Source organism: Pseudomonas sp. TH15 (assembly GCF_016651105.1).
In the GTDB taxonomy this organism is placed as follows: Bacteria; Pseudomonadota; Gammaproteobacteria; order Pseudomonadales; family Pseudomonadaceae; genus Aquipseudomonas.
The window spans coordinates 5,050,948-5,166,290 of sequence record NZ_JAEKEL010000001.1 but is presented as its reverse complement, the minus strand read 5'-3'; the positions used below and the strand labels follow the sequence as shown (position 1 = coordinate 5,166,290).

The following is a 115,343-nucleotide window of genomic DNA, read 5'->3' as shown; positions in this document are numbered from 1 at the left end:
AGACCAATTTGCTCGCGTTGAACGCCGCTATCGAAGCGGCGCGGGCGGGCGAGCAGGGGCGCGGGTTCGCCGTGGTCGCAGATGAAGTGCGTTCGCTGGCTCAGCGCACACAGGACTCGACCAAGGAAATCGAAGCGCTAATCATCACTCTGCAACAACGCACGCAAGCGGCCGCTACGCTGATGGTCTCCAGCCGCGAGCGAACGCTCGATACGGTGGTGCTGGCGCAGAAGGCCGAGCTGGCAATTACCGAGATCAATCAGTCCATCGGGACGATCCAGGAAATGAGCCTGCAGATCTCCGCCGCCGCCGAACAGCAAAGTGCCGTGGCTGACGAAATCAATCGCAGCATCGTCAGTGTGCGTGATGTGGCCGACCAGTCGGCTGTCGCCAGCGAAGAAAGTGCGACAGCGACGATCGAACTGGCGTCGCTGGGGCAGGACCTGCAACGAATGACCGCGCATTTTCGCACCTGATCAAGTGAACGATGAGCCTGCGCTGAATTCAAAGTTCCAAGCGCCGAGGATTACCATTCAAGTGGCGTTTGCCGGTAACTCGGTTCAATAATTTACGACCAGGGAAGGTTGTAACTCGTTTTCAGGGGGTGTCATGACCGACTTTGCAAAACCATCTGGCGCTCCCCGAGGCTGCCAGGGCTGTAAAGATACCGGCGAACCGGATATGGAATTCGCTTTCGCTTTTCAGCCCATTGTCGACCTGCGCGACCAATCGATCTTTGCCCATGAAGCCCTGGTTCGTGGTGTGAATGGTGAAGGGGCGTTGTCTGTCCTTGAGCGCATAGACGATCAAAACCGTTATCGATTCGATCAACTGTGTCGGGTGCGGGCTATTTCCTCGGCTGCCGAGTTAGGGATGGCCGAGTATCTGTCGATCAACTTTTTGCCGAACGCCGTTTACCGTCCGCAGCTGTGCATTCGCAGCACGCTGGAAGCGGCGCGCGTTCACGGTTTTCCGCTGGATCGGCTGATTTTCGAGGCGGTTGAGGGCGAGCACGTTGAAAGCAATAAGCATTTGATGACGATATTGCGTGAGTACCGGGAGTTTGGTTTCAAGACCGCGATCGACGATTTTGGCGCGGGCTATTCCGGCCTGAATCTGTTGGCGGATTTTCAGCCGGATCTGATCAAACTGGATTTGGCACTGATTCGCGATATTCACCGTGATCGTGTTCGCCAGGTGATCGTGCGAAACGTTGTGACCATGTGCCGAGAACTGGGCGTGGAGGTGATCGCCGAGGGCATCGAAGAGGCGGAGGAAAGAGACTTTCTCGCCGATTGCGGGATTTATCTGATGCAGGGTTTCTGGTTTGCCAAGCCTGCGTTCAAGGCATTGGCTCAGATTCCTTCGGGGGCGTGGCTGAAGGGCTGATCTCCTTCAGCCCGCTGTGATTCGTTCGATAACAGCGGCTAGCGCCGGGCGTCTGCTCTGCCATTCAGGCTTGGCGATGCCCAACAAAACCACATCAATCCGCACGCCATCCTTCACCACGTTCTGCCGCCGGAAACCCTCGACCTCAAACCCGAACTTCTGATGCATTTTCACCACTGCCGAATTCATCGACAGCACTTCGCAATTGAGCTTCTCCAACCCGGCGACATCAAACGCGTAATCGAGCATCCAGAACTCGACCGCACTGCCCAGGCCTTTGCCCTGTAAGCCAACGTCCAGATAAAACGCCCAATCAGCGGTTTTCTGCAAAACGTTGATCGCATTCAGCGAAACAACCCCAACCGCTTGCTCATCCTTGATCACCACGAACACTTGCTGGCGCGGATTGCCGTGCAGGGACGTCAGCCAATCGGCATGTTCCTGTTCACTGATTTCGTGAGAGGTGTACATGTATTTGCGCACGTCCGGCTGATTGCGCAGGGTGCGCACATGAGCCTGGATGTCGGGGCTGGCGTCGGTCAGGGGAAGGAATTGCATGGGCTGTCCTGGTCTCGCGGTTTTTCTCAAGCTGAACCCGCGCTGTCGGTCGGTGAAGTTTCATGTTGCCGTTTTGGGCGTGGTACTAGGATGGTGGCATAAGGTCGTGTTGTCTTGCTTTTTCATCCCGAGGGGACCCGAGGGGAGCCGTGCCCATGAGCGCCAATGTCGTCAAAGTGCTGTTGATTGCTGCAGCTGTATCGGTGTTGAGCGCTTGTTCGGGCGCCGGTGGATTGACCACGACGAGTTGTTTTTCGGCTAATTGTCAGTCGCCGGACGGGCGCAGTAATGCGACGACGCTGAAGTTTGGCGGGAACAGTATTGGCAATAGCCTCAACCAGTACAGCTCCGGGATGTTGCATGACGATTGACCAGTGACGAATAACCCGTGGCGAGGGAGCTTGCTCCCGTTGGACTGCGCAGCAGTCCCCTTCTTTTTAAAGAGCGGGGCCGCTGCGCAGCCCAGCGGGAGCAAGCTCCCTCGCCACAGTTTTAGTGGCGGGCCTAAGGTTAATATCAGGTTGAAGACCCCGACCATTTTCTCGACCACTACACGCCTCTGGAGCAGAGGCGCACCAACGTCGACCCGCAGACTCATCGTCATGACCGCCGCACCCGACAGCGAGGCCGATGCAGCGCTGAAAACCCTTACTGCGGCACTGCCAGCCATTCACCGACAACTTTCTGATAGTTTCCGGTAACCTTGGTCAGGTGCAGCCACTGATCGACGTATTGCTTCCAGGTAATGTCATCGCGTGGCAGCAAATAGGCTTTTTCGCCGTACTGGAAGTAGTGGCCTGGGTTGACCGCGCATAGCCCGGGTTTGAGTTTCTGCTGATAGAGCGCCTCTGAAGCATCAGTGATCATCACGTCAGCCTTCTTGTCCAGCAGCGCCTGGAACAGCGTCACATTGTCGTGAAGCATCAGCTGCGCCTTGGGCAGGAAGGCATGCACGAACGCCTCATTGGTGCCGCCCGCCGGCTCGATCAACCGCACCGACGGCTGGTTGATTTGCTCGATGGTCTGGTAACGCGCCTGATCTTCACAGCGCACCAATGGAACCTTGCCATCGACATCCAGAGTGCTACTGAAATAGGCCTTTTTCTGCCGTTCCAGCGTCACCGAAATCCCGCCCATCGCGATGTCGCATTTGCCCGCGAGCAGGTCGGGCATCAGGGTTTTCCAGGTGGTCTGTACCCAATTAACCTTGGCCCCGAGGCTGTCGGCCAGGGAGCGAGCCATCGCGATGTCGATGCCTTCGTACTCGCCGTTTTCATTTTTGTAGGTGTAGGGCTTGTAGTCGCCGGTGGTGCAGACCGTCAGCAGACCTTGCTGCATGACGCTGTCCAGATGCGAAGTGTTTTCCTCGGCATGAACGGCGGTGGCGAATGCCAGCGCGGTGCAAAGAATCGTCGTGCTTTTTAGAATTGTCATTGCGCTCGGGCTTCTGAAAAGGAAGGTGGCCCAGTGTAGTGAATGGTTTGCGCAGGTGTCATCAGGGCCGTCACCGAACGCCAGGGACGAGTCGCGCTGCACACGGTGTCTCGTCGCTGGCGGGTTGCGCAGCCGCTTTATCCAGCGAGGCGATCGGCCAGTTCCCGCGCCTGTTGTACGGCGCCAAGCCGCGCGTCGCGGTCCATCTCTGCGCCAAGAATGGTCTTCTCGACAATCACCGCGTGCACATCACGGATCCCGATAAATTCCAGCCACGCCTCCACATAGGGTTTCTGAAAGTCGAAACGCTCGGCGGGTGTGGTCGATTGCGCGGAAAAATCCAGGCCACGGGCGTAGGTGACCACGGCAGTCTTGCCTTGCAGCAAACCTTGCGGGCCACGCTCGGGGTCGAAGCTGAAGAGGATGTCTTTCTGCGACACCAGATCGATGAAGTGCTTGAGTTTGTACGGAATGCTGTAATTCCACAGCGGCACCGACAACACCAGCATATCGGCGCGGTGCAGGTGAGCGGCGAGCGCTTCGAGTTCCTCCCAGGCCGATTGTTGGGTCGCTGTCCGGGCAACGCCGCTGAGGCCGGCATACTTGGCGTTCATCGCCTCTTCACCGAATTCCGGCAGGTGCAGGCTCCATAGATCCAGGGTTTCGACGCGTGTCTGCGGGTGGTGTTGTTGATGGCGCTCGATAAAACTCCGAGCGACCTCCCGCGAGGCAGAGCGTTGTTTGCGCGGTGAGCATTCGATGTGCAGAAGGGTGGTCACGTTGAGCCTCGGCAGACGGGGAGAAAGTGCGAGGCATTGCAACATAGCGCGCTACTAACTATAAATCGTAAATAAACCCGCCATTGATCACGTATCTCACTATGTTTGACGCGCAATTACTCAAGACTTTTGTCACCGTCGTCGACGAGGACGGTTTCAGTCGTGCCGCCGAGAAACTCCATCTGACGCAATCGGCGGTCAGCGGGCATTTGCGGCGTCTGGAAGAGCAGGTCGGCAAGCCGCTGCTCAAACGCACGACGCGATCACAACGACTGACGCCGGATGGTGAGCGCCTGATGGCGTATGCGCGGACGATTCTCGCGCTGAACCGCGACGCCTGGGCGCAGCTCACACGTACGCCGTTTCAGGGGCGGGTGCGGATTGGCATTTCCGAGGATTTTGTCGAGGCACGGCTGTTGCGGGTGTTGCAGGAGTGCGCAGCGCAACATCCGGGCATGGAAATCGATGTGCAGGTAAACATCCCCGCAACGTTATTGAACCTGATGAAACAGGGTGATCTGGAGATGGTGCTGGGCTCGCTGTGTGACACCGGTGAGTCGGGGCTGCTGCTCTGGCAGGAACCGCTGGTGTGGGCGTGGGCGGCACAACCGGTCACGCAACTGCCCAACCCCATACCGCTGGCATTGTTCCCCGAGCCGTGTCCTTACCGTGAAGCAGCGTTGACCCGTTTGGCTCAGGCCGGCCTCACGCAGCGTACCGCCATGCTCTGTTCCAGCACGGCCGGGTTGCGCGCGGCAGCCTTGTCGGGGTTTGCCTTGGCACCGATGGCGGCAAGTCAACTGGGTCAGGGTTTGGTTGCGCTGGGTGAAGAGCATGGCTTGCCGGTGTTGCCGGATGCACAGTTTCGTCTATTTTGCGCGGGCCACGCCGACCCGCAGATGATCGACGCGGTATCACGGGCAATCGTCGATTTTTGCTCGGCACGGCGCCAGTAATCGCACCTACAAACCGAGACCTTCCTGCACCGCCTGCAGCAAGTTATTTTCGGTCAACGCGATGGCATCCAGTTGTTGCCCGGTTTCAACGGTCTGCAGCCACCAGTGGCTTTCTTGGTGTTCATCGACAGTTCGCAACAGGTAAGTGTTGCGGTCCGGCAGGGTGATTTGCACCCGTCCGGCGCCATCCTCGGTAAACCGTGCGATGGGATCAAATGTCAGGCTTTGGTTATTCGCCTCGATGACCAATTGGTCGATGGCGTAATCATGCGCTTCGCCATCCGGCGATGTTTCGCAAACGTGGGTCGGATTACGCCGGATTTTCAGGCCAACTTCGGTGACCGGTAGCAGCCACCCTTCGATGCGGTGGTAAAGGGCATACACTTGCGCCGGCCAGCAATCGATCTCCAGCGCCGCGTCCGCATGGGCAGGTTGGGTTTGCTTGAGCTTCGCGGCGAGTTCGTCTGCTTTACTCATTTCGGATCCCTGTATTTGATGTCTGCTTATTAATCGTAGACCTTTCAACGGCGTAGGGCCTTGCCTTGCGTCATGCACTTGCAACACAAGCATGTCCAAATCACCTCTGACCAAGACTGGTCAGGATCGAAAACCACGGACGCAGGCGTCCCAAGGAGCGGGTAGATGAAAAAGCTGTTTACAATTTTGGCAGTGATTGCGCTGACGGTCGGTAGCATCGGTTTGAGTTCGGCGCGGCAATCGCAGTCGAGCAAAGTGCAAGCGGAAGCGGTGGCGGGGGTATTCGATTACTACTTGCTGACGCTGTCGTGGTCGCCGACATTTTGTCTGACCCACAAGGACGATGTGCAGTGTTCCAGCAAGGGCTATGGCTTTGTCCTGCATGGCCTGTGGCCGCAATACGCCGGTGGTGGCTGGCCGGAATCCTGCCCGCCGCTGACTACGCTGTCGGCAGCGGAAACCGCAAAAGGCCTGACGTTGTTCCCGACCAAAAAACTGCTCGATCACGAATGGTCCAAGCACGGCACGTGCAGCGGCCTCGGCGCGATGGGCTATCTGGACGAAGCGGATAAAGCCGTCGCGGCGGTGAAAATCCCTGATGAACTGCAACCGTTCAGCACCTCGTACTACTTCGAGGCGCAGGAGATTGCAGACCTGTTCCGTAAGGCCAATCCGGGAATTCCGGCCAACGGCATTGCAGTGATATGCAGCGGCCCGGAACTGTCGGAAGTGCGCGTGTGCATGGGCAAGGATCTGCAGTTCGGCGCGTGCGGCAAAGGCGTGAAAACCCAGTGCCGGGCGGGCGACATCCGTGTGCCGCCTTCGCGCTGACATGGCCCACAGCCAATCGGCTGAGCACTAAAGGCTGAAAAGACTGAAGACTGAAGACTGAACCTGTGGCAGGGGCGCTTGCTCCCTCGCCACAGGGTTTTCGGCGGCCTGACCTGATTACGCTAGCGTTGCTTGCATCTTTGCAGATCTTGCTAAGTCTCGAGTTCGGCAGACTTCGCGTCTGCGCTCGTGCGGTTTATGACTGTTTATACGGCGTTCGAAAATATTTTCTTCAAACAATCATCCAAATTCGCCGCGCGCCGATACAACTTGGCGGGCCGCTGGCGTTTGCCCGGCGCATCTCGGTGAACTACGCTCACAAAAACTAAGGGTTTCGGGCCTTTGCCCTTGTCGTACCTGCTCAGGACACGCTTTTGCCAATCCCCATTCACGATCCGCACCAGGCTCCCGGAGGCTCCCTGAAACGCCTGCCTCTGCTCAAGGCTGCGGCGCTGTTTATTGCGGCGGTGTGCCTATGCCTGTGCGGCTTGCTGTACTTGCAACTGGAGCAGTCACGCCGTCATGACCTGGCCCTGGCGCAAATCGCATCATCTAACCTCACCCGGGCGATGGCGCAGCAGGCTGAAGACACGTTTACCAAGGCCGATCTGGTGCTGACCAGTCTTGTGGACTGGATTCAGGCAGATGGTTTCGATGGTGAACAAAAGCCGCGCTTGCAGAAAACCTTCGCCCGACGGGTGCAGGCGCTGCACCAGTTGCACGGGATTTTCCTGTTCGACAAACAAGGTCAGTGGGTCGTGACCTCGTTTCAGGATTTGCCCCGGGGCTCCGGTGTAATGGATCGCGAATACTTCAAATACCACCAGCAAAACGTCTCGTCCCTGGCGCACATCGGGCCGGCGATTCGCAGTCGCGAGAACGGCGAGTGGATCATTCCGGTGACCAAGCGCATCAACGACAAGGACGGCAACTTCGAGGGCGTGTTGCTGGCCGGCATCAAGATGTCGTACTTCGATCAGTTCTTCAAAAGCTTCAGCATTGATGACCACGGGGCAATGTTTTTGGCGCTCACGGACGGCACGTTACTGGCGCGCCGACCGTTTGTTGAAGCGCAAATCGGCACCTCGTTGGCCCAAGGGGCGATTTTCCAGAAGCATCTGCCCGTCGCCACCTCTGGCAACGCGATGATCAGTTCGGTGGTCGACGACACGGTTCGCTTGTATGGCTACCGACAGTTGGAGAGTTATCCGCTGGTGGTGTCGGCGGCATCCTCCAGGGACGCGATTCTCAAGGAGTGGTACGCCACCGCGTTTCAATCCAGCGTCATTGTGGCCTTGGTGGTATTGGGCGTGGGGCTGTTCGGCTGGGTGTTCATTCATCAAGTGCGCGACGGGGGGCGGATCGAAGCTGACCTGCGCAAGGCCCAGGAAGCGCTGGAACTGATCGCGACCCATGACAGCCTGACCGGCCTGGCAAACCGGCGTCTGTTCGAACGGGCGCTGGAGATCGAATTCGGCCGTGGCGCCCGACAGGGAAGCCCGCTGAGCCTGGTGATGCTCGATATCGATTTCTTCAAGCGTTACAACGATACCTACGGCCACGTGGCCGGAGATCACTGCCTGGCCGAAGTGGCGCGAGCGCTCAAGAGTTGCTGCCATCGCAAGGCTGATCTGGCGGTGCGCTACGGTGGCGAAGAGTTCGCGGCGTTGCTGCCCGACACCGACATTCACGGTGCGATGGCGATTGCCGAGCAGATCCGCCGCAGCGTCATGGACAAGAACATCACCCACAGCGGCTCACCCACCGGTTACGTGACGGTCAGCCTGGGTTGCTATTCGTTTATTCCGAGCGGCAATGACAGTCTGGAAGTGTTTATCCAGCGGGCCGATGCGGCGTTGTATCAAGCGAAAAATGCCGGGCGTAACCGCGCCGCGGTGTTGTCGATGGACGGTGGCATCGCCGAGCTGCTGCGCTCCGATCGCTGATCAAAACTCAACAAAACCCCTGTAGGGGCGAGCCTACTCGCGATGGCGTCAGCCCATTCAACACATCAGTGACTGACACTGCGCAATCGCGAGCAAACTCACTCCTACAGGAAGGCATTACCACGGATGACTCTTGTTCGTTCAGCCACCCGTGCCACCGCCTGCACCGCCAGTGCCACCGCCGGCCGAACCGGTGCCGCCACCCGCCCCCGAACCTGAGCCGCTGGCGCCGCCATTGGTGCCAGTGCCGGAACCGGCGCCGTCGGAACTGTTACCACCCGATGGTGCACCGGGGGTGTTGTCCGGCGGCATGGTCGAGCCGCTGGTTGCGCCGGATTTGGTGCCGGTCGCATCAGCGCCGTCATTGGCGGCGAAGCTGGCGGCCGATGCCGTAGCCAGCAGGCCGGCGAGCAATATCGAGGTGAGTTTGCGCGTCATCATGGTACGTCTCCAGAAAGGGGATACACCTGATATTGGTCTGACGCGCAGAACCCTTGGTGCCGGTCGGCTGACGAGCGGTCGCGGGTGTTCGCGAGTGGCCTCCTGATCTTCGGCAATATTGGCTATTTGATGAACCCGAGGTGAGGACTAACGTAGTCACACATTCACTCGCCCCGGAAACCCACCATGAAACCTCGCATCGATTTCTACACTGCTTCCCCAGACGCCCTCAAGGCTATGATCGCCCTGGAAACCGCCGTCTCGAAACTGCCGCTGGAAAAGAACCTGATCGAACTGGTCAAGCTGCGAACCTCGCAAATCAACGGCTGCGCCTTCTGCCTCGATATGCACAGCGCCGATGCCCGCAAGGGCGGTGAAGACGAGCGTCGTCTGTACACTTTGTCGGCCTGGCGCGAAACGCCGTTCTTCACCCCGCGTGAACGTGCGGCGCTGGCCTGGACCGAGTCCCTGACCCTGGTGAGCCAGACCCACGCCTCGGACGAAGACTATGAACTGGCGGTCTCCGAGTTCAGCCCCAAGGAAATGGTCGATCTGACTGTGGCGATCACCACCATCAACGCCTGGAATCGCCTGGCGATTGGTTTCCGCAAAATGCCTCAAGCCTGATCAATGAGCGTCTGCTGACGGCGCGGCCGGTGGTTTTACCTTGCGCATCAAGGGCACCATCGCCGTGGCGATAATGAAGCAGACCATGATCATCAAAAACGCGTCGCCATAGGTTTGCGTCTGCGCTTCGCGGTAAGTCAGCAGCCACAGTTGGTGCAGGCTGGCGGTGACACCCGCGTCACCGCTTTGGCCGAGGGCGGCGAAGTTGTTGCCTACCTGGGACAGCCACTGGTTGAGTGCTTCGTTGGTGCTGTTCAAGTGTTCAGCCAAACGTGTGAAATGCAGGTTGGTACGGTCGTTGAGGATGGTCGCGCAAGCGGCGATACCGATGGCGCCGCCCAGGTTGCGCATCAGGTTGAACAACCCGGAAGCATGTTTGAGTCGCGACGGGGCCAGGCCACCCAAGGTCAGGGTCACTGCCGGTGGCACTGCCAGTTGCTGGGCAATCCCGCGCAAGGCTTGCGGCAGCATCAATTCTCTCGCGCCCCAGTCATGGGTGATCGGGCTGAAATCCCACATCGACAACGCGAACAGCCCAAGGCCGGTCATCATGATCCAGCGCAGGTCGACGCGGTTGGCCAGAAAGGCGTACAGCGGAATCGCCATGATCTGGAACACCCCGGTGGAAAAAATCGCCAGGCCAATGTCCAGCGCGCTGTAGCCACGGACCCGGCCGAGAAACAGCGGCGTCAGGTAAATGGTGGCGAACAGGCCAATCCCGGTGACGAAGGAAAAGAAGCAGCCGAGGGCAAAGTTGCGGTCCTTCAAGGCGCGCAAATCAACGATCGGATTGGCCACGGACAATGTCCGGCCAATAAACGCCAGACCTGACAGTCCGCTGATCCATGCAGTGATCAGAATCGTGCTGTCGCTGAACCAATTCCAGCGCGGGCCTTCTTCGAGGGTGTATTCCAGGCAGCCGAGAAACAGCGCCATAAACACCATGCTGAGGTAGTCGGCACCCTTGAGCAGCGATAACTCTGGCTGATCGATCTTCACCAGCATCGGCACCGCCACGGCGACGAAAATCCCCGGCACCAGGTTGATGTAGAACAGCCAGTGCCAGGATGAAATGTCGGTGATCCAGCCACCGATAACCGGGCCCAGCGTCGGTGCAAGCGAGGCTACCGCGCCAATGGTCGCGGCAGCGATCACCCGTTGTTTGCCGGTGAAGAAAAAGAACGCCGTGGTGAACACCAGCGGAATCATCGAACCGCCGAGAAAACCTTGCAGGGCACGAAAGGCGATCATGCTCTGGATATTCCAGGCCGCGCCGCAGAGCAGGCTGGCCAGGGTGAAACCAACCGCCGAGGCGCAAAACAACCAACGGGTCGAGAACACCCGGGACAACCAGCCGGACAACGGGATCACGATGATTTCAGCAATCAGGTAACTGGTTTGCACCCACGCGGTTTCGTCGGTGCCGGCCGAGAGTCCGCCGCCGATGTCGCGCAAGGAGGCGGAGACGATCTGGATATCCAGCAGCGCAATGAACATGCCGATGCACATGCTGGCGAAGGCGAAGACCTTGGTCGCCGTCGCCATGTCCGCGGCATTGAATGGTTGCGCCGGAGCGGCGAGGGCGCGGCTCATGGCGCGCTGGCCACGGCTGGGGTTTTCTCCTCGGCGCGGGTGTCGACTTCAGCGGTCACCGACAGGCCGGGGCGCAAATGATCGAGCACGCCGTCGGCCGGGTCGAGGACGATCCGCACCGGCACCCGCTGGACGATTTTGGTGAAGTTGCCGGTGGCGTTCTCCGGCGGCAACACGCTGAACTGCGCGCCGCTGGCCGGGGCAAGGCTGTCCAGATGACCATGGAACACCTGACCCGAAAGCACATCAGCGCGGATGACGACACGCTGGCCCGACGTCATCCGCGCCAGTTGGTCTTCCTTGAAATTGGCATCGACCCACAACCCGCTGGATGGCACCACCGACAGCAGTTGCGAACCGGCCTGCGCATAAGCGCCAACCCGCGCCCGACGATTGCCGACCACACCGTCCACTGGGGCTTTCAGTTCGGTGTAGCCGACGTTCAATTGCGCCAGGTCACGCTCGGCTTTGGCTTGCATCAACGCCGCGCGGGCTTGTTGTTTCTGGGTTTCGATCACATCGAGTTGACGTTGGGTGGCCAGCAGTTCGGCCTGAGCCCGGGCACTGATTGCCTGCGCAGTCTTGAAGGTGGCGTTGGCGCGTTGGGCGCTTTCCACCGAGACAGCGTTGCTGCCGACCAGTTTTTTGTAGCGCGCATCGTCATCCCGTGAGCGGGAGGTTTCGGCACCAGCGGCATCGATCCCGGCGCGGGCCTGGCCGATCACCGCGTGTTGCAGTTGTTCGGTGGCGTCGAGGTTGGCGAGCAAGGCTTCTTCTGCGGCGACCGCGCCTTCAGCCTTGGCCAGGTTGGCGCGGTAGTCGCGCGAATCAAGCCGAACCAGCACATCGCCGGCCTTGACCTTCTGGTTGTCGGTCACCAGCACTTCTTCGATATAACCCGCGACTTTCGGCCCGATCACCGTGACGTCGCCGCCAATGTAGGCATCGTCGGTTTCTTCGAGGAAACGCCCGGCGGTCCACCAATGGGCGCCGTACAGACCAATTCCCACTAACGCCGCGATGGCCACAGCCAGCAGAAGCAGACGTTTGAGCACGGGCGGCTTGCGGGCGGCTACCGGGACAGCCAGGTCGGGTTCAACGTTGGGCATGCTGGTCATGGGAAATACCTGTGGGAAACGGCTGTTTATTACGGATGTAATATGACGCAGGTAATATATTCTGACAATTGATTTTTACTGCCGGTCGTCAGATGGGTGATTGAGAAAATGAAAGCTGACCAATTGTTTAAGAAATGTAAGCGTTGTAGGACGCGTCTTGCATTTGAGTTGGAACGATCTGACTATCACGAAAATTGATGGGATGGCATTGAGCCATTTGATGATCGCAAGGATGTTGAGTGCCGTATTCGCTTCGCGCTGTTCCTCGTCGCAGTCCCACACCTCGCACGCTGTTGTTGGTTTTGTTGTTGAGCCTGAGTGTTTCATCCCTTCAGGCCGCTGACCCTTCCGCTCCAGGCCAGGAACTACTGCGCCAGCAGCAACAGCAACAGCGCGACCTGCAACAACTGCAACTGGAAGAACGTCGTCGGCAACTGGAACGCGGCAGTTTCGGTGCGCCGCCGGTCACGCCCGCGTTGCCCGCCCAAGTCACCCCGGATGAACGCTGCTGGCCGCTGAGCGGTACGCGCATCGGCGGCGTTACTCTGATCAACAGCCAAAAACTCAACGAGCGAATCAAGCCGCAGCTGTCGGCGTGCATGGGCGTCGGCCAGATCAACCATCTGCTGGCGACCATCACCGCGCTGTACGTGGACGCCGGTTACATCGCCAGTCGGCCGTACCTCAGCAGCGCACCAGCGGCGGGGCAGTCGCTGGATATCGTGGTCGATGAAGGTTATGTCGAGTCCATCGAACTGGCCGACCAGAGCCTGCCGGTGTCCCTCGGCGGTGCGTTTCCCGGGATGCTTGGCAAGCCGCTGAACCTGCGCGATCTCGAACAAGGCCTGGACCAGTTGAACCGTCTGCGTTCGGTGGACTTGACCGCTGACATCTCCCCCGGCACCGAGCCCGGCGCCTCGCGGATCATTCTGCGTTCGCGCACCAGCGGTCAGTCGCGTTGGGCGTTGGGCCTGGGCGCGGACAACCTCGGCAGCGCTAGCACCGGACGGGATCGCGACACCCTGAGCCTGAGTCTCGACAGCCCGCTGGAGCTCAACGACTCACTCAATCTCAGCGCCAGCGACACCCTCAATCACGGCGATCGCTACAGCCGCAACGCCAGCCTTTATTACGCGATTCCTTACGGCTACTGGACCTACAGCGTCTTCGCCAGTCATGCCGAATACCGTGCGCCGTTCAAACTCCCCAGCGTGACGTTTCACAGTACCGGTATCACCGACCAGCTCAGCTTGCGTGCCGACCGCGTGCTGTGGCGCGATCAAAGTCATCAGCTCAGCGCCAATCTGCAACTGGCGCACAAGGACGTCGACAGCTACCTGGAGAACGTTCGCCTCGGTATCCAGAGCCCGACGCTGACCGTGGCCGAAGCCGGGCTGAACCTGTTCTGGCTCAACAGCGCGGTCTGGAACCTGGACATCAATTATGCCCAGGGCCTGCGCTGGCTCGGCGCCGATGACGATGCCAATCGCCAGGTCAGCAACCAGCCGAAAGCGCAGTTCCGCAAATACCGCGCCGGCCTCAGCCAGTGGCGCAACGGTCAATTTGGCCAGCAGGCCTGGCAATGGCAGAGCCAGTTCAACGTGCAATACAGCCCCGATCCGCTGCCGGCCGTCGAACAGCTGCTGGGCACCGACGATTCCGCCGTGCGCGGTTACCGGGTCAACAGTGCCTCCGGCGCCAGCGGAGCGATCTGGCGCAACACCCTGCGCCTGCCTTTAAAAAGCAATTTGCCAATGCAAGTCACCCCGCGCCTGGGTCTGGACAACGGCTGGATCAAGGCCGACCACGGCGCCCAGGGCCAACGTCTGAGCGGGGCCAGCGCCGGGGTCAACCTGAGCTGGAAAAACCTGCAAGTGGACATCGATTACCAACGCAGCCTCAACACCCCCAGCGGTTTTCATCAGGAGCCAGAAACCTGGCTGATGCGCGTGGGGCTAACGCTATGAACACCCAACAACAGCCGTCGGACCTGAGCGCCACAGCCACGGCCAACAACTCGGCGCGCAACGTGATGCCGCACTTTAATTGAGAGGTTTTTATGCCTGCACAGACATTTGCGTTCCATCTTTCCCCACGGGGCAAACTGCGCTGGGCGATTGCCAGCCTGTTCCTGATTGCCCATTTTCCCAGCGCCTTCGCGGGTGGTGTGGTGGTCGCGCCGGGCCCCGGTGGCACCGCGCAACTGCAAACCCAGGGCGGCGTGCCCATCGTCAACATCGTTGCGCCCAATGGTTCCGGCCTGTCGCATAACCAGTTTCTGGACTACAACGTCGACCGCCAGGGCTTGGTGCTGAACAACGCCTTGCAGGCCGGGCAATCCCAGCTCGCCGGGCAACTGGCGGCCAACCCGCAGTTCCAGGGCCACGCCGCGAGCGTGATCCTCAACGAAGTGATCAGCCGCAACGCCTCGGCCCTCAACGGCGCCCAGGAAATCTTCGGAAAATCCGCCGATTACGTGTTGGCCAACCCCAACGGTATCTCGGTGAACGGCGGCAGTTTCATCAACACGCCGAACGCCAACCTAGTGGTCGGTCGCCCCGAATTGAACGACGGCAAGCTGCAAGCCCTGAGCACCCGTGACGCCAAGGGCAGCTTGCAGATTCAAGGCGCGGGCCTGCAAAACCGCGAAGGCTCGATCAACCTGATCGCACCGCGTATCGATAGCCAGGGCAGCCTCAGTGCGCGGGATCAACTGAACCTCACGGTCGGCCGCAATCAGGTGGATTACGCTAGTGGCCAGGTGAAAGCGGTGGACCCGACCGGCAACACCCAGGACCAACGCATCGACGCCAGCCTGTTCGGCGCGATGCAGGCCGGGCGCATCAACATCGTCAGTACCGCTGAAGGTGCAGGCGTGCGGGTTGGCCCGGTGCAAGTGGCGGGCCGCGATAGCGTGCAGATTCGTTCCGCTGGCGACCTGAGCATCAGCGGTCAAGCCGTTGCCGACAGCCTCGACGTCACCCGTGCCGGCGTGCGCAGCAACCAGGGTGATGTCGGCCTGCACAGCGGCAAAGACTTGACCCTGGCCGCTGCCGACGTGAGTGGCCGCGACGTCAAACTCGACGCCAAACGCAACCTGACCCTGACCACCGTCGAAAGCCGCAAGCTCCAGCAGACTCGCGAAAACTGGAACAACAGCACCATCGGCATCACCTGGGAAACCTACGACCGGACCCAGACCGACAGCGACTCGCGCCAGCACGGCAGCCAGATTCTTGCCAGCCGTGACGCGCAGCTTTCCTCCGGTGGCGACACCGAACTCAAGGCGGCCAAAGTCGATGCGGCAAACAATTTGAACCTCCAAAGCGGCGGCGACCTGCGCCTGACCGCCGCCACCGAAAGCCACACCCAAACCGACCAGGGCAACCACCGCAAACACCTGTGGAAAGCCAACTGGGACACCAGCAGCGAAGAACAACGCAGCATCACCAGTCAGTTGAAGGGCGGAAATATCGCCCTGGCCACGGCGGCATTGCTGCGTTCCGAAGGTGCGCAATTGTCTAGCAAGGGCGACATCAACCTCGCCGGCAAACAGGTCGAAATCACCAGCGCCAGCCGCACCCAGCGCAAGAGCGACAACAGCTACTCGGGCGATTTGGTCGGTGGCGGTTTCTTCGGCAAGACCGGCGACGCCGATCAAGGCAAAACCCAAAACCAGGGCAGCAAGGTCAACGCTACCGGCAAACTGATCGTCAAGGCTGACGACGTGCGCATCAGCGGTAGCCAGGTGCGCGGCGGCACTGAGGCCAGTGTTGTCAGCGACAAGGGTTCGCTGATCATCGATGGCGTGCAGGACACCTCCCACGCCAACAGCCACGACAAGGACAGCAAGTTCTTCGGCATCACCAAGGACGAAACCCGGCAGAACGCCAAGGACAGCACCACGGTGCGCAGCGAGCTGACCTCCGACAGCAACCTCAAGCTCAAGAGCGCCAAGGACATTGAAGTGGCCGGCGCGACGGTCAAGGCCGATGGCACCCTGAGCGTTGATGCGGCGGGGGATGTGAAAGTACATTCTGCGCAAAACACCAGCGACAGCAGCAAAACCACCGAGACCCGTGGCTTCGACGCCTACGCCAAGGAAAACGCCCCGGACGCCGGCCAGTACCGCGCCGGTGTGCATTACGAAGACAAGCAACAAACCGTGACCAGCAACGACGTCAAGCAGCAGGGCTCCAGCCTCAGCGGCGGCAACGTGCAACTGGCGGCGGGCGGCGACCTGATGCTCAAGGGCGCCGAGGTCAAAGCCACCAACGGTGACGCGACCCTGACCGGCAAAAACGTCTCGCTGCTGGCCGAGCAGGATAGCCACAGCACTTCGACCGATAAAACCAGCACCAGCGGCGGTTTCTACTACACCGGCGGCCTCGACCGCGCCGGAAGTGGTGTCGATTTCGCCCACAACACCTCGCAAGACACCGCCAGCAAAACCACGGCGCAAACCACCAGCGTCCAAAGCAGCGGCAACCTGAACATCAATACCGGAAAGCTCACCACCGAAGGCGCGCATCTTGATGCCGGCAAAGGTCTGGATGTCGCGGCGGACGAGGTCGACAATCGCGCTGCAAGCAACACCGACAGCAGCACTCATCACGAGAGCAACTGGTCGGCGGATATTGGCGCCAACGTCGAATACAAAGACATCGCCCGACCCATCGCCGGGGCAGTCAAGGACGTGTTGAACGGCAAGGTGCCGGACAAGGACGCGTTGGCCAATCTCGGTCAGCCGAATGTCGGCATCGACGTGGCTATCGGTCACCAGGATGCCAGCCATACCGAGCAAACCGGCAACGCCGTGGTCAGCCAGTTCAAGGGCGGCACCGTGGACGTCAAGGTCGCCGGTACCTTGCAGGACCAGGGTACCCAATACCAGGCGAGTTCGGGCAAGGTGAACATCAGCGCCGACGCGTTGGTGGCGAGCGCCGCGAGCAACACCCACAGCCGCACCGATCAGGCGCTGGACGCCAAGGCTGACGTGCGGGTCTACACCAAAACCGGTGAAGACGTGAACGTTGCCGGCAGCGGTGCGGGCGGCAGCAGCCAGACGCGCAAAGACAGCTCCACCGCGGTGGCTGGCAACTATGCCGGCAGCGACGGGGTGAACATCAACCTGCGCGAAAAGGGTCAGTTTGAAGGCAGCCATTTCGATGGCGGGCAGGGCGGGGTTTCGATCAAGACCGGCGGTGAGCTGGCGCTGAATCAGGCCAACGACCGTCAGAGCAGTGACACCTCCAGTCTGCGCGGCAATGGCTCGCTGAACGTCGGCACGGCGCCAGGCACTAACGGCACCAATGTTGATCTGGGCGCCGGCTTCCAGCTCGATCACACCGGCAAACAGACGCAAGACAGCCAGGCTCAGGTCGCGAGTATTCAGGGCAAAGGCCCAGTGGTGTTGAGCAGTGGTGGCGATCAAATCCTCCAAGGGACGAAGGTTGATACGGCAGGCGGCATCGACTTGAAGGCTGACGGCAAACTCGATCTGCAAGCGGCGACCGACACGCACAGCGCCTCGGGCAGCAACCTTGGCGGTGGTCTGAAGGTGGGTGGTAGTAAAACCAGTACTGAGAAAAGCGCTGATCAGGGCGGCAATTTGAGCGGCAATTTCAACATCGGTCGGGTCAACGAAAACACCCAAACCTTGACCGGTGGCCAGCTCAACAGTCAGGGCAACATCGCTCTCAGCGGTGAGGCTATCCACCTGCAAGGCACCCAGGTCAGCGCCCCGAGCGTCAGCCTTGATGCGCAGCAGGGTGGGATCAATCAGGAATCGGCCCAGTCCACGCAGAACCGCACTAACTGGAATGTCGCGCTGAATGCGGGCGGCAACCTGAGCAACAGCACACCGGTTGTTGTGGATGAAAAGAACGTTGCCAGCAGTGACCACGGCTTCAATGCCGGGGCCAAGGTTGGGGTTGATCACCTGAAAGGCACGACGCAGCAGAACAGTCAGATCAAGGCTGACAGCGTCATCGTCAATTCTTCCGGGGATGTGCATCTGGCCGGTGCGCGGATCGATGCCGGGACCGTCAGCGGCAAGGTGGGCGGTGATCTGACCGTGGAAAGCCGTCAGGACAGCCAGACCAGCGCTAAGGTCGACGTTGACTTGGGCCTGACCGCGACAAAAGCAAAACCAGCCGAGAAGGATAAAGTCGCCGACAATGCCAAACTCGGCGGCACTGACTACAAACCGACCCTGAAAGCCGACGGCGGTTATGCGCACAAGGACAGCGTCGGCCAGGCCTCGGGTATCAGCGGCACACAAGGTGTGGATCTGAAGGTTGGCGGCGCCACGCAACTGACCGGCGCACGGATTGCCTCGACCGAAGCCCGGGTGGATCTGGGCGGCTCGAAAGTCAGCACCACGGACCTGAGCAACCGCGACTACGGCATCAACGCAGGTCTCGATCTGCCACACAAAACCGAGGAAAACGCACCGAAGGTTTCCCTGGAAAACGGCAACCTGAAAGTCGGCCCGGTCACCCTGAGCGGGCATCTGGACACCCAGACCCTGCAAGCCGGGATCGACGAGAAAGGCTGATCCAATGGCCAGTGATGGATGCACTTGAACCCGCCTCCACCAAAAAACCTGTGGGAGCGAGCCTGCTCGCGAAAGCGTCCTGTCAGTCAATGCATTAAGTGACTGATGTACCGCCTTCGCGAGCAGGCTCGCTCCCACATTGTTTTGCGCCAGGCGATAAATCTCGCGCATCATGCGCGACCTTAAAGACGCCAGGGAGGCAAACAATGAAAACGGCATTCGTCGCGGTACTCGCGACTTTGTTGATCGCCCAACCATCCGTGTCCTTCGCGGATAATGTTAATGGGAAAAATCTCTATTTGCAGCGATGCACCATGTGCCACGGAGTAGATCTCAAAGGAACAGGACCATTGGCTAATAAAAGCAATCCTCCAACACCTGATCTTACAACATCCGCTTTCAAAAAACGATTAAATGATTATCCGGGCGTTATTGTTTCGTCAATAATACTTCGTCCAAATGGAGACTTGATTCCAAGAACTTTGCAAGAGAATGGTGTAAAGCTATCGCCGTACGCTTGGAGGATTAATGATCTGCGCGATTTAAATCAATACATGAGTGGTGTGATTTCAAAAAATCGATGAGCTTGAGTGGCTATCGGAATGTTCGGACGAGGAATACATTGCTTCGAGTTAATAGGAAGCATTACTATTCGCGCCTCCTCCCCACAGCACACTGCAATGACCCCCAAGCTGCCTCGTACCCACGGCTTTTTCGAGCATTACGAAGAGTTGATCGGCACCTGGACCCGTCGCCTGAGAAATCGTCAGCAGGCCGAGGATCTGGCCCATGACACCTTCGTGCGGGTGCTTGAGTCCGATTCGGCGGCGGTGGAGCAGCCTCGGGCGTATTTGCACCAGACCGCGCGCAACATTGCGGTGGATGGCTATCGGCGTGAGGATCGGCGGGGCGCCATGGAATCCGAGGCGGTTGATCACAGTGTGTCGTCGTCCGGCGACCCGGAGCATTTCATGCATGCGATCCAGTTGGCGGATTCCATCGAACAGGCCCTGACGGAGTTGCCGATCAACTGCCGCAAGGTGTTTGTCTGGCAGAAGATCGAAGGCCTGACCCAGGCGGAAATCGCCGAGCGGTTGGGGCTGTCCAAGAACATGGTGGAAAAGTATATGATCCGCACCCTGCGGCATCTGCGCGATCGCCTGGATGGGGCGCAGTCATGATTCGCGGTGCCCCGGGAAAGATCGCAGCCTTCGGCAGCTCCTACAGGGAGACGTGTCGTGACGTCCTATTTCCAACCCCGGCCAAACAGGAATTTCCATGATGGATACTCGTGATTGTGCGTGCGGGCAAACAGCGGTTCGCGACGAGGCGGCACGGTGGTTTGTGCGTTTGCAGGAGCCTGCCGTGGACGCCTTGGAACATCGACGCTTTGAGGCCTGGCTGGCTGAACACCCTCAGCATGTCGATGAGTTTCAATTGCTTCAGGGCCTGTGGACGGCGGCCGATCTGTTGCCCGCCAAACGCCTGCAAGCCTTGTGCGAAACCCCGCCGAGTCGTCAGCGTCGACCCTTTGTGCGTTACGCGGTGGCCGCCAGCGTGTTGACGGTGGCGCTCGGCTTGGGCTTGTTCAGTGGCTTGAATCACCCGGCGACCTATACCGCTGAATTTTCCACGGCCCTGGGCGAGCGTCAGCATGTAGCGTTGCCGGACGGTTCGATCATCGACCTGAACAGCCGCTGCCGGGTGCAGGTGCGGTTTGAAAAGGATCGTCGCGGCATCGAGCTGAAGGAAGGCGAGGCGATGTTCAGCGTTGAGCACGACACCCGTCGACCGTTTGTGGTCGAGACCGGCAATGGCCAGGTCACGGTCACCGGCACCCGGTTCGATGTGCGCCGGGACCTGACGCAAACCAGGGTCGCGGTGGAGCAGGGCACGGTCAAGGTGCAGGGGCATGATGCGCCGGACAATGAATTCATCAGTCTGACTGCCGGCCTCGGCACCCATATCGATGCTCATGGCCAAGTCGCGGCAGCCTACGCGGTCAACCCGCACGAACTGACGGCCTGGCGCAGCGGCAAACTGGTGTTCAACAACGCCAGCCTGGCTGAAGTCGCTGCCGAAGTGTCCCGCTATCGCGAGAAGCCGCTGACGGTTGGCAACGACAAAGTGGGCAATCTGCGCCTGACCAGCGTGTTCAAATCCGACAACACCGACGCGTTGCTCAAGGCCTTGCCGAGCATCTTGCCGGTGGCGGTGCGCACGTTGTCTGACGGCAGTCAGGAAATAATTTCGCGATAGATTCAGGTTTTTTTCGAGTTCTTCGTCTTCTTGTCCAACTGCAACTGGTTTGCATTAACAGACGCATACTCTTGCGATCCACAGGACATTGTTCGACGTGAAGAAAACCACCGCTAACAACAAAAAATCCACTTGGCTGCGACTCGCCCTCGCGTTGGCCGTCAGTGCCGCGCTGCCTCAGGCGTTCGCCGCCGACGCCATCCATATTCAGGCGCAGTCGCTGGGTCAGGCCTTGAGCCAGTTGGGCCAGCAAACGTCGTTGCAGGTTTTTTTCAGCCCGGCACTGGTCGCCGGCAAACAGGCCCCGGCGGTGGACGGCAACCTGTCCCCGGAACAGGCCCTGCGCCAATTGCTGCAAGGCAGCGGTCTGGAATATCAGATTGATGAAGGCTCGGTGAGCCTGACACCAGCGCCAACTGCCGCCACCAACGGACCGCTGGAACTGGGCGTGACCGACATCAAAGTGGTTGGCGACTGGCTCGGTGACGCCGATGCCGCCGTGGTGCAGAACCACCCTGGCGCCCGGACCGTGATCCGCCGCGAAGCGATGGTCGAGCAGGGTGCCATGAATGTCGGCGACGTGCTGCGTCGCGTGCCGGGTGTGCAAGTGCAAGATGCCAACGGCACCGGCGGCAGCGATATCGCCCTGAACGTCGGCGTGCGTGGCCTGACCTCGCGCTTGTCGCCGCGCTCCACGGTGTTGATCGATGGCGTACCGGCCGCGTTCGCCCCGTATGGCCAGCCGCAACTGTCGATGGCACCGATTTCCGCCGGCAACCTCGACAGCATCGACGTAGTGCGCGGCGCTGGTTCCGTACGTTACGGGCCGCAGAACGTCGGCGGCGTAATCAACTTTGTCACCCGCGCGATCCCGGAGAAAGCCACCGGTGAAATCGGCACCACCCTCGAAACCTCCGAGCACGGTGGCTGGAAGCACGTTGACACCGCGTTTGTCGGTGGTACAGCGGACAACGGCATGGGCGTCGCGCTGTTGTACACCGGGGTGAACGGCAACGGTTACCGCGAAAGCAACAACGGCAACGACATCGACGACGTGATCCTCAAGACCCACTGGGCGCCGACCGATGTTGACGATTTCAGCCTGAATTTCCACTACTACGACGCCAGCGCCGACATGCCCGGCGGCCTGACGCAGAAGCAGTACGACGCCAGCCCGTTCCAGTCCGTGCGCGACTACGACAACTTCACCGGGCGGCGCAAGGATGTCTCGTTCAAGTGGGCGCGGCAGATCGACGACCGTACTCAGGCTGAAGTGCTGACCTACTACACCGACAGCTTTCGTGGCAGCAACATCGCCGCTCGTGATCAGCAAACCCTCAGCTCTTATCCGCGGTCCTACTACACCTTGGGCATCGAGCCGCGGGTGTCGCATGTGTTTGATGTAGGCCCGACCACTCAGGAAGTCAGCGTCGGTTATCGCTACCTCAAGGAAGCGATGCACGAGCAGTCGAGCCGCGTGGCGCTGGTGAACAACCAACCGGTGATCACCCCGACGTCCGACGGCCATGTGTTCCAGGACCGTACCGGCGGCACTGAAGCCAACTCGGTGTACATCGATAACAAAATCGACGTCGGCAACTGGACCGTGACCCCGGGCGTTCGCTTCGAACACATCAGCACTGACTGGCACGACCGCGCCGTCCTCGACACCGCTGGCAAACGCGTTCCGGAGAAAAACCGCAGCATCGAAAGCAACGAACCGCTGCCAGCGCTGAGCGTGATGTATCACCTGTCCGACGCCTGGAAGCTGTTTGCCAACTACGAGACGTCGTTCGGCAGCCTGCAATATTTCCAGCTCGGCCAGGGCGGTTCGGGTGACAGCACGGCCAACGGCCTGAACCCGGAGAAGGCCAAGACTTACGAGCTCGGCACGCGCTACAACGATGACGTGTGGGGCGGGGAAGTGACGCTGTTCTACATCGACTTCGATGACGAACTGCAATACATCAGCAACGACGTGGGCTGGACCAACCTTGGCGCGACCAAGCACCAAGGCCTTGAAGCGTCGGTGCATTACGACCTGTCCGCGCTCGACCCACGGCTCGACGGCCTGACTGCCAACGCCGGTTTCACCTACACCCGTGCCACTTACGAAGGCGAGATTCCGGGCTTCAAGGGCCGTGATTTGCCATTCTATTCACGTCAGGTGGCCACGGTTGGCTTGCGTTACGACGTGAATCGCTGGACCTACAACATCGACGGTTTCGCCCAGTCCAAGCAGCGCTCGCCGGGCACCGGGGTAAACGCCGATGGCAGTTTCAACGGCAACTACATCACCGAAGGCACGGCGGATGGGCAGTACGGCGACATTCCGGGTTACGTGACCTGGAACGTACGTGGCGGTTATGACTTCGGGCCACAGGTGTCGAACCTGAAGCTGGGCGCGGGGGTGAAGAATGTCTTCGACAAGCAGTACTTCACGCGTTCCAGCGATAACAATTCGGGGATGTACGTGGGTGCGCCGCGCACGTTCTTTGTGCAGGCCAGCGTCGGTTTCTGATAGACCGCATCAGCTTCTTCGGGAGCAGGCTCGCTCCCACATGGATCACTGAGATCCTGTGGGAGCGAGCCTGCTCGCGATGCTTTTCAGACCTTCAGCACTTTTCCGCCAATGGCCACCGCCACCAGCAATACAGCCATCAACCCAAAGGCAAAGCTCAAACTGCTGCCATGGGCGACGAACCCGATCACTGCCGGGCCGGCGAGTATCCCTGCATAACCGAGGGTGGTGATGGCTGGCACAGCAATGCTTTGCGGCATGACGGTCTGTTTGCCCACTGCGGTGTACAGCACCGGCACAATGTTCGAACAACCCGCGCCGACCAGCGCATAACCCACCAGCGCCGCCTCCCAGGTCGGTGCGAATGTCGCCAGCGACAGGCCCACCGCAGCCGTCAGCCCACCAAACACAATCACTTTTGTCGCGCCCAAACGCCGGACAATCGCATCCCCTGTCAACCGCCCGGCGGTCATGGTCAGTGCAAACGCCGCATAACCCAGCCCGGCGTACGCCGTGTCGATTGCGCGCTCGGAGGTCAGGAAGACCGCGCTCCAGTCGAGCACCGCGCCTTCGGTGAGGAACACGATGAAGCACATCATGCCGATAAACAGCACGATGCCATGAGGCACTGCAAACGCCGGGCCGGAGCTTTCACTGCCGTAAGGCAGCAGATGCGGCGCGGCTTTAAGCAACGCCGCGATCAGCACCGCGATCACCACCAGCGTCGCGCCCAATGGCGAAATCCCGAGGCCAAGCAGGGCGCTGACGCCCGCCGCCCCGACAATCCCACCCAGGCTGAACAGGCCATGGAAACCCGACATCATGTTCTTGCCGCTGGCCCGCTCGACGATCACCGCTTGCAGGTTCACCGTCGAGTCCACCGTGCCCAACCCCGCGCCAAACATGAACAGCGTGGCAATCAACGCCGGAATCGACGACACCGTCGCCAACAGCGGCAGCGCCGCGCAGATCAGCAACACCCCGGCGCTTACCACGCGGCGGCAGCCGAAACGCGTGGCCAGCATCCCCGCTATCGGCATCGCCAGGATCGACCCTACCCCCAGGCACAACAGCAGCAAACCGAGCGTCCCTTCATCCATCCCGGCACGAGCCTTGGCGTAAGGCACCAGCGGCGCCCACGCAGCGATGCCGAGACCGGCGATGAAAAAAGCGACACGGGTGGACATCTGTTCCAGGCGTCCGGGAACAAATGAGAATTGGGCGTTGAGGTTGGTCATATCGATCCTTGGCAAAAAACGTCGCGTACCCAAGGGACAGTGATACGGCGTCGAGGTTCGATGACCGTTTATTCGAGAACGTGCAGCCGACATCCTACCTTCTTCCCCGTATCCCTGTAGGCGCTGCGGCACGCTGCGATCTTTTGATCTGTGTTTTTTATCAAGATCCGAATCAAAAGATCGCAGCGTGCCGCAGCTCCTAGAGGGGATTGCGGTTTACAGTGGAATTCTTCGTTAGCAGGGATTAAAAGTGATGACGCAGTTTTATGATGCGCGGGGCAATATTTATGGTGTGGTTTCGCCGGAGGCACTGCGCGAAGCGGGCGTTGATTTACCTGCCAGCGCGTGCGCATGCGCATCGTCGCGCCCGACGTGGAGCCACGCGGCAATCAAACTGTGCTGTGACTGGCCCGCAGGCGAGCGGCCACCCAACAGCAAATCCCACCGCAGCGACGGCCTGCTGATCGGCCCGTTCCAGACCTCGCCGCCGTTCGATGTGCTGATCGTCAACACCGACGGTACGCTCGCGGAACGCAGTGGCAACGGTCTGACGATATTTTCTCAGGCGCTGACCGAGCAGGAATTGATGCCGGAGGCGGGCGCATTGCTGCGCGTGCATCACGACAAGGGCGCAATGGTGGAAACTTCGGTGAAACCGGCTGAAGTCGACGGTATTCAAGGTTTCTGGCTTGACCTGGGTCAACCGCTATTCGGACCGGATTCGGTGGGCGCGCGGGCTGTTGAAAGCCTTCAGTTCAACGGTCGGGACGTGAGCCATGTCCAGCCCTTGGCGCAACTCGATCGTCACTGGACGCACAGCCAATTCGTACGCATCGGTAACCCACACTGCGTGACCCTGCTGACGGACGTCGCCGCGCTCCCGAGCAATCAGCAAATGCGCGAATCGCCATTGGCGCAAAACCTGACCCGTATCGCTTATGCCACTCCGAGCGGGGCCGGTCAGCCGTGCCCGGCCGGGGTCAATCTGCAGTGGGCGGCGCTGGAGTCTGTCGATCGCATTCACGCCCGAGTGTTCGAGCGCGGCGAAGGGCCGACGGCATCTTCCGGCACCAGTGCCAGTGCCGTGGCGTGCGCGGCCTGGCGTGTTGGCTGGATCACTGGCGGAAAAGTTCACGTGGTGATGCCCGGCGGCACTGCGCCTGTCCTTCTATTGGCGCAAGCGGGCGAGTTGAATGGCGTGCAACTGTTCGGTACGGCGCGACGGATAACGAACCGCTGATAAATCTCGATCAAAACCGCCCGACTGTGTCACTCGCCACTCCGCTGGTGAATGTGTTGTTCGGTCCCGATTGCCAGTAGATCGGCGAAGCGTTCTGTCCGCGTACTATGCACTTCCATTCGAGCTGCTGCCGTGCGGGGACTTCGATGCTCGTGCTCCAGCCGTTGCCGACGGAGTTCAGCGCAATCCCGTGCTGCGGGTCCCACGCGCCAAACTCCAATGACGAGCCGACGGCATAGACCCCTTCGCCCGCTTGCGGTTTGGCGTTGTCGCAACGGATGCTGACCTTGACCGCCGCCGCCGCCGCCGACTGCGCAGGCGTGCTCCAGATCCGGATGTCTCCGTTGTCCCAGTTCAGCACCGGGGCGCCCATGCCCTCGGGCAATTTTTGCAGGTCGGATTTGAGCGCGATCACCAATGATCCACGCGTGCCTGAGGTCGTAGCCACCAGCCCCGAATATTGACGATTGAAGAGGATCGGGGAGTCCGCCCTGATGCCGGCACTCTTGCGCAGTTTGATCAATTGGCGGATGAGCTGATCGCGCTGCCAATCGTACATGTGCGGCCAGTACACCGTCGGTGTTCCTGGACTGCTGAGGATAAACGCGTAAGCCAGATTGACTTGCGCATCGGGTAGAGCCCAATGATGTTGGCCACCGTTGATGCCGGGCGAATAGCCGGTGTCATGATTGTCGACGAACGTTACCGCGATCTCGCGCCAGGCAGGATTCGGATTGCCGTTCAAGCCTTCGCGCCATTCGGCGAGTGATCCATTTTGCATGCGTTCCTTCAGGGCAAAATCGAACACTGCGCAATGCGAGCGATCAGACCAGTCCTTGAGAACGTCCTGCCAACTGGCGCTGTGTCGCCAATCACCCTGAGGATATTCGGCGGGGCCTTTCCAGTTTTCCCCGACGCAAAATTGCTGGTTGCCAAACGCGTTCATCCAACGGTCTACCGTCTCTGGCGCGTAACCCCGAACGAAGTCAAAGCGCAGCCCATGGGCGCCATAGTTATCGCGCAGATTGATAAATTCCTGTTTGAACGCATTGAATACAGTGGGATTCGCGGTATTCAGATCTGCCGCACCGTCCATGAACGCATCGCCCTCATCACATTGAAGGCAGTCATGGCGCCATTCCTCGCTCCCTCTCGGGAAAAGCGAAGCGCTCGCCTTGCCATCATTCATGTGGTTAGGGACCACGTCGTACACGACTTTGACCCCGGCGGCGTTGAGTGCTGTTGCCGCCTGTTTCAGTTGCTGATCGCTGCCATAACGGTTGTTTTTGTCGAAGCTGCTCCAGAAGTAGCCTTCACCACCGCCGCTGCTCTGCGCGCTGCTCCAACTGGAGGTGTCGGTCCAGGCCGGTGGCAACCAGATGAGCGTGAACCCGTCGCTGCCGATCGTTTCAGCCTTTTGCAGAAGTACCGAATCCCACAGTATTGGATTGCGACTGGAGTTCCAGTGGAACCCTTGCAACATGATCTCTTCGCCGCTGCCATTGCGCACGGCAGCGTTTGCGCAAAACGTCACGGTGAAGGTCAGGCAAAGGAAAAGCTGCTTGAGCAATGAAATCACGTTCATGGTCGTCCTCTCCGGATCTATCGATCCCAAGAGGACACTGTGTATCTGTACGCGCAGCATGTCGCCTGTCAGATCTGACAGGGTTGCTCGACTATTTGGCGATAAGATTCGCGCCAACCATACCCGTAATACGCTTGAATGCTGTTGATTCAGTCGACGTTACGCGACGGCGACTTGCTTGCTTCAAACGAACTGCACCACCGGCATCTGCCGCTTCATCAACACCTCACCCCCGCGAATCGAATACAGCGGCAAGCCCTGGCTACGAATAACCTCGTAATCACTGTCCGCCGACAGAATCAACAAATTCGCCGGCCGCCCAGCCTCCAGTCCATAACGATCGCCCAGGGCCATGGCCTTGGCACTGTTATCAGTCACCAGGTCCAGCGCACTTTGCAGATTGCGATAACCGAGCATATGGCAAATGTGCAGTCCCGCTTCGAGCACCCGCAGGATGTTGCCATTGCCCAGCGGATACCACGGGTCAACGATCGAATCCTGACCGAAACACACGTTCATCCCCGCTTCGAGCAACTCATTCACTCGGGTCACACCACGGCGTTTCGGGAAGTTGTCGAAGCGTCCTTGCAGGTGAATGCTTTCAGTGGGGCACGACACGAAACTGATCCCCGAGTGGCCGAGCAAGCGGAACAGCTTGGCGCAGTAAGCGTTGTCGTAAGAGCCCATCGCCGTGGTGTGGCTGGCGGTAACCCGCGAACCCATGTCGCGACTGCGGGCTTCTTCGGCCAGCACTTCGAGGAAGCGTGAGTGCGGGTCGTCGGTTTCATCGCAATGCACGTCCACCAGGCAACCGGTGCGCTCGGCCAGGTCCATCAGAAACTTCACCGAACTGACGCCCTGGTCCCGGGTGTACTCGAAATGCGGAATGCCGCCGACCACATCGGCGCCCATGCGGATGGCTTCTTCCATCAGCTCCCGGCCGTTGCGGTACGACTCGATGCCTTCCTGGGGGAACGCAACGATTTGCAGGTCGATCAGGTGACGGCTTTCCTCACGCACTTCGAGCATCGCCTTGAGCGCGGTCAAGGTCGGGTCGGTGACATCGACGTGGGTGCGCACATGCTGGATGCCGTGGGCGGCCAGGGTCTGGATGGTTTTCTTGGCGCGGGTCTTGGTGTCTTCCAGGGTGATGGTGGCTTTGCGCTCGCCCCAGCACTCGATGCCTTCGAACAGCGTGCCGCTCATGTTCCAGCGCGGCTCGCCGGCGGTTAGGGTCGCGTCGAGGTGAATGTGTGGCTCGACGAAGGGCGGCACCACCAGGTTGCCACCGGCGTCGAGGTCGCCGGGCCCCAGGGTCGGGGCTTCGGTCTGGCGGGCGATGTTGTGAATCAGCCCGTTCTCCAGGTGCAATTCGTGCAAACCTTCCTGGTTGCGCAAGCGAGCGTTGATGATGTGCATCAGGCAAATCCTTTTTTATAGGTCTTGTAGTGGCGCGGCTGCGCTGCGAGCGCCCAGCACGCCGGTCAATATCACATACGTTAGCGCGCCAGCGGCAATGCCTACCAGCGGTGCGACCCACGGCGAGCTGAACGCGGCCACCGTCCCGACCGCATAAGCGCTCAGTCCGGGCCAGTTGAACGCCGGCAGCCGGGCGTCGGCCAGCCGTGGATACTGGCCGCGATAACGGAAGAAAAAGTCCGCCATGATCACCCCGCCAATCGGTGGAATCACGGTGCCCAGCAGAATCAGGTAAGGCACCAGCATGTCGTACATGCCCAGCAGCGCGAGCAGCGTGCCGATCACCGCGCCGGCCAGGGTTACGGTTTTGCGCCGACCGGTGCGCAGCAAATTGCACCCGGCGACGGCGAAGTTGTAGATGGTGTTGTCCTGGGTGCTCCAGATATTGAGCAGCAACATCGCCATCGCCGCCATGGCGAAACCTTGCAGCAACAGCACTTCGACCACGTCCGGTTGCTGATAGACGATCGCCCCGTAGGCGCCGATCAGCACCATCAAGCCGTTGCCAACGAAGAAACCGATCAGGCTTGCCAGCACCGCGACCCGGGCTGAGCGCGAGAACCGCGTCCAGTTCGTCGCTTGGGTGGCGCCACTGACAAAGGTGCCGAACACCAGCGTAATGGCCGTCGACCAGTCCAGCGTTTCGGTCGGCACCACGGCGAGTAAACCGTCTAGCCCACCGACCTTCAGCGTGGCGACCCACATTGAAAGCATCAGCAGCAACATCATCGCCGGCACCGCGATATACGACAGAATCTCCAGCCCGCGATAACCGACATAGGCCGTGGCGCAGAACAGCAAGCCGAACAGCACCATCAGCCCGAGCACCGTGCCTTGGTCCAGTTCGAAATATTTGCCCAGCACCACCGCGGCAGTGGCCGTACCCCAGGCGTACCAGCCGATCTGGGTGAACCCGAGAATCAGGTCGCTGAGCTTGCTGCCGACTTCGCCGAAGCAGAAACGCCCCATCAGTGCCGAGTTGAGGCCGCTCTTGAAGGCGATGTAGCCGAGGCCGGCGGCGTAGATCCCCAGCAACAGATTGCCGACGACAATCACCGCCATCATCTCGCCGAAACTGAACGCCACGCCGAGCTTGCCGCCGGCAAACATGGTCGCGGTGAAAAAGGTGAAACCCAGCAACACCATCGCCGTGGAGGCGAAGCCTTTGCGGGCGTGCATCGGGACTTCGCTGAGGGGGTAATCGTTACCCGGATCGTTCTGCGTCATGTGGCGTTCCTTGCTGAATGAGAGAGACGCGCAGCGGGTCGCAGTGGTCGTGCCAAGCGGGGGATGGCGTTGTTATGTATAGACGAGGTTGCGCAATTGGCCCGTTGCGGGCGAGAAAGCGGTGCGCCTGACGGAACACAAGACCCATGTGGGAGCGGGCTTGCTCGCGAAAGCGGCGTGTCAGTCAACATTGATGTTGAATGTGCGAGCCTCTTCGCGAGCAAGCCCGCTCCCACAGGGGATTCGGTTTACTCAGGGGGAATCGTGTAGAGGCAAAAACCGCAGCAGCGCCGCGACGATCGCTTCCGGCGCATCTTCTTGCACCAAATGCCCTGCATTTGGAATCGCCTGAAACCGTGCCCCCGGAATCATCCGGTGCAACGCCCGCCCGCGCTCAATGGGAATCCACTGATCATCCTCACCCCACAAAATCTGTACCGGGCACCGAATCGTCGGGTACAGCCCTTCAGCCTCACGGGTGTAATGCTCGTCCATCTGCGCAATCTGCCGGTAGAACGCCGCTTGCCCCGGTTCCCCAAGCCATGGCTGCACATACGGCGCCAGTTCATGGTCGGGAATCTCGCGCTTGATCGCCCCACGAATGTAAGTCGACACGATGGCTCGCTGGATGTAATCAGGCAGCCCGCTGAATGCCGCCTCATGCTGACGCACATGCTGCACAAACGGCGAACCCCATGGCGTCAGCGCCACCGGGTCGATCAGGGTCAGGCTGCGGTAGTTTTTGCCGTTGAGCAGATGGGCGCGCAGGGCCGTGGCGCCACCGAAATCGTGGGCCACCACGTCCGGGCTATCCAGGCCCCAATGCGCGAGCAATTGCGCCAATAGCTCGTTTTGCACGCCGAGAGACACGTCGCTGTCAGGCTGTTCGGATTGCCCGTAGCCCAACAGATCAAAGTAATACACCCGATGCGTGGCGATGAAGTGCGGCGCGATCCTGTGCCACACGTAAGAGGAGAAGGGCGTGCCATGCACGAACACCAACGGCGGGCCGTCACCCCGTACGGCGTATCGAACGGAGTGCCTGTTGAAGCGATAGGTCTGAGCCAGCGACCAGTCAGCCATGCCAGTGTCCTCTTGGCGGTAACAAGCCAAAAAGCATAGGCATAAAAAAACAGCCGTGAAGGCTGTTCTCTGGCAAATCACTGTTTCCTTGTGGGAGCGAGCCTGCTCGCGAAGAGGGCGTCTCAGTCGATATCAATGTCGGCTGATAAACCGCTTTCGCGAGCAGGCTCGCTCCCACAGGGAATTGGCGGTGTCTTGGGTTACTCGCCGTGATAGATGCAACCGCTGGTGCACGTCTCGTGGATGCGAATCGCGCTGAGTTCCGGCAGCAGTGGCTTCAACTCAGTCCAGATCCACTTGGCCAGCACTTCACTGGTCGGGTTTTCCAGACCGGGAATATCGTTCAGGTAGTTGTGATCCAGGCGCTCGTAGAGCGGCTTGAAGATCGCCTTGATTTCCGAGAAGTCGCGGATCCAGCCAGTGTGCGGATCGAGGTCGCCGCTCAAGTGGATCGCCACTTTGAATGAGTGACCGTGCAGGCGACCGCACTTGTGGCCGTCCGGCACGTGGGGCAGGCGGTGGGCGGATTCGAAAGTAAACTCTTTGAAGATTTCCACAGTGATTTTCAGCTCTGTCAGGTGGCGATCGCCGCGGCGATGTGGGCAGGCGGCGAGTTTACCAGAGCTCTGGGCAAAACACTGACTAACTGACTAAAGGGTCAGCAAGCGCTCGCCAAGGCGACCGCTGGCGGCCAACTCCAGGAACTCATCGCCCATCCGGCGGCTTTCATCCATTGCTGCACGCCAGTATTTCTGCCGGCTCGGGGCATCGCCCATGAAGCGCTTGAAGTCATTGCGGTCCGGCAGTTTGCCGTAAGGCAAGCGCGCCAGGTAATCCTTCGATGGCGCCAGCAGCAGAACATCTTGCAAGCGCAACGAGCAGCCACGGCGCCACGGCAGGGTCTTGTCGAACCAACCGGGAATGACCCGATCAGTGAAGTGCGGATAAAGCACGATGTCGTTGCCGCTGTAGGGCAGGTCGAGGTGATAGTCCAGCAGACCGCCGTCGCGGAAGGTTCCGGCGCCGGCACCCGGCAAGTCGCGCACGCCTTCCATGACCATCGGTATCGAGCCCGACGCGAGCAAAGCCTGGCGCAGGTTGCCGGCATTCAGCGCGACGAAGCGCGACGGGAAATCAGTCAGCGCATTGACCGGCGGTGCGAGGCGCGGGTCGTGGATGATCAGCCGTTCGAAATGCCGCGACAACCGCGCGCGACCCCGTAAGTTGTCGGCGATCACCGACGACAGCCCCAGCCCCAGGCGGCCACGATGATCGTGGGCGAGCAGGCCGTGGCTTTTGACCACCATGATGTTCAGTCGGTAATGGGTGTTGTCCAGAATCGCGGCATCGCGACCATCCAACAGGTCATCGAGCATGCGCCGCGAGCTCTGGCTGATCTGCGCCATGGTCACGCCCTTGTCGAAATTCTGCTCGGTGTACAGTTGACCGAGACGCCGAATGCCTTCGGCGGCGTCTGGCAGACAGGCGCTGGCGAACCGCCAGGAACCCACCGAGGCACCGATCAGCGAACGCTCTCGCGGTGCCGCCGGTAGCCATTCGCCGAACAACGCCAGGTCCAGACCTTGAATCCCCAATGCCTTGGGACCACCGGCCGCCCCCGGCAACGTGCCCACGTCGGCGGCGCTCAACCCGTTTTCACGAATGCGTGCAAAGGCCCGCGGGCCGGCCTTGAGGGTCAGGGAGGGGAACTTGATGTGGATAGCGGTCATACCGGTCTCGATATCGGGCAAGCCAAGAATTATAGACATGCACAGTCATTGTGGGAGCGGGCTTGCTCGCGAATGCGGTGTATCAGTCGGTGTTTATGTGGCTGACACACCGCATTCGCGAGCAAGCCCGCTCCCACAGGTTTTGTGCAAGGCACTGGTGTCGCGTTGTCATGACCAATGATGGCAATTCAGTTTCAGTTAAGTTCACCCCGCTAAGGTGCGCCCCGTAGGCAACACATAAAAAAATACGGAGACACCCATGAAAACCCTGACTGCCCTGTCCATCGCATCCATCATCGGCATGACCGCCAGCCTCGCTCACGCCCGTGACCTCGGTCCCGACGAAGCCCTGAGGCTGCGCGACGCTGGTACCATTGTGTCTTTCGAGAAGCTCAACGCCACCGCACTGACCAAACACCCGGGTTCCACCATCACCCAAACCGAGCTGGAAGAAGAGTACGGCAAGTACGTCTACCAAGTGGAGCTGCGCGACCCGCAGGGCATTGAGTGGGACCTGGAATTAGACGCTGTCAGCGGGCAGGTTCTCAAGGATCATCAGGATACGTAATGAAGGTGCTTTCATTTTCATGCATGGCGCTGCTGCTTCTGGCGTTTTGCTCGGTCGTCATGGCCCGCGACCTGGATCAGGACGAAGCCCTGCGCTTGCGTCAGCAGGGCGTGATCCTGCCGCTGGAGCAACTGCTGCAGCAGGCGCTGGACCGCTATCCCGGTTCCAGACTGCTGGAAGCCGAGCTGGAAGAAAAACACGACGTCTACATTTATGAAGTCGAGTTGCTGACCGCCGACGGCGTGGTTCGCGAGCTGGACATCGAGGCCGCCACAGGCCGTTTACTGAAAGACAAGGAAGATTGATCGATGCGTTTGCTCCTGGTGGAAGATCACGTGCCCCTGGCCGACGAATTGATGGCCGGCCTCAACCGCCAGGGTTACGCCGTCGACTGGCTGGCCGACGGACGCGACGCGGTCTACCAGGGCAGCAGCGAACCCTATGACCTGATCATTCTTGACCTCGGCCTGCCGGGGATGCCCGGGCTTGAAGTGCTGAGCCAATGGCGGGCCGGCGGCTTGTCGACGCCAGTGCTGATCCTCACTGCACGCGACTCCTGGGCCGAGCGGATTGAAGGCCTCAAGGCTGGTGCCGACGATTACCTGAGCAAACCCTTTCACCCGGAAGAGCTGCACCTGCGAGTCCAGGCCTTGCTGCGGCGTTCCCACGGCCAGGCCAACCAGCCGACACTCAAGGCTGCCGGGCTGCACCTGGATGAAGGTCGCCAGTGCGTAACCCGCGACGGCGCCGACATTCAGCTCACCGCCGCTGAATTCCGACTGCTGCGCTATTTCATGCTGCACCCGGAGCAGATCCTTTCCAAAAGCCACCTCGCCGAACACCTCTACGACGGTGAAACCGAGCGCGACTCCAATGTGCTCGAAGTCCACGTCAACCACCTGCGGCGCAAGCTTGGGCGCAGCGTGATCGAAACCCGTCGCGGCCAGGGTTATCTGTTCGGCGGGCAAGCCCAGTGAGGTCGATCCAGCGCCGCTTGAGCCTGGGGCTGATCAGCGTAATGGTGATCGTCGGCCTGGTGCTGGCGCAAACCAGTTTGTGGTGTTTCGAACTGGGCTTGCAGAGCTACCTCGAAGCCGGGCTGCGCAACGACAGTGAAAACCTGTTGGCCGCGTTGGTGCGCGGCCCTCAGGGGCTGCAACTGGATGAGCGACACCTGGCGCCGGCCTACCAGCGGCCTTTTTCCGGGCATTACTTCCGTATCGATTTCGCCGACAGCCATTGGCGCTCCCGCTCATTGTGGGATCAGGAACTGCCTCGCCTGGAGAGTCCCGGGCTGGAAAGTAACCTGCAATTGGGCCCGGAGGGGCAGCAGTTGCTGGTGCTGCGCTCGGACTATCGGCGGTTGGGTCTGTCGATTTCCATCAGCGTCGCGCAGGATTACACGCCGGTGCGCGAGAGCTTTTTGCGCATGCAACAGGTCGGGCTCGGGCTCGGGTTGGCGGGGTTGCTGCTGATTTTGCTGCTGCAACGGATCACTGTGCGCCGCGCCTTGCGTCCACTGGAAAAGGCCCGCGAACAAATCGCCCAGTTGCAACAGGGCCAGCGCTCGCAACTCGATGATCAGGTGCCGGTAGAGCTGGAGCCGCTGGTGGCGCAGATCAACCATCTACTGGCCCATACCGAAGACAGCCTCAAGCGCTCGCGTAATGCTCTGGGCAACCTCGGCCACGCCTTGAAAACCCCGTTGGCGGTGTTGCTCAGCCTGGCCTCCAGCGAAAAACTCGACGACCATCCGGAACTGCGCAAGGTCTTCCAGCAACAGCTTGAGCAGGTCCAGCAACGCTTGAATCGCGAACTCAACCGCGCTCGATTGTCCGGCGATGCGCTACCGGGGGCGTTGTTTGATTGCGATGCCGAGTTGCCGGGGTTATTGGCCACGTTGAACATGATTCACGGCGAACACCTCGACCTGAGCTACCGGGCACCGGCCGGTTTGCAGTTGCCGTGGGATCGTGAAGACTTGCTGGAACTGCTTGGCAATCTATTGGATAACGCCTGCAAATGGGCGGATGCCGAGGTTCGCTTGAGCGTGATTGAGCGTACGGACGGTTTTGCCCTGAGCGTGGAAGACGATGGGCCGGGGATTCCCGAAGACCAGCGCGCTCAGGTGTTCAGTCGCGGGATGCGGCTGGATGAACAGACTGACGGGCATGGCTTGGGGTTGGGGATTGTGCGCGACATCGTCGACACCTGGGGCGGGAAGTTGCTGTTGCAGGAGAGTGAGTGGGGCGGGTTGAAGGTCGCCATCGAACTCCCTAAACGCTGACACCGCTCTAAAGCCTGCTGAATCTCTCGTGGGAGCAGGCTTGCTCGCGAAGGCGGTGTATCAGCCGACATCTCTGTTAACTGATAGACCGCCTTCGCGAGTAAGCCCGCTCCCACATTTTGATTTCCGGTGGATGCAGAATTCGCGTCAGACGCGAAACTGATCCATCAAGCTCTGCTGCTGGTTCGCCAGGCTATTGAGTGACTGACTCACCCGCGCCGATTCATTCGCCTGCCCCGACAACGACTCGGTCACGTCACGAATGGTCGCCACGTTGTTGTTGATCTCCTCGGCCACCGCGCTCTGTTCTTCCGCCGCGCTGGCGATTTGCAGGTTCATGTCGGTAATCACCGTCACCGCGTCGCCAATCTGGCGCAGCGCGGTCACCGCCTGGCTGACTTGCTCGACGCTGCTCTGAGCCTGGCGATGACTGTTGTTCATCGAGCCCACCACGTCCTGGGTGCCGCTCTGCAATTGCTCGATCACCTGACGGGTTTCCTCGACCGATTCCTGAGTGCGCCGCGCCAGGTTGCGCACTTCATCGGCCACCACGGCAAAGCCGCGTCCGGCTTCACCGGCACGGGCCGCTTCGATCGCGGCGTTGAGGGCCAGCAGGTTGGTTTGCTCGGCGATGGCACGAATCACTTCCAGCACCGAACCGATTTTCTCGCTGTTCGCCGCCAGGCCTTCGACTTGCACCATCGCCGTGCTCATGTCAGCGGCAAGGTTATCGATGCTGGTGGTGGTGCGGTCGATCACGGTCAAGCCCTGACGGGTTGCCTGATCGGCATCGCGTGCTGCGTGAGCGGCCTGGGCGGCGCTGCGGGCAACGTCCTGGGCGGTGGCGCTCATTTCGTGAGAGGCGGTCGCCACCTGATCGACCTGGCGGTATTGCTGCTCCATGCCGGCGCTGGTCTGGGTAGCGATGGCAGACGATTGATCCGCCGTGCTGCGCGCGTCCTGCACCGAGCGTTTCACTTCGGCGATGATGGGTTGCAGCTTGTCGAGGAAGCGGTTGAACCAACCAGCCAACTGCCCCAGTTCATCCTTCTTGTCGTAGGCCAGGCGCCGGGTCAAATCACCTTCGCCGCTAGCGATGTCTTCGAGCATATGAGCCACGCCGAGGATCGGCTTGGTTACGCTGCGGGCCATCAACCACACCAGCAACAGACCGATCAGCGCGGCCAGTACGCCGAGGCTGAGTTCGACCAGCGTGCCGCGCGTGTTGCTTTCATCGAGTTGTTTTTTCAGCGCCTCGGCCGGGCCCACCAAGACTTTCTCCGGCACGTCGAGCAACACGCCCCACGGTTTACCGCCGGGAATCGGCAGGAACGGCGACAGCACTTTCAGTTGCTCATTGCTGTGCAGGCTGGTGGTTTTGTTGCTGGTGCCCAGCAGGCGAATCAGCTCGGCGCCGTTGGTCTTGTCGACGGCGTCCAGGCGTTGGCTGAGTTTGCTGGCGTCAGGGCTGTAGCCGGCGAGCAAACCGACAGGGCTGAGGATGCTGACGCTGGTCTGGCCGTCATAGAGCTTTTTACTCGCGCCCAGGCTGATCGCTTGCAGGCTATTAAGGTTGATGTCCACCGACAACGAGGCGATGACTTTGCCGTTGACCATCAGCGGGAAAACGATGCTGGTCATCAGCACGTTCTGGCCGTCGATCACATAGAAGTAGGGTTCGATCACGCACGGCTTGAGCGTGGTGCGCGGGCAGGTGAACCAAGCGTTGGCCGCCTCGCCGCTGGGGCCGGTGCTGGTGTCGGCCATGTCGCTTTCGGGCAGCGACATCGACGTCAGCTTGCCTGGCGTCGGTTGCGACCAGTACAGGGCAAAACGGCCCTTGTCGTTACTGCCCAACTCAGCTTGGCCGGCGAACAGTTCGTCCTTACCGTCCAGCGCATTGGCTTCGAATACCAGGGATAGGCCGAGCAGTTCCGGGTTGGCTTGCAGTGCCGATTTGACCTGGCGGGTCAGGTCTTCGCGCAGGTCGAAGGCATCGAGAAAGCGCTTCTCGGCCTGCTCGCGCAGGAACAGCACTTGGCGCGAAAAACCGTGGCCGTATTGATAGGCGTCCATGAACTGCTGACGAATGTTCAGCGCCTGGTTTTCACCCTGGGACTCGATCCGCGCCTGGGCGGATTCGGTGAGCATCTCCATGCTCGACGCTTTCACCAGCGCAGAGCTGTGCTCCATGCGATACAGCGAAAGACCCACCAACAGGGTCACGACGCCGGCCAGGCACAACCCGGCCAGCAGGGTGATTTTCCATTGGATGGAGAGTTGTCTGAGCGACATGGGAACGTCCTTTTATTCGATATTTATCTGAGACTTTGCACTGTAACGGCCGCGGATTGGCTTTCTTTATGCTGGAAACACAATATGGCGAATTGCCGCATGTTGTGGCTGCAGACCTGTGGCGAGGGGATTTATCCCCGTTCGGCTGCGCAGCAGTCGCAAATCCTGTTAATGCATTTCATCTGGAAGATCGCATGGGGCGGCTTCGCCACCCAACGGGGATAAATCCCCTCGCCACAGAGATTGTGCCTGGCCCTGGATGGTGGGCAGTTGTTTTGACACCGGCGCCACTCTGCGGCACAGTGCGCGCCCTTCTAATAAGACCCTCTTTGCAAATCCGCCGGTACTCCGTTGGCGGACTCATCCTGTCTGGCGGTGATTTTTCCACCGCAGTGTTTTTGAGGTAGTGAAATGAATGCTGTAATTGCCGCGGTTGGCGTCATGCTGGTGCTCAGCCTGTCCCGCGTGCACGTAGTGATCGCGCTGATCGTCGGCGCACTGGTGGGTGGTTTGACCGGTGGTCTGGGCATCGACGCGACACTTAAAGCGTTCAACAGTGGCCTGGGCAATGGGGCGACGGTGGCCTTGTCTTACGCCTTGCTCGGCGCGTTCGCGGTGGCGATTGCCAAGTCCGGCCTGGCTCATGCGCTGGCGGACAAGGCCTTGCTGATGGTCGACCGCCAGCACGCCAGCGGTGGCCGGCAGGTCAAGTGGCTGCTGATCGGCTTGCTGTGGGTGGTGGCCATTGCTTCCCAAAACATTCTGCCGATACATATCGCCTTTATTCCGTTGCTGGTGCCGCCGCTTTTATATGTGCTGACCAAACTGCAACTGGACCGCCGCTTGATCGCCTGCGTCATGACCTTCGGCCTGATCACGCCATACATGGTGTTTCCGGTGGGTTTCGGCAATATCTTCCTGAACCAGATTCTGCTGGCCAACGTCAGCAAAAGTGGCGTCGACATCAGCCAGATCAACGTCATGCACGCCATGGCGATCCCGGCGATGGGCATGGTCTTCGGCCTGTTGGTGGCGGTGTTTTTCAGCTACCGCAAAAAACGCGTCTACGACCTGGCGAAGATCGAGCAGGTCGAGCAGGTAACCGTCGCGTACAACCCGATGACCCTGGGCATCGCGGGGCTGGCGATTGCCGCAGCGTTCATCATTCAGTTGCTGCTGGATTCGATGATCATCGGCGCACTGGCAGGGTTTCTGATTTTCTCGGCGTCGGGGATTGTAAAGTGGCGTGAAACCGACGACCTGTTCACCGAAGGCATGAAGATGATGGCGATGATCGGCTTCATCATGATCGCCGCCTCAGGGTTTGCCGAAGTGCTCAAGGCCACGGGGCAAGTGCGCACGCTAGTGGAAAGCGCGGCGGCGTGGATCGACCACAGCAAGGCCATCGGTGCGTTGCTGATGCTGTTGGTGGGGTTGATGGTCACCATCGGCATCGGTTCGTCGTTCTCCACCGTGCCGATCCTGGCGGCGATCTTCGTGCCGCTGTGCGTGCAATTGGGCTTCAGCCCGATGGCGATCGTTTGCATCGTCGGCACTGCCGGCGCCTTGGGCGACACCGGTTCGCCGGCCTCGGACTCGACGTTGGGCCCGACCTCCGGTTTGAACATCGACGGCCAGCATCACCACATCTGGGACACCGTGGTCCCGACGTTCCTGCATTACAACCTGCCGTTGCTGGCGTTTGGCTGGGTGGCGGCGATGGTTCTGTAACACCACCGATCCCTTGTAGGCGCATGGCTTGCCAGCGAAGGCGTCAACGAGATCGCCTTCGCCGGCAAGCCGCGCTCCTACAGTTCGTTGGCTGCTGGTTTGCAGGTTTGTCGGGGCGATGGCGTTGAGCCTGCCCTTGTAGGAGCATGGCTTGCCAGCGAAGACGTCAGTGCGACCGCCTTCGCTGGCAAGCCGCGCTCCTACAGTTCGTTGGCTGCTGGTTTGCAGGTTTGTCGGGGCGATGGCGTTGAGCCTGCCCTTGTAGGAGCATGGCTTGCCAGCGAAGGCGTCAGTGCGATCGCCTTCGCCGGCAAGCCGTGCTCCTACAGTTCGTTGGCTGCTGGTTTGCAGGTTTGTCGGGGCGATGGCGTTGAGCCTGCCCTTGTAGGAGCATGGCTTGCCAGCGAAGACGTCAGTGCGACCGCCTTCGCCGGCAAGCCGTGCTCCTACAGTTTTGGTTTTGCGTGCCGTTAAAGCCTTTAACCACGCCAATAAAATCAAAAGAGCGAACCGTCATGCGCATGAGCCTGAAGGCTAAAGTCCTGTCCCTTGCCGTTCTCCCGGTATTGCTCTTTGCATTGGTCATCAGCCTGACCACGCTGTTCATTCTTCAGGAACAGGCGCGCAAGGAAGTCGAGGAGACTCGCCAAAGCCTGCTCAACGACGCCAAAGCCACCCTGCAAAGTTACGTGGCCGTGGCCATGACCGCGATCAAACCGCTTTACGACGCTGCGGCCCCCGGCGATGACGCGGCGCGAGCCCAGGTGGTCAAATTGCTGTCGAGCATCAGCTACGGCAAGGAAGGCTACTTCTTTGGCTACGACTCCAACACCGTGCGCCTGTTCAAGGCCAACAGCTCTGAAGGCGTGGGCCAGAGCTTCAAGGACAACCGCGACCCGAACGGCGTCTACGTCAACCGCGACCTGGTGAAGGTCGCGAAGGACGGCACCCACTATCTGCAATACAGCTCGCCGCTGCCAGGCAACGCGCAGGTGCTGGTGCCGAAACTGGGCTACACCGAATACCTGCCCAAGTGGGACATGGCGGTCGGCACCTCGGTTAACCTGGACGGCATCGAAGCCCAGGTTGCACTGGTCCAGGCTAAAGTTACCGAACGAATGGAAGGCGTGGTGCTGAGCATCGTCGGGATTGCGGTCATCGTGCTGTTGGTCATCGCTGCTGCCGGGATGTTGTTGGCCAACGCGATTCTGCGCCCACTGAACCTGATGAAAGCCAACCTCGATGACATCGCGGCGGGTGAGGGCGACCTGACTCGCCGCCTGACCATCACCAGCGACGACGAACTCGGTCAACTGGCCGGCTCGTTCAACCGTTTCGTCGACAAAATCCACAGCCTGGTGCGTCAGATCACCGAAATGACCTCGCAACTGACCGGGCTGGTGAATCAGGTCTCCGATCAGGCCCAGCGCTCGGATCAGGCTATGGAGCGTCAGCGTCACGAGACTGACCAAGTCGCGACGGCAATCAACGAAATGTCCGCTGCCGCGCAAGAAGTGGCGAAAAGTGCACAAAACGCGGCGGTCGCCGCCCAGCAGACCGACGCCGAAGGCCAGGCCGCCAAGCGGGTCGTGGCCGGCAGCATCGTGAAAATTCATGCATTGGTGGATGACATCCGCAGCAGTGGCGTGTCCCTCGACAGCCTGCAAAAAGACGTGTCGTCGATTGTCAGCGTGCTCGGAGTAATCCGCTCGATTGCCGAACAGACCAACCTGCTGGCCCTCAACGCCGCCATCGAAGCCGCCCGCGCCGGTGAGGCCGGTCGTGGCTTTGCGGTGGTGGCGGACGAAGTGCGGGCGCTGGCCAGTCGTACGCAAATCAGCACCCAGGAAATCCAGGGCATGATCGACCGCTTGCAGGCCGGCACCCAGTCGGCGGTGGAAGCGATGCGCCGTTCCAGCGAGGCCGGCGACGGCACTTCGGCCCAGGCCAACGAGGCCGGTGCTTCGCTGGACACCATGGCGCAGTTGATCGGCACCATCAACTCGATGAACGCCCAGATCGCCAGCGCCGCTGAAGAACAGACGGCGGTGGCGGAAGAGATCAACCGCAGCGTGCATCAGATTGCCGTGGCGGTGGACAGCGTGGCGGATGAAACTCAGCTGGGTGCGCAGACTTCTCGGAGCCTGGCGGATCTGGGGCAGCGTCTCGGTAAATTGGTTGGTCAGTTCCGGATCTGACGCGATCTGGAGCCCGCAACACAACCCTGTGGGAGCGAGCCTGCTCGCGAAAGCTGTGTGTCTGCCGCCAATGTGATATCAGGCATAGCGCATTCGCGAGCAGGCTCGCTTGTATGTTTAGACTTGAAGGGGTGGGCGATTTACGGTCTGTCCCAGTAGGGAATTTCGCCGAAGCATTCGATGAAGAAATCAATCACCGTCCTGACCTTCACCGATAGCCTTCGGCTACCTGGCCACAACACCGCAATCTGTTGCGGTTCAAGGCTGTTGGATACTTGATACTCCTCAAGCACCGGCACCAGCGTCCCCTCGCGCACGGCTTCGCCGATCAGCCATGACGGAAACATCACCAGCCCCAGCCCCTGTTCGGCGGCTTGGGTCAGGGTGTCGGCGTGGTTGCCGGTGATCGGTCCTTTGACCGAGTAGGGCGTCCAGTCCTGCTGATCCCGCCGGAAAAACCAGCGTTGCAAGCCGGCCACGCCTTTGTAGGCCAGGCAATGATGGGCGGCGAGGTCTTCCGGGTGTTGCGGGACGCCGTGGCGTTTTAAGTACGCCGGGCTCGCTGCGACTTGAAACCGATGCGGCGCCAGAATCCGCGCTTGCATGCTTGAATCGTGCAGCGGGCCGATACGGAACAACAGGTCGGCGCCTTCCTGCAACGGGTCGACGTAGCTGTCAGTCTGCTGGATATCCAGTTGCAGCTTCGGGTAGCGCTCGCAGAGTTGCCCCAGCCACGGCGTCAGGTGCCGCTGGCCAAACACCACCGGGGCGTTGATCCGCACCAGGCCGCTGGGTTCGCTTTGCTGTTCTTGCAGGGCTTGTTCGGCTTCTTCCAGTTGCACAAGCACCAGCCGCGCGTGATGCCCGAGCATGCGCCCGGCTTCGGTCGGCGTGACGGCGCGGGTGTGGCGGTAAAGCAATTGCTGGTTCAGGGCGTGTTCCATCAACTGGATTTGCCGAGAAATCGAAGAGGGCGCCAAGCCCTCACGGCGGGCGACTTCGGAAAAGCTGCCGTGGTCGAGCACCGCGACGAATAGCCGAAGTGCCTTGAATCCCAGCTCGTTGAGGCCGTGCATGGTGAGTCCTGCTGTGCGAGTTGCGCAAAAGTGTTGTCAGGATGCTCCCATTTATCGCAAAGGATCGCCAGCCGATAATGCGCGCCACTGAAAATCCTGAGAGTGGGCTTTTGTGGCGAGGGAGCTTGCTCCCGCTTGAGTGCGCAGCGCTCACAGAAATGTGGGGCCGCTGCGCAGCCCAGCGGGAGCAAGCTCCCTCGCCACAGGTTCAGGTCGAATCCACTCTCGCAGGATGCGCGCCCTAACTAATTGGTAGGTTCTCTCTATGCAATCTCCTTCAATCGACAACGCTGCTGTTGTCGCAACACCAACTACCAAACCCGGACTACGCCTATTGCTATTGCCGCTGGTCATCCTGGCCGGCATGGGCCTGTCCGTGGAGGCCGGGTTACTCGGGCCGCTCGGCGTTCAGGTCGGGCACTTGTGGGCGACGTTGAGCATCTTCGGCGTCGGCTCGGCGATTCTGTTCCTGTTGCTGCTGTTCAGCGGCCCGCAACAGGGGCCGGCGCTGAACACGTTGCCGCAGTGGCAGTTGATCGGCGGTTTTCTCGGCCCGATCTATGTGGTGGTGCTGACCCTGGCCACACCGCACATCGGCATTGCCATGACGATGATTGCGATCCTCTCCGGGCAGGTCGGCAAGAGCGTGTTGATCGACCACTTCGGCTGGTTCGGCGCCACGCGTAAAAAGGTCAACGGCGAACGTTGGCTGGCGTTGCTGCTGATTGTCGCGGCACTTGTTTTGATCGCTCGGGGTTGATGATGAATCTGGTTATTTTGTTGGCGGTGGTGGTGGCGGCTGGTGCGGTGCTGAGTGTTCAGGCAGCGATCAACGGGCGCCTGGGGGAAACGGTCGGTGTGTTGCGCAGCAGTTTGCTGACCTTTGCGGTCGGCGCGGTGGTTACCGGGTTGCTCATCCTGTTTTTCGAACCTGCGCATGCCGTTAGCTTGCTGGACGTGCCGAAATGGCAGCTCAGCGGGGCGCTGTTTGGCGTGGTGTACATGATGGTCATGGTGGGCGCAGTGCCGCGGGTTGGCACGGCGGTGGCGACGGTGGCGGTGATCGTCGGGCAACTGGGCATGGGCATGTTGATCGATAACTTCGGCTGGCTCGGCAACCCGGCGATCGAGTTGTCCGGGAGCCGGATGCTGGCGATGGTGTGCCTGGCGCTGGCGCTGGTGTTTATGTATCGCAGTAGTGTGCGTCGGGTTGAGTGATTTTTTGGGGTGAATATCCGTTGCTGCGGTGATGGCTTATTACGGTTTCGCCCTTACGGCGACTCACTTTTTTACAAGCGCCTAAAAAAGTAAGCAAAAAACGCTTGCTCCTACGTGCGGCCCGCTCGCTGGGGCTCGGGGTTCCTTCGCTGCGGGATCGATCCGGGCGCAGCGCCTACGGTTTGCTGCGCTGCACCTCCTCTCGCTGTGTTTGGCTGCGCCAAACGGTCGCTGCGCTCCCACGCCCGGATCAATCCCTCCACTCAGCCTGCCGACGTCGCCCGTGGATCAAGATCAAAAGCAGGCGAGCTGACACTCGGCCTATTGAGTGGTGAAGAGCACGGGTATTCGGCTTTGGATTTGCTGTGGATTTGTCTCTCATCGGAACGCCGCCCGCCCAGCCCTCTCCCACCGGGAGAGGGCTAGGGTGAGGGGCTCTTGATCTTCAGCCCCTTCGGCAGGCCGAGCGAAGGTGTTCATCCGGGGATTAGGCGCGCAGCGCCGTGCGGCGTAGCCGCACACATCGAGAGGAGGTGCAGCGCAGCAAACCGTAGGCGATGCCCCCGGATGGGCACCGTAGCGAGGGAACACTGAGCCTCAGCGAAGTGCCGTACGCCGGGGCCAAGCCTTTTGGGTTACCTTTTCGGCGTTTGGAAAAGGTGACTCGCTGTAAGAGCGAAACCGCCAGCGGCAGCTCCCGAAAAAAGGATATGCCCCCAACCCACCAACCCCAAAGACAAAAAAATCAAAAGATCGCAGCCTTCGGCAGCCCCTACATTGGTTCTCACGGCTTACCCGCCAAGTCCCTCAGCTGCCAAAGCCCGCGATTTTTGATCTGGCGCTGGCTCTTGACGTTGCTTCTGATTTTTTGCCCCTTCGGCAGGCCGAGCGGATGGGCACCGTAGCGAGGGAACACTGAGCCTCAGCGAAGTGCCGTACGCCGGGGCCAAGCCTTTGGGTTACCTTTTCGGCGTTTGGAAAAGGTGACTCGCTGTAAGAGCGAAACCGCCAGCGGCAGCGCCCGAAAAAACGGATATGCCCCCAACCCACCAACCCCAAATACAAACAAATCAAAAGATCGCAGCCTTCGGCAGCTCCTACACTGGTTATCACGGCTTGCCCGCCAAGCCCCAGACAACCACCCAAAAAGGAGTCTGTCCCATGTCTGATAAAAAATGCGATTGCCCCGGCTGTAAATGCACCATCAAGGAAGGCGATCATTCCTACGCTGTGCACGGCAAACACTACTGCTGCGAAGCCTGCGCTCACCACCACAAGAGTGGCGAAGAGTGCTCAAGCAAGGGCTGCCATTGCGCGCATCCCAAATAAACACAGCCCAAAAAAGTGGAGCCTAATCAGGCTCCACTTCCAGTTTCAGACTTTCATCATCCATTCGCTCGGTATGGCGCACCGTGCCTTGCAGTCGTCGACCTTCAACCCGGACCACCACGGTTTTCGCCTGGTCCAGATTTTCGGGTAACGGCGCCGGCACCCTCAGGGCGAAGCAAAAGGGATCAGCGTCGACCGCCTCCAGCCCAACCCGACACTCCACGCTTTTGGTAATACGCCCGAACAGCGTATCGAGGCCATATTCCAGATGCGCCGGACTGTTGATGGTGCTCATGGTGCGTTCCCCCGAATGATCGCAATCGCCAGGCTGAGCTTAGCTGGTCGGTCGCCACACGACGTTTTCCACGCCGAATTTTTCCGCCATCGGCTTGCTGGTCTTTTGCACCTTTTCCCGACCAAAGCGAGGGATGCGACCGACGCCGGCGTCGCAACTCGCCCAGTGCCACGCCTCCGCGTTGTCCATTTTGTCCAGGCGGATAATGAAAGACTTGGGGGCGCCATGAAGGGTGTATTCAATGACGAAAAGTTTTGCGCTGTTCATAAAGCCCGTATTCCTCCCTGTGGTAATACAAGGATCGTTGGCGCCGATAAAAATTCAGTCGAATTGGCAGACGGTGTCGCTCACTGGCGACAAACCGGGCGCCTCGTTACCATGACGATTCCTCGAATCCCTATGATCCTAGCCCATGGCCCTCGCCGCACCGCCCGACCTGACTGATACCGACGTGCCGGTGCAACCGCTGGCGCGCACTTACCCGCGCGGCTTGTTTATCGAGCCGCACGAGCATGTCTGGGGTCAGTTGTTGTATGCCATGAGCGGCGTGATGTGGGTTGAAACACCGCACGAGGCTCTAGTCGTTCCGCCGCAACGGGCGGTGTGGTTGCCGCCGGGCGTGCCCCACGGGATTCGCGTGGTGTCGGACTTGCAGATGCGCAATATCTACCTGCGACCGGCGTTGGCGGCGACCCTGGATGACAGTGTTCAGGTCATCGAGGTTGGGGGGCTGCTGCGGGAATTGATCGTCGGGCTGGTGGAGCAGGGCGACGACGGTGCGCCGGAGTATTACGAGGCGCTGGTCGGTCTGGCGTTGCTGGAGCTCAAACGGGCCAAACGCTCGATGCTGAAAATCCCGCTGCCGGATGATTCCGACCGGCGTTTACTGAACCTGTGTCAGGCCGTCATGGCCGCGCCGTCCCTGGACATTGCGTTCGAGCAGCACGCCGAAAACGCCGGGGCCAGCGTGCGCACCCTGGCGCGGCTGTTCAAGGACGGCTTGGGCATGGGGTTCGCCGAATGGCGGCGACAGGTGCAACTGGCGACGGCGGTGGCGGAGTTGATCCAGGGTGTGCCGGTCAGTGTCATCGCCCGGGAGTTGGGGTATTCGCCGAGCAGCTTCAGCGACATGTTTCGCCGCGAACTCGGTGTTGCGCCATCGCAATTCATGGCGAGTCGCTGAAGCCGGACTCCGTCCCTGTGGGAGCGAGCCTGCTCGCGAAAGCGGTGTGTCAGCCAACAGGGCTTTCGACTGACACGGCCTCTTCGCGAGCAGGCTCGCTCCCACAGGGGAGTTGCGGTGTTTGGCTGGTCTTTGGCCGATATTCAGAAGCACTTGGCCGACGGGTTTCGTCGCCGTTCTCTAGACTCTGCGCATCCCCCTTATGCCACGGAGTCTGTCATGAACTACTTCATCTCGCTGGGCATCGGCCTGGGCGTTGGTCTGCTTTACGGCGCGCTGGATTTTCGCTCCCCGGCACCGCCAGCCATCGCGCTGGTGGGGCTGTTGGGCATGCTCGCCGGCGAGAAGTTGTGGCCCATGGGTCGGCAACTGATTGCCGGCTGGATCTCCTGAACGCCTTTATCCCTTCAACGCCCTTCATCCCTTTAACGGAAGCTCCCCATGAAAGCTTTGCAATTCGACAAGACCGGCGACCTCTCGGCCCTGCGCTATGTTGAAGTCCCAACCCCGGTGGCCGGCGCCGATGAAGTGCTGGTGCAGATCAAGGCCGCCGGCCTCAACCCCAGCGACGTGAAGAACGTGCTGGGGCGTTTTCCCTACACCACGTTGCCACGGATTCCCGGTCGGGATTTCGCAGGCGTCGTGGTGGAAGGCCCGCAGGCGCTGATCGGTCAGGAAGTCTGGGGCACCGGTCGTGAACTGGGCTTTTTCGCCGACGGTTCCCACGCGCAATTCGTCAAATTGCCGGCCAATGGCGTGGCGCTGAAACCGACTCACTTGAGCTTCTCCCAAGCCGCCAGCCTCGGTGTGCCGTACACCACGGCGTGGGATGCGCTGGAGCGCAGTCTGGTAACCGCGGGTACGCGTTTGTTGGTGATTGGTGGCGGGGCGGTCGGCAGTGCGGCGCTGGCGTTGGCCAAAGTCCGTGGTGCCAAGGTGTTGGCGGCGGCGCGGCGGGTAGAGCAGGTCAAGGAATTGCAGGCTCAGGGTTATCAGACCCTGCAACTGGACAAGCCCGAAGACCTCGGCGCTCAGGTGAATGCGGTGTACGCCGGTGGCGCGGACGTGATCTTCGACACCACGGGTTTCTGGCTACCGGCTTCAGTCCCGGCGCTGGCGGCGTTCGGTCGCATCGCGATCATTGCCGCGCCGGTCGACGGTCACGTGCAATTGCCGGCGCTGGCGTTGTATCGCAAGGGTGGTTCGGTGGTCGGGATCAATTCGCTGCTCTACGGCGTGCAGGCGTGTGCGGCGATGCTGGATCAGTTCGGCACGTTCTTCGATCAGGGGTTGTTGCCGTTGCCGGAAGGGTTGGTTGAGTCGCCGTTGGCGCAAGGGCTGGAGCGCTATGCCGAGGTGAATCAAGGCAGTGGTGACAAAGTCATCCTCATCCCCTGACGCTTCCTCTGACAACGCAAACCCTGTAGGAGCCGAGCTTGCTCGCGAAAGCGCCAGGTCAGTCGATGAGTGTTTTGACTGGATTGACGTCTTCGCGGGCAAGCCTTGCTCCTACAAATGTTTGGGGCGTGCGATTTTGATTTTCACGGGGCGGGAACACCTTTCTCCCAAGCCGACCAGTTCTTCAAAATCTCCTGCACCAGCGGATTTCCGGTGCGGTACAGATTCTCAAGCGCCGGCACAAACCCGCCCTGATCTGCATATTTGAGCAGGTTATCCACCTCGCTCTGCCCCGGCGCCGGCCGGTCGAAGTCGGAACCGGCGCGCACCACTGCCAGACGCTGCACATCCACCAAACCTTCACGGCTGGCCCGCAGCAGCGCTTCGTAGGTGGAGTTGTCTTCCTGTTGGGTCGTGCAGTACTCGCCTTTATTATCCGTGAGCAACTTGGTCCAGACTTCGGCCCGCTCGCTCAAACGCGTCCCGGAAAACCAGGTATTGCCCGCCGCCGTATCGCACTTGGTCACCACGGGCGGCTGATTGGCCGGGGCCGACGGGTATTTCAAACGCCACGCAGCCGATTCCTTGCTCTCGCTCAGCTCGACTTTATGCGACAGGGCAAACGCCTTGGCCTGCAACTTCGGGTTGAGCTCGAAGACTTCGGTCTTGTAGTCCAGCGGCGGTTTTTCGTTCGGGCCTTTGGTGTTGATGCCGATGTAACCGGTCGGCCAGTCTTTCGGTACATCCCTAGAATCGATTTCCCACTGGGTTCCGAATTCCACCAGGTAATGCGCCCAGGCAGCGGTGCCGATGGTCCCGTGTTTCGGGCTGATGCCGGCAATCCCGGCGATCAGGAAGTAGCTTTTACGCAGGTCGAACTTCGGCGACAGCGCCAGGGCCAGGGTCGACGCGGCGGCGTTGGTTTGCCCCATGCCGGTGACCATCAGGCACACCTGCTGGGTGTTGCAGCGAATACTCGGGTACTCGGCGGACAGGCCCGGTACGCGAACTTCCTGCTTGAGTTCCAGGCGCTCGATCCAGTTCTGTGCCTCGGGGGCGAACATGGTGATTAGCATCACTTTTGGCTGGATCGGTGCTTCATTTGCCCACGCGGTGGAAGCGAGCAGGGTGCCGCAGGCCAGCGCCACGGACAGGGAAAGACGCGTCATTGCTTTCATACAACCTCCAGATTCTTAAAACTGATAACCGATGCCAGCGTAGTAACCCCAGCCGTTGGAACGGGCACGGAAGTCGCCATCACCGAAATTCAACACGCTGCCATCCTCCCAGTTGCCACCGTTGTGGAAGTAACGGCCGACCAGGGTGAAGCGCAGGTGGGTAAACGAGTAGAGCAAGACGTTGGTGGCCACGGTGGCGTTGGCGGTGCGGGCCGGGTTGTCTTTGTGCAAGTCGGAGCCGAAGTCGAAGTTGGTGAAACCAATGTAGGTCAGCGACGCGCCATTGCTGTAGCTATCGATGGGCACGATGTATTTCAGCTGGGCGCGGTAACCATCCCAGGAATACTCGTTGCTGGCGCCGTAGTTTTCCCATTGATAGCGACCGTAGAAGTTGGCCGACAGGTTGACCCGCGAGTGGGTGTCGATGTCGGTGCCCAGGCCGCTGTACAAGGTGTTGGCGCGGTTGGCGGTGCTGCTGCCGTGGTCGTAGATCCAGTCGAACGCCACATACCATTCCTTGAACGGCCCGACGGCCAGGCTGCGGCCGGCCAGGTAGTCGATGGAGATTCGCGGTTCGTGCTCCATGAACAGCGGCGAGCCGTGGTCCCACGCGCCTTTGTCATGGCTGTTGCCGATGTCGAAGATTTTCGGGATGTCGACGTAGCCGTACAATTCGAACGGCCCCTTGCGCCCGAAATACTCGTATTCCAGATACACATCGTCAGACGGTTGCGGGCCGAAGCTGATGTCCTTGCTGCCGATGACGGTCAAGTCCTGGTTGAACCAGTCCGACAGGTACGCGCCTTTTTTTGGCGGGCTGGCCTCGGTGCTGAGGGTTTCTCCCTGAGCGGATTCTTCCGGCAACGCGGGCTGGGCGAAAGCGCTGTGGCTGAGAAGTCCGGTAACGCCGGTCAGTAGCAAGGAAACAGCAAACGTGCGCGCAAAAGGTGCGCGAAAGAGGGTTGCGGCGTGCATTCAAAGTCCTTTTTGCGGATCGAGGCCCGGATTCTGCGGACCTGTAGGGGTTTGTCGGGAAAATGCCGGGATTGACGGTTCGCAAACGTTTGCACAAGCCGTACCAATGTTTTCAATATCTCTGATATTTCGTCGATTTCAACGGTTTTTCTGACAGAACGATCACATTTTTCAAAGCGCAAAAATGCCGGCGGGTATGACTCCTGTGGCGAGGGGATTTATCCCCGATGGGGCGCGTAGCGGCCCTTGAAAGCAGGGCCTGCTGCGCAGTCCATCGGGGATAAATCCCCTCGCCACAAAAGCCATGTCAAAGGCCCGTCGGTACGGGCTGAAACGCTTATTCCAGACGCCTCTAGTCTTAAAGTATTAACACCATTTAATCAGTGCCCCATTGCTGGGCGTCTACTAGCTTTGTCCCCAATCAACGGTTTTGTGATGACCGTCGCAGTCTTGATTCGCGTGTGGAATAAGCACGGCTCTGCGCGCCTTCAAGGAAGAAATTGGCCACGACAAGGAGTAGCCCGTGGAAGCAAGGTTTGGTGTCGCCCTCGTATCGCGTTTTTCTCCTCTTTCCCTTGCTGTGCACCTGAGCGTCGCCGGGCTTCTGTTCGGCGGGGTCAGCGAGCAGGCGTTTGCGACCTGCTCGGCGGCAGGTTCGACGATTACCTGTTCGGGCGTGCCGACGCTGCCGCTGTTTCTCAATGACTACAGCAGTGCCACCAGCGGCCTGACGGTCAATGTCGCCAACGGTGCGCAGATGAACGCCACCCTCGGCGGCAAGGTGCTCAACCTGACCGGGGCCAACATCAACCTGAACAACTCCGGCACTCTCGACCCGGCGCTGTTGGGGCTGGTGTCGGTGCTCAGCGGCGGTGCGTTCATTGGCTCCGGCGCCACCAGTGCGGTGAGCGTGGTCAACAATGCCAGCGGGATCATTCGCGGTACCGGTATGTTGCTCGGCCTCAACCTGACCAGCGTCGATGGCCTGGGGATTGCGGTAAACAACGCGGCGGCCGGCACCACGACCATCACCAACGACGGCACCATCACTTCCACCGGCTTGTCGGTCGGCGGGATTACCCTGGCCGACACTCCGGTGGTCGGGGTGTATGGCGGTTCGCGAGTCAACATGACCAACAGCGCCACCGGTACGATCAATGGCCGGATCGCGTTCGAGACGTCGGCGGCGGGCAACACTTTCACCAACGCCGGTGCAATTACCGGCGGCGTGTCGATGGGCGCGGCGAGCACCAACACCTTCACCGCCGTTACCGGTTCTTCCGTGCAAGTCGGTGATGGTGTTCAGGTCTCGGTGGGGCTTGGCGGCCTGATCGGTATCAACCTGACGTTTGCCCCGACCGGCACCGTCGATGGCGGCGCGGGCGGTACCAACAGCCTGATCCTGCAAAATCCGATAGGCCTCGGCGGCGGCACCACCGGCACTGGCACCGCTTCGAGTGCGACCTACGTCAACTTCAACAACCTGACCCTCAACAGCGGCACCTGGACCTTGCAGGGGCCATTGGTCAGCGGCGCGACCACCCTCAATGGCGGTGTTGCGCAGTTCAACAACAACGCCACCTTCGGCAGCGGTGTGATCACCTCCAACGGCGGGATTTTGCAGGCCAGCAACGCCGGGTTGAACCTCAGCAATCTGATCTCACTCGGTGCGGGTGGCGTTACGGTGCAAGGCACCAATGCCACCACTTTGAGCGGAGTGATTTCCGGCAGCGGCGGTTTTACCAAGGCCGGTACCGGCCAGCTTAACCTCAGCGCGGCCAACACCTATCTTGGCAACACCACGCTCAATGGCGGCACGGTGCTGGTGAGCAACAATCAGGCGTTCAGCACCGGCACCCTCAATGTCACTGGCGCGACGACGCTGAGCGCACCGGGCACCATCAGCCTGGCCAACGCCATCAGCCTCGGCGGCACATTGACGGCTGGCGGCACCGGCGCACTGACCCTCGGTGGCTTGATCAGCGGCAGCAGCGGCCTGACCAAAACCGGCACTGGCAGCCTCACCGTCAGCGGCGCTAACACCGGTTTCACGGGCACCACCACCCTGAGCGCCGGCAGCCTGCTGGTGACCAATAACAACTCGCTGGGCAGCGGCGCGCTGAACACCGCCGCTGGCACCAGTCTCGACAGCACCGCCAACGTCACTCTGGCCAATAACATCGGCATGACCGGCGCCCTCAACGTCCTCGGCAGCAACGCCCTGACGCTGGGCGGCGTGTTGAGCGGCACTGGCGGTATCACCAAATCCGGCACCGCCAGCCTGACGTTGACCGGCAACAACACTAACTCCGGCAATACTGCGCTCAACGCCGGCAGCCTGTTTGTCGGCAGCAACACCGCACTCGGCACGGGCGCGTTGAATGCGGCGGCGGGCACCACACTCGATGCGACCACAGCGGTGACGCTGACCAACGCCGTCGCGCTGGCGGGAGGGCTGACCATCGGCGGCACTCAGGCGTTAGGTCTGAGTGGCGTCGTCAGCGGCGCGGGCAACTTGGCCAAGAACGGCTCTGCGAACCTGACCATCAACGGCAACAACACCTATCCAGGCATCACCGCGCTCAACGCCGGGACGCTGATTGTCGGTTCCAACACCGCGCTGGGCACTGGCGCATTGAACACGGCGACGGGCACCACACTGGATGCCAGCACCGGCGTGACGCTGACCAACGCTGTCAGCCTCGGCGGCAACCTGAATATCGGCGGCACTGCCGACCTGACCCTCGGCGGCGTGGTGGGCGGCAGCGGCGGCCTGACCAAAAACGGCGCGGCCAACCTGATTCTCAATGGCGCCAACACCTTCCTCGGTGCCATCGCACTGAACGCCGGCACCATCACGGCGGGCGTCAATGCTGCGCTCGGCAGTGGCAATATCACCGTCGGCGGCGCGGCGACCCTCGACAGCAATGCGGCGGTGACGCTGAACAACAACGTCCTGCTCAACAACAACCTGGCAATCGGCGGCAGCAACGCGCTGACCCTCGGAGGTGTAATCAGTGGCACCAGCCAACTGGTGAAAAACGGCACCGCCAACCTGACCCTCAACGGCGCCAATACTTTCACCGGTGGCACCGCGCTCAACGCCGGCAGCCTGACCGTCGGCAACGGCGCAGCACTCGGCACTGGCACGCTGACCGTCGGCGGCGCGGGTGGCACGCTCAATAGCAGCGCTAACGTCACGCTTAACAATGCGATTGCCCTTAACGCCAACCTCACGGCGGGCGGCGCCAATCCGCTGACCCTCGGTGGGGTCATCAGTGGCGCGAGCAACCTGATCAAGAACGGCGCCTCGACGTTGACGCTGACCGGCAACAACACCTACACCGGCGCCACGTCGCTGAACGCGGGAACACTGATCGTCGGCTCCAACACTGCCCTCGGCACCGGTAGTGTCAATGCCTCGGCCGGGACTACGTTGGACGCCTCCACTGCAGCAAGCCTGGCCAACAACGTCAACCTCGGTGGCAACGTGACCATCGGCGGCAGCAACGCGCTGACCCTCGCCGGCGTGGTCTCCGGTGTCGGTGGACTGACCAAGAGCGGTCCCGCCGACCTGATCCTCAACGGCGCCAACACCTACTTCGGAAACACCGCACTCAATGTCGGCAAACTGATCGTCGGCAGCAATACCGCGATCGGCAGCGGCGCATTGAACGCAGCAGCGGGCACCACGCTGGACACCAACACTGCCGTCACCCTGGGCAATCAGGTCAACCTCGCCGGCGCGCTCAACGTCGGTGGCAGTGCGGATCTGACCCTTACCGGTACCGTCGCCGGTGCCGGCAGCCTGGTGAAAAACGGTGCGGCCAATCTCAATCTGAATGGCACCAATACCTACGTCGGCGGCACCACGCTCAACGCCGGTACGGTGACTGTCGGCAACAGTTCGGCGCTGGGCACCGGTGCCCTGACCGTCGGCGGCGCGGCGACGCTGGACAGCAGTTCGCCGCTGGCCAGTCTGGCCAACGCGGTGGTGCTCAATGCGGCACTGACCGTCGGCGGTACTCAAGACCTGACCCTCGACGGCGTGGTCAGCGGCACCAACCAATTGATCAAGAACGGCGCGGCCGACCTGACCCTTAATGGCGTCAATACCTTCCAGGGCGGCACCACCCTCAACGCCGGCACCCTGACTCTGGGCTCGGCCGGTGCATTGGGCAGTGGCGGCTTGACCGTCGGCGGCGCTTCGACGCTGGATACCAGCACCGGGATGAGCGTCGGCAACAACATCACCCTCAACGCCGGCCTGACCCTGGCCGGCAGCAACACCCTGAACCTCAGCGGCGTGATCGATGGCGCCGGCAGCCTGACCAAGGATGGCTTTGGCGATCTGACGCTCAGCGGCAACAACACGTTCACCGGCGCGCTGAACATCGCCTCCGGCAGCCTTACCACCGTGAGCAGCGGGGCGCTCGGCAACACTTCCGGCGCGAATATCAGCGCCGGTGCCAGTCTCTATCTCAACAGCAGCGCCAGCCTCGACGGGTTGAGCGGTAGCGGCAGTGTGCAAATCGCCGGCGGTAATACTCTGACCGTGGGCGGTGTGAGCAATACCAGCACCTTCGACGGCGACCTCGGTGGCAGCGGTGCGTTGACCAAAGTCGGTACCGGTACGCTGAACCTCACCGGCAGCAGCGGCATCACCGGCAACACCAACGTCAATGGCGGTACGCTGAATCTCACCGGTTCGCTGGCCAGTTCCCAGCTCAACGTCAACAATGGCGCCACCCTCACAGGTACCGGTTCGGCACTGGGCTTCATCACCATCAACAGCGGTGGTCATCTGGCGCTGTCCTCGGGCAATACCCTGTCAGCCTCGTCGCTGATCCTTACAGCTAACAGCAATGTCGACACGAGCCTCGCCACGCCATCGACCAGCTCGCTGATGAACATCGGCGGCAACCTGACCCTCGACGGCAATCTCAACGTCACCGATGCCGGCGGTTTCGGTGTCGGGGTTTACCGTTTGTTCAACTACATCGGCGCGTTGACCGACAACGGCCTGACCGTGGCCGGTGTGCCGGTGGGCTACGGCCTCGGCGACATCCTCGTGCAGACCTTAGGTAACCAGGTCAATCTGGTGGTGTCGGCGCCGAACACCAACCTGCGTTTCTGGGACGGCAGCCAGACAATCCCCAACGGCACAGTGGATGGTGGCAGCGGTACGTGGAATGCCGGTGGCACCAACTGGACCAATTCCAACGGCACGCTGAACCAGACCTGGGCCGGCGATTTCGCAGTGTTCCAGGGCACGGCCGGCACCGTGTCGGTCAACGGCACGCAACTGTTCACCGGCATGCAGTTCCTTACCGATGGCTACAACGTGGTCAATGGCACGTCGGGGCTGCTCACCGCCGTCAATGGCAGCGGTGGCACCACGGCGATGCGCGTTGATCCGGGCGTGACCGCCACGGTCGGCGTGAACATCAACGGCAGCGGCATTCTCAACAAACTCGATGCGGGCACCTTGGTGCTCAACGGTGCCAACACCTATACCGGCGGCACGCAACTGGATGGCGGCACGCTGGTGGTCGGCAGCAATACCGCACTGGGCACTGGCGCGTTGATCGCCAATGCCGGCACGCAACTGGACAGCAACACCGCCGTGACACTGGCCAACGCTGCCACGCTGAATGGCAACCTGACCGTGCTCGGCAGCAATGCCTTGACCCTGAATGGTGTCATTTCCGGCACCGGCGGCTTGATCAAGAACGGTTCAGCCAACCTGACCCTCGGCGGCAATAACGCCTTCCTCGGCCCGGTGGCACTGAACGCGGGCGGGCTGATTCTGGCGTCGAACAGCGCGTTGGGCTCGGCCACCCTGAACGCGGCGAACGGCACCACCCTGGATGCCAGCGGCACCTTCACGGCGGGTAACGCGATCAACCTGGCGGGCAACCTCGGCATCGTCGGCAGCAATGACCTGACCCTCGGCGGTGCCATCAGCGGCGCCGGTGGCCTGAGCAAAAATGGCGCGGCCAACCTGACCCTCAACGGTGTCAACACCTTGCAGGGTGACACCACCCTGAATGCCGGCACCCTGACCGCTGGCAGCAACGGCGCCCTCGGTCTGGGCAACCTCACCGTGGCCGGGGCTTCATCCCTGGACAGCAACACTTCGGTGTCGCTGGGCAACAACGTGGTGCTCAACGCCAACCTGACCAACACCGGCACCAGCGACGTAGCCCTCGGCGGTGTGATCAGCGGCGCCGGTGGCCTGAGCAAAAATGGCGCGGCCAACCTGACCCTCAACGGTGTCAACACCTTGCAGGGTGACACCACCCTGAATGCCGGCACCCTGACCCTCGGCAACGCCGCGGCGCTGGGCACTGGCGCGTTGACCGTCGCCGGTGCTTCGACACTGGACAGCAGCTCGCCGCTCAGCCTGGCCAACAACGTCAACGTCAATGCGGCGTTGAACGTGGCTGGCAGCAATAACCTGACCCTGGCCGGCGTCGTTGCCGGGGCTGGAACCCTGAACAAAAATGGCGCGGCGGACCTGTCCCTCAGCGGCAACAACACCTTCAGCGGCACCTTCAATGTGCTGGGCGGCAGCCTGAGCACCCTCAGTGCCGGGGCCTTGGGCAACAACGCCGGGGTCAATCTGGGAGCAGCGACCCAGCTCAATCTCGGTGCATCCGGCAGCCTCGCGAGCCTGACGGGCAGCGGCACGGCGCTGGTCGGTGCCGGCAACACACTGAGCATCGGCGGCAACAATGCCAGCAGCACCTTTGACGGTGTCCTCAGCGGCAGCGGTCTGCTGGACAAACTCGGCAGCGGCACCTTCAACCTCACCGGCAGCAACACCCTGACCGGTGACACCAGCATCAACGGTGGCACCTTGAATGTCAGCGGCTCGCTGGCCAGTGCCAACGTCGCGGTCAATAACGGCGGGACCCTCGCCGGCAGTGGCAGCCTCACGGGCGCCGTGAATGTCGCCGATGGCGGTCACGTTGCACTGGCCACCGGCAGCACCTTGTCGGTGGGTTCGCTGGCCTTGAGTGGTAACTCCAACCTCGAAGTCGGGCTCGGTGTGCCGGTGTCTGGTGGCGGCAATGCGCTGATCAATGTCGGCGGCAACCTGACCCTCGACGGCAACTTGAACGTCAGCGACATCGGCGGTTTTGGCAGCGGTGTGTATCGCATCATCAACTACACCGGCAGCCTGACCGACAACGGTCTGTTGGTCGGTAGCGTGCCGGGCAGCGTAACGCCGGGTGATCTGCAAGTGCAGACTGCCGTGGGCAACCAGGTCAACCTGCTGGTCAGCGCACCGAACGTCACCGTGCAGTTCTGGGACGGTGCGCAACTGGTCGGCAACGGCGCGGTCAATGGCGGCAGTGGCACCTGGGGCAGTGGCACCACCAACTGGACCAATGTCAACGGCACCTTCAATCAGGCCTGGGCCAACAGCTTCGCGGTGTTCCAGGGGACGGCAGGTACCGTCACCGTCAACGGCACGCAAGCCATCACCGGCATGCAATTCGTCACCGACGGCTACACCCTGGCCAATGGCACGGCGGGCGTACTGACACTGGTCAATGGCAGCTTGGGCAATGCGACCGTTCGGGTCGATCCGAACGCCACCGCGACCCTTGGCGTAGCCCTCAATGGCGCCGGCACTCTCGGCAAATACGACACCGGCACCCTGGTGCTCAACGCGGCCAATGGCTATACCGGCGGCACGGCGCTGAACGGCGGCAAACTGGTCGTGGGCAACAATGGCGCGTTGGGCAGCGGTGTATTGACCGCGGCCAATGGCACCGCGCTGGACAGCAACACCAGCGTCAGCCTCGCTAACGCAGTGGTGCTGAATGGCGGGCTGAGTGTCGCGGGCAGCAACGCGCTGACCCTCGGCGGCGTCGTCAGCGGCACCGGCAGCCTGATCAAAAACGGTGCCTCAAGCCTGACCCTTAACGGCAGCAACACCTACGCAGGTGGCACGCAGTTGAACGCCGGTTCGTTGGTTCTTGGCAACAACAGCGCTGTAGGCACCGGCGCGCTCGGCGTCGGTGGTAGCGCGCAACTGGACAGCGCAGCTGCTCTGCAATTGGCGAACGCGATCAATCTGACCGGGCAGTTGACCCTGGCCGGCACCCAGAACACCACCCTCAGCGGCGTGATCGCGGGCACCGGCAGTCTGGTGAAAAACGGCAATGGTGCGCTGCTGCTCAGTGGCGCCAATACCTACAGCGGCGGCACCACTCTCAACGGTGGCAGCACCAGCGGTAACACCAGCAGCCTGCAAGGCGCGATCCTCAACAACGCCGCGCTGACCTTCGAGCAAACCAGCAACGGCAGCTACACCGGCAACCTTACCGGCACCGGTACATTGACCAAAAACGGCACCGGCGATTTGCTGCTCACCGGCACCAACGGCCTCACCGGCAACACCAACGTTCAGGCCGGCTCGTTGCTGGTCAACGGCACCCTCAACAGTGCCAACGTGAACGTGGCCAGCGGGGCGAAAATCGGTGGCAGCGGCCAAATCGGCGGCGCAGTGCAACTGGCCAGCGGTGCGACCCTGGTCGGCGGCGGTACTACCACGCCGTTGTCGGTCGGTTCCCTGGCGTTGTCTTCGGGCAGCAACCTGGACTTCAGCCTCGGCTCGGCCACCAGTTCGACCAACGTGGTCAACGTTGCGGGCAACCTGACCCTCGACGGCACGCTGAACGTCAGCAATGCCGGCGTCTTCGGTACAGGCGTCTATCAACTGTTCCGCTACGGCGGCAGCCTGACTGACAACGGTCTGGTTTATGGCAGCCTGCCGGTGTCGGCGGCCAATCTGACCCTGCAAACCGCCATCGCCAATCAAGTCAACTTGCTGGTGCAAGGCACGCCGGGTGAGGTGCAGTTCTGGAACGGCGGCACCACTAATCCTGACGGCAGCATCGGCGGCGGCAGTGGTGTGTGGGGGCCAGGCACCAACTGGACCGACCCGAGCGGCACGCAGGCGTTGGCCTCGAACGGTCAGTTTGCGGTGTTCGGTGGGCAAAGCGGCACGGTCACCGTGCTGGGCAATCAGAACTTTACCGGCCTGCAATTCCTCACCAGCGGCTACAGCCTGACGCCGGGCGCCGGTGGCACGCTGACTCCGGTCAACGGCGCGGATGGCAGCCTCGCACCGGTTCGCGTGAATGCCGGGGCGAGCGCAGAAATCTCCGTGCCGCTGGTGGGCACGGGCGGTATCGAGAAACTCGATTCCGGGACCTTGGTGCTGAGCGGGGCCAACACCTACAGCGGTGGCACCACCGTCAGTGGCGGTACGCTGGTCGGTAACACCACCAGCCTGCAAGGCAACATCCTCAACAACGCCTCGCTGGTGTTCCAGCAGAACGCCAATGGTCAGTTCAACGGTCGCCTCAGCGGTCTCGGGGCGATGGCCAAACGTGGTGCCGGAACCTTGCTGTTGACCGGTGATAACCCGTTCAGCGGCACCGTAGCGGTCGATCAAGGCGTGCTGCAAGTCGGCAGCCGTTCGGCGCGCGCTTCGTTGGGCGGGCAAGTGACGGTGGCCAACGGTGCGGGTCTGAGCGGTAACGGCAGCGTCGGTTCGGTGGTCAACAATGGTGTCGTGGCTTCCGGTGGCGACGCTGGAACCCTGAGCGTTGCGGGTAACCTGACCAATAACTCAAGCGGTGTATTGGCGTTGACCATCAGCTCGCCAACCGCCACGCCATTGGCGGTCGGCGGTACGGCAGCCCTCGGCGGCGGCTTGCAAGTGAACTCGCTCGCACCGTTCACCGGCAACACCGTTTACTCGCTGATCACCGCGGGCGGTGGCGTGACCGGCACCTTCAGCTCCACCGATCTGCCGCAGTACGCCTTCCTCGACAGCTCACTGGTTTACGGTGCCGATTCGGTGACCCTGGCCGTGAGCCGCAACCAGACGTCCTTCGCCGATGTCGCGGCCACCGGCAACCAGCGTGGCACGGCCTCTGCCTTGTCCAATAATGGCCCGGCCGGCGCAGCGTTGCAGAACCAGATCGTCAACCTCTCTGCGGCCGGTGCTCGTGCAGCCTTCGACAGCTTGTCCGGGGAAATTCACGCCAGTACCGCCAGCGCGATTCTCGAGGACTCGCGCTACATCCGGGACGCGGTCAACGACCGTATGCGCCAACCGTCCTGCAGTGGGCTTGACGATCCTCGCCGCGCCCTGGCGCCCAGCGACAATCGCCTGACCAGCGGCGGCTGCCACGGTGAAATGGTCGGCTGGATGCGTGCACTCGGTACCTGGGGTGAAATGGATGGCGACAGCAACAGCGCCAAGCTGGATCGTAAACTCAGCGGCTTCATGCTCGGCACCGACAAGCAAATCGACGATCAATGGCGCGCCGGGATGGCCGCCGGTTACACCCGCAGCAGCCTGGATGCCAATGACCGCAACTCCGATGCCACGGTCGACAGCTACCACCTGGCGGCGTACCTCAACTCGCAATTCGACGCCTTGGCCGTGCGCCTGGGCGCCGCTTACAGCTGGCACGACATCGAAACCGAACGCAACGTCAACGTCGGCACCTACAACGATCGGTTGAAGGCGCATTACAACGCTCGCAGCGCCCAGGTCTTCGGCGAAGTGGGTTACGCCATTGATGCGGGCGGTCTCGCGGTCGAGCCGTTCGCCGGTTTGTCCTACGTCAATTACGACAGTGACACCGGCAAGGAAAAAGGCGGGGTAGGACGGTTGCAGGCTAATTCCAGCCAGGACATCACGTTCTCCACCCTCGGTGTGCGCGTCGGCAAACTGCTGACCTTGGCCAACGGCTCGCAATTGACCCCGCGTGCCGCCCTCGGCTGGCGCCATGCCTACGGCGACACCAAGCCGGACGCCGACCTGACCTTCATCGACGGCGGCGCCTCGTTCAAAACCCAAGGCGTGCCGATTGCCAAGGACAGCGCACTGCTTGAAGCGGGCGTCGACTTCCAGATCACGCCGACCGGCAAGCTGGGGATTGGTTACTCGGGGCAACTGTCGAGCGACAACAGCGACAACGCAATGACCATCAGCTACAGCCTCACCTTCTAAATAGGGTCGAAGCACTTTAGCCGCCCGAAAGGGCGGTTTTTTGCCTGCAAATTCTTTGGCAACCTGATGTCTGTGGTGACTGTTCGATTGCCTTCGCGAGCATGCTCGCTCCCACAGGGGAATGCCGGCAAATGTGGCAGCGAGCCTGCTCGCGAAGGGGCCGGTCAATCAGCGCAAAAAACCGCTGCCTCGTGCTCTGCTAGAATCCGCCTCATTAACAGCCTGAGACTCCCCCATGAGCGAGCCGATTCGTCTGACCCAATACAGCCACGGCGCAGGATGCGGTTGCAAAATCTCCCCGCAGGTTCTGGAGGTGATTCTGGCCGGCAGCGGCGCGCAGAACCTCGATCCCAAGCTCTGGGTCGGCAACGCCTCGCGCGATGACGCGGCGGTGTATGCCATCGACGACGAGCGTGGTGTGGTCTCGACCACTGACTTCTTTATGCCGATCGTCGATGATCCGTTCGACTTCGGCCGCATCGCCGCCACCAATGCCATCAGCGACATCTACGCCATGGGCGGCGATCCGTTGATGGCGATTGCGATCCTCGGTTGGCCGGTCAACGTGCTGGCCCCGGAAATCGCCCGTGAAGTGATTCGCGGCGGGCGTTCGATTTGCGACGAGGCAGGCATTCCACTGGCCGGCGGGCATTCCATCGACGCCCCGGAGCCGATCTTCGGTCTGGCCGTCACCGGGCTGGTGCAAAAGCGCCACATGAAACGCAACGACACCGCCACCGCCGGGTGCCTGTTGTACCTCACAAAACCGTTGGGCATCGGCATCCTCACCACGGCCGAGAAGAAGGGCAAATTGCGCGCCGCCGACGTTGGCGTGGCCCGCGACTGGATGTGCACGTTGAACAAGCCCGGCAGCCGTTTTGGCAAACTCGCCGGTGTCACGGCGATGACCGACGTCACTGGTTTCGGCCTGCTCGGGCATCTGGTGGAAATGGCTGATGGCAGTAAGCTCACCGCACGCATCGCCTATGACCGTGTGCCGCGTCTGGACAGCGTCGAGTATTACCTCGATCAGGGCTGTGTACCCGGCGGCACGCTGCGCAATTTCGACAGCTATGCGAGCAAGGTCGGCCGCGTGCAGGAACTGCACAAACGGGTGCTCTGCGACCCGCAAACCAGCGGTGGTCTGTTGGTTGCCGTGACGCCTGAAGGCAATGACGAGTTCCTCGCTGTCGCCGCCGAGGTGGGGCTGATTCTTGCGCCAATCGGCGAACTGGTTGAGCGACAGACGAACGCAGTCGAGGTGATTTGATGCTCCGCGACTGCACTGACTTCCGTGATATTTTCCTCAACGACCGGCCGCTGATGGATGCCCGCGCGCCGGTCGAGTTTCACAAGGGCGCGTTCCCTGGCGTGGTCAATCTGCCGCTGATGAACGACATCGAGCGGCAGAAAATCGGCACCTGCTACAAGCAACACGGCCAGCAGGCTGCCATCGAGCTGGGCCACCAATTGGTCTCTGGCGACGTCAAAGCTGAACGCATCCAGGCCTGGGCCGATTTCGCCCGGGCCCATCCTGATGGCTATCTCTATTGTTTTCGTGGCGGCTTGCGTTCGCAGATCACTCAGCAGTGGCTGCGTGACGAAGCCGGTATCGACTATCCCCGCGTTGGCGGCGGCTACAAAGCGTTGCGCAACTTCCTCATTGTTACCCTCGAACAGGCCATCGCCCAGTGTGATTTCGTTTTGCTGGGCGGCATGACCGGCACCGGCAAGACTGAAGTGCTGGTGCAACTGCGCAACGGCCTGGACCTGGAAGGGCACGCCAATCATCGCGGTTCGAGCTTCGGCAAGCGCGCCACGGGTCAGCCGTCGAACATCGATTTCGAAAACCGCCTGGCCATCGACGTCCTGAAAAAACGCGACGCCGGTATCGAGCAGTTTGTGCTGGAAGATGAGAGCCGGGTGGTCGGCAGTTGCGCCTTGCCGCTGCCCTTGTATCAAGGCATGCAGCAGTACCCGATGGTCTGGCTGGAAGACAGTTTTGAAGACCGTGTGGAGCGGATCCTGCGCGATTACGTGGTGGATCTGTCAGCCGAGTTTGCGGCAGTACACGGGGAGGAAGGCTTTGCGCTGTTCTCCGAGCGCTTGCTGGAAAGCTTGAACAACGTGCAGAAGCGCCTCGGTGGCGAGCGCCATCGGCGGATGCTGCTGTTGATGGAAGAGGCTTTGATCGAGCAGGGGCGCAGCGGGGCGGTGGATCTGCATCGCGGCTGGATCGAGGGATTGCTGCGTGAGTATTACGATCCGATGTACGCGTTTCAGCGGGAGAAGAAGGGCGGGCGGATCGAGTTTGCCGGGGAGAGTGCGGCGGTGATCGATTATTTGCGCGAGCGGGTGAGCCAGAAAGATTGAGGTTGTAGTGGCTGGCCTCTTCGCGAGCAAGCTCTGCTCCTACAGGTTTACGCCTGTTCTGTAGGAGCAGAGCTTGCTCGCGAAGGGGCCGGGGAAGGCGACCCAACACTCAGGTCGGGCAGGTTTCCTTACCATGATCCAGCCCTTGTTTGTAGACGTGGCTTTCCAGGCTGGCCTTGCCGTTGTGCCAGGTCAGGATCAGCACGTACAGCGAGTCGTAGTCGCTGGACGCCCAGTCTTCGGTGATGTTCTGTTTCTTGCCAACGGCTTCGCTGGCGACCTTGTTGATCAGTTCGGGCAGGTAGCCGTGGGACCAGGCGGTGTAGATGATCGCGTTGTGGTACTTGTCGTGGACCAACTCATCCGCCAGATCGCTGGTGTCGTTGGCCGAGAAGTTGATGTTCACCGGCAACCCGAGCTTGATCGCGCTGGGGCTGATGGTCATCAGTGGTCGGATGTAACTGTAGGAGTTATCGAGTTCGCCTTCCTCGACATTGCGCGTCGGGTTAGCAGCAAACACGTAGTTGGCCTTGCCGAATTTCTCTGGCAGTAGGGTGGACAGCTTGATCGCACGGTTCAATCCCTGGCAATTTAGCTGACCCAGGCCGCCTGCGGGTTTTTCCGCGTGGCGCAGGAACACCAGCGTCTGGGTACCGTCGGCCGGCTGGGCGCGGCTTTCGCTGGACTCCAGCGACAGGAACAGCGCGCTCGCTGCCAACAACGAGGGCAGAACGATAAACGCGCGATGCTTGAAGCGTTGGGCGAATTTCAAAAGGGTCTTCATTCAGTAAAGTGATCTTCAGCGCATTCGATTAAGGCTGACAAACCTTTACACCGTGAGCTCCCAGCGTCGGGTGTTTTCCATGTCGTTGCGCCGGTCCGTCTCCGTAATGGGCAGTGCTCAGAGTCCCCTGAAGCCCTTTGGTTCGATCCCGGCGGGTTCGCCGCACTTTAGCGACAACCTTTGACGGGGTGGCGGAAGGTTATCGACAGGATGTTGCGGATTTATGGACGTTGGCAGATCTATGCACTGAATGGTCCCTGTAGGAGCTGCCGAAGGCTGCGATCTTTTGATCTTGACCTTCAACAATGTCGAACAGATCAAGATCAAAAGATCGCAGCCTTCGGCAGCTCCTACATTATGATCAGCAGCTTCAATGTTTGCGTGGATGCTCCCATGACCGATCTCTCTGCGTTCCCGATTACCGGTAAATGGCCGGCCCAGTACCCTGAGTGGATTCAGCTCTACTCCCTGCCGACCCCCAACGGCGTCAAGGTCTCGATCATGCTCGAAGAGATCGGCTTGCCGTACGAGCCGCACCGCGTGGGCTTCGAGACCAACGATCAGTTGTCACCCGAGTTCATGTCGTTGAACCCCAACAACAAGATCCCGGCGATCATCGACCCTCACGGTCCAGGGGACCAGCCACTGCCGCTGTTCGAGTCCGGGGCGATTCTGATCTACCTCGCCGACAAGAGCGGCCAATTGCTGGCCCAGGAATCGGCGGCGCGCTACGAGACGATTCAGTGGTTGATGTTTCAGATGGGCGGTATCGGGCCGATGTTCGGCCAGGTTGGTTTTTTCAACAAATTCGGCGGCAAGGATTACGAGGACAAACGGCCCCGTGATCGCTACGTCGAGGAAAGCAAACGCCTGCTCAAGGTCCTCGACGAGCGTCTGGAAGGGCGCGACTGGATCATGGGCGAGCGCTACACCATTGCCGACATCGCGACGTTCCCGTGGGTGCGCAACCTGATCGGTTTTTATGAGGCGGGCGACCTGGTCGGCATTCAGAATTTCCCGAATGTCACCCGCGTGCTGGAGCGCTTCCTCGCGCGGCCGGCGGTGGTTCGTGGTTTGACGATTCCTTCGTAATTCGCAGCACTGATGATCCCCGTGGGAGCGAGCCTGCTCGCGAAAGCGATTTATCAGCTGACATTAGTGTTAACTGACACGACGCTTTCGCGAGCAGGCTCGCTCCCACTGTGATTTTGGTGTTCTGGAGGATTGTTGCATGAGCAGTAATGCACTCTTGATTGATCCAGGTTTGTACGCCAACCCCCGCAAGGCATAAGCTTCACCCCCTTACGACTTTCGTCTTGTCACTGTCTTTCAGGAAAACCCATGTCCAGCCAGTTCCCCGAAGCTCGTCCACGCCGTCTGCGCCGCAATGCGAGCCTGCGCAGTCTGTTCCAGGAAACCGAGTTCAGCCTGAACGATCTGGTGCTGCCGATTTTTGTTGAAGAAGAAATCGACGATTTCGTCCCGATCAAAAGCATGCCCGGTGTGATGCGCATTCCGGAGTCGAAACTGGCCGGGGAGATCGAGCGCTATGCCCGTGCCGGGATCAAATCGGTGATGACCTTCGGCGTGTCCCATCACCTGGACAGCAGTGGCAGCGACACCTGGAACGACAACGGCCTGGTGTCGCGGATGTCGCGTATCGCCAAGGACGCCGTGCCGGAAATGATCGTGATGTCCGACACCTGCTTCTGTGAATACACCGACCACGGCCACTGCGGCGTGGTGCACAACCATGAAGTCGACAACGACAAGACCCTGATCAATCTCGGCAAACAAGCCGTGGCGGCGGCCCGGGCCGGCGCGGACGTGATCGCTCCGTCGGCGGCCATGGACGGCCAGGTCCGGGCCATTCGCCGGGCGCTGGACGAGGCCGGTTTCACCCAGACCGCGATCATGGCGTATTCGACCAAGTTCGCTTCGGCACTCTACGGCCCGTTCCGTGAGGCCGGCGGCAGCGCTTTGAAAGGCGACCGCAAAAGCTACCAGATGAACCCGATGAACCGCCGTGAAGCCGTGCGCGAATCGCTGCTGGACGAACAGGAAGGCGCCGATGCGCTGATGGTCAAACCGGCCGGCGCGTACCTGGACATCATCCGCGACATCCGCGAAGTCTCGCGTCTGCCGCTGTCGGCGTACCAGGTAAGTGGTGAGTACGCGATGATCAAGTTCGCCGCCCAGGCCGGAGCGATTGATGAAGACCGCGTGGTGCGCGAAAGCCTTGGGGCGATCAAGCGGGCGGGGGCGGATTTGATCTTCACCTACTTCGCGATGGATCTGGCCTTGGCCGGGATCTAACGACCACCGCAAACTCCCACAGTTGTTTGATGTTGGACGCAACTCCTGTGAACGACGCAGCCACCTGTGGGAGCGAGCCTGCTCGGGATTGCGGCGGATCAGTCACATTGATGTTGGATATGCTGTCGTTATCGCGAGCAGGCTCACTCCCACATTTGAGATGTGTTGGGTCAGTGGGACCCAAAAAACAACCGTATCCCATGATCCCGGAAATACCGCTCGATCACTTTCGGGTCCGCGCTGTTATCGGCAATCGCCACGTACGTATCCGGCCGCAACAGATAAAAACCGTTGCGCGCCAACCCCGCTGTTTCAAACGCTGGCCGCCAGTCGAACACGTGCAGCGGCAAATGATGCTCGATACACCAGGCGATCATTTCGTCGCTGGTATCGCCGTACACATGCACCTGCCAGGTCGGGTTTTTCAGCGGTTCGTAGTTATCGCCTTCGCCATCGTGCGCCCAGGGCAAGCGGTCACCGCCGTGGACCTGCCCGGTCACGCCTTCGCTCAGCGGCATGCCGCGATAGTTGAGGGTGATCTGCGACACCGTGCGAAACAGGAATTCGCGCGTTGCCGCGAACGAAGCCATTTTCGGGATCAGAAATGGCGCCAGGCGCGTGCGCAGCAGGTCGGCGACTTTGCCCTCGGCGGTGACGAAGCTGAACACCCGGTCGGTGGTGGACACCAGGCGCCGGGCGAAGGCGATGCGTTCGGTTTCGTAGCTATCGAGTAATTTGGAGGTGGCGCCGCCGCTCAGGACTGCGGCGATTTTCCAGGCCAGGTTGATCGCGTCGCCAATCCCGGTGTTCATGCCCTGGCCACCGGCGGGGCTGTGGACGTGGGCGGCGTCGCCGAGTAGAAACGCCCGGCCGCTGCGAAAGAATTCCGCCACCCGATGATGCACCCGGTAGGTCGAGAACCAATTCACCTGTTCGACCTGCACTTTCAGATGCTCGATGGCGTGGCTGCTGACGTCTTCGAATTTCAGGGTTTCGGCATGCTCGGCGCGCTCATCGCGCACAGTGCCGATCAGCCGGGCATGACCTTCGCTGGCCAACGGGAACACTGCGAGAAAGTCCGCTTCATCGAGGTCCACGTGCAGTTCACCGTTGAACGCCGGGCCGCTGGCCTGCACGTCGGCGACGTAGAAAATCTGCTGGTAGGTGCCGCCGGGGAATCCGCTGTCCAGAGTCTTGCGCACAATCGACCGGGCGCCGTCGCAACCCGCGAGATAGCAGGCCTGGCAGACTTCCTGCGCGCCATCGGGGCGACGTAAATGGGCGGTGAGGCCGTCGCCGGTTTCGTCGAAGCTGTCCAGCGTGGTTTCGCGTTCGACGCTGACGCCATAGTCGGCGAGGCGTTCGATCAGCAGTTGCTCGTGTTCGTCCTGGGGAAAAATTTCCATGAACGCGTAGGGCGTCAGGCCCTCGCCGATGCGGGTCAACGGCAGGCGCGCCACGGCTTCGCCCTTGACCCAGAAATTCGCCGCCGCCACCCGATGGCCGTTTTGCACGATGGTGTCGCTGAGGTCGAGTTGACGATACAACTCAAGGGTCCGGGCCTGGACGGCCAGGGCGCGCGAGGTGGTGCCGGGGGCGAGGGTCTTGTCGATGATGCGCACGCGGATGCCGAGCTTGCTCAGCCACAGCGCCAGCACCAGGCCAGTCGGGCCGGCGCCGATGATCAACACGTCGCTTCGGTTCATGAGTTTGTTCTCCTCACGGGGTGCAGCAAGTATGGATCAGAAGGTCGGGCTGGCCAGTTCTGCTCGCGATGAGGCCGGAAAATCCCCCGCAAAACAAAAAAGGCCCCGCAGCCATCAAAGCCGCGGAGCCTTTTTCCTGACGGTGACGCTTAGAAGTCGATCGTCCCCGACAACTTCGCCACGCGCGGTTCGCCCTGGGTCAGGTAACCGCCCTGAGCCGATTCCCAGTACTTCTTGTTCGCCAGGTTTTCCACGCCCAGACGCACGGTCACGTCCTTCTCCGAAACCTTGAACGCATAACGCGCACCCGCATCGAAGCGATTCCAGGTCGGCAGGCTCAAGTTGTTCGCCGCGTCAGCATATTGGCCGCCGGTGCGCAGCATCCGCGCATTCAGCGCTACGCCTTGCAGGCCGGGCACGTCCCAGTCGGCGCCGGCGTTGAACTGGAAGGTCGGCACACCAATCGCACGGTTGCCGTCGTTGGCGCCGTTCTGGGTATTTTTCAGTTCGGTGTCCATCAGGGTCAGGCCGCTGATCAGGCGCAGGCCGCTGATCGGCTCGCCGAACACGTTCATTTCCACGCCTTTGTTGACTTGCTCGCCTTCACGCACATAACGCGACGTGTTGGCGTCGATGATTTCCGAGTAACCGTCGCTCGGCTGTTCGATGCGATAAACACCCAAGCTTGCACCGTAGGTGCCCATGTCGACTTTCACCCCGGCTTCGGTCTGCTTCGAGCGTGCCGGTGCGTAGGCTTCGTTGCCGTTGATCACGACGCGCGAGCCGGACGTGGTCGGCGACGTCGGCCCTTGCGCCAGGCCTTCGATGTGGTTGGCGTAGAACGAAACATGCTCCCACGGCTTGAACACGATGCCGTACACCGGCGTGGTGATCGATTCGTCGTAGCTGGAAGAACGCGGGCCGCTGCCGTAGCTGGCGTAGCTGTAACCTTGCACGACCAATTGCTGGCGACGCAGACCGGCGGTGATCAGCAGGCGATCATCGAAGAAACCGAGGGTGTCGGAGATCGCGAGGCTACGGTTGAAGGTCTTGCCGACGATGCCCGGATCGCTGTTGTCGCCACCGGCGAAGTTGCCGACCGGCGACGGGGTTTCCACCGGGTGGTAGATGTTGTTGGCGTATTTGGTCAGGTCGAAGTCATAGGCGCTGCGCTGTTCAGCCCAGATGCCGGTCAGGCCGAAATTCAGCTTGTGGCTGACGGCGCCGGTGTTGAACTTGCCGTTAAGGCCGGCCATGACGCTGGTGTTGTCTTCGTCATGGGGGATAAACGAGCCAGTGGTGGTCGATGCACCCGTGTTGCCGACCAGCGTGGTCGAGTTGTAGCGCCCGACTTCGCGGGTGTGCTTGGCGCCACCCGCGGCGTAGGCGGTCCAGTTGTCGTTCAGATCGTACTCGGCGCGGAGCATGCCGAAGGTGTCTTCGATGTCGGTGTAGCCCCACTTCGGCGCGTAGTTGGTGTCGGCCGACGGTGCGTCCGGAATGTGCGTGGCGGTGCCGAGGTTGACCGAGTTGCGACCACCGTTGACGCGTTCTTTCTGGTAGGCGAAGTCACCGGAAATGCGCAGGGCGTCGCCGCGATAATCGAGGCCGATGGCGAACAGTTTCGAGCGTTGGTTTTCGTGGTCGATGGCGGTGTCGCCTTCGCGCTGGGACAGGTTGACCCGCGCGCCGAAGCGGTTGTCTTCACCGAAGCGCTGACCGAGGTCGAGGTGCTGACCGATGCGGCCTTCGCTGTTGATGTCGGTGGTGTAGCGGCGCAGTGGCACGTCGCCGGCGCGTTTTGGCTGCAAATTGACGCCGCCACCGATGCCGGAGCCGGTCGGGGTCACGCCGTTGACGAAGGCATTCGGGCCTTTGAACACTTCCACACGCTCCAGCGCGTCAGTGGAAATGATCTGCCGTGGCAGTACGCCGTACAGGCCGTTATAGGAAATGTCGTCGCCGTTCAGCGGCAAACCGCGAATCATGAAGACCTGCGATTGGTTGGAGAACCCCGAAGCCTGGCGTACCGACGAGTCGTTGAGCAGCACATCGGCGACGTCTTCGGCCTGTTGATCCTGAATCAGTTGCTCGGTATAGGACGCGGCGCTGAACGGCACGTCCATCATGTCTTGATTGCCCAACACGCCGAGCTGACCGCCACGCGCGACCTGACCACCGGCGTAAACCGGTGGCAAGGCATTTGGCGTCGGCGCCTGGGCGTTGATGTTGACGTTGTCGAGCACCAGCTCGTTGCTATCGCCTTCGGCGGCGTAAGCGGTGACAGTCAGGGAGCACAGCAGGGCGAGAAGCGTTGGGCGAAAAGGGACGGCGAGTCGAGCAGGAGCGGGCATTTTTATACCTGGAGGCGCACGGCCAATGGGAAAAAATAAGGGCGGCGCGGGAACTCCTTGCGCAAATGCGACTCCAGGCGCAAATGATAGGTTTTCTCAGTAACGTTTTGCAATCAGTTTGTCATCAGTCGCTGAAACCTCTAAGTGAGCGGGCAAACCTGTGGTGGGGGCGTTATCTGTGGTGTGGGGATTTATCTGTTGTATGGGTATTTATCTGTTGTATAGGGATTTATCTGTTTTATGAGGATTCATCTGTGGCGAGGGGATTTATCCCCGTTGGGGTGCGAAGCGGCCCCTCTTTTGACTTACAAGGGGACTGCTGCGCAGTCCAACGGGGATAAATCCCCTCGCCACAGATAAATCCCCTCTCCACAGATAAATCTCCTTTCCACAGTTGAATCCCCCCTTCACAGATAAATCTCCTTTCCACAGTTGAATCCCTTCTCCACAGTTGAATCTCCTCGACAAAGAAGGAGCGTGAACATCCAGGGAACAGGGCTGGAACCTTGCAGTCCTAGCTTGCGCCACGGCATTGAACGTATGGTGAACCGGGCACAACGGACTGGATGAAGCTTCATGCACAACTTTCGATTACCGATCACGCTCGCCGCACTGCTGGTACTCGGCGGTTGCGCCAGTCAGCGCAGCGATGAACCCGCACCGCGTGCGCCGAATGAAGTGAAGGCCGAAATCGTGCGCCTGTTGCCGGCCAAGACCGCCGACCGCGAAGGGTGGGCGACGGACATCTACGCAGCGTTTGTCGCCCAGGACATTTCACCGACCACGCAAAACCTTTGCGCGGTCCTGGCCGTCACCGAGCAGGAATCGACCTTCCAGGTAGACCCAACCGTGCCGGGCCTGGGCAAGATCGCCCGGGACGAGATCGATCGCCGCGCCGCCAAGGTGCACATCCCCAGTTTGCTGGTCAGCGCTGCGTTGCAAGTCCGTTCACCGAACGGCAAAAGCTACAGCGACCGACTCAACGCCGCCCGCAGCGAAAAAGAACTCAGCGCAATCTTCGATGACTTCATCAGCATGGTGCCCATGGGCCGGACCTTGTTCAGTGGGTTCAACCCGGTGCACACCGCCGGGCCGATGCAGGTCAGCGTCGAATTCGCCGAGCAGGAGACACGCCATTATCCCTATCCGGTGACGGGCTCGATTCGCCATGAGGTGTTCAGCCGTCGCGGCGGCATGTACTTCGGTATTGCCCATTTGCTCGGCTACCCGGTGAGCTACAAGCAGCCGCTGTATCGCTTTGCCGATTTCAATGCCGGTTGGTACGCCAGCCGTAATGCGGCATTCCAAAATGCGCTCAGTCGCGCGTCCGGCATCCCGCTGGCGCTGGACGGTGACGTGATCCGCTACGATTCGATCATGCCCGGCACCACGGAACTGGCGGTGCGCACCCTCGGCAAGCAACTGGGCATGCGCAATCCGACGATTCGCGATCAGTTAAATAAGGGCCAAACCCTGGAATTTGAAGACACGGCGCTCTACCGGAAAGTCTTCGCCCTGGCCGAGAAGGCCGAAGGCCGGGCGTTGCCGCGTGCGATGTTGCCGGGGATCGAACTGCACAGCCCGAAGATCACCCGCAAACTCACCACGGCATGGTTTGCCAAGCGGGTTGATGAGCGTTACAAACGCTGCATGGCCAAGGCCGGCTGATTCCCGCAGACGTAAAAAACCCGGCTGCGGGAGCCGGGTTTCTCTGGGTTGTTGCATTGAAGCCATCCATTCAAACGGCGCGGCGTTCAAGCAGACGATCCGAACCACCTTCAGCAACGGTGTTGCCCTGCAGACGATCCGAGCCACCAGCCGCTACGGTATTGCCCTGCAAACGATCCGAGCCATCAGCTGCAACGGTGTTGCCCTGCAGACGATCCGAGCCATCAGCCGCGACGGTGTTGCCTTGCAGACGATCCGAGCCATCAGCCGCTACGGTGTTGCCTTGCAGACGATCCGAGCCATCAGCCGCGACGGTGTTGCCTTGCAGACGATCCGAGCCATCAGCCGCGACGGTGTTGCCTTGCAGACGATCGGAGCCGTCAGCCGCGACGGTGTTGCCTTGCAGACGATCGGAGCCATCAGCCGCTACGGCGTTCTGGTACAGACGATCCGAGCCGTCAGCGGCGATCATCGTGTGGGTCGGGGTAGCGGCAAAAGCGTTAACTGCAAAAACCGAGAAAGCGATGCTGAGAAGGGTTTGGCGTTTCATGATCGTGTGCTCCGGGTGTTGTTAGTTGGGTATGGAGCGGATGTTACGCCGAGGATTTTTTATGAGAACTTCATTGACGTGATGGTGACCATCGACGGCAATGATGGTTCATGTAGGAGCTGCCGAAGGCTGCGATCTTTTGACGTTGTTTTTAAGGGCAAGATCAAAAGATCGCAGCCTGCGGCAACTCCTACAGGGAAAACAGTTCAGACCTGCGTCAGCCTCAAAGCACTTTTACGGCCCTGCCGATCGCCTGAATCGGCCCGGTCGGTTTGCCGATTGGCGAGCCATTGGCACCTTCAAGCGTCAACTCGAATAGCTGATTCGGTTGCAGCGGCGGCAGCTTGTCCAGCGGCACCGACAACGCCTGTCCCGGTTTGACCAACCCCAGCGACACCGGCCCTTGCCAACCGTCAGCCTTGGTCCAGAACTCCAGCGCCTTGTCCGCCGGCACCTCGACCACGCCCAGTGGAATCAACTGAATCTCCCGCGAATTGCTGGCCTGGATCACCCAGCCCGGCGCCTTGTCCTGCGGCGCCACCAACACCACCAGATAATTCGGCTTCGGCGTGGTCTGGGTCAGCAGGATCGCGCCCAGGATCAACGTCGCGGCCAATCCGGCAGCGCTCAGGCCACGCCACAACGGCAGCAGATTCCACCATGAGGCTTTCGCTGCAATCGGCAGGCTTGGTATTTGTCGCTGGAGCGTTCGCTCAATGCGTGGCCACAAATGTGGCGACGGCTGGAGGGGTTCGACAAGGTCGGTCAGGTCCAGCAACCGCCGCTCCCAGGCACCCACCGCTGCACGCAGCTCAGGATCAGTCGGCAGGCGCCGTTGAACGTCGGCGCGATCCTCGGCCGAGAGCGTGCCGAGCACATATTCGCTGGCCAGTTCATCGCGTTCTTGCGCCGATTCAGTGGTCATCCCATGCACTCCCGCAAGGCGTTGAGGCTGCGCTTGATCCAGGCTTTGACCGTGCCCAGCGGCGTGTCGAGGCGTGTGGCAATCTGCGCGTGCGAATAACCGTCGACATAGGCGTGCAGGATGCAGCGCCGACGCTGCGGATCGAGTTGTTCAAGGCAGCGGTGAATACGCGCCGAATGTGCGTGGGCGTCGAAGCCATCATCCTCTGACAGCGCTGCATGTTCTTCGCTGAACGGCGTTTCCCGGCCATGGTCGCGCAGCAGATTCAACGCCAGGTGCCGGGTCACGCTGAACATCCAGCCTCGCGCCGAACCGCGTGCCGGATCAAACCCCGCCGCGCCGTTCCAGATCTTGATGAACGCCTCATGAACAATGTCCTCGGCCAGCGCCGTATCGCGCACCAGCCGCTTGGCCACGCCGAGCAGGCGCGGGCCTTCCTGCACATACAAATCGCGCAGGGCCGCACGCTCGCCGCGCGCGCAGGCAGCAAGACGGGCTTCGTAATCAAACACGGATTCGGGCAAAGACATGTCGTGCAATCTAGCTCACATTCCAGCAAACACCACCGCACCCCGTAGGCGCCGAGCTTGCTCGCGAAAGCGTATTTTCAGTAAAAAATATATGACTGACACAACGCTTTCGCGAGCAAGCTCGGCTCCTACAAGGAATTGAGTGAATCAACGCATCAGTTCACGGCCCAGAAGATGTAATCGGCCTGGTACTTCACCACTTCCTGTTTGCCCTTGTTCGCCGCTGTGCATTCGCTGCCCGGCGCTACGCCGCCCTTGAGGGCGACGCGCTGGATGTAACTCACGCCCGTCATGGCACCTTTGCCTTCGGCCGGGTTGGCCTTGACCAACTGATAGGGCAGGTTGCCCGGGCTCGATGGCGCCACGGCCAATTGCGTGCCGGTGACTTTTGAACCGTCCTTGGCCTGCCAGGTGGCGGGTGGACCAAAGTAGGTGCCGACCTGTTTGCCGCTGCGATCGTTGAGCACCGCTTTCGGGCCGACGAAGGTCCACTCGGTCTGCCCGGCGACGTTGGGCTTGTCGCGGCACTCGTAGGTGATCTCGCCAACGCCGGTGGTTTCCATCGCGATCTTGTGGCCATCCGGGACTTTGATCGCGTCGGGATAACTGCTTTGAGCGAAGGTCGTCGAGGTGACAGCGAGCAAACCGGTGAGGCCAATCAGCTGGGTAATGTTCATCAGTGTGTTTCTCCGAAAAGGGTAAACCGCTGACAGCCGAAGAGGGCTGTTACAGGGACTACCCATGGCGGAGGCGTTTGGATGCAGTGCCCGGAAAATAAATTTCAAACCCCACTGACCTTCCCTGTGGGAGCGGGCTTGCTCGCGAATGCGGAGGATCAGTCGACATAAATGTTGCCTGACACACCGTATTCGCGAGCAAGCCCGCTCCCACAGGGATTTTTGTCAGTCTTCAGGCCGGAGGCTTTCAGAAGTTCCTGGGTGTAGGGGTGTTTGGGCGCAGCGAAAATCTCCCGTGACGAACCCTGCTCAACGACTTTGCCATCCTTGATCACCATCAAGTCATGTGCCAAGGCATGCACCACCGCCAGGTCATGGCTGATGAACAGGTATGTCAGCCCATGCTTGATCTGCAACTGCCGCAACAGCTCCACCACCTGTTTTTGCACCGTGCGATCCAGCGCCGAGGTCGGCTCATCCAGTAGAATCAGCGCCGGTTCCAACACCAGGGCGCGGGCGATGGAGATACGCTGGCGCTGACCGCCGGAAAATTCATGGGGGTAACGATGACGGCTTTTCGGATCGAGCCCGACTTCTTCCAGTACGCGAATCACTGCCGCCTCGCGCTCAGCCTCGGTGCCGATGCCATGGGTCAACAAGCCCTCGGCAATGATCTGTTGCACCGACATCCTTGGGCTTAGGCTGCCGAACGGATCCTGAAACACCACCTGAATCTGCCGCCGCAATGGCCGCATCAAACGTTGATTGAGCAGGCTCAGTTGCTTGTTGCCGAAACGAATATTGCCCTCCGATTCCACCAATCGCAGGATCGCCTGGCCCAGCGTCGATTTGCCCGAGCCGGACTCGCCAACAATGCCCAGCGTCTTGCCCCGTTGCAGGGTGAAGCTCACGCCGTCCACCGCTTTGATGTAGTCCTGCTGACGGCTGAACAACGCTTTGGGCAATGGAAACCAGACCTTCAGATCATCCACCTCCAACAGGTTGTGATCGAACTGGCTCGGCACCGGCGCACCGCTCGGTTCGGCCTCGATCAGCAAACGGCTGTAGGGATGCTGCGGTGCGCGGAACAGCGTTTCGCAATCAGCCGCTTCGACGACTTCACCGTGACGCATCACGCAGACCCGCTGCGCGATGCGCCGCACCAGATTGAGGTCATGGCTGATCAACAGCAGTGACATGCCGAGCCTTTGCTGCAGCTCGATCAACAGTTCGAGAATCTTTTGCTGCACGGTCACGTCCAGCGCGGTAGTCGGCTCATCGGCGATCAACAGTTCTGGCTCATTGGCCAACGCCATGGCGATCATCACCCTTTGTCGCTGCCCACCGGAGAGCTGATGTGGATAGGCTTTCAAGCGCTGCAAAGGCTGGCGAATGCCGACCAGCTCAAGTAACTGCAAAGTCCGTTCGCGGGCAGCGCGGCCCTTCAGGCCTTTATGAATCTCCAGCACTTCACTGACTTGCTTTTCCACCGTGTGCAGCGGATTCAGCGAAGTCATCGGCTCCTGGAAAATCATTGCAATCCGGTTGCCACGCAAACCGCGCATCTGCTGCTCGCTGGCGTGCAACAAGTCCACGCCGTTGTAGCTGATCGAACCGCTGCTGCTAACGTTTTTGCCTGGCAGCAAACGCAGGATCGAATGCGCCGTCACCGACTTGCCTGAACCCGATTCACCAACCAGCGCCAAACACTCACCCCGACGAATATCCAGGTTCAAACCGTGCACCACTTCCTGCCCGGCAAAGGCAACGCGCAGGTCACGTATCTCGATCAAATGGTCTTTCATCTCAGCTCCTCGGATCAAACGCATCTCGGCAAGCCTCACCGATGAAAACCAGCAACGACAGAATCAACGCCAAGGCAAAAAACGCCGTCAGCCCCAGCCACGGCGCTTGCAGATTGCGCTTGGCCTGGCCAATCAGTTCACCCAGCGACGCCGTGCCCGCTGGCATGCCGAAACCAAGAAAGTCCAGTGCAGTCAGCGTGGCGATGGCGCCCGTCAGAATGAACGGCAGGTAGGTGAGGGTGGAGGTCATCGCGTTGGGCAGGATGTGCCGACGCATCAGTTCGCTGTCGGTCAGGCCCAGCGCCCGTGCGGCTTTGACGTATTCCAGATTGCGCCCTCGGAGGAACTCGGCGCGCACCACATCGACCAGTGCCAGCCACGAAAACAGCGCCATGATCCCCAGCAGCCACCAGAAACTCGGCGAGACGAAGCCGGACAAAATGATCAGCAGATACAGCACCGGCAGCCCCGACCAGATTTCCAGCACCCGCTGCCCGAGCAAGTCGACCCAACCGCCGTAATAACCCTGCAGCGCCCCGGCAACGATGCCGATCAACGCACTGATGCCGGTGAGGATCAGCGCAAACAGAATCGAAATACGCGTGCCGAAGATCACCCGCGCCAACACGTCGCGCGCCTGATCGTCGGTGCCCAGCCAGTTGCTGGAAGAGGGCGGGCTCGGCGCCGGTTCACTGAGGTCGTAATTGACCGTGTCGTAGCTGAACGGGATCGGCGGAAACAGCATCCAGCCGCCCTGATCCTCGATCAACTTATGCACGTAGCTGCTGGCGTAGTCCGGCTGGAATGGCAGCTCGCCGCCGAAATCGGTTTCCAGGTAATCGCTGAGGATCGGAAAGTAAAAAGCATCGTGATAACGAATCACCAGTGGTTTGTCGTTGGCGATCAACTCGCCGCCGAGGCAAATCAGGCACAGACCGATAAACAGCCACAGTGACCAGCGACCTCGCCGATTGGCTTTGAATTGCGCGACACGGCGCCGGCCCAGAGGGGAAAGTGTGAACATCAGGCAGTCCTCGCCGAGAAGTCGATGCGCGGGTCGAGCAGGGTGTAGCAGAGGTCGCCGATCAGCTTGATCAGCAGGCCGAAGAGGGTGAACAGAAACAGCGCGCCGAACACCACCGGGTAGTCGCGCGAGACCGCCGCTTCGTAACTCATGCGGCCGAGGCCATCGAGGTTGAAGATGGTTTCAATCAACAGCGAACCGGCGAAGAACACCTCGATCAGCGCCGACGGCACCCCCGCGACCACCAACAGCATGGCGTTGCGAAACACATGGCCGTAGAGCACGCGGCGCTCGGTCAGGCCCTTGGCCCGGGCGGTGATCACGTACTGGCGGCTGATCTCGTTGAGGAAGCTGTTTTTGGTGAGGATCGTCAGCGTCGCGAAGCCGCCGATCACCAGTGCCGTCACCGGCAACACCAAGTGCCAGAGGTAGTCACCGACCTTGCCCAGCGTGCTCAGGCTGTCGAAGTTATCCGAGACCAGTCCTTGCACCGGAAACCAGTTGACGTAGCTGCCACCGGCAAATACCACGATCAACAGAATCGCAAAGAGAAACGCCGGCATCGCGTAGCCGACGATGATCGCTGTACTGCTCCAGACATCGAAAGCGCTGCCGTTTTTGATCGCTTTGCGAATGCCCAGCGGAATCGAAATCAGGTAAGTGATCAGCGTCGCCCACAAGCCCAATGACAGCGACACCGGCAGCTTCTGCACGATCAGGTCGGTGACCTTGGCGCCACGGAAGAAACTGCTGCCCAGATCCAGTTGCGCGTAATTTTTCAACATCAGCCACAGGCGTTCGTGCATCGGTTTGTCGAAGCCGTAGTGGTGTTTGATTTCCTCGATCAGTGCCGGGTCGAGACCCCGACTGCTGCGCCCGGCACCGCCAATCGCGGCAACCTCGCCACCGCCGCCCATGCTGTGGCCGCCGAAGCCTTGCAGGCGGGCGATGGCTTGCTCCACGGGGCCGCCCGGCGCGGCCTGCACAATGAGGAAATTGACCACCAGGATGCACAACAGTGTGGGGATGATCAGCAGCAAACGTCGACTCAGATAACGCAGCATGTCACTGGCCTCCCGCGAGTCGGGCGTTCATCTGTTGGCTCGTCAACGTTTTGGCCGCGACTTCCCACCAGGTTTCCAGCCCTTCGTTGTAAAGCGGTTGCTGCGCCGGCATGCCAAAACGGTTCTGATACACCGTCGGCGTGCCCTTGGAGTAGTAGTTGGGAATCATGTAGTAACCCCATTGCAGCACCCGGTCGAGGGCGCGGGCGTAATGCACCATGGCTTCGCGGGTGTTGGCCTGCACCAGCCCGTCGATCAGTTGATCGACCGCCGGATTGGCCAGCACCATCGAATTCGAACTGCCGACCTGCGTGGCACTTTGCGAGGCGTACAGGCTGTACAGCTCGCGGCCGGGGAGACGATCGGATCGCCGCTGCGCGGGAAACTGGTGACGATCATGTCGTAGTCGCGGGCGTTCAGCCGATTGACGTATTGCGCCGAATCGATGCGGCGTAAATTCAGCGTGATGCCGATCTGCGCGAGGGTGCGTTTGAACGGCAGCAGCATGCGATCGAAACCGCCCTGACCGTCGAGGAAGGTGAATTCCAGCGGCTCGCCGTCAGCGTTGACCAAACGATTGTTTTTCGCTGTCCAGCCCGCCTCGGCGAGCAGCTTCAAGGCTTGCAGTTGCTTGTCGCGGATGTAGCCGCTGCCGTCGGTTTTCGGTGCCTCATACACCGTGGTGAAGACCTCGTCGGGGACCTGCCCGCGCAACGGTTCGAGGATCTTCATTTCTTCGGCATCAGGCAGTGCTGTGGCAGCCATTTCACTCTTCGGCCAGAAGCTGTTCTGGCGCACGTAGAAGCCGCGCATCATCTGCTTGTTGGTCCATTCGAAATCCCACAGCAGACTGATTGCCTGGCGGACGCGGCGATCCTGAAAGATCGGGTTTTGCAGGTTGAATACGAAGCCTTGCGCCGCCGTCGGTTTTTCCGGGGCGAGGATCGACTGTTGCAAGCGACCATCGCGCAAGGCCGGGCAGTCATAGCCGACCACGTAACCGGACGAGGAAAACTCGCGGTTGTAGTCGAACGCACCGGCCTGCAAGAGTTGGCGGGCGACGTCGGTGTCGCCGTAGAAATTCACCGTAAGCGTGTCGAAGTTGTACAGGCCGCGACTGACTGGCAGGTCCTTGCCCCACCAATCCGCATCACGCTGGAAGCTGATACTGCGCCCGGCGTCGACTTTGCTCACGCGGTACGGGCCGCTGCCCAGCGGTGGCTCGAAACCGCCGCCGTTAGCGAAATCGCGGGTTTGCCACCAGTGCTCCGGCACGACGCGCATCGTCGCCAGATCCAGCGCCAGTGTGCGGTTGAGGTTGTTCTTGAAGGTGAAGCGCACTTGCCGTGGGCCTTCGATGAGCACGTCCTGCACGTCGGCGTATTGCTGCCGATAACTCAGGCTGCCTTTGGTCATCAGCAAGTTGAAGGTGTAGCGCACGTCTTCGGCGGTGATCGGCGTGCCGTCGGCGAAACGTGCTTTTGGATTGAGGGTGAAACGCACCCACAAGCCTTCGGGGTCGCGCTCCATCTGTTGCGCGACCAGGCCGTAGACGGTGTACGGTTCGTCCAGTGAACGAAACGCCAGCGGCGAGTACACCCAGTCGTTGACCTGCACCACGCTGATGCCTTGATCGGCATACGGCGCGATGTAGTTGTACTGGCCGATTTCCATCGACGCGCGGCTGAGCGAACCACCCTTGGGCGCGTCGGGATTAACGAAGTCGAAATGCTCGAAACCCGCCGGGTACTTCGGCGCCTCGCCGTATACCGTCATCGCGTAGCTGCCGCCGGCCAGCGCCGGTGCCACATTGCACAGCAGCGCGCCGCCAAGCAGCAGGCCTGCCATGTTGCGCATGAAAGTCATGAAGTCACTCCTGAGCCCCTGAAAGATCACGGTTCAACCTGTCGGAGTGAGCCTGTGTGGCGAGGGGATTTATCCCCGTTGGGGCGCGAAGCACCGCCAAAACCTGCAACCGCGAATGACCAGACAGACCGCGATCAATGGTTACGACTGCTGCGCAGCCGGACGGGGATAAATCCCCTCGCCACAAGACTCATTCCTACAGGGATTACGGTGTTGCGGGTTAGAAGTGGTACGTCATGCGCGCAAACAGGGTGCGGCCCAGCGGGTCGGTGTAGCGTGGGTCATAGCCGCTCTGGAAGTTGTAGGCCTGGTTGGAGAACGGCGGGTTGCGGTCAAACATGTTCTTCATCCCGGCATCGACATCCAGCACTTTATTGAAGGTGTAACCGGCCGACAGATCCCACACCGAATACGACGCCACGCGCGCATGGGTATCGCGGTCGTAGTCGTTGTAACCGGTGGTGAAGCGGTTGGTCAGCGACGCTCGCGCCGCGCCGAAGGTCCAGCTGCCGGTGAGGTTGTGCTTCCAGCGCGCGATCACGCCGTCACCCTCGAAGTCGCCGACCTTGTCGGTGAACGGGCCCTTGATGGTGCTCTGGAAGTCGTACTCGTCGACATAGGTGCCTTGCAGGCCCAGGCCGAATTGACCGTACGGCGTGTTCGGGAAGCGATAGTCCAGCGACACATCGACCCCGTTGGTTTCGACGATGCCGAGGTTGGCGTTGCCGGTGACGATGTAATTGAGCGTGCCGTCGGCGTTGCGCACGAAGCGATCCGGGTAGGAACCGGCCTGATCAAACACGGTGGATTCCGGGAACGGCTGAATCTGGTTGGAGATGTGAATCCACCAGAAATCCAGGCCCACCGACAGGTTGTTGATCGGCTGGTAGACGAAACCCAGCGTCACGTTGCGCGCCTTCTCCGGGGCCAGGTCTTCGTTGCCGCCAATCTGGTTGAGGAACTGCTGACCGCAATCGCGGCCGCCATTACCACCCGGTTGCACCACGCCGCCGGTACACAGCACCGGATCGTTGTAGTAGCCCTGAGTGAAGGTGATGCTGCGCGGCGAATACAACTCATACAGCGACGGTGCGCGGAAACCTTCGCTGTACGCGCCGCGCACCACCAGCTCTTTGAGCGGCTGATAACGGAACGAATATTTCGGATTGGTGGTGCTGCCGAAGTCGCTGTATTTGTCGTGACGCACGGCGGCGGACAGTTCGAGGCTGTCGAGCACCGGCACGTTGATTTCTGCGTAAGCAGCTTTCACGCTGCGGTCGCCCTCGACACTGCCGTTCGGGTCGATGCCGAGGCTCTGGATGTCGCCGGCGAACGACTCGAAGTCCTGATGGAATTTCTCTTTGCGGTACTCGCCACCCAGCGCCAGACCGGACGGGCCCGCGCCGAACCAGTCGCCAATCTCACGGCTGATACGCCCGTCGAATCCGGCCACGCGGCCGACCGCAGTGGAGTAGGCGCCGTGGTACATCGCTTCATCGATGTATTGCTGACCGGCCGTAGACTGCGGGCCGAACGGGTTGAGCAGACCGCTGGCCAGACCATTGATCATCGCTTGATCGCTGACGTAACCGCTGGTGACGCTGGAGACGATTTTGTTCTGGTTGTACGAGGCGCCGACGTTGTAATCCCAACCGCCGACCAGACCATCGAAGCTCAGCAAGAAGCGCTGACTGGTGTTCTGGTCTTTCGACTCACGGGGCCCGGCAGCGGTTTCGCGCCAGTTCACATCAACCGGTTGCGTCGGGTCGAGGGCGAATCCGCTCGGGCCGGGTGTAATGCCGTTGCCGGGGTAGTAGGGCGACGACGAATCGAGGCTCAAACCGGTCAGTGGCGCTGGGCCGACAGCGGTGGCGTTGTTGTTGCGCGACCAGAAGTATTCGAGGTTGACGTTGTGATCGTCGGCGAGTTTGCCGGTGGTCTTGCCGAAGAACGACGTCTTCTCGGTTTGCGGCACCAGGTCGATGTATTCGCGGGTGCTGAAGCGGCACAAACCGTCGCGCGCCACCAGGTTCGGCCCGTTGCAATTGCTGTTGGCCAGTGGATTGGTGGCGTTGCCGTTCTGGCTATAGTTGCCGGGGAACGCGGTGCCGGAGGTCTGATCGAGGCCACGCCCGGGATCGTAGTCGCGGGCGAAGGAGCGGTCGTTGGCGTCGAGGTTCTGCTGCTTGTTGTAGTTGAACACGCCAAGGACGTTGAAGCGGTCCTGCTCCAGATCGCCGTAGCCCCAGCTGGCGCTCATGTCTTTGGTTGCACCGCCGCCGCTGTGGGTCGGGGTTTCGCCGCCAAGGGTGAGTTGGCCATCGGTCATGGATTTCTTGGTGATGAAGTTGATCACGCCGCCGATGGCATCGGTGCCGTACAGGGCCGAAGCGCCGTCGCGCAGCACTTCCACACGCTCGATGGCGGCAAACGGGATCATGTTCAGATCCACCGCACCGCCGGCCGAGTTGGTCCCCGACAAAGCGTTGTTGGCCAGGCGTCGACCGTTGAGCAGCACCAGCGTCTTGTTCGCGCCGATGCCGCGCATGTCGGCGAACGAGGCGCCACCGGTGGCCGCACCGACCGAGCCGGCGCTGTTGTTGATCGACTGGCTGCCGGTGATCCGCTGCACCAGTTCGGCGGTGGTGGTCACGCCCTGTTTGCGCAGCTCGTCAGCCTTGAGAATGGTGATCGGCACCGCCGTTTCCGCATCGACACGGCGAATCGCCGAACCGGTCACTTCCACCCGTTGCAGTTGCGTGGTCGGCGCAACCACCGCCGCCGCTGCGGGGACGGCCGCATTGTCGTCCTCCGCGGCCTGCACAGTCCCGGCGCCCATCCCCATGGCCACCAGATACAACGGAACAAAACGGTGACGAGAAATCGTCGCCACCAAAGGTTTCAGCGTAAAGCGTGGAGTGTTCATCAGCATGGTTGTTTCCGACTTTGTTAGACGTTATCGAAATGGCCTTGTGAGCCCTGATTGCGCAGGTCACGGTGGTGCCGCGCCGCGAAAAACCACTTTCTTCAAGCAAGCCGATCCCCTCCGAAGACGCGTAGCGTTTTTTCGGTCGGCCGAGTGCGACGGGATTTCTTCAGCGGTGCCGGGCGCGTATTTTCAACGCGCGCCCGGCACCGCACTCAGTGGGTGGTCATCACCGAAATCTTGCTGATGCCCGAGCGTTCGATGGACGCCATGGCCTTGGCGACCTGGCCATAATTCACCGAGGAATCGGCCTGTAGCTGAACGCGTACTTCGGCGTCCTTGGCCTTGACCTCCTTGAGGCTGGCCTCCAAAGATTCCGGGGCCAGTTCGGTCTTGGCCAGATAGAACTTGCCGTCCTGATCGACGCTGACCACCACCGGGTCCTTTTTCTCGGCGGGGGCGACGGCGTCGGTTTTCGGCAGGTTGACTTTGATCGCGTTGGTCATCAGCGGCGCGGTGACGATGAACACCACCAGCAGCACGAGCATCACGTCGACCAGTGGCGTGACATTCATTTCGCTGAGCACTTCTTCGCTGTCTTGAGTGGAGAACGACATCAGCTGGCCTCCCGCACGGCGGCTGTGGTTTTGCTGGCGATGGCCTGGCGGCTGATGGAAAACGCACTGCGCGAGGCGAGGGCGTCAAAGTCGTGGGCGAAATCGTCCATGTCCGCCGATGCGAGTTTCAGACGACGCAGGAAGAAGTTGTAAATCAGCACCGCCGGCACCGCGACGGCGATGCCCACGCCAGTAGCGATCAGCGCGTGGCCGATGGGCCCGGCGACCGCTTCAAGGCTGGCCGAGCCGGTTTCGCCGATGCTTTTCAGCGCTTCCATGATTCCCCACACGGTGCCGAACAGACCAATGAACGGCGCGGTGCTGCCAATACTGGCGAGGATCGCCTGGCCGTTTTCCAGCGAGCGGCGTTCCTTCTGGATCTGCTGGCGCAAGTTACGCTCCAGTCGATCCGAGCGGTTGATGGTGTGCGCCAGTTGCTGCGTGGTGCGCGGCGAATCTTCCACCAGCAGGGCTTCGAAACCGCTGCTGGCAATGCGCGCGAGCGAGCCCGGATACTGGCTGGCGTGTTCGGCGGCAGTGAGCAGATCGGGCGCGCCCCAGAAGGCTTTGCTGAACTGTTTGTTCTGCGCTTTCTGGCGCAGGTATTGCGCCGATTTGACCAGCAGGATCGCCCAGCTGACCACGGAAAACAGCACCAGACCCCAGAGCACGCCGGGGACAATCATCGAAGACAAATCGTTCATGGTGATACCTCGCTTGCGTTATTCGGTTGTGCGTTGATTGAGCGTTCGGTTATTGCGGCAATTTGAAATCGATGGTCTGGGTGGCGAAGCCGTCAATCGGTGTGTCACCGCGTTTGGCCGGAATAAACTTCCAGTTCTTCACGGCGGCAACGGCGGCGTCATCCAGTTGCGGCTTGCCGCTGGATTTGGTCACGGTCACTGAACCTGCACGACCGTTGGCCAGCACTTGAATGCGCAGCACCACGCTGCCTTCCCAGTTGCGCCGCAACGCCAGCGACGGGTATTCCGGCGGCGGGTTGCCGAGGCTGGCGAGGCCGGAAATCGCCGCCGATTCCTTGACCGGGCCCGGGGCCGCTGCGGGAGCCAGTGGCGCGCTCGGTGTCGCCGGTGCCGCTGGGGCTGCCGGTTGTGCCGGGGCGGGCGGGGCTTTCGGCGGCTCGACTTTTTCACCGGTTTGGGTTTCTCGACCGGTTTGGGTTTTTCGATTGGCTTGGGCTTTTCCACCGGTTTTGGCGGCGGCGTGACCGCATCCTCGTCTTCCACCGGTTGTTCGGGTTCGGGCGGCGGTGGAGGCGGGGGCGGCGGCGGTGGTTCCGGCGTCGGCGGTGCCGGTGGCGTCGGACTTGTCAGCTCTACGGTCATTTCCGGAATCTGCGGCGGCGTCGGCAACGGCTCGGTTTTACCCTGCTGGAGAAACCACCAGGCGCCGCCGTGTATCAGCGCCGACACGGCAACCAGCAAAACCATCTGCTGTTTATTCAAACCGCCCGGTTGCGAGGTATTGGCTTTAAAGGCCGGCCTGCCCGAAGTTGGCGGGATCGGCGCGTCCCGTAACAAACCCGGCAGGGTTCTGTGCTTTACCGCATCGTTCATTAAAGCTCCCTCGGGTTGATGAAGGGCAATAAGGTGCCGTCCGAACATGTGGGTCATGTTCGAGTGGATGGGTGTAACTTTCTTTTGGGTGTGCAGAAGCCGATAGTTGAACTATCCGGTTAACAAGGCTTGTGCAACTTACTGGCTCAGCGCCATCGACTTCGTCGGTTCATTACCCATTCCCTGGTGTTGTTCTATAGGTAGGAGCTGCCGCAGGCTGCGATCTGTTGATCTTGTTTTAAATGATCAAGATCAGATCAAGGTCAACAGATCGCAGACTTCTCGAATTGTGTTTTGCAACCGCTGTGCCAAATGTTGCTGGAATGTAGGTGGGTTATTTCATTGATGTTACCCATGTCGCATTTATATAAGTTTCGATGGCTGGCCTGTTTATCTTCGGCGCATACAATCCCGTCGCCGCGTACGCAGCGGCTTTTTTCAGGGCGAGTCTGGCCGTGTGCTCTATCTCGCGGATTGGCGAGGCAGAGCGGCAATTCTCGTGTCAGTCGGGGCACTTGCTGGTGCGCGGCGGACTGATTTGGTGCGGGTCAATGTTTTAGCGGGTCACAGGGGCTATTCCTTGTTCTTGTTTAAATGAAATCAATGCCTGAGTCTTTGCTTAGTTGCAGTCGTTGGTGCAGTTTTGGTGCAAATATAAAATAGCTGAAGTTATTGTCTGACAATCCAGCTGAAGACTGATTAGTGCATGGCTCGCGCAATGATATTCAGCGTTGTATTTAAAAAATAAATAAGACTGTGCGCTCGGTGAATAACTCATCGCCGAGCACAGTGGGGGTATTGGGTTAGGTAATACAGTAAACGCGCAGGTGGCCGGTGCTGTTCAGATGAACTCGGCTGTTGGCGTAAAGAGATGCAAAGGCAGTGATGCGGCAGAACGATTGAAGATTCACGCGGTGAACTCCTTGTTGCCAGCTCGGATACGCGAACTTTTGGTTCGGTATCGCACCTTACAAGAACGCGGATAGCGTTCGATGATTGCTCTTGGTGCGGGATCGGCACCGTAAGCGCTGTTTCGCGAGGGTTGAATTCGCAAGTGGCGAGCGCATGGGAAATTCGTGCCAAAACGGATACACAGCCAAGAAATTTCTACATCCGGACAGCCGCCATCTATTCTGTGGCGTGTGACTTTTGTGGTGAGGGGATTCAGCGAAACGTCGCAGGTCATCAATAGAGAAGGGGGAGTCATGTATCAGCTCTACGGACATCGCAATTCAGGCGCAGCCGCCATCGAAGCGGCGCTGGAGTTGTGCCAGATCGCCTACCGCTTCATCGATACCGAAGCCAGTGCCGAAGCTGCTGACGCATTGGCGCAACTCAATCCGCTGAAGCAGATCCCGACCCTGCAACTGCCCGATGGCAGTGCGCTGACCGAGAGCGCGGCCATTCTGATTCACCTGGGTCTGGCGTTTCCCAAGTCCGGCCTACTGCCAGACAATCCACTGGACCGCGACCAGGCCATTCGCGGTCTGGTCTACATCGTCAGCAATTGCTACGCGGCGATTGGCGTTATCGACTACCCCGAGCGCTGGTTGCTGATGCCTGACGAAGCGTCACGGCAGAACCTGATGGCCGGCGCCCGAGAGCGCTTGCACTGGAGCTGGGAGGTGTTTGCCGACCAATTTTCCGCCGAGTTGTACCTGGACGACGAAACGCCGGGGGCGCTGGACGTGCTGGCGGCGGTGGTGACGCGCTGGGCCGGCAGCCGCGAGCACTTGCGCCAGACGCGGCCGGGGTTTTATGCGTGGTTGCAGAGGATTGACCGGCATCCGGTGTTGGCTCCGGTGTTTGCCCGGCATTGGCCAGCCTGAACCCACCACACAACCAAATGCAGGAGTGAGCCCTGTGGCGAGGGGATTTAGCGAAGCGTCGCACCGCCCCGATGGGGCGCGAAGCACCCCAAAGAAACAGGGCCTGCTGCGCAGTCCATCGGGGCGGTGCGACGCTTCGCTAAATCCCCTCACCACAGTGTTTTTGCGATTTATTCCCCGCGAATGTACTGCTCCAACTGACGAATCAATTCCGCCTGTTCGGCAATCGCTTCCTTGACCAGGTCACCGATGGACAGCAAGCCCAGCAACTTGCCGTTCTCCACCACAGGCAGGTGGCGCAGGCGTCTGTCGGACATGATACCCAGGCAGGTATCGACGGTTTGGTGGGTGTCGACGGTGATCACCGGGGACGCCATGATGTCGCGTACCGGGGTGCCCACCGAAGAGCGGCCGTGCAGCACCAGTTTGCGCGCGTAGTCGCGCTCACTGATGATGCCCAGCACTTCGTCGTTCTCCACCACCAGCAAGGCACCGACGTTTTTCTCGGCCATCTTCATCAGTGCTTCGAGCACCATGTGGTCGGGTTTGATCTGGTGCACTTCCTGATTCTTCTGATCTTTCAACTTGAGCAGTTGGGCGACGGTTTTCATGGCGGCTTCTCAGGTGTTGTCGTTGTTCTTGAAGAATCGTAGACCCAAGCGCGCAGGGCAAGGCGCAAAGCGGCAGATAACACGCGAAAAACGTCATTTCCAAACCAAATGCCCATCACTCGGTGAAAAATGAACCTGTGGCAAGGGGATTTATCTCTGATGAGAGGATTTATCTGTGGTGAGGGGATTTATCTGTGGCGAGGGGATTTATCCCCGTTGGCCTGCGCAGCGGGCCCAAAAACAGACAACCGGGTTTTCCTGGTACACCGTGTCGGATGGTTTTGGGGCTGCTTCGCAACCCAACGGGGATAAATCCCTCGCCACAGATAAATCCCCTCATCCCAAAGAAATCCTCTCATCCAGATAAATCCCCTCATCCCAGAGAAATCCTCTCATCCCAGAGAAATCCTCTCATCCAGATAAATCCCCTCATCCCAGAGAAATCCTCTCATCCAGATAAATCCCCTCATCACAGATAAACCCTCTCATCCCAGATAAACCCTCTCATCACAAAGTATTCCAAACTGAAAACGCGGGCGATGAAGGGGCAGCGTAGAATGCGCACCAGATTCAGTTTCCCGAGGTTGCAGTGGTGGATTTACAGCAGGGCTTCGTCCTGACCCGGCATTGGCGCGATACCCCGGCCGGCACCGAAGTCGAGTTCTGGCTGGCGACCGATGCCGGTCCCCGGCGCATCCGCCTGCCTCATCAACCGTCGGTGGCCTTCATCCCGGCGGAGCAGCGCGAGCAGGCCGAAACCGTGTTGCGCGGGGAAAAGAACGTCGAACTGCGGCCCTTGGCCCTGCTGGATTTCGAGCATCGTCCGGTGCTCGGCCTGTATTGCCAGCAGCACGGCCAGTTGATGCGGCTGGAAACCGCGCTGCGCAAGGTCGGGGTCGAGATGTTCGAAGCCGACGTGCGCCCGCCGGAACGCTACATGATGGAGCGTTTCATCACCGCGCCCGTGCAGTTCGGTGGCACACCCAACGCCGAAGGCCTGCTGCTCGACGCGCAAATGAAACCGGCCCCCGGTTACCGGCCGAATCTGCAACTGGTGTCCCTCGACATCGAAACCACCGCCCAGGGCGAACTCTATTCCATCGCGCTGGAAGGCTGCGGCGAGCGTCAGGTGTACATGCTCGGCCCACCCAACGGTGACGCCCGCGCGGTGGATTTCCAGCTCGAATACTGCGACTCCCGAACCCTGCTACTGAAAAAACTCAACGAATGGTTCGCCCGACACGATCCCGACGCGATCATCGGCTGGAACGTCGTGCAGTTCGACCTGCGTGTCCTCCACGAGCACGCCCGGCGCCTTGCGGTGCCGCTGAAACTGGGGCGTGGCGGCGAAGAAATGCAGTGGCGCGAGCACGGCAGCCGCAATCATTACTTCGCCTCGGCGGCCGGGCGCTTGATCATCGACGGCATCGAATCCCTGCGTTCGGCGACCTGGAGCTTCCCCTCGTTCAGCCTGGAAAACGTCGCACAAACCCTGCTCGGCGAAGGCAAGGCGATCAGCACGCCGTACCAGCGCATGGACGAAATCAACCGCATGTTCGCCGAAGACAAACCGGCGCTGGCCACCTACAACCTCAAGGATTGCGAACTGGTCACGCGGATCTTCGCCAAAACCGAGTTGCTGACCTTCCTGCTGGAACGGGCCAGCGTCACCGGTTTGCCGGCGGATCGCAGCGGCGGTTCGGTGGCGGCGTTCACGCACCTGTATATGCCGCTGATGCACCGTCAGGGCTTCGTCGCGCCGAACCTCGGCGGCAAACCACCCCAGGCCAGCCCCGGCGGTTTTGTGATGGACTCGCAACCGGGGTTGTACGAGTCAGTGCTGGTGCTCGACTACAAAAGCCTTTATCCGTCGATCATCCGTACCTTCCTGATCGACCCGGTAGGGCTGATCGAGGGCCTCAAGCACCCTGACGACAGTGAGTCGGTGCCCGGCTTTCGCGGTGCGCGTTTTTCCCGAACCCGGCATTGCCTGCCGGCCATCGTCGCGCGGGTCGCCGAAGGTCGCGAAACCGCCAAGCGTGAACACAACGCGCCGCTGTCCCAGGCCCTGAAAATCATCATGAACGCTTTTTACGGCGTGCTCGGTTCCAGCGGTTGCCGGTTCTTCGACACGCGGCTGGCCTCATCCATCACCCTGCGTGGCCATGAAATCATGCTGCGCACCCGGCAGTTGATCGAAGCCCAGGGCCACGCGGTGATTTATGGCGACACCGACTCGACCTTCGTCTGGCTACGCCGCGCCCACGGTCAGGAAGAAGCGGCGCAGATTGGCCGCGCTTTGGTGGATCACGTCAATCAGTGGTGGCGTGAGCATGTGCAGCAGCAATATGGTCTGGAAAGTGCGCTGGAATTGCAGTTTGAAACCCACTACAAACGCTTCCTGATGCCGACCATTCGCGGGGCCGAGGAGGGCAGCAAGAAGCGTTACGCCGGGTTGGTCACCCGCGCTGACGGCACTGACGAAATGATCTACAAGGGCCTGGAAACCGTACGCACCGACTGGTCGCTGCTGGCCCGGCAATTTCAGCAGGAGCTGTACTCGCGGATCTTCCATCGCCAGCCGTATCAGGACTATGTGCGCGACTACGTGCGCAAGACCCTCGCCGGTGAGTTCGACGACCGCCTGGTCTATCGCAAGCGACTGCGCCGCACCCTCGACGAATATGAGCGCAACGTGCCGCCCCATGTGCGGGCGGCGCGGATGGCCGACGCCTATAACGAACAGCAGGGCCGCCCGAAGCAATACCAGAATGGCGGCTGGATCAGCTACGTGATCAGCGTCGCCGGGCCGGAGCCGCTGGAGATCCGCAGTGCGCCAATTGACTACGACCACTACGTCACCCGGCAACTGCAACCGGTGGCCGACGCGATCCTGCCGTTCGTCGATGACGACTTCTCAACGCTGATTGGTGGGCAGTTGGGCCTGTTTTAGGTCCAGCAGCGACAGCGTCCAGTCATCCTGTATGCCATGGAAAAATTGATCCAGCGCCCGATGGAACAGGCTGCCGTCGGGGGCAACTTGGGCGAACAGGGTCATGGAGGAGTGAAACTTGAGATCATCGGGGTGGCCGAAAATCTCGGCAATCGAGCGTTTTTTCAGGTTCAGCACTAACTGGGTGCAGGTGCGCAACCGTGCGCCCAACAGTGGATGCTTGAGGTAGGCCGCCGCTTCTTCGGCGGAACCAATGGCGAAATGGCGGGACATTTCGCTGCCGCCGAGCCCGGCAATCTGCGGAAAGATGAACCACATCCAGTGCCGGCGTTTCTGGCCGGCGCGTAGCTCCTCCTGAACCCACTCGAACACCGGGTCCTGTGCCTGGACAAAGCGTGGCAGATTGAACGAGTCGAGCTGATCGGTGCTTCTCATTCCGAAGCCCTCTACAGGTCGCGATGGCTCAGACCATGGCCAACCGCTGCTTACGTTGTGGCGCGCGAAACGCTTGGTCCAGCGCCTCCAGATCCGCAGCTTCCAGCTTCAACTGCGCCGCTTGCGCATTGAGCGTCACGTGCTCGGGTCGGACCGCTTTAGGAATCGCAATGACACTGTCCTGACGCAGTATCCATGCCAGCGCTACCTGGGCCGGTGTTACCCCGTGACGGGCGGCCACCTGTTTGAGCGTCGAGTTCACCAGCATATGCCCACCCTGGCCGATCGGACAGTAGGCCATTGTCGGCAGATTGTGTGCCTGGCTCCAGGGCAACAGGTCGAATTCGATGCCGCGCTCTTCCAAGTTGTACAGCACCTGATTGGTGGCGCAGGCCGGTGAGGCCAGTTCGTGCAAGTCGTCGAGGTCGAAATTGGACACGCCCCAGCGACCGATCCTGCCGTCTTCGCGCAGGCGTTCGAAGGCTTCGACGGTTTCCTCCAGTGGGTATTGGCCGCGCCAGTGCAGCAGGTACAAATCGATGTAATCGGTGTTCAAGCGCCGCAGGCTGCGCTCACAGGCCTGGGGAATGCCTTTGCGGCTGGCGTTGTGCGGGTAGACCTTGCTGACCAGAAAGACCTTGTCACGAAGACCTGCGATGGCTTCACCGACCACTTCTTCAGCACCGCCCTCGGCGTACATTTCGGCGCTGTCGATCAGGGTCATGCCCAGTTCGATGCCCTGGCGCAGGGCCGCGACTTCATTACGGTGCGCCGAGCGATCCTCGCCCATGCGCCAAGTGCCCTGGCCGATGACCGGTACGTTGACGCCAGCCAGTTCAAGGGTCCGCATGAAAAACCTCCTTTTTGGAAACGCGATGGATACTTCAGTGGGCAGCAGATTAGCCCATGGGTTCCGTCGTGCTCCAGCAGGCAGGACGCAGTTCTTTGATGGATCTATGTCGCCAGACACTCCGCTATCTCGAGCAGGGGATAGTGGTTGTTCATGAATGCTCGGTTCACCACAGAGCAAATGTGGGAGCGGGCTTGCTCGCGAATGCGGTCGATCATTCAACAGTGATGCCGACTGACACGGCCTCTTCGCGAGCAAGATCAGCTCCTACAGGGATTGCGTCAACCGGGGGTTATTTGGTGGAGAATTTGAACAGTGTGCTCTGGGTATACGTCTTGCCCGGATCCAACCGCGTACTCGGGAAATTCGACTGATTCGGCGAGTCTGGATAATGCTGGGTCTCCAGGGTGAACGCGCCCCAATGCGGATAAACCTTGCCAGCCTTGCCCTTGACCGTGCCGTCGAGGAAGTTGCTGGTGTAGAACTGCACGCCCGGCTCGGTGGTGTAGAGCTGCAAGCGGCGGCCGGAGGCCGGGTCGAGGACATCGGCAGCGAGTTGACCTACGTCACCCTCGGCATCCAGAGCCCAGTTGAAATCAAAACCACCTTGTTTTGGCTCGGCAAACTTCAACTGCGGATGATCAGCCTTGATATTTTTGCCGATGGCCGTCGGTTGAGTGAAGTCCATGGGCGTGCCGCTGACCGCCAGCAGTTCGCCGGTGGGGATCAGTTTGTCGTTGACCGGGGTGTAATGGTCGGCGTGCAACGTGACGAGTTGTTTGAGCACATCGCCATTGCCCGCGCCGGCCAGGTTGAAATAACTGTGGTTGGTCAGGTTCAGCACGGTGGGTTTGTCGGTGCTGGCCTTGTACTCAATGCGCAGTTCGTTCTTCTCGGTGAGGCTGTAAGTCACCTCGGTTTTCATGTTGCCGGGAAAGCCCATTTCACCGTCCTTCGACAGATACGTCAGGGTGACGCCCACCGAATCATCGGTTTTGCTCGGTTCAGCCTTCCAGACGTGTTTGTCGAAACCTTGAGTGCCTCCGTGCAAGGAGTTCGGGCCGTCATTTTTCGGCACTTGATAGTGTTGGCCGTCCAGTTCAAAAGCACCATTGGCCAGGCGATTGCCATAGCGGCCAATGGTCGCGCCGAAATACGCGGTGCCAGCCTGATAACCCTGGACGTTATCGAAACCCAGGACGATGTCTTCGGCCTTGCCGTTTCTGTCCGGCACTTTCAGCGATTGCAACGTGGCGCCGTAGGTAATGACCGTGGCTTGCAGACCATGGCTGTTGCGCAAGATGTATTGCTCGACGGGGGTGCCGTCATTGGTCTTGCCGAAAGCTTTGTGCTCGCTGGACAGGCCGGTGGCGTAGGTGGGTAGAGTGGCGATCATTAGGGACAGTCCAAGGGCGGAAAGCAGAAAGCGGGGTTGAAGCATGGCTGAGCTTCCTTTTTGTTGTTTTCAGTGGGTATTCAAATCTGACAGTCAGTTGTGAGGAATGGCTCACTAGTCATACTAAAGGATGTGTTGATCTGGATTTATAGCTGATAAGGCAACTATTTCAATTGTAAAGTCTGACTAAACTGTTGGTGCTCATGACCATAGATCGCCCGGATGCCGTCGACACTGCACTTTTCTGAATTAACCGGCTCTATCCATGGCCAGGCTGCGGCGACTTCCGCCGCGCAGGAATGTGTCAGCCCAATCACCCATGGTTCGAGTCTTACCCCACCTGAAAACCCGAATTCGCCTGTTGGCGTGTCTGTCGATGCTCCTCGCCAGCGGTTGCAGCCAGCAGCAGGGCAGTGATGTCATCAACCAGTTCCGTGAAGGCAAACCACAGGAATTTCTCCAGACCAGCGTTGATCGCATGGCCACGTTGTCGATGCACGACAACCTGCAAAGCCTCTATCTGCTGATGAGCAAACTCTATCTGCGTAACCCCGAAGAGCTGAAGAAATCCGGCTTCCTCGATGCCCGCACGGCTGAAAAACAGGTGCGCATGGCCATCGAACAGCAAGAGCCATTGCCGACCCTGGGCGGCAAAAAAGACCTGGCGGCGTTGAGCTACGCGATGAGCCCGGAGTTTCTGGGTGACCGGGTCGGCGCTTTCATCTATGCCATCGGCAGCATGCTGGTCACCGCCCACGGCAATCGGCTGGAGTTCTACATGACCGACGCGATCAACCCGGTCTTCGTCAGCAACGCCGCGCGCAACATCGAGAAAGCCACGTGGATCCTGAGCCAACGGCAAAACAAGCATGGCGAACCGTTGCTGTTCTCCAACGAAATCTCGGAGGAGGGCAGCAACCTGAGTTTCGCCGTGGAATTCGGCAAGATCGTCGCGCGCCTGGACCTGCTGACCCAGCTGCTGGACGAGCGTTATCGGCGCATCGGTTTGAATTATGCGCAGAGTCTGTTGTTTTTGAATTTCTTGCCGGTGCAGTGAGTTCGCGGGGGTGATGACGGTCAACGCACCACAAGAGTTTGTGGTGCGCAGAGATCCAGTGTGGGAGCGAGCCTGCTCGCGAAAGCGGTATTTCAGGCGCTGAAGTATTGACTGATCCAGCGCATTCGCGAGCAGGCTCGCTCCCACATTGATCAAATAGCCAATGCGGTTTTTGTATACAATCCGTCACCGCTATTGATCAAAATGGAGCAGCCCCCGTCATGACCGACCCCGCAAGCGCCGATTTCAACTGCGTCGACCGCACCGCCCGTGCGGACAAACTGCCCTACGCCGCGTTGCTGGCGTTCGCCATGACCGGTTTTATCGCCATCCTCACCGAAACCCTGCCGGCCGGCCTGCTGCCACAAATCGGCGCGGGCCTCAATGTCAGCGAGGTGCTGGCCGGCCAACTCGTGACGCTCTATGCCCTCGGCTCGCTGGTGGCCGCTATTCCGTTGACGGTAGCCACCCGTGGCTGGCGCCGTCGGCCGGTGCTGCTGATGACCGTTGGCGGGTTTCTGGTGTTCAACACCATCACCACGCTGTCGACCCATTACGGTGTGACGTTGGTCTCGCGGTTTCTGGCCGGGATGGCGGCGGGGTTGTCCTGGGGAATCATGGCCGGGTATGCGCGGCGGCTGGTACCCACGCATTTGCAGGGCAGGGCCCTGGCGATCGCGATGCTCGGTACACCGATTGCGCTGTCCTTGGGCACCCCGGCGGGCACCTGGCTCGGCAACCTGATCGGTTGGCGTGCCTCGTTCGGCATCATGTCGGCGCTGGCGCTGGGGCTGGCGGCGTGGATTGTGCTGGTTGTGCCGGACAAACCCGGCCAGACCGACACCCAGCGCTTGCCCCTGGCCGAGGTGTTCCGCATGCCGGGAGTACGGCCGGTGCTATTCGTCGTGCTGACGTGGATGCTCGGGCACAACATTCTTTACACCTATATCGCGCCGTTCCTGGTGCAGTCCGGGCTGGGCGAGCGGGTGGACCTGGTGCTGCTGGTGTTCGGCATCAGTTCGCTGGCGGGGATCTGGATCACTGGCGTACTGGTAGACCGCTGGTTGCGCAAACTGACGTTGATCAGCCTGGCGGTGTTTGCGTTGACGGCGCTGGTGTTGGCCGTGGCCATGTCGTCGCCGTGGGTGGTCTGTGCCTGCGTGGCGGTGTGGGGGCTGTCGTTTGGCGGCTCGGCCACGCAGTTGCTGACAGCGGCGGCAGACTCGGCGGGTGAACACGTCGACGTGGTGCAAGCCATGCTCACCACCTCCTGGAACGTCGCCATCGCCGGGGGCGGCCTGTTTGGTGGCCTGCTGCTGGACCGCGTCGGGGTCATTTCATTTCCATGGGCACTGCTGGTCCTGTCGCTGATTGCCTTCGCCACGGTGTGGATCAATCGCCACCACAGCTTCAAGCCAGGACGGCGGGTGCACTGACAACCCAATCCATGTAGGAGCGAAGCTTGCTCGCGAAGGCGGACCATCATTCAACCTCTGTATCGACTGACACGGCCTTCGCGAGCAAGCTTCGCTCCTACAGGATTGATGTGTTTTCTGGGTTTTAGACATAACGATAGACCGCATCGATATAAGTAGTTATAAGAAAAATCGCTATGCTGCGGACCAGTTTTTTCATGCGTTTTTTGTGGGCGTGTTAATGGATTTCGGTAATTTCGGATTAGTCGTTGCAGGCTTGGTGGTTGGCTTTATCGTCGGGATGACCGGCGTGGGCGGCGGTTCGCTGATGACGCCGATCCTGTTGTGGTTCGGCGTCAACCCGGCCACCGCGGTAGGCACGGACTTGCTGTACGCGGCCATCACCAAATCCAGCGGCGTGCTGGTGCACCGCAAGAACAAGAACATCGATTGGGCAATCACCGGTTGGCTGACCCTCGGCAGCGTGCCAGCGGTGGCCATGACCCTGTGGTTTCTGAGCAGCCTGCACACCGCGCCCGAGGCGATGAACGCCATCATCAAGCAAGCCCTGGGCTTCGTGCTGTTTGCCACAGCCCTGGCGATTTTCTTCAAAAAACGCCTGCTCGACTTCGCTCACAAACGCGCCGGTGGCAACTACAACCCCAGCGGCACGCGCCTGAACGTGCTGACGGTCATCACTGGCCTGATCCTCGGAACGATGGTTGCCCTGACCTCCATCGGTGCCGGCGCCTTGGGCACCGTGGCGCTGTTCATCCTTTATCCGCTGCTGCCGACCCGCCGCCTGGTCGGCACGGAAATCGCCCACGCCGTGCCCCTGACGCTGGTCGCTGGCCTTGGCCATGCGAGCATGGGCAATATGGATTGGCATGTGCTGGGTTTCCTGCTGGTCGGTTCGCTTCCCGGGATCTGGCTGGGCAGCCACCTGACCGGCCGCATTTCCGACGAACTGCTGCGCCCGTGCCTGGCGACGATGCTGGTGTTGATCGGCTATAAATTGGCGTTTTGATCAAGCCATGAGTGAAACCACTTTGCATTGCGACGGCCGCATCGCCATTACCGTTGAACCACGCGAAATGCGCATGAGCCATTGGCTGTATGCGCCGCTTGTGGTTGATCAGCAGCGTCAGCAGGTGTTGCTGGACTTGAGTGAGAGTCTTTGGGATCTGATCGGTACTGCCGACGAGACGGCCAATAGCCTCGAACTGCTGCTGCGCAAATATCCGGGTGATCGGCCGTCGGTGATGCTGAGTGTTGATCTCGACAGCGGCGAACTCAAGCTGGGCGAGCAGCGAATCGAACCTTCGCAGCTGCTCTCAGCCCTCGATTCAACCCTGAACTGAGCCGGCGCCCCTGTGGTGAGGGGACCTCCTTATGCCGGCGACCGTGTGGTGTACTTCATCACCGTTACCGGCAAATCTTCGTACACCACATCCTCAATGACCTCCCAGCCCAGCCGCGCATACAACGACTGCGCCGCGTCGGTGTACAGATACAACTGCGGCACACCCAGCGCTGCAGCCTCTTCGACTATGCGCTTGACCAGTTGCGACGCGACCCCGCGCCCGCGCTGTTCAGTCTTCACATACACCCCGGCCAGCCACGGCGTCAGCTCGGGACGGGTTTTCATGTCGCTGTCGATCAGCAGGGCGCCACCGAGCAACGTACCTTTTTCAATCGCCACCACCACGCTTGGAATCGCGCCCTTGCCACAGGCCGCGCGCATGCGTTCGGTACGCGCCTCAAGGGTGTCGCCCGGACGAAACTCACCCCATTCCTTGAAGTTGAGTTCGGCCAGTTCTTCAATCAATTCGGGGTGATCGCACAGGTATTCAATCTGCATGGGGGGAACTCCATTCCGTCGTCAGAACTGCCACCCTAATGCGGTCATAAAAGGTAATCAAATCCGCGTTGTTATCGCGCTGGATATGTTGCGCAATGCCGGCCCTGACCTAAGCTTTGGTCAACGCGAAACATATTCGTGGATCGTCACCCGGAACGATCGCCGCGATGCGCAATCATTAGAGCGTGGATATCAAAAGGAGATGCGCATGCTCATCAGGTCATTGACCCTGGCTACTCTGCTGGCATTCGCCGGCCCCCTGTTCGCCGCCGACAGCGACTCACCCCTGGCTGCGGATGTGGGCAGGGCCCGACCGCTAATCGTAATCGCACCCAGTACCGTCGACCCGGTCTGGGTGAGCCTGAAAAAGTCGTTGGAGGATCCGGCCAACAAACAGGGGATCGCCCAGCGCAATATCAAGGTCTACACCATCCTCAACATGTCCGGCCAACTCGACGGCAAGGACATGGGCCAGCAAGACACCATGGCGCTGCTGCGCTCGCTGAAACTCGGCGCCGGGGCTTATCCGAAAGTATTCCTGGTGGGCAAGGACGGCGAGACCAAACTCTCGGCATCGGGTGATGAGGCGAAAGCGCTCGACCTGAAGAAAATCTTCGACACCATCGACGCCATGCCAATGGCCGAGAAGGAAGCCGCCGCCGCTGCCCAGGCACCGGTCGCTGCTGCGCCAGAACCGGCAAAAGGTACCAAAGGTGCCAAGCCAACCAAACCCGCCAAACCAAGCAAGCCGCCGGAAATGCCGGACGATTGAGCGCATGGCCTGAATCAAAAAATGGGCGACCTCAACAGGTCGCCCATTTTTTATTGTGAGTAGAGAACCTTGTGGTGAGGGGATTTATCCCCGTTGGGCGGCGCAGCGGCCCCAAATCCGAGCGCCCGGGTTTGCCTGACCCACCGTATCGAATGGCTTTGGGGCCGCTTCGCCGCCCAGCGGGGATAAATCCCCTCGCCACAGGTTTTAGGTCATTCAGTGAGGGCGCTGAATATTTCGATGTCATCGGCTGGCGGTTGCACGCGCAGCTTTAAACGCTGAAACGAAATGGGCGACCTCAACAGGTCGCCCATTTTTTATTGTGAGTAGAGAACCTTGTGGTGAGGGGATTTATCCCCGTTGGGCTGCGAAGCGGCCCCAAATCCGAGCGCCCGGGTTTGCCTGACCCACCGCATCGAATGGCTTTGGGGCCGCTTCGCCGCCCAGCGGGGATAAATCCCCTGGCCACAGGTTTTATGTCATTCAGTGAGGGCGTTGAATATTTCGATGTCATCGGCTGGCGGTTGCACGCGCAGCTTTAAACGCTGTAACGAAATGGGCGACCTCAAGAGGTCGCCCATTTTTTATTGTGAGTAGAGAACCCTGTGGTGAGGGGATTTATCCCCGTCGGGCTGCGCAGCGGCCCCAAATCCGAGCGACCGGGTTTGCCTGACCCACCGCATCGAATGGCTTTGGGGCCGCTTCGCCGCCCAGCGGGGATAAATCCCCTCGCCACAGGTTTTATGTCATTCAGTCAGGGCGCTGAAGGTTTCGATGTCATCGGCTGGCGGTTGCACGCGCAGCTTTAAACGCTGAAACGAAATGGGCGACCTCAAGAGATCGCCCATTTTTTATTGTGAGTAGAGAACCTTGTGGCGAGGGGATTTATCCCCGTTGGGCTGCGCAGCGGCCTCAAATCCGAGCGACCGGTTTTGCCTGACCCACCGCATCGAATGGCTTTGGGGCCGCTTCGCAGCCCAGCGGGGATAAATCCCCTCGCCACAGGTTTAGGTCATTCAGTGAGGGCGTTGAATATTTCGATGTCATCGGCTGGCGGTTGCACGCGCAGCTTTAAACGCTGAAACGAAATGGGCGACCTCAAGAGATCGCCCATTTTTTATTGTGAGTAGAGAATCCTGTGGTGAGGGGATTTATCCCCGTTGGGCTGCGAAGCGGCCCCGAATCCGAGCGACCGGGTTTGCCTGACCCGCCGCATCGAATGGCTTTGGGGCCGCTTCGCCGCCCAGCGGGGATAAATCCCTCGCCACAGGTTTTAGGTCATTCAGTGAGGGCGCTGAAGATTTCGATGTCATCGGCTGGCGGTTGCACGCGCAGCTTTAAACGCTGAAACGAAATGGGCGACCTCAAGAGATCGCCCACTTTTTATTGTGAGTAGAGAATCCTGTGGTGAGGGGATAAATCCCCTCGCCACAGGTTTTAGGTCATTCAGTGAGGGCGCTGAATATTTCGATGTCATCGGCTGGCGGTTGCACGCGCAGCTTTAAACGCTGAAACGAAATGGGCGACCTCAACAGGTCGCCCATTTTTTATTGTGAGTAGAGAACCTTGTGGTGAGGGGATTTATCCCCGTTGGGCTGCGAAGCGGCCCCGAATCCGAGCGACCGGGTTTGCCTGACCCGCCGCATCGAATGGCTTTGGGGCCGCTTCGCCGCCCAGCGGGGATAAATCCCCTCGCCACAGGTTTATGTCATTCAGTGAGGGCGCTGAATATTTCGTGGGCAATTTTCACCCGTTGCGCATTCGGGAAGTTTTTGTTGGCCAGGATCACGATACCAATGTCTTTGGCGGGCACGAACGCAACATAAGTACCGAAGCCACCGGTAGAGCCGGTTTTGTTGATCAATACACTGCCTGGCTCAGGCTGCGGCGGGTTCAGCCATTGGACTTTATGCGCTTCCATGGCCATCGGCGTCGAGTTACCGGCCAGCAATTTATCGAGGGTGATCGGGTAGGTGTAGCGTTCCCAACCCAAGCCCTGAGTCATGTCACCAACCGTGTAGTAACCGGTATGAGTCGCTGCAATGGCTTTCTGCATTGGCGCTTCAAGTCCCGAAGGTTTCAGGTTCGCCTCAACAAACCGAATCATGTCCGCCGCACTGGTTTTCACACCGTATGCTTCAGAGTCCAGCGCCCCCGGGCTGACGCGCACAGGCTTGTCGTTCTTGTCATAGCCCTGAGCGTAAATCTCCATCTGATCTTGCGGCACTTTGAGGTAGGTGTGCTTCAACCCGAGTTTCGGCAACAGCGTCTTCTCCATCACCTCATCAAAAGGCTGGCCCAGGCTTTGCGCGGCCAGATACCCGAACAGCCCGATGCTGGGGTTCGAATATTGACGATGGGTGCCGGCGGCATACACCGGTTTCCACTGTTTGAAGTAGCCGAGCATTTTATCTGCGTGATCGAACGCATCAGGGAACTGCAACGGCAATCCACCGGCGGTGTAAGTACCCAGTTGCAACACGCTGACGTTATCGAACGCACTGCCGCGCAACGCCGGCAAGACCTGGCTGGCCTTATCGGTAACGGACAGTTTGCCGGTGGCCTGGGCGTAGCCGCCGAGAGTGGCGGTGAAGGTTTTGCTTACCGAGCCGATTTCGAACAGGGTGTTTTCGGTGACCGCTTGGGCGTTTTCTTTGTTGGCGACGCCGTAGTTAAAGTAATGCGGCTTGCCATCGATGGTCACTGCCACGGCCATGCCGGGAACGCCTTGGGCTTGCATGATGGGGCGAATGGCGGCGTCGACCGCGCTTTGAATCTGCTGGTCTGTCTGACCTTGCGCCAAGCACGGGCCAGCGCTGAGTAATGCTGCGCAAGCCCCGAAAATAGTCAGTCTGGTCATGGTGATTGTGTCCGTCATTGGTTCTATTCCATGCGAATTGGTTCGGCTAAGCGGTAGACTGCCCGCCACCGGCCGGTGAACGGCGAGGCAAATTTATGCAGTGCGCCGCTGATCGACAACCGATGATATTTCGCACGAGCCATTAGAAAAATTTGGGAGTGGCCATGATTCGTCCGCAATTACCATTGAACTCTCTGCGCGCCTTCGAGGCCTCGGCGCGGCATTTGAGCTTCACCCGGGCGGCGGTGGAGTTGTGCGTCACGCAAGCGGCGGTGAGTCATCAGGTCAAAAGCCTTGAGGCCCAGCTTAACGTAACCCTGTTCAAACGCTTGCCCCGTGGCCTTATGCTGACCAGCGAGGGCGAAACCCTGCTGCCGGTGCTGCGCGAATCCTTCGACCGAATTGCCGAAACACTGGAGCGACTTGAGGGCGGACATTACCGGGAAGTGCTGACGGTGGGTGCCGTGGGGACGTTCGCAGTGGGTTGGCTGTTGCCGCGTCTGACCGACTTCCAGGCGAAACATCCGTTCATAGATTTACGCCTGTCGACCAACAATAACCGGGTGGATGTGGCCGCTGAAGGGCTGGATTACGCGATTCGTTTTGGCGCCGGGGCGTGGCATGGAATTGAAGCGGTGCGGCTGATCGAGGCGCCGCTGTCGGTGTTGTGCGTTCCCGAGATCGCCCGGCAACTGGCATCACCCGTCGACTTGTTGCAGCAGACGTTGTTGCGTTCGTATCGCACGGATGAATGGCCGGACTGGTTTCAGGCGTCGGGCCTCTCGACCCACGCTGCGCCGCCACAAAGCATTATCTTCGACTCATCGCTGGCGATGATGGAGGCGGCGCTGCAAGGTGCGGGTGTGGCGTTGGCGCCGCCGTTGATGTTCGCTCGGCAATTGGCGGCGGGGGCGATTTGCCAGCCGTTTGCCGTCGAGATCACCACTGGCAGTTATTGGCTGACACGGTTGCAGTCGCGCCCGGAAACAGCGGCGATGCTTGCGTTCAAAAACTGGCTGCTGCAAATCTCTGGTTAATGCAAAACCCCTGTGGGAGCGAGCCTGCTCGCGAAAACGGTGTGTCAGTCGACAAAAATGTTGGCCGTCATACCGCATTCGCGAGCAGGCTCGCTCCCACAGGGGAAAGTGGTGGATTGGAGATCAGGTTCAGCGCACCAAACACGGCCGTTTGTTATCAAACTTCCAGCCCGGAATCAGAAACTGCATCGCCACGCTGTCATCCCGCGCGCCCAGGCCCATGCCTTTATACAACTCATGCGCCTTGGCCAGTTGATCCAAATCCAGTTCCACACCGAGCCCCGGCTTCTTCGGCACTTGCACACAGCCACCGACAATTTGCAGCGGCGCTTTGGTCAGACGCTGGCCGTCCTGCCAGATCCAGTGTGTATCGATGGCGGTGATTTCACCCGGCGCAGCCGCCGCAACGTGGGTGAACATGGCCAGGGAAATGTCGAAATGGTTGTTGGAATGCGAGCCCCAGGTCAGGCCCCATTCATGGCACATCTGCGCCACCCGAACCGAGCCCTGCATGGTCCAGAAGTGCGGGTCAGCCAGCGGAATATCCACCGATTGCAATTGAATCGCGTGACCCATCTCCCGCCAGTCAGTGGCGATCATATTGGTCGCGGTTTTCAGCCCCGTGGCGCGGCGAAATTCAGCCATGACTTCACGGCCCGAGTAACCGTTCTCCGCCCCGCACGGATCTTCGGCGTACGCCAAGACGTGATGCTGATCGCGGCACAAGCGGATCGCTTCTTTCAGTGACCACGCGCCATTCGGGTCAAGGGTGATGCGCGCATCAGGGAAGCGTTCGGCCAAGGCGGTGACCGCTTCGATTTCTTCATCGCCGCTGAGCACGCCGCCCTTGAGTTTGAAGTCCTTGAAACCGTATTTCGCCTGCGCCGCTTCAGCCAGACGCACCACGGCTTCGGCAGTCATGGCTTTTTCGTGACGCAGGCGGAACCATTCATTGTCGGCGTCCGGCTCGCTGCGGTAGGCGAGGTCGGTTTCGCGCTGATCACCGACGTAAAACAGATAGCCGAGCATTTTCACTTCATCACGCTGCTGGCCTTCGCCGAGCAGCGCCGCGACCGGCACGTCCAGATGCTGGCCGAGCAAGTCGAGCAGGGCGGCCTCCAGGCCAGTGACGGCGTGAATGGTGATGCGCAGGTCGAAGGTTTGCAGGCCGCGGCCGCCGGCATCGCGATCGGCGAAGGTCTGGCGCACCTGATTGAGGATCTTCTGGTAGGTGCCGATGGGGCTGCCGACCACCAGCGAGCGCGCATCTTCCAGGGTCTGGCGAATGCGTTCGCCGCCCGGCACTTCACCGACGCCGGTGTGCCCGGCGTTGTCGGTGAGGATCACGATGTTGCGGGTGAAAAACGGACCGTGAGCACCGCTCAGGTTGAGCAGCATGCCGTCGTGGCCCGCCACCGGAACCACTTGCATGCTGGTGATGATCGGCGCTTTTGCAGTGTCTTGTGCGTTCATTGTTATGTCCTTGTGAGTCGTCTGCGAAAACGCCAGTCAGGCGTGTTTCGGCGCGGCGTCGGCCACGGCGATTTCAGCGGCGGGTTTCGGTGTGTTGCGGGCGGCGAAGACAATGATTGCGGCGATGATCGAAGTCGCCGCCAAACCGTAGAGCCCGCCCTGAATCGAACCGGTGTGTTCTTCCAACAGACCGAACGTGGTCGGCGCGACGAAGCCGCCAAGGTTGCCCACCGAGTTGATCAGCGCGATCACGCCGGCAGCGATCCGCGCATCCAGGTACGCCTGGGGAATCGGCCAGAACAGCGACGACGCCGATTTGAAACCCAGCGCCGCGAAGCAGATCGCCACAAAGGCAAAGATCGGTCCGCCGGTGGTGGACATGAACATCCCGGCCGCAGCAATCAGCAGCGCAGCGGCGACCCAGGCTTGCTGGTGTTTCCATTTGGCCGAAAACGCGGCGAAGGCGTACATGCCGACAATCGACAGCAACCACGGGATCGAATTGAACAACCCGACCTGGATGTCGCTGAGGTCGCCCATCTTCTTGATGATGCTCGGCAGCCAGAAGGTCGCGGCATAAATGGTCAACTGAATGAAGAAGTAGATCAGGCAGAAGAGGATGATCTGACGGTCCTTGAGCAGTTTGCCCAGGGACGGTTTGATCGGCGTCGCGGCTTCGCGAGCGAGTTGTTCGTCGTCGATTGCCTTGACCAGCGCGTCCTGTTCGTCGCGGCTCAGCCATTTGGCGTCGTGGGGTTTGGAGTCAAGCCAGAACCAGACGAACACGCACAGTCCAACCGAGAACATGCCTTCAATGAAGTACATCCACTGCCAACCGTGCAGGCCGAAACCATTGAGTTGCAGCAACATCCCGGACAGCGGGCCGGAGATCAGCGACGCAACCGCCGAGCCGCTAAGGAAGATCGCAATCGCCTTACCGCGTTCAAGCCCAGGCAACCAGCGGGTGAAGTAATAAATCACCCCGGGAAAGAACCCGGCTTCGGCAACACCGAGCAGAAAACGCAGGATGTAGAAGTGGGTTTCGTTCTGGATGAACGCCATGCCGGCGGCAACCAGGCCCCAGGTCAGCATGATCCGGGTCAGCCAGATGCGCGCGCCGACTTTTTGCAGAAGCATGTTGGAGGGGACTTCGAACAGCGCGTAACCAATGAAGAACAGGCCGGCACCGAGGCCGTAGGCGGCAGCGCCGATGCCCAGATCCTGCTCCATGTGGGCGCGGACGAAGCCAATGTTTACGCGGTCAATGTAGTTGACGATAAACATGATCACGAACAGCGGCAGGACGTGGCGTTTGACTTTCGAGATGGCGGATTTCAGGACTGAATCGGCGCCGTCGTTTATCGCGGATGCGGATGTACTCACTTGCTTTTCTCCCACTGATTATTTTTATGCGGGGTATTGCTGGGCGTTTTGTGTTGATAGACATCATACAACTAGGTTTTTTGATCCCGCAAGCGCTGATATCCAACGAAATGGCGCTTTATAGGCAATTTGTTATTCTTTTAGATGTTTGTTCTGGCTGTTTCGAGGGGTTGAAGCGCTGATTGTTGAGTGTTGTCATACAAGTTGAGTGTTGTTTTCATGAGATTCCGGGCGAGCCCGGTGCTACGATCCGGATAGCCCCGCTTTTCGGATGATCGCCATGCAAGAAGACCTCGACGCACCTGCCCGCAAGCGCAGCCACAACCTGGCTCATGACCTGGTGGCCAAGCTGACCCAAAGCATCCTGCTCGGCCAGATGCTGCCGGGAGACAAGCTGCCGTCGGAGAACACGATTGTTCAGGAGCACGGGGTCAGCCGCACGGTGGTGCGTGAGGCGATTTCGAAGCTGCAGGCATCGGGGTTGGTGGAGACCCGTCACGGCATCGGCACCTTCGTGATCGAGCGCGCAGCGGAGCAGGGGCTGCGACTGAACGTCGACACCGCGCTGGGGGTGCGCAGCATTCTGGAATTGCGCATGGGCCTGGAAACCCAGGCTGCCGCGCTAGCTGCGATTCGCCGTACCGATCAGCAATTGGCGCAGATGCGTGAAGCGTTGGATGACTATCAAAGCCTGCTCGCCAACAACGACAGTTGCGTTGAAGCGGACAAGCGCTTTCACCTGCTGATCGCCGAAGCGACCGGCAATGTGTGCTTCACCGAAATCATGCAGCAACTGGGCAGCGCGATGATTCCCCGGACGCGGGTCAACGCGACCGAGCGCGGTTCGACGGATTTGAGCAAGCTCGGGCAACTGGCCAATCAAGAACACGAAGCAATCCTCAACGCCATCAAACGCCAGGACCCGGACGCAGCGCGGGCGGCGATGTGGCTGCACCTGACCAACAGCCGCGACCGGTTTTCCGCGCAGAGCTGATCGCCGTTGGTCTGTTCGATAGCACGCCGCACACAGGGCAGCTTCCAAGGTTTACGGCCCGGGTATTCCGGACCTCCTTGGTGAGGTGCGTCATGGCTAACGATTTGCTGTTTCAGGGTGGTGTTCTGCCGACCGATCCGACCCGGCCAATGCCCGGCACCGACGAGCCGACACTGGCGGATCACGATGCGCCGCCGGGTATGGCACCGGGGCGCGATCCGTTGAGCGATGCCGACCGGCCGGAAGACTGGAAGGAACCGCCAGCGGCCGATGACGTACCGCCAGCGGATGAGCCGACGCCATTGTCGGATGATCGGCGCTGATCGAAGTCTGGTCTGATTGATCTGCTGTCGTTCAGGGCCTCATCGCGAGCAGGCTCACACCTGCAATGTGCTGGGGTGTACACCAAATATGGGTACACCCAGCCATTGCCGGCGTGAACCTGCTCGCGATAGCTGCTTCAGGTTCAACACCTTCTCAGATCACACCCCAACTGCCCGAACCCCGCCAACCCGCCGCTCCAGATTCAACGCCAACACACTGGTCAACACCACCAGCGCGCCGACGATAACTATCATCGCCGGCCGCTCACCCAGCGCAACCGAGGCAATCGCCATCGCTGTCGGCGGCACCAGGTACAACGTCATCGCCGCACGACTCAAATCCACATGGGCCAGCACAAACGCCCAAGCCAGGTACGCCAAGGCACTCGGAAACACGCCCAACCCAATCACCGCTATCTGCACTTTAACCGGCGCTCGCACTACCTGATCCGCCAGCCCTGGCAGATAAACCAACAACAACGCGGTCCCGCACCAGACCGTGTAGCAAGTCAGGGTCAAACCGTCATAACGCCCGGTGTGATGCTTCTGCAGCGCAAAGTAAAAACTCCACGACACCGCCGCCAGCAGGATCAGCAAGCCGTGGGCATCAATGCCGCCGAGGCCTTTATCGCCGGCCATCACAATCACCACGCCGATCAACCCCAGCAACACACAGCCCCAGCGCCAGACACTGACGTGATCCTTGAACACGAAGCGCGCCAGCAGCGTGCTGAACAATGGACTCGATTGCGCCAGCACACTCGAAGCGCCGGCACTGACGCCTTGCTGGCCGATGTTCAACGCAACGTGATGCAGGCTGACAGCGAAGAATCCCAACGCAAACAGCAGTGGCACATCGCGCCACTGTGGCAAGCGAACACCTTTGAACGCCGCGATCACCGCCATCAGCAACGACGCCAGCAGAAACCGCAACAACGCCAGATGCCCGGGCTCGTAGGCTTGCAGGCCGAGATGAATACCGGTCGGCGAATACGCCCAGCAGCCGACGACAAATGCCATGGCCAAAAGGATTTTCAGAGGAGTAGGGGGCGACATGATCGGGCACCGGAAGGTTTGGTGGGTCGAGTATCCGATCGGCCAATCATTCGCCACAACTGACTTATACTGCGCTGAATGTTCACTCAGAGTGATGGATATGGAGCTGGCGCAAATCCGTATGTTCAAGACCGTGGCCGAACTTGGCAGCATTGCCCGAGCGGCAGAAAAATTGTTCTGCGTGCCGTCGAACATCACCGCGCGCATCAAGGCGTTGGAGGCTGAGCTTGGCGTTGCGCTGTTTCTGCGCGAGGGGCGCGGGTTGCGCATCAGTCCTGCGGGGCAGACGTTTCTGGCCTATGCGGAAAAAATTCTCGCGCTGACCGCTGAAGCCAAACGCGCCGTCGATCCATCGGCGGAGCCGTCCGGTCCGCTGCGCATAGGCGCCATCGAGTCCTCGGCGACCGGGCGATTACCGCGATTGTTGGCGAAGTTTCACAAGCGCTTTCCGCAGGTGGCGCTGGAACTCACCACCGGCACCTGGGGCCAGTTACTCGACGACACGCTCAGCCATCGACTCGACGGCGCGATTGTGGCAGTGGACGTCGAGCGCTCTCAGCTCAAACGCACGCCGATGTATCGCGAAGAGCTGCTGCTGATCGCCTCAACGTCGTTCGGGCCGGTGCGCGGCATCGATGATCTGCAAGACAAAACCGTATTCATGTGGCCGCAGGGTTGTCCCTATCGGGCGGCGCTGGAGCAGTGGTTATTGCGTCAGGGCCAGGCACTGCCAATTGTCAGTCTTGCCAGTTACGGGGCGATTGTCGGTTGCGTCAGTGCCGGTGCCGGCGTGGCGTTGGTACCCAAGGGTGTGTTTGATCAATATGCCAAAGGCGCCGGCTGCGTGGGCTATGAGTTCCCCGAGCTGACGGCCATCGACAACCTGTTTTACTGGCACGAAAATGCCGGGGTACACCCGGCACGCGAGGCGTTCGTGGCGATGCTGCGCGAAGAGTTCACCTGACCCCGACACACCCCAGCTCCTTCGGCTGGCACAGGTGCCGCGGTCGACGGCCGACGCCGACGCCGGAGCAGGTGTCGGATGGGGCAGCGTCGTTATTGAGTGCCCACATCGCGCATCAACAACCCAAACCGCAAATCCACCGCATCCGGAATCGGCACATACACCGTGTGCCCATCCCCCGGCGCCACTTCAATCGGCTCGCCTTTGATGTTCTGCAACTGATGCAAATCAAAGTGGAAGTTGCCCTTGGGCGTCATCAGTTCCATATGATCGCCCAGGCCAAAGCGGTTCTTCACCTTCACTTCGGCCAGGCGATCGTGCCGTTCGCCGGTCAATTCCCCGACAAACTGCTGTCGCTCCGACACCGAGCTGCCGTTCTGGTAGTTCTGATACTCATCATGCACATGCCGACGCAGGAACCCTTCGGTGTAGCCGCGCTGGGCCAGGGACTCCAGATCAGTCATCAGATTGCGATTGAAGGCGCGACCGGCCACCGCATCATCAATGGCCTGGCGATACACCTGAGTGGTGCGGGCGCAATAGAAGTGGGATTTGGTCCGGCCTTCGATCTTCAGTGAATGCACGCCCATTTGCGTCAAACGCTCGACATGCTGCACGGCGCGCAGGTCTTTGGCGTTCATGATGTAGGTGCCGTGTTCGTCCTCGAAGGCTGGCATCAACTCGTCTGGACGATTGGCTTCTTGCAACAGGAACACCTGATCGGTCGGTGCGCCGATGCCTAAAGTCGGCTCAGGCTGGAACTGTTGAACAATCTCGCCGAGCTGATTCTCCGTGGCCGCCTGTGCCGAGTACTTCCAGCGGCAAGCGTTGGTGCAACTGCCCTGGTTGGCGTCGCGCTTGTTCATGTAGCCCGAGAGCAGGCAGCGTCCGGAATAGGCCATGCACAACGCGCCGTGAACGAACACTTCCAGTTCCATGGCCGGTACTTGCTGGCGAATTTCGGCGATTTCCTCCAGGGACAGTTCCCGCGACAGGATGATCCGGCTCAAGCCCTGTTGCTGCCAGAACTCGACGCTCGCCCAATTCACCGTGTTGGCCTGCACCGACAAATGGATTGGCATCTGCGGGAAGTGCCGGCGTACCAGCATGATCAGGCCCGGGTCGGACATGATCAGCGCGTCCGGCGCCATGGCAATCACCGGAGTCAGGTCTTTCAAGAACGTTTTGAGCTTGGCGTTGTGCGGCGCGATGTTGACCACCACGTAGAAACGCTTGTTCTGGGCTTGCGCCTCTTTGATGCCGAGGGCCAGGTTGGCGTGGTCGAATTCGTTATTGCGCACCCGCAAGCTGTAGCGCGTCTGCCCGGCGTACACCGCATCGGCGCCGTAGGCGAAGGCATAACGCATGTTTTTCAGAGTGCCGGCGGGGGCGAGTAGCTCTGGGATTGAGAGTGGTGTGGCAAGGGGCATGGCGGTATCGATCGCAAAGCAGCCGAGGATAGAGGGCTTGCCCTCAGGGATCATTGATCTGGATCTATGCTTGATGAACAAACGGATGGCACTCATGCGAACCGTGGCGGACTAAGCATCAAGGAGCGCCTGCTCCGTTGCGGATTGACATGGATCGGACATGAAAGAAACCACGCTACAAAACAGGGCGCTGCTTGTGTTGCTGGTCGTCGTGACCCTGGCCTTTATCTGGATTCTGTTGCCGTTTTACGGTGCGGTGTTCTGGGCGGTCATCCTCGGCATCGTCTTCGCGCCGATGCAGCGGCGGCTGCAATTGAAGTTCGGCTGGCAGCGCAACCTGACGTCGCTGTGCACCCTGAGTATTTGTCTGGTGATCGCGATTTTGCCGGTGATCATCCTCAGTGTCCTGCTGGTTCAGGAAGGCGCGTCGCTGTACAACCGCATCGAAAGCGGCGAGCTGGACATCGCCGGGTATGTGTCGCAGTTCAAGCATGGCTTGCCGCCGTATTTCCAGCATTTGCTTGATCGGTCCGGCGTAGGTGAGTTGAAGGGGGTGCAGGACAAAATCGTCAAGGGCGCGATGCAAGGCAGTCAATTCTTTGCCACGCAGGTTTTCAGTGTTGGTCAGGGGACGTTCGAGTTCATCGTCAGCTTTTTCATCATGCTGTACCTGTTGTTCTTCTTTCTGCGGGACGGCGCCGAGCTGGCGCGCAAAGTCCGCACCGCCGTGCCGTTACAGGAACACCAGAAACGCCGTTTGCAGCTTAAATTCAATCGCGTGGTGCGGGCCACCGTCAAAGGCAATTTGTTGGTCGCGATCACGCAGGGTGCGTTGGGCGGCTTGATTTTCTGGTTTTTGGATATCCCCAGTGTGCTGCTCTGGGCGGTGTTGATGGCGTTTCTGTCGCTGTTGCCAGCGGTGGGGGCGGGGATTGTCTGGGCGCCGGTGGCGGTGTACTTCCTGCTCAGCGGGGCGATCTGGCAGGGCGTGGTGCTGGGGTTGTTCGGGGTATTTGTGATTGGCCTGGTGGACAATCTGCTGCGGCCGATCCTGGTGGGCAAAGACACCCGGATGCCCGACTACATGATCCTGATCTCGACCTTGGGCGGTATGGCCGTGTTCGGTCTGAACGGTTTTGTAATCGGGCCGTTGATCGCCGCGCTGTTTATGTCGAGCTGGGCGATCTATGTCGAAAGCAAGCCGCAGGTTCAGCTGCCTTAGGCGATGAGCCGGACGATGCCGATGCGTTGCGACAGGGCCTGGGCGGCGGGAAGCGAGGTGAGCGGACCGCTGATCGGTTCGCCGTCGCGCATCACATACCAACAGGCGAGCAGTCCTAGCTCTCTGAGCGATGCGGGAACGGCGCTGCCGATAACGGACATGATCTGAACCTGGGACATAAGTACCTCCATCGATCTATGGAGCCACCTTACGGACCGCGCGGTTCAACGGACAATCAACGTTCTTGATAGTGGTCATTGATGCCAGCGAGTGTGGCGGTCAATCGACTACCAGATCGAGCATATGAACCACTTCCTGCTCGTTGAGCAGGCCTTTGCGCACCAGGTTTTCGGCCAGCAGCGAGAGAAACTTGGCGCTGCGATGGCCTTCCAGGTGCTTGAGTTCGGTCAGTGCGTTGTACACCTTGCTGGAGGTACACAAGCCGACATTGCGGTGCGGGTTTTGCGTTGGCATGAGGTCGTCCTTGTTTTTATCAACCTGTTGTTTACGGACGGATTCAGATTGCGGTTCCGTCATGACAAATAGATGACCGTTTAATGTTTTGCCGCCAACGGTCAAGGCCATCATGCCGACTTTAGCTGCACAAACTGTCCCGACAACGACCTTGGCGAGATTTTTTCAGACCTGGGCCGACCAACGGTCATAAAAAAGCCCCGCTATAAAAGCGGGGCTTGTTGTTCAGATTACCAGCGTGGGCCGCCGTAATAGTGTGGTCGACCATAGTAGCCACGCGGCGGGCCGTAATACACCGGGGCCGGTTGGACGTACACCGGTTGTTGCACATACACCGGCGCTGGCTGGTAGTAGACCGGTGGCGGCGGTTGTTGCACATAAACCGGTGGTGGTGCGGCATACACGGGCGCCTGTTGCACATAGACAGGGCGGTCCTGGTTGATAAGCGCCGAACCGATAATGGCCGAGCCGACGATCGCGCCAAACACCGCAGGGCCTTGCCAATAGTTGCCGCCATGGGCTTCTGCTTGCCCTGCGACAGCTAATGCACCGATCAGCAAAGCTAAGACAGGAAGTTTACGGATCATGATAATTCCTCGTTGTTCGACCCGGCGCTTGAATCTGCAAATAGACCCAAGGATTATCGCGGGGATACTTCTAAGACAGCGACTTTTTGAAAATCAGCACAGCCACTAGGTAAAGTTTGTGTAAGGCTCTGTACCGACGTCTTTACAGCCCCGCAATACCGGGGTGTAGACACCTCGCTATGATCGAACAGAACGGGTGCAATGGCTAATCCCGTCTATCTGAAAGTGCATTAAAAGGAGAAGTTTCATGCAGATGAACCCCAACAAAGACACCCAGCTGTGCATGTCTCTGTCAGCACGCCCCGGGAACTTTGGCCTGCGATTCCACAATCATCTGTACGAACAACTGGGGCTGAATTTTTACTACAAGGCCTTCAGCAGCCAGGACCTTAGCGGCGCTGTGGGTGGCATTCGTGCCTTGGGCATTCGCGGTTGCGGCGTGTCGATGCCGTTCAAGGAAGCCTGCATCGCGCTGGTCGATGAGCTGGACGCCTCGGCCGCGGCCATTCAATCGATCAACACCATCGTCAATACCGACGGCCACCTCAAGGCCTACAACACCGATTACATCGCCATCGCCCAGTTGCTGGAAACCCATCAAGTGCCCAAAGAGTCGACCTTTGCCCTGCGCGGCAGTGGCGGCATGGCGAAGGCTGTGGCCAGTGCCTTGCGTGATGGCGGCTATAGAAACGGCGTGATCATTGCGCGCAACGAGCGCGCTGGCCGGGCGTTGGCGGACTCTCTGGGCTATCGCTGGCAGGCAGAGCTGGGCGATGAGCGGCCACAGATGTTGATCAACGTCACACCGGTTGGCATGGACGGTGGGCCGGAGGCGGGGCAGCTGGCGTTTGAGCCTGAAGTGATCAAAGCCGCCGAGACGGTGTTTGATGTGGTGGCAATTCCGTCGGAGACGCCGTTGATCGTGCGCGGGCGTGCCGAGGGGAAAAAGGTCATTACCGGGCTTGAGGTCATCGCGATCCAGGCGCTGGAGCAGTTTGTGCTGTACACCGGCGTGCGTCCGAATGAGCAGCAGTTTGCGGCGGCGGTGGCGTTTGCCCGTAGCTGATGATGTGTTGAGTTGACTGGCCTCATCGCTGGCAAGCCTGCTCCCACAGGTACCAAGTGGGAGCAGGAGTCTTTGGGGCCGCCCGAAACTCTGTGGGAGCTGGCTTGCCAGCGATGAATTCACCTCGGTTTCACCTGCTGCCTATACTGCCTCACCAGCAAGCACAGACTTGCCCTCCACAAAAACCGTGTCCGAGGTTCAGCATGCATCCGCCCATCCTCAATCTGCATCAGGTCGAACTCCAGCCACTGCCCGAAGCCCTGTCTCCCGAAGGCGAAACCGCCGCACGTTATCAGCAACGTTCGGCTCGGATCGGCCAGCAGCTCGGTGCGCAAAAACTGGGTTACCGTTTATATGCGCTGCCGCCCGGCATGCGTGGCAGCCCGTTCCACAGTCATCGGGTCAATGAAGAAATGTTCTACGTGGTGGCTGGCGAGGGTGAAGTGCGTCTGGGTGCGGAGCGTTTTCCGATCCGCGCCGGTGATGTGATTGCCTGCCCGGCGGGCGGCCCGGAAATGGCGCATCAGATCATCAATACCAGCGCGGGCGAGCTGCGTTATCTGGCGGTCAGCACTCAGCAGCAACCGGACATTTGCGAATACCCGGATTCGAACAAGTACGCGGTGATGGATAACTTCAAAGTTGATGCTGAGGGCCATGTATCAGGCTTTGTCGCCGTCGCGCG

Annotated in this window: 90 protein-coding genes and 6 pseudogenes (2 of these 96 only partly in view); 47 read left to right on the top strand and 49 right to left on the bottom strand. The window is 60.3% G+C overall.

Annotated elements, in window-relative coordinates; translation table 11 throughout:
• Together JFT87_RS28920 and rimA are read left to right on the top strand one after the other, a co-directional pair.
• On the top strand, positions 1-476 hold the 3' portion of the coding sequence (locus tag JFT87_RS28920; protein ID WP_446739738.1) for a methyl-accepting chemotaxis protein. 409 nt of this gene lie to the left of the window's left edge; only the last 476 of its 885 coding nucleotides appear in the window; its start codon lies off the left edge, out of view; it ends in the stop codon at positions 474-476.
• 133 nt (positions 477-609) lie between these two features.
• Positions 610-1,389: a S6 modification regulatory phosphodiesterase RimA gene (gene rimA / locus JFT87_RS23265; RefSeq protein WP_201204884.1), complete on the top strand. Its 780-nt coding sequence runs from the start codon at positions 610-612 to the stop codon at positions 1,387-1,389.
• A 6-nt stretch (positions 1,390-1,395) separates the two neighbouring features.
• Here the strand turns inward: rimA and pseH are convergent, their stop codons facing one another.
• Positions 1,396-1,947, bottom strand: a complete 552-nt coding sequence (gene pseH / locus JFT87_RS23260) for a UDP-4-amino-4,6-dideoxy-N-acetyl-beta-L-altrosamine N-acetyltransferase (protein ID WP_201204882.1) — start codon at positions 1,945-1,947, stop codon at positions 1,396-1,398.
• Positions 1,948-2,102: 155 nt separating this feature from the next.
• Between pseH and JFT87_RS23255 the strand changes: the two genes are divergently transcribed.
• On the top strand, positions 2,103-2,318 hold the full coding sequence (locus tag JFT87_RS23255; RefSeq protein ID WP_201204880.1) for a hypothetical protein: 216 nt from the start codon (positions 2,103-2,105) through the stop codon (positions 2,316-2,318).
• A gap of 277 nt (positions 2,319-2,595) precedes the next feature.
• Here the strand turns inward: JFT87_RS23255 and JFT87_RS23250 are convergent, their stop codons facing one another.
• Complete coding sequence (locus JFT87_RS23250) at positions 2,596-3,381, bottom strand: transporter substrate-binding domain-containing protein (protein ID WP_201204878.1); 786 nt, start codon at positions 3,379-3,381, stop codon at positions 2,596-2,598.
• Positions 3,382-3,518: 137 nt separating this feature from the next.
• A complete protein-coding gene (locus JFT87_RS23245) occupies positions 3,519-4,160 on the bottom strand; it encodes an NAD(P)H-dependent oxidoreductase (RefSeq protein ID WP_201204876.1) in 642 nt (213 codons plus the stop codon).
• A 101-nt stretch (positions 4,161-4,261) separates the two neighbouring features.
• Between JFT87_RS23245 and JFT87_RS23240 the strand changes: the two genes are divergently transcribed.
• Positions 4,262-5,116: a LysR family transcriptional regulator gene (locus JFT87_RS23240; RefSeq protein ID WP_201204874.1), complete on the top strand. Its 855-nt coding sequence runs from the start codon at positions 4,262-4,264 to the stop codon at positions 5,114-5,116.
• A 6-nt stretch (positions 5,117-5,122) separates the two neighbouring features.
• On the opposite strand, the gene JFT87_RS23235 is transcribed toward JFT87_RS23240, so the two are convergent.
• Positions 5,123-5,593 carry a hypothetical protein gene (locus JFT87_RS23235; RefSeq protein ID WP_201204872.1) on the bottom strand — a complete coding sequence of 157 codons (471 nt, stop codon included), beginning with the start codon at positions 5,591-5,593 and terminating at the stop codon, positions 5,123-5,125.
• Between the two features lie 165 nt (positions 5,594-5,758).
• Between JFT87_RS23235 and JFT87_RS23230 the strand changes: the two genes are divergently transcribed.
• Together JFT87_RS23230 and JFT87_RS23225 are read left to right on the top strand one after the other, a co-directional pair.
• Positions 5,759-6,424 carry a ribonuclease T2 gene (locus JFT87_RS23230; RefSeq protein ID WP_201204870.1) on the top strand — a complete coding sequence of 222 codons (666 nt, stop codon included), beginning with the start codon at positions 5,759-5,761 and terminating at the stop codon, positions 6,422-6,424.
• Between the two features lie 374 nt (positions 6,425-6,798).
• Positions 6,799-8,370 (top strand): sensor domain-containing diguanylate cyclase, encoded by a 1,572-nt coding sequence (locus tag JFT87_RS23225; RefSeq protein ID WP_201204868.1) that lies wholly within the window; start codon positions 6,799-6,801, stop codon positions 8,368-8,370.
• Positions 8,371-8,511: 141 nt separating this feature from the next.
• Here the strand turns inward: JFT87_RS23225 and JFT87_RS23220 are convergent, their stop codons facing one another.
• Positions 8,512-8,811 (bottom strand): hypothetical protein, encoded by a 300-nt coding sequence (locus tag JFT87_RS23220; protein WP_201204866.1) that lies wholly within the window; start codon positions 8,809-8,811, stop codon positions 8,512-8,514.
• A 186-nt stretch (positions 8,812-8,997) separates the two neighbouring features.
• On the opposite strand from JFT87_RS23220, the gene JFT87_RS23215 reads away from it, so the two are divergent.
• Positions 8,998-9,438, top strand: coding sequence for a carboxymuconolactone decarboxylase family protein (locus JFT87_RS23215; protein WP_201204864.1), 441 nt, complete (start codon positions 8,998-9,000; stop codon positions 9,436-9,438).
• Here the strand turns inward: JFT87_RS23215 and JFT87_RS23210 are convergent, their stop codons facing one another.
• Positions 9,439-11,031 (bottom strand): DHA2 family efflux MFS transporter permease subunit, encoded by a 1,593-nt coding sequence (locus JFT87_RS23210; RefSeq protein ID WP_201204862.1) that lies wholly within the window; start codon positions 11,029-11,031, stop codon positions 9,439-9,441. It lies immediately after the preceding gene.
• The gene (locus JFT87_RS23205) at positions 11,028-12,149 is read right to left on the bottom strand and encodes an HlyD family secretion protein (protein WP_201204860.1); all 1,122 of its coding nucleotides are present in this window, start codon (positions 12,147-12,149) and stop codon (positions 11,028-11,030) included. The genes JFT87_RS23210 and JFT87_RS23205 overlap by 4 nt, the downstream gene beginning before the upstream one ends.
• A 239-nt stretch (positions 12,150-12,388) precedes the next feature.
• On the opposite strand from JFT87_RS23205, the gene JFT87_RS23200 reads away from it, so the two are divergent.
• The 6 genes from JFT87_RS23200 to JFT87_RS23175 all read left to right on the top strand — a co-directional run bounded on the left by JFT87_RS23200 (position 12,389) and on the right by JFT87_RS23175 (position 23,488).
• Positions 12,389-14,116 carry a ShlB/FhaC/HecB family hemolysin secretion/activation protein gene (locus JFT87_RS23200; RefSeq protein WP_201204859.1) on the top strand — a complete coding sequence of 576 codons (1,728 nt, stop codon included), beginning with the start codon at positions 12,389-12,391 and terminating at the stop codon, positions 14,114-14,116.
• Between the two features lie 92 nt (positions 14,117-14,208).
• Positions 14,209-18,708, top strand: coding sequence for a hemagglutinin repeat-containing protein (locus tag JFT87_RS23195; protein WP_201204857.1), 4,500 nt, complete (start codon positions 14,209-14,211; stop codon positions 18,706-18,708).
• Between the two features lie 206 nt (positions 18,709-18,914).
• Complete coding sequence (locus JFT87_RS23190) at positions 18,915-19,292, top strand: c-type cytochrome (RefSeq protein WP_201204855.1); 378 nt, start codon at positions 18,915-18,917, stop codon at positions 19,290-19,292.
• A 96-nt stretch (positions 19,293-19,388) separates the two neighbouring features.
• Positions 19,389-19,889: a sigma-70 family RNA polymerase sigma factor gene (locus tag JFT87_RS23185; protein ID WP_201204853.1), complete on the top strand. Its 501-nt coding sequence runs from the start codon at positions 19,389-19,391 to the stop codon at positions 19,887-19,889.
• Between the two features lie 97 nt (positions 19,890-19,986).
• On the top strand, positions 19,987-20,967 hold the full coding sequence (locus JFT87_RS23180; RefSeq protein WP_201204851.1) for a FecR family protein: 981 nt from the start codon (positions 19,987-19,989) through the stop codon (positions 20,965-20,967).
• 97 nt (positions 20,968-21,064) lie between these two features.
• Positions 21,065-23,488, top strand: a complete 2,424-nt coding sequence (locus JFT87_RS23175; RefSeq protein WP_201204849.1) for a TonB-dependent siderophore receptor — start codon at positions 21,065-21,067, stop codon at positions 23,486-23,488.
• Positions 23,489-23,574: 86 nt separating this feature from the next.
• Here JFT87_RS23175 and JFT87_RS23170 read toward each other — a convergent pair whose 3' ends face one another.
• A complete protein-coding gene (locus tag JFT87_RS23170; RefSeq protein ID WP_201204847.1) occupies positions 23,575-24,726 on the bottom strand; it encodes an MFS transporter in 1,152 nt (383 codons plus the stop codon).
• A 253-nt stretch (positions 24,727-24,979) separates the two neighbouring features.
• Here JFT87_RS23170 and JFT87_RS23165 point away from each other — a divergent pair, with 253 nt between their 5' ends.
• Complete coding sequence (locus JFT87_RS23165; protein ID WP_201204845.1) at positions 24,980-25,966, top strand: diaminopimelate epimerase; 987 nt, start codon at positions 24,980-24,982, stop codon at positions 25,964-25,966.
• Positions 25,967-25,976: 10 nt separating this feature from the next.
• On the opposite strand, the gene JFT87_RS23160 is transcribed toward JFT87_RS23165, so the two are convergent.
• The 6 genes from JFT87_RS23160 to JFT87_RS23135 all read right to left on the bottom strand — a co-directional run bounded on the left by JFT87_RS23160 (position 25,977) and on the right by JFT87_RS23135 (position 33,070).
• A complete protein-coding gene (locus JFT87_RS23160) occupies positions 25,977-27,551 on the bottom strand; it encodes a glucan 1,4-alpha-maltotetraohydrolase domain-containing protein (RefSeq protein ID WP_201204843.1) in 1,575 nt (524 codons plus the stop codon).
• 183 nt (positions 27,552-27,734) lie between these two features.
• Positions 27,735-28,970: a cytosine deaminase gene (codA, locus tag JFT87_RS23155; RefSeq protein WP_201204841.1), complete on the bottom strand. Its 1,236-nt coding sequence runs from the start codon at positions 28,968-28,970 to the stop codon at positions 27,735-27,737.
• Positions 28,971-28,985: 15 nt separating this feature from the next.
• Complete coding sequence (gene codB / locus JFT87_RS23150; protein ID WP_201204839.1) at positions 28,986-30,257, bottom strand: cytosine permease; 1,272 nt, start codon at positions 30,255-30,257, stop codon at positions 28,986-28,988.
• A gap of 252 nt (positions 30,258-30,509) precedes the next feature.
• Positions 30,510-31,340, bottom strand: a complete 831-nt coding sequence (locus JFT87_RS23145) for an alpha/beta fold hydrolase (protein ID WP_201204837.1) — start codon at positions 31,338-31,340, stop codon at positions 30,510-30,512.
• Positions 31,341-31,540: 200 nt separating this feature from the next.
• Positions 31,541-31,897: a 6-carboxytetrahydropterin synthase QueD gene (gene queD, locus JFT87_RS23140; protein ID WP_201190933.1), complete on the bottom strand. Its 357-nt coding sequence runs from the start codon at positions 31,895-31,897 to the stop codon at positions 31,541-31,543.
• A gap of 93 nt (positions 31,898-31,990) precedes the next feature.
• Positions 31,991-33,070, bottom strand: coding sequence for a patatin-like phospholipase family protein (locus JFT87_RS23135; RefSeq protein ID WP_201205321.1), 1,080 nt, complete (start codon positions 33,068-33,070; stop codon positions 31,991-31,993).
• Positions 33,071-33,329: 259 nt separating this feature from the next.
• Between JFT87_RS23135 and JFT87_RS23130 the strand changes: the two genes are divergently transcribed.
• The 4 genes from JFT87_RS23130 to JFT87_RS23115 are packed head-to-tail and all read left to right on the top strand — an operon-like array spanning position 33,330 to position 35,925.
• The gene (locus JFT87_RS23130) at positions 33,330-33,638 is read left to right on the top strand and encodes a PepSY domain-containing protein (RefSeq protein ID WP_201204835.1); all 309 of its coding nucleotides are present in this window, start codon (positions 33,330-33,332) and stop codon (positions 33,636-33,638) included.
• Entirely contained in the window at positions 33,638-33,943 is a 306-nt protein-coding gene (locus JFT87_RS23125; RefSeq protein ID WP_201204833.1) for a PepSY domain-containing protein, read from the top strand. Before JFT87_RS23130 ends, JFT87_RS23125 begins: the two co-directional genes overlap by 1 nt.
• Before the next feature lie 3 nt (positions 33,944-33,946).
• Positions 33,947-34,615: a response regulator transcription factor gene (locus JFT87_RS23120; RefSeq protein ID WP_201204831.1), complete on the top strand. Its 669-nt coding sequence runs from the start codon at positions 33,947-33,949 to the stop codon at positions 34,613-34,615.
• Entirely contained in the window at positions 34,612-35,925 is a 1,314-nt protein-coding gene (locus JFT87_RS23115; RefSeq protein ID WP_201204828.1) for an ATP-binding protein, read from the top strand. The genes JFT87_RS23120 and JFT87_RS23115 overlap by 4 nt, the downstream gene beginning before the upstream one ends.
• A 147-nt stretch (positions 35,926-36,072) precedes the next feature.
• On the opposite strand, the pseudogene JFT87_RS28915 reads toward JFT87_RS23115, so the two are convergent.
• Positions 36,073-36,666, bottom strand: a pseudogene (locus JFT87_RS28915) (methyl-accepting chemotaxis protein); the annotation flags it as partial.
• Between the two features lie 264 nt (positions 36,667-36,930).
• Positions 36,931-38,001, bottom strand: a pseudogene (locus tag JFT87_RS28910) (HAMP domain-containing protein); the annotation flags it as partial.
• Between the two features lie 630 nt (positions 38,002-38,631).
• Between JFT87_RS28910 and JFT87_RS23105 the strand changes: the two are divergent.
• The 3 genes and pseudogenes from JFT87_RS23105 to JFT87_RS28900 all read left to right on the top strand — a co-directional run.
• Positions 38,632-39,951, top strand: coding sequence for a Na+/H+ antiporter family protein (locus tag JFT87_RS23105; protein ID WP_201204824.1), 1,320 nt, complete (start codon positions 38,632-38,634; stop codon positions 39,949-39,951).
• Between the two features lie 392 nt (positions 39,952-40,343).
• Positions 40,344-41,243: pseudogene (locus JFT87_RS28905) on the top strand (cache domain-containing protein); the annotation flags it as partial.
• A gap of 408 nt (positions 41,244-41,651) precedes the next feature.
• Positions 41,652-42,149 (top strand): annotated as a pseudogene (locus tag JFT87_RS28900) (methyl-accepting chemotaxis protein); the annotation flags it as partial.
• Between the two features lie 140 nt (positions 42,150-42,289).
• Here the strand turns inward: JFT87_RS28900 and JFT87_RS23095 are convergent.
• Positions 42,290-43,225 carry a LysR family transcriptional regulator gene (locus tag JFT87_RS23095; RefSeq protein ID WP_201204822.1) on the bottom strand — a complete coding sequence of 312 codons (936 nt, stop codon included), beginning with the start codon at positions 43,223-43,225 and terminating at the stop codon, positions 42,290-42,292.
• 265 nt (positions 43,226-43,490) lie between these two features.
• Between JFT87_RS23095 and JFT87_RS23090 the strand changes: the two genes are divergently transcribed.
• The 3 genes from JFT87_RS23090 (at position 43,491) to JFT87_RS23080 (ending at position 45,772) form a co-directional block, all read left to right on the top strand.
• On the top strand, positions 43,491-43,985 hold the full coding sequence (locus tag JFT87_RS23090) for a DMT family transporter (protein ID WP_201204821.1): 495 nt from the start codon (positions 43,491-43,493) through the stop codon (positions 43,983-43,985).
• Positions 43,985-44,443, top strand: coding sequence for a DMT family transporter (locus tag JFT87_RS23085; RefSeq protein ID WP_201204820.1), 459 nt, complete (start codon positions 43,985-43,987; stop codon positions 44,441-44,443). The genes JFT87_RS23090 and JFT87_RS23085 overlap by 1 nt, the downstream gene beginning before the upstream one ends.
• 1,161 nt (positions 44,444-45,604) lie before the next feature.
• The gene (locus tag JFT87_RS23080) at positions 45,605-45,772 is read left to right on the top strand and encodes a metallothionein (RefSeq protein WP_201204819.1); all 168 of its coding nucleotides are present in this window, start codon (positions 45,605-45,607) and stop codon (positions 45,770-45,772) included.
• A gap of 22 nt (positions 45,773-45,794) precedes the next feature.
• Here JFT87_RS23080 and JFT87_RS23075 read toward each other — a convergent pair whose 3' ends face one another.
• Both JFT87_RS23075 and JFT87_RS23070 read right to left on the bottom strand, forming a co-directional pair.
• Positions 45,795-46,067, bottom strand: coding sequence for a hypothetical protein (locus tag JFT87_RS23075; RefSeq protein WP_201204818.1), 273 nt, complete (start codon positions 46,065-46,067; stop codon positions 45,795-45,797).
• Between the two features lie 39 nt (positions 46,068-46,106).
• On the bottom strand, positions 46,107-46,334 hold the full coding sequence (locus tag JFT87_RS23070; protein ID WP_201204817.1) for a DUF6555 family protein: 228 nt from the start codon (positions 46,332-46,334) through the stop codon (positions 46,107-46,109).
• A 145-nt stretch (positions 46,335-46,479) separates the two neighbouring features.
• Here JFT87_RS23070 and JFT87_RS23065 point away from each other — a divergent pair, with 145 nt between their 5' ends.
• The 3 genes from JFT87_RS23065 to JFT87_RS23055 all read left to right on the top strand — a co-directional run bounded on the left by JFT87_RS23065 (position 46,480) and on the right by JFT87_RS23055 (position 48,648).
• Positions 46,480-47,250 (top strand): AraC family transcriptional regulator, encoded by a 771-nt coding sequence (locus JFT87_RS23065; protein ID WP_201204816.1) that lies wholly within the window; start codon positions 46,480-46,482, stop codon positions 47,248-47,250.
• Positions 47,251-47,469: 219 nt separating this feature from the next.
• Positions 47,470-47,643: a DUF1427 family protein gene (locus JFT87_RS23060; protein ID WP_201204815.1), complete on the top strand. Its 174-nt coding sequence runs from the start codon at positions 47,470-47,472 to the stop codon at positions 47,641-47,643.
• 48 nt (positions 47,644-47,691) lie between these two features.
• Positions 47,692-48,648, top strand: a complete 957-nt coding sequence (locus tag JFT87_RS23055; RefSeq protein WP_201204814.1) for a quinone oxidoreductase family protein — start codon at positions 47,692-47,694, stop codon at positions 48,646-48,648.
• Positions 48,649-48,791: 143 nt separating this feature from the next.
• Here JFT87_RS23055 and JFT87_RS23050 read toward each other — a convergent pair whose 3' ends face one another.
• Positions 48,792-49,826, bottom strand: coding sequence for a purine-nucleoside phosphorylase (locus tag JFT87_RS23050; RefSeq protein ID WP_201204813.1), 1,035 nt, complete (start codon positions 49,824-49,826; stop codon positions 48,792-48,794).
• Between the two features lie 15 nt (positions 49,827-49,841).
• Positions 49,842-50,801 carry a nucleoside-specific channel-forming protein Tsx gene (locus JFT87_RS23045; RefSeq protein ID WP_201204812.1) on the bottom strand — a complete coding sequence of 320 codons (960 nt, stop codon included), beginning with the start codon at positions 50,799-50,801 and terminating at the stop codon, positions 49,842-49,844.
• A 523-nt stretch (positions 50,802-51,324) separates the two neighbouring features.
• Here JFT87_RS23045 and JFT87_RS23040 point away from each other — a divergent pair.
• From JFT87_RS23040 to mnmH, 3 genes are all read left to right on the top strand, one after another.
• Positions 51,325-61,848 carry an autotransporter-associated beta strand repeat-containing protein gene (locus JFT87_RS23040; protein WP_201204811.1) on the top strand — a complete coding sequence of 3,508 codons (10,524 nt, stop codon included), beginning with the start codon at positions 51,325-51,327 and terminating at the stop codon, positions 61,846-61,848.
• 235 nt (positions 61,849-62,083) lie between these two features.
• A complete protein-coding gene (gene selD / locus JFT87_RS23035) occupies positions 62,084-63,118 on the top strand; it encodes a selenide, water dikinase SelD (protein ID WP_201204810.1) in 1,035 nt (344 codons plus the stop codon).
• Complete coding sequence (gene mnmH, locus JFT87_RS23030; RefSeq protein ID WP_201204809.1) at positions 63,118-64,221, top strand: tRNA 2-selenouridine(34) synthase MnmH; 1,104 nt, start codon at positions 63,118-63,120, stop codon at positions 64,219-64,221. The genes selD and mnmH overlap by 1 nt, the downstream gene beginning before the upstream one ends.
• Positions 64,222-64,330: 109 nt before the next feature.
• Here mnmH and JFT87_RS23025 read toward each other — a convergent pair whose 3' ends face one another.
• Entirely contained in the window at positions 64,331-65,005 is a 675-nt protein-coding gene (locus tag JFT87_RS23025) for a histidine phosphatase family protein (RefSeq protein ID WP_201204808.1), read from the bottom strand.
• Positions 65,006-65,398: 393 nt separating this feature from the next.
• Here JFT87_RS23025 and JFT87_RS23020 point away from each other — a divergent pair, with 393 nt between their 5' ends.
• Positions 65,399-66,097 (top strand): glutathione S-transferase family protein, encoded by a 699-nt coding sequence (locus JFT87_RS23020; RefSeq protein ID WP_201204807.1) that lies wholly within the window; start codon positions 65,399-65,401, stop codon positions 66,095-66,097.
• Positions 66,098-66,346: 249 nt separating this feature from the next.
• Positions 66,347-67,321, top strand: a complete 975-nt coding sequence (gene hemB, locus JFT87_RS23015) for a porphobilinogen synthase (RefSeq protein ID WP_201204806.1) — start codon at positions 66,347-66,349, stop codon at positions 67,319-67,321.
• Between the two features lie 170 nt (positions 67,322-67,491).
• Here the strand turns inward: hemB and JFT87_RS23010 are convergent, their stop codons facing one another.
• Together JFT87_RS23010 and JFT87_RS23005 are read right to left on the bottom strand one after the other, a co-directional pair.
• On the bottom strand, positions 67,492-69,027 hold the full coding sequence (locus JFT87_RS23010) for an FAD-dependent oxidoreductase (protein WP_201204805.1): 1,536 nt from the start codon (positions 69,025-69,027) through the stop codon (positions 67,492-67,494).
• Between the two features lie 149 nt (positions 69,028-69,176).
• Positions 69,177-71,381 (bottom strand): TonB-dependent receptor, encoded by a 2,205-nt coding sequence (locus JFT87_RS23005; protein WP_201204803.1) that lies wholly within the window; start codon positions 71,379-71,381, stop codon positions 69,177-69,179.
• A gap of 576 nt (positions 71,382-71,957) precedes the next feature.
• Between JFT87_RS23005 and JFT87_RS23000 the strand changes: the two genes are divergently transcribed.
• On the top strand, positions 71,958-73,049 hold the full coding sequence (locus JFT87_RS23000) for a DUF1615 domain-containing protein (RefSeq protein WP_201204801.1): 1,092 nt from the start codon (positions 71,958-71,960) through the stop codon (positions 73,047-73,049).
• A gap of 70 nt (positions 73,050-73,119) precedes the next feature.
• Here JFT87_RS23000 and JFT87_RS22995 read toward each other — a convergent pair whose 3' ends face one another.
• The 12 genes and pseudogenes from JFT87_RS22995 to JFT87_RS22940 form a co-directional block, all read right to left on the bottom strand.
• The gene (locus JFT87_RS22995; protein WP_201204799.1) at positions 73,120-73,599 is read right to left on the bottom strand and encodes a hypothetical protein; all 480 of its coding nucleotides are present in this window, start codon (positions 73,597-73,599) and stop codon (positions 73,120-73,122) included.
• Positions 73,600-73,822: 223 nt separating this feature from the next.
• Complete coding sequence (locus tag JFT87_RS22990; RefSeq protein ID WP_201204797.1) at positions 73,823-74,524, bottom strand: anti-sigma factor; 702 nt, start codon at positions 74,522-74,524, stop codon at positions 73,823-73,825.
• Positions 74,521-75,054, bottom strand: a complete 534-nt coding sequence (locus JFT87_RS22985) for a sigma-70 family RNA polymerase sigma factor (protein WP_201204795.1) — start codon at positions 75,052-75,054, stop codon at positions 74,521-74,523. The genes JFT87_RS22990 and JFT87_RS22985 overlap by 4 nt, the downstream gene beginning before the upstream one ends.
• Before the next feature lie 155 nt (positions 75,055-75,209).
• Positions 75,210-75,731, bottom strand: coding sequence for a DUF3455 domain-containing protein (locus JFT87_RS22980; RefSeq protein WP_201204793.1), 522 nt, complete (start codon positions 75,729-75,731; stop codon positions 75,210-75,212).
• A gap of 158 nt (positions 75,732-75,889) precedes the next feature.
• On the bottom strand, positions 75,890-77,536 hold the full coding sequence (locus JFT87_RS22975; protein ID WP_201204791.1) for an ABC transporter ATP-binding protein: 1,647 nt from the start codon (positions 77,534-77,536) through the stop codon (positions 75,890-75,892).
• A 1-nt stretch (position 77,537) separates the two neighbouring features.
• Positions 77,538-78,560 (bottom strand): ABC transporter permease, encoded by a 1,023-nt coding sequence (locus JFT87_RS22970; RefSeq protein ID WP_201204790.1) that lies wholly within the window; start codon positions 78,558-78,560, stop codon positions 77,538-77,540.
• Positions 78,560-79,624, bottom strand: a complete 1,065-nt coding sequence (locus JFT87_RS22965; RefSeq protein ID WP_201204788.1) for a microcin C ABC transporter permease YejB — start codon at positions 79,622-79,624, stop codon at positions 78,560-78,562. The genes JFT87_RS22970 and JFT87_RS22965 overlap by 1 nt, the downstream gene beginning before the upstream one ends.
• Position 79,625: 1 nt before the next feature.
• Positions 79,626-81,490: pseudogene (locus JFT87_RS22960) on the bottom strand (extracellular solute-binding protein).
• A 220-nt stretch (positions 81,491-81,710) separates the two neighbouring features.
• Positions 81,711-84,422, bottom strand: a complete 2,712-nt coding sequence (locus tag JFT87_RS22955) for a TonB-dependent receptor (RefSeq protein WP_201204786.1) — start codon at positions 84,420-84,422, stop codon at positions 81,711-81,713.
• Between the two features lie 209 nt (positions 84,423-84,631).
• Complete coding sequence (locus JFT87_RS22950; protein WP_201204785.1) at positions 84,632-85,033, bottom strand: ExbD/TolR family protein; 402 nt, start codon at positions 85,031-85,033, stop codon at positions 84,632-84,634.
• Positions 85,033-85,719, bottom strand: coding sequence for a MotA/TolQ/ExbB proton channel family protein (locus JFT87_RS22945; RefSeq protein ID WP_371748312.1), 687 nt, complete (start codon positions 85,717-85,719; stop codon positions 85,033-85,035). Before JFT87_RS22945 ends, JFT87_RS22950 begins: the two co-directional genes overlap by 1 nt.
• Before the next feature lie 67 nt (positions 85,720-85,786).
• Positions 85,787-86,610, bottom strand: a pseudogene (locus tag JFT87_RS22940) (energy transducer TonB).
• A 1,205-nt stretch (positions 86,611-87,815) separates the two neighbouring features.
• On the opposite strand from JFT87_RS22940, the gene JFT87_RS22935 reads away from it, so the two are divergent.
• Positions 87,816-88,439, top strand: coding sequence for a glutathione S-transferase N-terminal domain-containing protein (locus JFT87_RS22935; protein ID WP_201204783.1), 624 nt, complete (start codon positions 87,816-87,818; stop codon positions 88,437-88,439).
• A 170-nt stretch (positions 88,440-88,609) separates the two neighbouring features.
• Here JFT87_RS22935 and JFT87_RS22930 read toward each other — a convergent pair whose 3' ends face one another.
• Positions 88,610-89,050, bottom strand: a complete 441-nt coding sequence (locus JFT87_RS22930; protein WP_201204781.1) for a CBS domain-containing protein — start codon at positions 89,048-89,050, stop codon at positions 88,610-88,612.
• A gap of 592 nt (positions 89,051-89,642) precedes the next feature.
• Between JFT87_RS22930 and JFT87_RS22925 the strand changes: the two genes are divergently transcribed.
• Positions 89,643-92,003 (top strand): DNA polymerase II, encoded by a 2,361-nt coding sequence (locus JFT87_RS22925; protein ID WP_201204779.1) that lies wholly within the window; start codon positions 89,643-89,645, stop codon positions 92,001-92,003.
• Here the strand turns inward: JFT87_RS22925 and JFT87_RS22920 are convergent.
• The 3 genes from JFT87_RS22920 to JFT87_RS22910 form a co-directional block, all read right to left on the bottom strand.
• Complete coding sequence (locus JFT87_RS22920) at positions 91,968-92,438, bottom strand: DUF1810 domain-containing protein (RefSeq protein ID WP_201204777.1); 471 nt, start codon at positions 92,436-92,438, stop codon at positions 91,968-91,970. The genes JFT87_RS22925 and JFT87_RS22920 overlap by 36 nt on opposite strands.
• A gap of 28 nt (positions 92,439-92,466) precedes the next feature.
• Positions 92,467-93,288, bottom strand: a complete 822-nt coding sequence (locus JFT87_RS22915; RefSeq protein WP_201204776.1) for an aldo/keto reductase — start codon at positions 93,286-93,288, stop codon at positions 92,467-92,469.
• Between the two features lie 292 nt (positions 93,289-93,580).
• The gene (locus JFT87_RS22910; RefSeq protein WP_201204775.1) at positions 93,581-94,729 is read right to left on the bottom strand and encodes an aldose epimerase family protein; all 1,149 of its coding nucleotides are present in this window, start codon (positions 94,727-94,729) and stop codon (positions 93,581-93,583) included.
• 274 nt (positions 94,730-95,003) lie between these two features.
• On the opposite strand from JFT87_RS22910, the gene JFT87_RS22905 reads away from it, so the two are divergent.
• From JFT87_RS22905 to JFT87_RS22890, 4 genes are all read left to right on the top strand, one after another.
• A complete protein-coding gene (locus tag JFT87_RS22905; protein WP_201204774.1) occupies positions 95,004-95,741 on the top strand; it encodes a hypothetical protein in 738 nt (245 codons plus the stop codon).
• Positions 95,742-95,962: 221 nt separating this feature from the next.
• Positions 95,963-97,177, top strand: coding sequence for an MFS transporter (locus tag JFT87_RS22900; RefSeq protein ID WP_201204773.1), 1,215 nt, complete (start codon positions 95,963-95,965; stop codon positions 97,175-97,177).
• 220 nt (positions 97,178-97,397) lie between these two features.
• The gene (locus JFT87_RS22895; RefSeq protein ID WP_201204772.1) at positions 97,398-98,183 is read left to right on the top strand and encodes a sulfite exporter TauE/SafE family protein; all 786 of its coding nucleotides are present in this window, start codon (positions 97,398-97,400) and stop codon (positions 98,181-98,183) included.
• Between the two features lie 7 nt (positions 98,184-98,190).
• The gene (locus JFT87_RS22890; protein WP_201204771.1) at positions 98,191-98,517 is read left to right on the top strand and encodes a hypothetical protein; all 327 of its coding nucleotides are present in this window, start codon (positions 98,191-98,193) and stop codon (positions 98,515-98,517) included.
• Between the two features lie 29 nt (positions 98,518-98,546).
• On the opposite strand, the gene JFT87_RS22885 is transcribed toward JFT87_RS22890, so the two are convergent.
• Entirely contained in the window at positions 98,547-99,017 is a 471-nt protein-coding gene (locus tag JFT87_RS22885) for a GNAT family N-acetyltransferase (protein ID WP_201204770.1), read from the bottom strand.
• A gap of 208 nt (positions 99,018-99,225) precedes the next feature.
• Here JFT87_RS22885 and JFT87_RS22880 point away from each other — a divergent pair, with 208 nt between their 5' ends.
• Complete coding sequence (locus JFT87_RS22880; protein WP_201204769.1) at positions 99,226-99,789, top strand: DUF4174 domain-containing protein; 564 nt, start codon at positions 99,226-99,228, stop codon at positions 99,787-99,789.
• A gap of 1,708 nt (positions 99,790-101,497) precedes the next feature.
• Here the strand turns inward: JFT87_RS22880 and ampC are convergent.
• Entirely contained in the window at positions 101,498-102,667 is a 1,170-nt protein-coding gene (gene ampC / locus JFT87_RS22875) for a class C beta-lactamase (protein ID WP_201204768.1), read from the bottom strand.
• A 146-nt stretch (positions 102,668-102,813) separates the two neighbouring features.
• On the opposite strand from ampC, the gene JFT87_RS22870 reads away from it, so the two are divergent.
• The gene (locus tag JFT87_RS22870; RefSeq protein WP_201204767.1) at positions 102,814-103,686 is read left to right on the top strand and encodes a LysR family transcriptional regulator; all 873 of its coding nucleotides are present in this window, start codon (positions 102,814-102,816) and stop codon (positions 103,684-103,686) included.
• Between the two features lie 129 nt (positions 103,687-103,815).
• Here the strand turns inward: JFT87_RS22870 and gudD are convergent, their stop codons facing one another.
• Entirely contained in the window at positions 103,816-105,159 is a 1,344-nt protein-coding gene (gene gudD / locus JFT87_RS22865) for a glucarate dehydratase (protein WP_201204766.1), read from the bottom strand.
• A gap of 36 nt (positions 105,160-105,195) precedes the next feature.
• Positions 105,196-106,542 (bottom strand): MFS transporter, encoded by a 1,347-nt coding sequence (locus JFT87_RS22860; protein WP_201204764.1) that lies wholly within the window; start codon positions 106,540-106,542, stop codon positions 105,196-105,198.
• A 280-nt stretch (positions 106,543-106,822) separates the two neighbouring features.
• On the opposite strand from JFT87_RS22860, the gene JFT87_RS22855 reads away from it, so the two are divergent.
• On the top strand, positions 106,823-107,536 hold the full coding sequence (locus JFT87_RS22855) for a FadR/GntR family transcriptional regulator (RefSeq protein WP_201204762.1): 714 nt from the start codon (positions 106,823-106,825) through the stop codon (positions 107,534-107,536).
• Positions 107,537-107,628: 92 nt separating this feature from the next.
• Positions 107,629-107,859, top strand: coding sequence for a hypothetical protein (locus JFT87_RS22850; protein ID WP_201204761.1), 231 nt, complete (start codon positions 107,629-107,631; stop codon positions 107,857-107,859).
• A 159-nt stretch (positions 107,860-108,018) separates the two neighbouring features.
• Here the strand turns inward: JFT87_RS22850 and JFT87_RS22845 are convergent, their stop codons facing one another.
• Entirely contained in the window at positions 108,019-108,915 is an 897-nt protein-coding gene (locus JFT87_RS22845; protein ID WP_201204759.1) for a DMT family transporter, read from the bottom strand.
• Between the two features lie 100 nt (positions 108,916-109,015).
• Here JFT87_RS22845 and JFT87_RS22840 point away from each other — a divergent pair, with 100 nt between their 5' ends.
• Complete coding sequence (locus JFT87_RS22840; protein WP_201204757.1) at positions 109,016-109,879, top strand: LysR family transcriptional regulator; 864 nt, start codon at positions 109,016-109,018, stop codon at positions 109,877-109,879.
• 92 nt (positions 109,880-109,971) lie between these two features.
• Here the strand turns inward: JFT87_RS22840 and trhP are convergent, their stop codons facing one another.
• A complete protein-coding gene (gene trhP / locus JFT87_RS22835; protein ID WP_201204755.1) occupies positions 109,972-111,309 on the bottom strand; it encodes a prephenate-dependent tRNA uridine(34) hydroxylase TrhP in 1,338 nt (445 codons plus the stop codon).
• 160 nt (positions 111,310-111,469) lie between these two features.
• Here trhP and JFT87_RS22830 point away from each other — a divergent pair, with 160 nt between their 5' ends.
• Positions 111,470-112,531 carry an AI-2E family transporter gene (locus JFT87_RS22830; RefSeq protein ID WP_201204753.1) on the top strand — a complete coding sequence of 354 codons (1,062 nt, stop codon included), beginning with the start codon at positions 111,470-111,472 and terminating at the stop codon, positions 112,529-112,531.
• On the opposite strand, the gene JFT87_RS22825 is transcribed toward JFT87_RS22830, so the two are convergent.
• From JFT87_RS22825 to JFT87_RS22815, 3 genes are all read right to left on the bottom strand, one after another.
• Complete coding sequence (locus JFT87_RS22825) at positions 112,528-112,710, bottom strand: hypothetical protein (RefSeq protein WP_201204751.1); 183 nt, start codon at positions 112,708-112,710, stop codon at positions 112,528-112,530. The genes JFT87_RS22830 and JFT87_RS22825 overlap by 4 nt on opposite strands.
• A gap of 100 nt (positions 112,711-112,810) precedes the next feature.
• The gene (locus JFT87_RS22820) at positions 112,811-113,005 is read right to left on the bottom strand and encodes a hypothetical protein (RefSeq protein WP_123409983.1); all 195 of its coding nucleotides are present in this window, start codon (positions 113,003-113,005) and stop codon (positions 112,811-112,813) included.
• A gap of 230 nt (positions 113,006-113,235) precedes the next feature.
• Complete coding sequence (locus tag JFT87_RS22815; RefSeq protein ID WP_201204749.1) at positions 113,236-113,592, bottom strand: hypothetical protein; 357 nt, start codon at positions 113,590-113,592, stop codon at positions 113,236-113,238.
• Positions 113,593-113,839: 247 nt separating this feature from the next.
• On the opposite strand from JFT87_RS22815, the gene JFT87_RS22810 reads away from it, so the two are divergent.
• A complete protein-coding gene (locus JFT87_RS22810) occupies positions 113,840-114,658 on the top strand; it encodes a shikimate 5-dehydrogenase (RefSeq protein ID WP_201204747.1) in 819 nt (272 codons plus the stop codon).
• 203 nt (positions 114,659-114,861) lie between these two features.
• Positions 114,862-115,343: the 5' portion of a cupin domain-containing protein gene (locus JFT87_RS22805; RefSeq protein ID WP_201204743.1), read on the top strand. Its footprint extends 37 nt past the window's final position; 482 of the gene's 519 nt are visible here — the first part of the coding sequence; it begins with the start codon at positions 114,862-114,864; its stop codon lies off the right edge, out of view.

Coding starts and splice junctions, on each gene's coding strand:
- rimA (WP_201204884.1), top strand. CDS start 610: ATGACCGACTTTGCAAAACCATCTGGCGCTCCCCGAGGCTGCCAGGGC.
- pseH (WP_201204882.1), bottom strand. CDS start 1,947: ATGCAATTCCTTCCCCTGACCGACGCCAGCCCCGACATCCAGGCTCAT.
- JFT87_RS23255 (WP_201204880.1), top strand. CDS start 2,103: ATGAGCGCCAATGTCGTCAAAGTGCTGTTGATTGCTGCAGCTGTATCG.
- JFT87_RS23250 (WP_201204878.1), bottom strand. CDS start 3,381: ATGACAATTCTAAAAAGCACGACGATTCTTTGCACCGCGCTGGCATTC.
- JFT87_RS23240 (WP_201204874.1), top strand. CDS start 4,262: ATGTTTGACGCGCAATTACTCAAGACTTTTGTCACCGTCGTCGACGAG.
- JFT87_RS23235 (WP_201204872.1), bottom strand. CDS start 5,593: ATGAGTAAAGCAGACGAACTCGCCGCGAAGCTCAAGCAAACCCAACCT.
- JFT87_RS23230 (WP_201204870.1), top strand. CDS start 5,759: ATGAAAAAGCTGTTTACAATTTTGGCAGTGATTGCGCTGACGGTCGGT.
- JFT87_RS23220 (WP_201204866.1), bottom strand. CDS start 8,811: ATGATGACGCGCAAACTCACCTCGATATTGCTCGCCGGCCTGCTGGCT.
- JFT87_RS23215 (WP_201204864.1), top strand. CDS start 8,998: ATGAAACCTCGCATCGATTTCTACACTGCTTCCCCAGACGCCCTCAAG.
- JFT87_RS23210 (WP_201204862.1), bottom strand. CDS start 11,031: ATGAGCCGCGCCCTCGCCGCTCCGGCGCAACCATTCAATGCCGCGGAC.
- JFT87_RS23205 (WP_201204860.1), bottom strand. CDS start 12,149: ATGACCAGCATGCCCAACGTTGAACCCGACCTGGCTGTCCCGGTAGCC.
- JFT87_RS23195 (WP_201204857.1), top strand. CDS start 14,209: ATGCCTGCACAGACATTTGCGTTCCATCTTTCCCCACGGGGCAAACTG.
- JFT87_RS23190 (WP_201204855.1), top strand. CDS start 18,915: ATGAAAACGGCATTCGTCGCGGTACTCGCGACTTTGTTGATCGCCCAA.
- JFT87_RS23185 (WP_201204853.1), top strand. CDS start 19,389: ATGACCCCCAAGCTGCCTCGTACCCACGGCTTTTTCGAGCATTACGAA.
- JFT87_RS23180 (WP_201204851.1), top strand. CDS start 19,987: ATGATGGATACTCGTGATTGTGCGTGCGGGCAAACAGCGGTTCGCGAC.
- JFT87_RS23170 (WP_201204847.1), bottom strand. CDS start 24,726: ATGACCAACCTCAACGCCCAATTCTCATTTGTTCCCGGACGCCTGGAA.
- JFT87_RS23165 (WP_201204845.1), top strand. CDS start 24,980: ATGACGCAGTTTTATGATGCGCGGGGCAATATTTATGGTGTGGTTTCG.
- JFT87_RS23160 (WP_201204843.1), bottom strand. CDS start 27,551: ATGAACGTGATTTCATTGCTCAAGCAGCTTTTCCTTTGCCTGACCTTC.
- codA (WP_201204841.1), bottom strand. CDS start 28,970: ATGCACATCATCAACGCTCGCTTGCGCAACCAGGAAGGTTTGCACGAA.
- codB (WP_201204839.1), bottom strand. CDS start 30,257: ATGACGCAGAACGATCCGGGTAACGATTACCCCCTCAGCGAAGTCCCG.
- JFT87_RS23145 (WP_201204837.1), bottom strand. CDS start 31,340: ATGGCTGACTGGTCGCTGGCTCAGACCTATCGCTTCAACAGGCACTCC.
- JFT87_RS23135 (WP_201205321.1), bottom strand. CDS start 33,070: ATGACCGCTATCCACATCAAGTTCCCCTCCCTGACCCTCAAGGCCGGC.
- JFT87_RS23130 (WP_201204835.1), top strand. CDS start 33,330: ATGAAAACCCTGACTGCCCTGTCCATCGCATCCATCATCGGCATGACC.
- JFT87_RS23125 (WP_201204833.1), top strand. CDS start 33,638: ATGAAGGTGCTTTCATTTTCATGCATGGCGCTGCTGCTTCTGGCGTTT.
- JFT87_RS23120 (WP_201204831.1), top strand. CDS start 33,947: ATGCGTTTGCTCCTGGTGGAAGATCACGTGCCCCTGGCCGACGAATTG.
- JFT87_RS23105 (WP_201204824.1), top strand. CDS start 38,632: ATGAATGCTGTAATTGCCGCGGTTGGCGTCATGCTGGTGCTCAGCCTG.
- JFT87_RS23095 (WP_201204822.1), bottom strand. CDS start 43,225: ATGCACGGCCTCAACGAGCTGGGATTCAAGGCACTTCGGCTATTCGTC.
- JFT87_RS23090 (WP_201204821.1), top strand. CDS start 43,491: ATGCAATCTCCTTCAATCGACAACGCTGCTGTTGTCGCAACACCAACT.
- JFT87_RS23085 (WP_201204820.1), top strand. CDS start 43,985: ATGATGAATCTGGTTATTTTGTTGGCGGTGGTGGTGGCGGCTGGTGCG.
- JFT87_RS23080 (WP_201204819.1), top strand. CDS start 45,605: ATGTCTGATAAAAAATGCGATTGCCCCGGCTGTAAATGCACCATCAAG.
- JFT87_RS23075 (WP_201204818.1), bottom strand. CDS start 46,067: ATGAGCACCATCAACAGTCCGGCGCATCTGGAATATGGCCTCGATACG.
- JFT87_RS23070 (WP_201204817.1), bottom strand. CDS start 46,334: ATGAACAGCGCAAAACTTTTCGTCATTGAATACACCCTTCATGGCGCC.
- JFT87_RS23065 (WP_201204816.1), top strand. CDS start 46,480: ATGGCCCTCGCCGCACCGCCCGACCTGACTGATACCGACGTGCCGGTG.
- JFT87_RS23060 (WP_201204815.1), top strand. CDS start 47,470: ATGAACTACTTCATCTCGCTGGGCATCGGCCTGGGCGTTGGTCTGCTT.
- JFT87_RS23055 (WP_201204814.1), top strand. CDS start 47,692: ATGAAAGCTTTGCAATTCGACAAGACCGGCGACCTCTCGGCCCTGCGC.
- JFT87_RS23050 (WP_201204813.1), bottom strand. CDS start 49,826: ATGAAAGCAATGACGCGTCTTTCCCTGTCCGTGGCGCTGGCCTGCGGC.
- JFT87_RS23045 (WP_201204812.1), bottom strand. CDS start 50,801: ATGCACGCCGCAACCCTCTTTCGCGCACCTTTTGCGCGCACGTTTGCT.
- selD (WP_201204810.1), top strand. CDS start 62,084: ATGAGCGAGCCGATTCGTCTGACCCAATACAGCCACGGCGCAGGATGC.
- mnmH (WP_201204809.1), top strand. CDS start 63,118: ATGCTCCGCGACTGCACTGACTTCCGTGATATTTTCCTCAACGACCGG.
- JFT87_RS23025 (WP_201204808.1), bottom strand. CDS start 65,005: ATGAAGACCCTTTTGAAATTCGCCCAACGCTTCAAGCATCGCGCGTTT.
- JFT87_RS23020 (WP_201204807.1), top strand. CDS start 65,399: ATGACCGATCTCTCTGCGTTCCCGATTACCGGTAAATGGCCGGCCCAG.
- hemB (WP_201204806.1), top strand. CDS start 66,347: ATGTCCAGCCAGTTCCCCGAAGCTCGTCCACGCCGTCTGCGCCGCAAT.
- JFT87_RS23010 (WP_201204805.1), bottom strand. CDS start 69,027: ATGAACCGAAGCGACGTGTTGATCATCGGCGCCGGCCCGACTGGCCTG.
- JFT87_RS23005 (WP_201204803.1), bottom strand. CDS start 71,381: ATGCCCGCTCCTGCTCGACTCGCCGTCCCTTTTCGCCCAACGCTTCTC.
- JFT87_RS23000 (WP_201204801.1), top strand. CDS start 71,958: ATGCACAACTTTCGATTACCGATCACGCTCGCCGCACTGCTGGTACTC.
- JFT87_RS22995 (WP_201204799.1), bottom strand. CDS start 73,599: ATGAAACGCCAAACCCTTCTCAGCATCGCTTTCTCGGTTTTTGCAGTT.
- JFT87_RS22990 (WP_201204797.1), bottom strand. CDS start 74,524: ATGACCACTGAATCGGCGCAAGAACGCGATGAACTGGCCAGCGAATAT.
- JFT87_RS22985 (WP_201204795.1), bottom strand. CDS start 75,054: ATGTCTTTGCCCGAATCCGTGTTTGATTACGAAGCCCGTCTTGCTGCC.
- JFT87_RS22980 (WP_201204793.1), bottom strand. CDS start 75,731: ATGAACATTACCCAGCTGATTGGCCTCACCGGTTTGCTCGCTGTCACC.
- JFT87_RS22975 (WP_201204791.1), bottom strand. CDS start 77,536: ATGAAAGACCATTTGATCGAGATACGTGACCTGCGCGTTGCCTTTGCC.
- JFT87_RS22970 (WP_201204790.1), bottom strand. CDS start 78,560: ATGTTCACACTTTCCCCTCTGGGCCGGCGCCGTGTCGCGCAATTCAAA.
- JFT87_RS22965 (WP_201204788.1), bottom strand. CDS start 79,624: ATGCTGCGTTATCTGAGTCGACGTTTGCTGCTGATCATCCCCACACTG.
- JFT87_RS22955 (WP_201204786.1), bottom strand. CDS start 84,422: ATGCTGATGAACACTCCACGCTTTACGCTGAAACCTTTGGTGGCGACG.
- JFT87_RS22950 (WP_201204785.1), bottom strand. CDS start 85,033: ATGTCGTTCTCCACTCAAGACAGCGAAGAAGTGCTCAGCGAAATGAAT.
- JFT87_RS22945 (WP_371748312.1), bottom strand. CDS start 85,719: ATGATTGTCCCCGGCGTGCTCTGGGGTCTGGTGCTGTTTTCCGTGGTC.
- JFT87_RS22935 (WP_201204783.1), top strand. CDS start 87,816: ATGTATCAGCTCTACGGACATCGCAATTCAGGCGCAGCCGCCATCGAA.
- JFT87_RS22930 (WP_201204781.1), bottom strand. CDS start 89,050: ATGAAAACCGTCGCCCAACTGCTCAAGTTGAAAGATCAGAAGAATCAG.
- JFT87_RS22920 (WP_201204777.1), bottom strand. CDS start 92,438: ATGAGAAGCACCGATCAGCTCGACTCGTTCAATCTGCCACGCTTTGTC.
- JFT87_RS22915 (WP_201204776.1), bottom strand. CDS start 93,288: ATGCGGACCCTTGAACTGGCTGGCGTCAACGTACCGGTCATCGGCCAG.
- JFT87_RS22910 (WP_201204775.1), bottom strand. CDS start 94,729: ATGCTTCAACCCCGCTTTCTGCTTTCCGCCCTTGGACTGTCCCTAATG.
- JFT87_RS22905 (WP_201204774.1), top strand. CDS start 95,004: ATGGTTCGAGTCTTACCCCACCTGAAAACCCGAATTCGCCTGTTGGCG.
- JFT87_RS22900 (WP_201204773.1), top strand. CDS start 95,963: ATGACCGACCCCGCAAGCGCCGATTTCAACTGCGTCGACCGCACCGCC.
- JFT87_RS22895 (WP_201204772.1), top strand. CDS start 97,398: ATGGATTTCGGTAATTTCGGATTAGTCGTTGCAGGCTTGGTGGTTGGC.
- JFT87_RS22890 (WP_201204771.1), top strand. CDS start 98,191: ATGAGTGAAACCACTTTGCATTGCGACGGCCGCATCGCCATTACCGTT.
- JFT87_RS22885 (WP_201204770.1), bottom strand. CDS start 99,017: ATGCAGATTGAATACCTGTGCGATCACCCCGAATTGATTGAAGAACTG.
- JFT87_RS22880 (WP_201204769.1), top strand. CDS start 99,226: ATGCTCATCAGGTCATTGACCCTGGCTACTCTGCTGGCATTCGCCGGC.
- ampC (WP_201204768.1), bottom strand. CDS start 102,667: ATGACGGACACAATCACCATGACCAGACTGACTATTTTCGGGGCTTGC.
- JFT87_RS22870 (WP_201204767.1), top strand. CDS start 102,814: ATGATTCGTCCGCAATTACCATTGAACTCTCTGCGCGCCTTCGAGGCC.
- gudD (WP_201204766.1), bottom strand. CDS start 105,159: ATGAACGCACAAGACACTGCAAAAGCGCCGATCATCACCAGCATGCAA.
- JFT87_RS22855 (WP_201204762.1), top strand. CDS start 106,823: ATGCAAGAAGACCTCGACGCACCTGCCCGCAAGCGCAGCCACAACCTG.
- JFT87_RS22850 (WP_201204761.1), top strand. CDS start 107,629: ATGGCTAACGATTTGCTGTTTCAGGGTGGTGTTCTGCCGACCGATCCG.
- JFT87_RS22845 (WP_201204759.1), bottom strand. CDS start 108,915: ATGTCGCCCCCTACTCCTCTGAAAATCCTTTTGGCCATGGCATTTGTC.
- JFT87_RS22840 (WP_201204757.1), top strand. CDS start 109,016: ATGGAGCTGGCGCAAATCCGTATGTTCAAGACCGTGGCCGAACTTGGC.
- trhP (WP_201204755.1), bottom strand. CDS start 111,309: ATGCCCCTTGCCACACCACTCTCAATCCCAGAGCTACTCGCCCCCGCC.
- JFT87_RS22830 (WP_201204753.1), top strand. CDS start 111,470: ATGAAAGAAACCACGCTACAAAACAGGGCGCTGCTTGTGTTGCTGGTC.
- JFT87_RS22825 (WP_201204751.1), bottom strand. CDS start 112,710: ATGTCCCAGGTTCAGATCATGTCCGTTATCGGCAGCGCCGTTCCCGCA.
- JFT87_RS22820 (WP_123409983.1), bottom strand. CDS start 113,005: ATGCCAACGCAAAACCCGCACCGCAATGTCGGCTTGTGTACCTCCAGC.
- JFT87_RS22815 (WP_201204749.1), bottom strand. CDS start 113,592: ATGATCCGTAAACTTCCTGTCTTAGCTTTGCTGATCGGTGCATTAGCT.
- JFT87_RS22810 (WP_201204747.1), top strand. CDS start 113,840: ATGCAGATGAACCCCAACAAAGACACCCAGCTGTGCATGTCTCTGTCA.